At 69.6% G+C, this 106940-nt stretch carries 92 protein-coding genes and 1 tRNA gene; 29 read left to right on the forward strand and 64 right to left on the reverse strand.

The window, feature by feature from the left end; translation table 11 throughout:
* Window positions 1–294: 294 nt before the first annotated feature.
* The 4 genes from ACYVD1_RS11020 to ACYVD1_RS11035 are packed head-to-tail and all read right to left on the reverse strand — an operon-like array spanning window position 295 to window position 5240.
* Window positions 295–951, reverse strand: a complete 657-nt coding sequence (locus ACYVD1_RS11020; protein ID WP_460770972.1) for a PaaI family thioesterase — start codon at window positions 949–951, stop codon at window positions 295–297.
* Complete coding sequence (locus ACYVD1_RS11025) at window positions 948–1814, reverse strand: MaoC family dehydratase (protein WP_460770975.1); 867 nt, start codon at window positions 1812–1814, stop codon at window positions 948–950. Before ACYVD1_RS11025 ends, ACYVD1_RS11020 begins: the two co-directional genes overlap by 4 nt.
* Window positions 1815–1865: 51 nt before the next feature.
* Window positions 1866–4073 carry an acyl-CoA dehydrogenase gene (locus tag ACYVD1_RS11030; protein ID WP_460770979.1) on the reverse strand — a complete coding sequence of 736 codons (2208 nt, stop codon included), beginning with the start codon at window positions 4071–4073 and terminating at the stop codon, window positions 1866–1868.
* Between the two features lie 6 nt (window positions 4074–4079).
* Window positions 4080–5240, reverse strand: coding sequence for a steroid 3-ketoacyl-CoA thiolase (locus ACYVD1_RS11035; RefSeq protein WP_460770981.1), 1161 nt, complete (start codon window positions 5238–5240; stop codon window positions 4080–4082).
* Window positions 5241–5487: 247 nt separating this feature from the next.
* On the opposite strand from ACYVD1_RS11035, the gene ACYVD1_RS11040 reads away from it, so the two are divergent.
* Window positions 5488–6420, forward strand: a complete 933-nt coding sequence (locus ACYVD1_RS11040; RefSeq protein WP_460770983.1) for a 3-oxoacyl-ACP reductase — start codon at window positions 5488–5490, stop codon at window positions 6418–6420.
* A gap of 73 nt (window positions 6421–6493) precedes the next feature.
* On the opposite strand, the gene ACYVD1_RS11045 is transcribed toward ACYVD1_RS11040, so the two are convergent.
* From ACYVD1_RS11045 to ACYVD1_RS11055, 3 genes are all read right to left on the reverse strand, one after another.
* The gene (locus ACYVD1_RS11045; RefSeq protein ID WP_460770985.1) at window positions 6494–7270 is read right to left on the reverse strand and encodes an SDR family oxidoreductase; all 777 of its coding nucleotides are present in this window, start codon (window positions 7268–7270) and stop codon (window positions 6494–6496) included.
* Between the two features lie 31 nt (window positions 7271–7301).
* On the reverse strand, window positions 7302–8048 hold the full coding sequence (locus ACYVD1_RS11050) for an SDR family NAD(P)-dependent oxidoreductase (RefSeq protein ID WP_460770988.1): 747 nt from the start codon (window positions 8046–8048) through the stop codon (window positions 7302–7304).
* A gap of 108 nt (window positions 8049–8156) precedes the next feature.
* Entirely contained in the window at window positions 8157–8777 is a 621-nt protein-coding gene (locus tag ACYVD1_RS11055) for a TetR family transcriptional regulator (RefSeq protein WP_460770990.1), read from the reverse strand.
* A gap of 190 nt (window positions 8778–8967) precedes the next feature.
* On the opposite strand from ACYVD1_RS11055, the gene ACYVD1_RS11060 reads away from it, so the two are divergent.
* From ACYVD1_RS11060 to ACYVD1_RS11085, 6 genes are all read left to right on the forward strand, one after another.
* Window positions 8968–10512 carry an FAD-dependent oxidoreductase gene (locus tag ACYVD1_RS11060; protein ID WP_460770993.1) on the forward strand — a complete coding sequence of 515 codons (1545 nt, stop codon included), beginning with the start codon at window positions 8968–8970 and terminating at the stop codon, window positions 10510–10512.
* A gap of 264 nt (window positions 10513–10776) precedes the next feature.
* Window positions 10777–11730: an ABC transporter permease gene (locus tag ACYVD1_RS11065; protein ID WP_460770996.1), complete on the forward strand. Its 954-nt coding sequence runs from the start codon at window positions 10777–10779 to the stop codon at window positions 11728–11730.
* Window positions 11723–12679, forward strand: coding sequence for an ABC transporter permease (locus ACYVD1_RS11070; protein WP_460770998.1), 957 nt, complete (start codon window positions 11723–11725; stop codon window positions 12677–12679). The genes ACYVD1_RS11065 and ACYVD1_RS11070 overlap by 8 nt, the downstream gene beginning before the upstream one ends.
* Window positions 12676–13767: an ABC transporter ATP-binding protein gene (locus ACYVD1_RS11075; RefSeq protein WP_460771000.1), complete on the forward strand. Its 1092-nt coding sequence runs from the start codon at window positions 12676–12678 to the stop codon at window positions 13765–13767. The genes ACYVD1_RS11070 and ACYVD1_RS11075 overlap by 4 nt, the downstream gene beginning before the upstream one ends.
* Window positions 13757–14752 (forward strand): ABC transporter ATP-binding protein, encoded by a 996-nt coding sequence (locus ACYVD1_RS11080; protein WP_460771002.1) that lies wholly within the window; start codon window positions 13757–13759, stop codon window positions 14750–14752. The genes ACYVD1_RS11075 and ACYVD1_RS11080 overlap by 11 nt, the downstream gene beginning before the upstream one ends.
* 76 nt (window positions 14753–14828) lie before the next feature.
* Entirely contained in the window at window positions 14829–16433 is a 1605-nt protein-coding gene (locus ACYVD1_RS11085) for an ABC transporter substrate-binding protein (RefSeq protein WP_460771004.1), read from the forward strand.
* 122 nt (window positions 16434–16555) lie between these two features.
* On the opposite strand, the gene ACYVD1_RS11090 is transcribed toward ACYVD1_RS11085, so the two are convergent.
* The 4 genes from ACYVD1_RS11090 to hsaA form a co-directional block, all read right to left on the reverse strand.
* On the reverse strand, window positions 16556–17446 hold the full coding sequence (locus ACYVD1_RS11090; RefSeq protein ID WP_460771007.1) for a formylglycine-generating enzyme family protein: 891 nt from the start codon (window positions 17444–17446) through the stop codon (window positions 16556–16558).
* Window positions 17447–17561: 115 nt separating this feature from the next.
* Window positions 17562–19742 carry an arylsulfatase gene (locus ACYVD1_RS11095; protein WP_460771009.1) on the reverse strand — a complete coding sequence of 727 codons (2181 nt, stop codon included), beginning with the start codon at window positions 19740–19742 and terminating at the stop codon, window positions 17562–17564.
* Complete coding sequence (locus ACYVD1_RS11100; protein ID WP_460771011.1) at window positions 19739–21052, reverse strand: alkyl sulfatase dimerization domain-containing protein; 1314 nt, start codon at window positions 21050–21052, stop codon at window positions 19739–19741. Before ACYVD1_RS11100 ends, ACYVD1_RS11095 begins: the two co-directional genes overlap by 4 nt.
* Before the next feature lie 163 nt (window positions 21053–21215).
* Window positions 21216–22382 carry a 3-hydroxy-9,10-secoandrosta-1,3,5(10)-triene-9,17-dione monooxygenase oxygenase subunit gene (hsaA, locus tag ACYVD1_RS11105; protein WP_460771013.1) on the reverse strand — a complete coding sequence of 389 codons (1167 nt, stop codon included), beginning with the start codon at window positions 22380–22382 and terminating at the stop codon, window positions 21216–21218.
* 175 nt (window positions 22383–22557) lie between these two features.
* On the opposite strand from hsaA, the gene ACYVD1_RS11110 reads away from it, so the two are divergent.
* Genes ACYVD1_RS11110 through ACYVD1_RS11120 form a run of 3 tightly spaced genes read left to right on the forward strand, consistent with a single transcriptional unit; the run spans window position 22558 to window position 24769 of the window.
* Window positions 22558–23712, forward strand: a complete 1155-nt coding sequence (locus ACYVD1_RS11110; RefSeq protein ID WP_460771016.1) for a Rieske 2Fe-2S domain-containing protein — start codon at window positions 22558–22560, stop codon at window positions 23710–23712.
* The gene (locus tag ACYVD1_RS11115) at window positions 23712–23972 is read left to right on the forward strand and encodes a ferredoxin (protein WP_460771018.1); all 261 of its coding nucleotides are present in this window, start codon (window positions 23712–23714) and stop codon (window positions 23970–23972) included. The genes ACYVD1_RS11110 and ACYVD1_RS11115 overlap by 1 nt, the downstream gene beginning before the upstream one ends.
* Window positions 23969–24769 (forward strand): SDR family NAD(P)-dependent oxidoreductase, encoded by an 801-nt coding sequence (locus tag ACYVD1_RS11120; protein ID WP_460771020.1) that lies wholly within the window; start codon window positions 23969–23971, stop codon window positions 24767–24769. Before ACYVD1_RS11115 ends, ACYVD1_RS11120 begins: the two co-directional genes overlap by 4 nt.
* A 66-nt stretch (window positions 24770–24835) precedes the next feature.
* Here ACYVD1_RS11120 and ACYVD1_RS11125 read toward each other — a convergent pair whose 3' ends face one another.
* From ACYVD1_RS11125 to ACYVD1_RS11165, 9 genes are all read right to left on the reverse strand, one after another.
* Entirely contained in the window at window positions 24836–26326 is a 1491-nt protein-coding gene (locus ACYVD1_RS11125) for an FAD-dependent oxidoreductase (protein WP_460771022.1), read from the reverse strand.
* Window positions 26323–27237, reverse strand: coding sequence for a VOC family protein (locus tag ACYVD1_RS11130; RefSeq protein WP_460771024.1), 915 nt, complete (start codon window positions 27235–27237; stop codon window positions 26323–26325). Before ACYVD1_RS11130 ends, ACYVD1_RS11125 begins: the two co-directional genes overlap by 4 nt.
* Before the next feature lie 49 nt (window positions 27238–27286).
* A complete protein-coding gene (locus tag ACYVD1_RS11135; RefSeq protein WP_460771027.1) occupies window positions 27287–28471 on the reverse strand; it encodes an acyl-CoA dehydrogenase family protein in 1185 nt (394 codons plus the stop codon).
* Window positions 28468–29517: a 4-hydroxy-2-oxovalerate aldolase gene (gene dmpG, locus ACYVD1_RS11140; protein WP_460771031.1), complete on the reverse strand. Its 1050-nt coding sequence runs from the start codon at window positions 29515–29517 to the stop codon at window positions 28468–28470. Before dmpG ends, ACYVD1_RS11135 begins: the two co-directional genes overlap by 4 nt.
* A gap of 19 nt (window positions 29518–29536) precedes the next feature.
* Window positions 29537–30445: an acetaldehyde dehydrogenase (acetylating) gene (locus tag ACYVD1_RS11145; protein WP_460771033.1), complete on the reverse strand. Its 909-nt coding sequence runs from the start codon at window positions 30443–30445 to the stop codon at window positions 29537–29539.
* 10 nt (window positions 30446–30455) lie between these two features.
* A complete protein-coding gene (locus tag ACYVD1_RS11150) occupies window positions 30456–31241 on the reverse strand; it encodes a 2-keto-4-pentenoate hydratase (RefSeq protein WP_460771036.1) in 786 nt (261 codons plus the stop codon).
* Between the two features lie 126 nt (window positions 31242–31367).
* Window positions 31368–32426: a 2Fe-2S iron-sulfur cluster-binding protein gene (locus tag ACYVD1_RS11155; RefSeq protein WP_460771039.1), complete on the reverse strand. Its 1059-nt coding sequence runs from the start codon at window positions 32424–32426 to the stop codon at window positions 31368–31370.
* Between the two features lie 18 nt (window positions 32427–32444).
* Window positions 32445–34229 carry an FAD-binding protein gene (locus ACYVD1_RS11160; RefSeq protein WP_460771042.1) on the reverse strand — a complete coding sequence of 595 codons (1785 nt, stop codon included), beginning with the start codon at window positions 34227–34229 and terminating at the stop codon, window positions 32445–32447.
* Entirely contained in the window at window positions 34226–35131 is a 906-nt protein-coding gene (locus tag ACYVD1_RS11165; RefSeq protein ID WP_460771044.1) for an alpha/beta fold hydrolase, read from the reverse strand. Before ACYVD1_RS11165 ends, ACYVD1_RS11160 begins: the two co-directional genes overlap by 4 nt.
* Window positions 35132–35390: 259 nt before the next feature.
* Between ACYVD1_RS11165 and ACYVD1_RS11170 the strand changes: the two genes are divergently transcribed.
* The gene (locus ACYVD1_RS11170) at window positions 35391–36026 is read left to right on the forward strand and encodes a flavin reductase family protein (protein ID WP_460771046.1); all 636 of its coding nucleotides are present in this window, start codon (window positions 35391–35393) and stop codon (window positions 36024–36026) included.
* A gap of 2 nt (window positions 36027–36028) precedes the next feature.
* Here ACYVD1_RS11170 and ACYVD1_RS11175 read toward each other — a convergent pair whose 3' ends face one another.
* Window positions 36029–36916, reverse strand: a complete 888-nt coding sequence (locus tag ACYVD1_RS11175) for an IclR family transcriptional regulator (protein ID WP_460771048.1) — start codon at window positions 36914–36916, stop codon at window positions 36029–36031.
* Between the two features lie 208 nt (window positions 36917–37124).
* On the opposite strand from ACYVD1_RS11175, the gene ACYVD1_RS11180 reads away from it, so the two are divergent.
* Both ACYVD1_RS11180 and ACYVD1_RS11185 read left to right on the forward strand, forming a co-directional pair.
* Complete coding sequence (locus tag ACYVD1_RS11180; RefSeq protein WP_460771050.1) at window positions 37125–38003, forward strand: LLM class F420-dependent oxidoreductase; 879 nt, start codon at window positions 37125–37127, stop codon at window positions 38001–38003.
* Window positions 38000–38557 (forward strand): nuclear transport factor 2 family protein, encoded by a 558-nt coding sequence (locus ACYVD1_RS11185; RefSeq protein ID WP_460771053.1) that lies wholly within the window; start codon window positions 38000–38002, stop codon window positions 38555–38557. The genes ACYVD1_RS11180 and ACYVD1_RS11185 overlap by 4 nt, the downstream gene beginning before the upstream one ends.
* 65 nt (window positions 38558–38622) lie before the next feature.
* On the opposite strand, the gene ACYVD1_RS11190 is transcribed toward ACYVD1_RS11185, so the two are convergent.
* From ACYVD1_RS11190 to ACYVD1_RS11220, 7 genes are all read right to left on the reverse strand, one after another.
* Window positions 38623–39651 carry a glutathione S-transferase family protein gene (locus tag ACYVD1_RS11190; protein WP_460771056.1) on the reverse strand — a complete coding sequence of 343 codons (1029 nt, stop codon included), beginning with the start codon at window positions 39649–39651 and terminating at the stop codon, window positions 38623–38625.
* 88 nt (window positions 39652–39739) lie between these two features.
* Window positions 39740–40825 carry a class I SAM-dependent methyltransferase gene (locus ACYVD1_RS11195; RefSeq protein ID WP_460771060.1) on the reverse strand — a complete coding sequence of 362 codons (1086 nt, stop codon included), beginning with the start codon at window positions 40823–40825 and terminating at the stop codon, window positions 39740–39742.
* Between the two features lie 250 nt (window positions 40826–41075).
* The gene (locus ACYVD1_RS11200) at window positions 41076–41702 is read right to left on the reverse strand and encodes a phosphoribosyltransferase (protein WP_460771063.1); all 627 of its coding nucleotides are present in this window, start codon (window positions 41700–41702) and stop codon (window positions 41076–41078) included.
* A 68-nt stretch (window positions 41703–41770) separates the two neighbouring features.
* Entirely contained in the window at window positions 41771–42883 is a 1113-nt protein-coding gene (locus ACYVD1_RS11205) for an FAD-dependent oxidoreductase (protein ID WP_460771066.1), read from the reverse strand.
* 73 nt (window positions 42884–42956) lie between these two features.
* A complete protein-coding gene (locus ACYVD1_RS11210; protein ID WP_460771068.1) occupies window positions 42957–43232 on the reverse strand; it encodes a hypothetical protein in 276 nt (91 codons plus the stop codon).
* A gap of 137 nt (window positions 43233–43369) precedes the next feature.
* Entirely contained in the window at window positions 43370–43759 is a 390-nt protein-coding gene (locus tag ACYVD1_RS11215; RefSeq protein WP_460771071.1) for a class I SAM-dependent methyltransferase, read from the reverse strand.
* A 102-nt stretch (window positions 43760–43861) separates the two neighbouring features.
* Entirely contained in the window at window positions 43862–44467 is a 606-nt protein-coding gene (locus tag ACYVD1_RS11220) for a TetR/AcrR family transcriptional regulator (RefSeq protein ID WP_460771073.1), read from the reverse strand.
* A 62-nt stretch (window positions 44468–44529) separates the two neighbouring features.
* Here ACYVD1_RS11220 and ACYVD1_RS11225 point away from each other — a divergent pair, with 62 nt between their 5' ends.
* Window positions 44530–45081 (forward strand): TIGR03086 family metal-binding protein, encoded by a 552-nt coding sequence (locus tag ACYVD1_RS11225; protein ID WP_460771076.1) that lies wholly within the window; start codon window positions 44530–44532, stop codon window positions 45079–45081.
* A gap of 40 nt (window positions 45082–45121) precedes the next feature.
* Here the strand turns inward: ACYVD1_RS11225 and ACYVD1_RS11230 are convergent, their stop codons facing one another.
* Window positions 45122–47050: a PQQ-binding-like beta-propeller repeat protein gene (locus ACYVD1_RS11230; protein ID WP_460771078.1), complete on the reverse strand. Its 1929-nt coding sequence runs from the start codon at window positions 47048–47050 to the stop codon at window positions 45122–45124.
* Window positions 47051–47138: 88 nt separating this feature from the next.
* Window positions 47139–48644 (reverse strand): MFS transporter, encoded by a 1506-nt coding sequence (locus ACYVD1_RS11235; RefSeq protein WP_460771080.1) that lies wholly within the window; start codon window positions 48642–48644, stop codon window positions 47139–47141.
* An 85-nt stretch (window positions 48645–48729) separates the two neighbouring features.
* Between ACYVD1_RS11235 and ACYVD1_RS11240 the strand changes: the two genes are divergently transcribed.
* Window positions 48730–49473 carry a TetR/AcrR family transcriptional regulator C-terminal domain-containing protein gene (locus ACYVD1_RS11240; RefSeq protein WP_460771082.1) on the forward strand — a complete coding sequence of 248 codons (744 nt, stop codon included), beginning with the start codon at window positions 48730–48732 and terminating at the stop codon, window positions 49471–49473.
* A gap of 70 nt (window positions 49474–49543) precedes the next feature.
* On the opposite strand, the gene ACYVD1_RS11245 is transcribed toward ACYVD1_RS11240, so the two are convergent.
* The 3 genes from ACYVD1_RS11245 to ACYVD1_RS11255 all read right to left on the reverse strand — a co-directional run bounded on the left by ACYVD1_RS11245 (window position 49544) and on the right by ACYVD1_RS11255 (window position 52357).
* Entirely contained in the window at window positions 49544–50776 is a 1233-nt protein-coding gene (locus tag ACYVD1_RS11245; RefSeq protein ID WP_460771084.1) for an amidohydrolase, read from the reverse strand.
* 107 nt (window positions 50777–50883) lie between these two features.
* Window positions 50884–51636 (reverse strand): hypothetical protein, encoded by a 753-nt coding sequence (locus ACYVD1_RS11250; RefSeq protein ID WP_460771086.1) that lies wholly within the window; start codon window positions 51634–51636, stop codon window positions 50884–50886.
* A gap of 10 nt (window positions 51637–51646) precedes the next feature.
* Window positions 51647–52357, reverse strand: a complete 711-nt coding sequence (locus ACYVD1_RS11255) for a DUF5058 family protein (protein WP_460771088.1) — start codon at window positions 52355–52357, stop codon at window positions 51647–51649.
* A gap of 427 nt (window positions 52358–52784) precedes the next feature.
* Between ACYVD1_RS11255 and ACYVD1_RS11260 the strand changes: the two genes are divergently transcribed.
* Window positions 52785–53840 (forward strand): DUF2157 domain-containing protein, encoded by a 1056-nt coding sequence (locus ACYVD1_RS11260; RefSeq protein ID WP_460771090.1) that lies wholly within the window; start codon window positions 52785–52787, stop codon window positions 53838–53840.
* Window positions 53841–54225: 385 nt separating this feature from the next.
* Here the strand turns inward: ACYVD1_RS11260 and ACYVD1_RS11265 are convergent, their stop codons facing one another.
* From ACYVD1_RS11265 to ACYVD1_RS11275, 3 genes are all read right to left on the reverse strand, one after another.
* Window positions 54226–54765: a VOC family protein gene (locus ACYVD1_RS11265; protein ID WP_460771092.1), complete on the reverse strand. Its 540-nt coding sequence runs from the start codon at window positions 54763–54765 to the stop codon at window positions 54226–54228.
* Entirely contained in the window at window positions 54762–56657 is a 1896-nt protein-coding gene (locus ACYVD1_RS11270; protein WP_460771094.1) for an oxidoreductase, read from the reverse strand. The genes ACYVD1_RS11265 and ACYVD1_RS11270 overlap by 4 nt, the downstream gene beginning before the upstream one ends.
* Window positions 56658–57270: 613 nt before the next feature.
* Window positions 57271–58353, reverse strand: a complete 1083-nt coding sequence (locus ACYVD1_RS11275; RefSeq protein WP_460771097.1) for a helix-turn-helix domain-containing protein — start codon at window positions 58351–58353, stop codon at window positions 57271–57273.
* Window positions 58354–59556: 1203 nt separating this feature from the next.
* Between ACYVD1_RS11275 and ACYVD1_RS11280 the strand changes: the two genes are divergently transcribed.
* From ACYVD1_RS11280 to ACYVD1_RS11290, 3 genes are all read left to right on the forward strand, one after another.
* A complete protein-coding gene (locus tag ACYVD1_RS11280) occupies window positions 59557–60660 on the forward strand; it encodes a helix-turn-helix domain-containing protein (protein WP_460771099.1) in 1104 nt (367 codons plus the stop codon).
* A 616-nt stretch (window positions 60661–61276) separates the two neighbouring features.
* On the forward strand, window positions 61277–61876 hold the full coding sequence (locus ACYVD1_RS11285) for a flavin reductase family protein (protein ID WP_460771101.1): 600 nt from the start codon (window positions 61277–61279) through the stop codon (window positions 61874–61876).
* 69 nt (window positions 61877–61945) lie between these two features.
* Window positions 61946–63535: a 4-hydroxyphenylacetate 3-hydroxylase family protein gene (locus ACYVD1_RS11290; protein WP_460771104.1), complete on the forward strand. Its 1590-nt coding sequence runs from the start codon at window positions 61946–61948 to the stop codon at window positions 63533–63535.
* A gap of 345 nt (window positions 63536–63880) precedes the next feature.
* Here the strand turns inward: ACYVD1_RS11290 and ACYVD1_RS11295 are convergent.
* A tRNA-Pro gene (locus tag ACYVD1_RS11295) sits at window positions 63881–63954 on the reverse strand.
* A 143-nt stretch (window positions 63955–64097) separates the two neighbouring features.
* Between ACYVD1_RS11295 and ACYVD1_RS11300 the strand changes: the two genes are divergently transcribed.
* The 3 genes from ACYVD1_RS11300 to ACYVD1_RS11310 are packed head-to-tail and all read left to right on the forward strand — an operon-like array spanning window position 64098 to window position 66243.
* Complete coding sequence (locus ACYVD1_RS11300) at window positions 64098–65054, forward strand: helix-turn-helix domain-containing protein (RefSeq protein WP_460771107.1); 957 nt, start codon at window positions 64098–64100, stop codon at window positions 65052–65054.
* A complete protein-coding gene (locus tag ACYVD1_RS11305; protein WP_460771109.1) occupies window positions 65051–65632 on the forward strand; it encodes a dihydrofolate reductase family protein in 582 nt (193 codons plus the stop codon). Before ACYVD1_RS11300 ends, ACYVD1_RS11305 begins: the two co-directional genes overlap by 4 nt.
* A gap of 50 nt (window positions 65633–65682) precedes the next feature.
* Complete coding sequence (locus ACYVD1_RS11310; RefSeq protein ID WP_460771111.1) at window positions 65683–66243, forward strand: dihydrofolate reductase family protein; 561 nt, start codon at window positions 65683–65685, stop codon at window positions 66241–66243.
* 82 nt (window positions 66244–66325) lie between these two features.
* On the opposite strand, the gene ACYVD1_RS11315 is transcribed toward ACYVD1_RS11310, so the two are convergent.
* From ACYVD1_RS11315 to ACYVD1_RS11335, 5 genes are all read right to left on the reverse strand, one after another.
* Window positions 66326–66823 (reverse strand): 2-thiouracil desulfurase family protein, encoded by a 498-nt coding sequence (locus tag ACYVD1_RS11315; RefSeq protein ID WP_460771113.1) that lies wholly within the window; start codon window positions 66821–66823, stop codon window positions 66326–66328.
* Between the two features lie 64 nt (window positions 66824–66887).
* A complete protein-coding gene (locus ACYVD1_RS11320; protein WP_460771180.1) occupies window positions 66888–69407 on the reverse strand; it encodes a glycoside hydrolase family 2 protein in 2520 nt (839 codons plus the stop codon).
* 492 nt (window positions 69408–69899) lie between these two features.
* Window positions 69900–70919 (reverse strand): LacI family DNA-binding transcriptional regulator, encoded by a 1020-nt coding sequence (locus tag ACYVD1_RS11325; RefSeq protein ID WP_460771115.1) that lies wholly within the window; start codon window positions 70917–70919, stop codon window positions 69900–69902.
* Between the two features lie 197 nt (window positions 70920–71116).
* Window positions 71117–72184, reverse strand: a complete 1068-nt coding sequence (locus ACYVD1_RS11330; RefSeq protein ID WP_460771117.1) for a glycoside hydrolase family 5 protein — start codon at window positions 72182–72184, stop codon at window positions 71117–71119.
* 594 nt (window positions 72185–72778) lie between these two features.
* Window positions 72779–73090: an AbrB/MazE/SpoVT family DNA-binding domain-containing protein gene (locus ACYVD1_RS11335; protein WP_460771119.1), complete on the reverse strand. Its 312-nt coding sequence runs from the start codon at window positions 73088–73090 to the stop codon at window positions 72779–72781.
* Window positions 73091–73231: 141 nt separating this feature from the next.
* Between ACYVD1_RS11335 and ACYVD1_RS11340 the strand changes: the two genes are divergently transcribed.
* Window positions 73232–74395 carry a DUF418 domain-containing protein gene (locus ACYVD1_RS11340; RefSeq protein ID WP_460771121.1) on the forward strand — a complete coding sequence of 388 codons (1164 nt, stop codon included), beginning with the start codon at window positions 73232–73234 and terminating at the stop codon, window positions 74393–74395.
* A gap of 73 nt (window positions 74396–74468) precedes the next feature.
* On the opposite strand, the gene der is transcribed toward ACYVD1_RS11340, so the two are convergent.
* The 16 genes from der to uvrB form a co-directional block, all read right to left on the reverse strand.
* A complete protein-coding gene (gene der, locus ACYVD1_RS11345; RefSeq protein WP_460771123.1) occupies window positions 74469–75899 on the reverse strand; it encodes a ribosome biogenesis GTPase Der in 1431 nt (476 codons plus the stop codon).
* A gap of 583 nt (window positions 75900–76482) precedes the next feature.
* The gene (gene cmk, locus ACYVD1_RS11350; RefSeq protein WP_460771125.1) at window positions 76483–77184 is read right to left on the reverse strand and encodes a (d)CMP kinase; all 702 of its coding nucleotides are present in this window, start codon (window positions 77182–77184) and stop codon (window positions 76483–76485) included.
* 78 nt (window positions 77185–77262) lie between these two features.
* Entirely contained in the window at window positions 77263–78429 is a 1167-nt protein-coding gene (locus tag ACYVD1_RS11355; RefSeq protein ID WP_460771127.1) for a prephenate dehydrogenase, read from the reverse strand.
* A gap of 70 nt (window positions 78430–78499) precedes the next feature.
* Window positions 78500–78862: a chorismate mutase gene (gene aroH, locus ACYVD1_RS11360; RefSeq protein WP_460771129.1), complete on the reverse strand. Its 363-nt coding sequence runs from the start codon at window positions 78860–78862 to the stop codon at window positions 78500–78502.
* A 109-nt stretch (window positions 78863–78971) separates the two neighbouring features.
* Window positions 78972–80324 carry a pseudouridine synthase gene (locus ACYVD1_RS11365; protein ID WP_460771131.1) on the reverse strand — a complete coding sequence of 451 codons (1353 nt, stop codon included), beginning with the start codon at window positions 80322–80324 and terminating at the stop codon, window positions 78972–78974.
* Window positions 80311–80901 (reverse strand): SMC-Scp complex subunit ScpB, encoded by a 591-nt coding sequence (scpB, locus tag ACYVD1_RS11370; RefSeq protein WP_460771133.1) that lies wholly within the window; start codon window positions 80899–80901, stop codon window positions 80311–80313. The genes ACYVD1_RS11365 and scpB overlap by 14 nt, the downstream gene beginning before the upstream one ends.
* A complete protein-coding gene (locus ACYVD1_RS11375) occupies window positions 80901–81764 on the reverse strand; it encodes a segregation and condensation protein A (protein WP_460771135.1) in 864 nt (287 codons plus the stop codon). Before ACYVD1_RS11375 ends, scpB begins: the two co-directional genes overlap by 1 nt.
* 210 nt (window positions 81765–81974) lie before the next feature.
* Window positions 81975–82385, reverse strand: a complete 411-nt coding sequence (locus ACYVD1_RS11380; protein WP_460771183.1) for a hypothetical protein — start codon at window positions 82383–82385, stop codon at window positions 81975–81977.
* A complete protein-coding gene (locus ACYVD1_RS11385; RefSeq protein WP_460748442.1) occupies window positions 82382–83341 on the reverse strand; it encodes a ParA family protein in 960 nt (319 codons plus the stop codon). The genes ACYVD1_RS11380 and ACYVD1_RS11385 overlap by 4 nt, the downstream gene beginning before the upstream one ends.
* Window positions 83342–83624: 283 nt before the next feature.
* Window positions 83625–84632 (reverse strand): tyrosine recombinase, encoded by a 1008-nt coding sequence (locus ACYVD1_RS11390; protein WP_460771137.1) that lies wholly within the window; start codon window positions 84630–84632, stop codon window positions 83625–83627.
* Window positions 84633–84636: 4 nt separating this feature from the next.
* Window positions 84637–85305, reverse strand: a complete 669-nt coding sequence (locus tag ACYVD1_RS11395) for an NUDIX domain-containing protein (protein ID WP_460771139.1) — start codon at window positions 85303–85305, stop codon at window positions 84637–84639.
* Between the two features lie 47 nt (window positions 85306–85352).
* Window positions 85353–86993: a CTP synthase gene (locus tag ACYVD1_RS11400; protein ID WP_460771142.1), complete on the reverse strand. Its 1641-nt coding sequence runs from the start codon at window positions 86991–86993 to the stop codon at window positions 85353–85355.
* Window positions 86994–87333: 340 nt separating this feature from the next.
* Window positions 87334–88257 (reverse strand): hydroxymethylglutaryl-CoA lyase, encoded by a 924-nt coding sequence (locus ACYVD1_RS11405; protein WP_460771144.1) that lies wholly within the window; start codon window positions 88255–88257, stop codon window positions 87334–87336.
* Window positions 88258–88406: 149 nt separating this feature from the next.
* Window positions 88407–89402 carry a GNAT family N-acetyltransferase gene (locus tag ACYVD1_RS11410; protein WP_460748457.1) on the reverse strand — a complete coding sequence of 332 codons (996 nt, stop codon included), beginning with the start codon at window positions 89400–89402 and terminating at the stop codon, window positions 88407–88409.
* Window positions 89403–89806: 404 nt separating this feature from the next.
* Entirely contained in the window at window positions 89807–90250 is a 444-nt protein-coding gene (locus ACYVD1_RS11415) for a DUF3060 domain-containing protein (protein WP_460771146.1), read from the reverse strand.
* Window positions 90251–90427: 177 nt separating this feature from the next.
* Window positions 90428–92521 carry an excinuclease ABC subunit UvrB gene (gene uvrB / locus ACYVD1_RS11420; RefSeq protein WP_460771148.1) on the reverse strand — a complete coding sequence of 698 codons (2094 nt, stop codon included), beginning with the start codon at window positions 92519–92521 and terminating at the stop codon, window positions 90428–90430.
* Window positions 92522–92684: 163 nt separating this feature from the next.
* On the opposite strand from uvrB, the gene ACYVD1_RS11425 reads away from it, so the two are divergent.
* Window positions 92685–93830, forward strand: coding sequence for a hypothetical protein (locus tag ACYVD1_RS11425; protein ID WP_460771150.1), 1146 nt, complete (start codon window positions 92685–92687; stop codon window positions 93828–93830).
* 44 nt (window positions 93831–93874) lie between these two features.
* Here ACYVD1_RS11425 and ACYVD1_RS11430 read toward each other — a convergent pair whose 3' ends face one another.
* Window positions 93875–94315 carry a MarR family winged helix-turn-helix transcriptional regulator gene (locus tag ACYVD1_RS11430; protein ID WP_460771152.1) on the reverse strand — a complete coding sequence of 147 codons (441 nt, stop codon included), beginning with the start codon at window positions 94313–94315 and terminating at the stop codon, window positions 93875–93877.
* A 187-nt stretch (window positions 94316–94502) separates the two neighbouring features.
* On the opposite strand from ACYVD1_RS11430, the gene ACYVD1_RS11435 reads away from it, so the two are divergent.
* Window positions 94503–94859, forward strand: a complete 357-nt coding sequence (locus ACYVD1_RS11435; RefSeq protein WP_460771155.1) for a hypothetical protein — start codon at window positions 94503–94505, stop codon at window positions 94857–94859.
* A gap of 28 nt (window positions 94860–94887) precedes the next feature.
* Here the strand turns inward: ACYVD1_RS11435 and coaE are convergent, their stop codons facing one another.
* From coaE to polA, 5 genes are all read right to left on the reverse strand, one after another.
* Window positions 94888–95490: a dephospho-CoA kinase gene (gene coaE, locus ACYVD1_RS11440; RefSeq protein WP_460771157.1), complete on the reverse strand. Its 603-nt coding sequence runs from the start codon at window positions 95488–95490 to the stop codon at window positions 94888–94890.
* A gap of 33 nt (window positions 95491–95523) precedes the next feature.
* On the reverse strand, window positions 95524–96021 hold the full coding sequence (locus ACYVD1_RS11445; RefSeq protein WP_460771160.1) for a GNAT family N-acetyltransferase: 498 nt from the start codon (window positions 96019–96021) through the stop codon (window positions 95524–95526).
* 220 nt (window positions 96022–96241) lie between these two features.
* The gene (gene rpsA / locus ACYVD1_RS11450; protein WP_460748485.1) at window positions 96242–97750 is read right to left on the reverse strand and encodes a 30S ribosomal protein S1; all 1509 of its coding nucleotides are present in this window, start codon (window positions 97748–97750) and stop codon (window positions 96242–96244) included.
* 456 nt (window positions 97751–98206) lie between these two features.
* Window positions 98207–98650, reverse strand: a complete 444-nt coding sequence (gene arfB, locus ACYVD1_RS11455) for an alternative ribosome rescue aminoacyl-tRNA hydrolase ArfB (RefSeq protein WP_460771162.1) — start codon at window positions 98648–98650, stop codon at window positions 98207–98209.
* A gap of 31 nt (window positions 98651–98681) precedes the next feature.
* Window positions 98682–101441, reverse strand: a complete 2760-nt coding sequence (polA, locus tag ACYVD1_RS11460; protein ID WP_460771165.1) for a DNA polymerase I — start codon at window positions 101439–101441, stop codon at window positions 98682–98684.
* Window positions 101442–101557: 116 nt separating this feature from the next.
* On the opposite strand from polA, the gene ACYVD1_RS11465 reads away from it, so the two are divergent.
* The 4 genes from ACYVD1_RS11465 to ACYVD1_RS11480 all read left to right on the forward strand — a co-directional run bounded on the left by ACYVD1_RS11465 (window position 101558) and on the right by ACYVD1_RS11480 (window position 106578).
* A complete protein-coding gene (locus ACYVD1_RS11465) occupies window positions 101558–101986 on the forward strand; it encodes a PaaI family thioesterase (protein WP_460771169.1) in 429 nt (142 codons plus the stop codon).
* Between the two features lie 440 nt (window positions 101987–102426).
* Window positions 102427–103689, forward strand: a complete 1263-nt coding sequence (locus ACYVD1_RS11470) for an ABC transporter substrate-binding protein (RefSeq protein WP_460771172.1) — start codon at window positions 102427–102429, stop codon at window positions 103687–103689.
* Window positions 103690–103896: 207 nt separating this feature from the next.
* Window positions 103897–105144, forward strand: coding sequence for an ABC transporter substrate-binding protein (locus tag ACYVD1_RS11475; protein WP_460771175.1), 1248 nt, complete (start codon window positions 103897–103899; stop codon window positions 105142–105144).
* A 177-nt stretch (window positions 105145–105321) separates the two neighbouring features.
* On the forward strand, window positions 105322–106578 hold the full coding sequence (locus ACYVD1_RS11480) for an ABC transporter substrate-binding protein (protein WP_460771177.1): 1257 nt from the start codon (window positions 105322–105324) through the stop codon (window positions 106576–106578).
* Window positions 106579–106940 lie beyond the last annotated feature (362 nt).

The raw sequence follows: 106940 nt of genomic DNA on the forward strand, positions 1-106940 counted from the left end.
CGCCAACCCGCCGTCGTAGCGGAGCGGGTCAAGGTGGAGCGCCGTTGACGCGCGAAGCGCTCGATGGCGACGACCTTGACGCGCGCAGCGGAGACGGCCACAATCACGCGGCGGGAAAGGAGGGAACCGTCAGCCGACAGAGCAAGCCCAGCCAAAAGAGACATCACCACCCCCGAAACCATTGTTCGAGGAATTTCAGAGGGTGGTGTCATACTTTCCTGTAGCAACCACCTGACCCCAAGGACTCGAGGATGGAAACCAGGGCAAGATCACGGCGGGAAAGGACTGCCGGAGTCAGCGGGGCCGATCCGGGTGGGTCGCCACGAACATTCCCTCAGCGGTGACGCACACCTTTCCGCCAGCGCTGATACTTCCCCGGGTGCCGATCCTGCGGCCGTCGACGGAGACCTGGTGCGCCGAAACCGTCAACGGCTCGAAGAGCGGGGTGGGGCGCAAGTAGCGCAGGGTCAGTTCCGCGGTCATCCCCGACAGCCCCGCCCAGTGGTTGGCTACACCGAGCGTGTGGTCCAGCAACAGCGCCGACACTCCCCCGTGGACGTAGCCGGGCGGCCCTTGGTAGGCCAATCCCAGCTCCACCACCCCTGACACGGATCCGTCGGCACCGCCTTCCAGTGCCAGGGGCGGCGCGACCGCGTTCTCCGGGCCGGTGACCGGGTCGTGGCGGGTCACACCCTCGCCCCGCCACATGTTCACCATGCGCGCCCGAAGCTCGGGGGCGGCCAGATCCACCTCGTCCGCGACGGCGTTCAGACGGTCCGCGATACCGGCCAGGTCGGTGTCGGACACCTCCCCCGCCCGTAGGAGCGACTCCACCACGCGGCGGGCGGCAGCCACCGCGGCGTCCACGCCCTGACCGCTGTCGACGGCGGTCAGGGCGGGCGCCTCGCCCGTTCCCGCAGCCCCCGCCGTTCCCGCCGTCCGCGCGGTCACGGCGCGACCGTCGCACGGGTGTGGGTGAGCACGGGCGCGCCGTCGCTCTCGGGGCAGGTGGCCCGAAGGAGCAGCTCGTCGCCGGTACGCCAGAGCTCGGTCCGGATGGTCTGCCCGGGCACGAGCGTGCCCGAGAACCGCGCCGACAGCCCGGTCAGGCGGTGCGCGTCACCGTCGAGCACATGGTCGACGACGGTCTTGGCGACGATGCCGTAGGAGGCCAGACCGTGCAGGATCGGGGCGTCGAACCCCACCGCGCGCGCCACCTCGGGGTCGGCGTGCAGCGGGTTGAGGTCACCGTTGAGCCGGTACAGCAGCGCCTGTCCGGGGCCGGTCGGCGCGTCGAAGGACAGGTCCGGTGCGCGGTCGGGCGCCGACCAGGGCTCCTCGGGGCCGGGTCCGCCGCCGAACCCGCCCTTGCCCCGCGCCCAGATCCGCATGGTCGAGGTCCACAGCGGGTCTCCGTCCTCGCCGGTCGCGGACTGTTCGTACACGATCAGCGCGGCCTTGCCCTTGTCCCACACCTCCGTGACGCGGGAGCTGAGCGCGGCACTGCCCGACACGGGCAGCGGACGGTGCACCGTGAGGCCCTGGCCGGCGTGCAGGAGTCGGCGCACGTCGACGTCGATCCCGGGCATGCTCATGGTCGAGCCGCTCCGGGTGGTGGACGAGATCCCCTGCCCCGCCACCATGGCGAAGGTCGGCAACACGCGCAGGTCGCGTTCGTAGGTGTAGGCCAGTTCGGGGTCCGGCCCGGACCCGGCCCCCAAGCTGAGGTGGTAGAGCAGTACGTCGCGCTGGGTCCAGCTGACCTCGCTGATGACGGGGTCGGCCTTGAGCGCCGCTTCCGGATCGATCGGCACGGGCGGGTCCTCCTCGGACTCGGGACAGGGGGGTTCGGGCAAGGGGTCTCGTCAGCGCTGGGCGGGTGCGGGGTCGCGCGGCAGTCCCAGCAGGCGCTCACCGATGATGTTCAGCTGCACGTCGGTGGTGCCCCCCGCGATCGACATGCAGCGCGTATTGAGGAACTTCCAGGCGGTCCCGGCCGCTTCCCCCGCGCCGGACACGGCCTCGGCCCCGCCCCAGTCCACGGCGGTCTCCCAGACCTGCTGTATATGCTCGACGCCGATGAGCTTGCCGATGCTGGACTCCGCTCCGGGCTGGGCGCCCGACAGCGACCGGAGGGCGCTCCGGAGCCCGAACAGGGCGCCGGACTGGGCGTCGCACAGGATGCCGCCGAGTTCGGCCAGCCGGGCCCCGTCCAGCTCCTCCGGGGCGGCCGCCGCCAGGTCGAGCAGGGCCTCGCCGCCCGAACCGAGGGAGGAGTCGTTGGAGAGCGAGACCCGCTCGTTGGCCAGGGTCGTGCGGGCGAGCCGCCATCCCTCGCCGGGCTCTCCGACGAGCATCCCGTCCGGCACGAACACGTCGTCGAGGAACACCTCGTTGAACAGGGCGTCACCGGTGATCTCGCGCAGCGGCCGGATGTCGATCCCGGGGCTGGCCATGTCCAGCAGGAAATAGGACAGGCCGCGGTGCTTGGGGGCCTCAGGGTCCGTGCGGGCGAGCAGGATGCCCCACTGCGCCTCGCGGGCCATGGACGTCCAGACCTTCTGGCCGCTGATCCGCCACCCGCCGTCCACCCGCTCCGCCTTGGTGCTGAGCGCGGCGAGGTCCGACCCGGCGCCGGGTTCGCTGAAGAGCTGGCACCACACAAGGTCGCCGCGCAGGGTCGGCGGCAGGAACCGCTCGTGCTGTTCGGCGCTGCCATGGGAGATGAGGGTGGGCACCACCCAGGCGCCGATCACGAGGTCCGCGGCGCGCACGTCGGCGGCCCGCATCTCCTCGGCGATCACCAGCTGCGCCACCGCGTCGGCGCCCCTGCCCCAGGGGGCGGGCAGGTGCGGGGCGGTGTACCCGCGTTCGGCGAGGTAGGCGAACCGTTCGGGCTCGGCCATGTCCTTGGCCGGGGCGAGCTCGTCCCTGATCCCGGCGCGGAGCCGTTCGGCTTCGGGCGGGAGGTCAACGCTGATCTTCCTGCGCGTCCCGTCCAGGGTGAGGCGGGCGACGCGGCTCCGCCACCGTGCGGTGGAGCCGAGCAGTATGCGTGACGTCTGTGCCCGGCGCAGGTACAGGCCCGCGTCATGCTCCCAGGTGAACCCGATCCCGCCGAGGGTCTGAATGCAGTCCTTGGCGGTGTCGAAGCCCGCCGCCACGCTGGTCGCACCGGCGACCGCGGCGGCGAGGGAGGCCTCCGGGTCCCCCTCCCCTGCCGTGCCGTCAGCGGCGGCCGCGGCGTCCCAGGCGCACACCCGCGCCTGTTCGGCTCGGGCCAGCATCCTGGCGCACCGGTGCTTGACCCCCTGGAACTGGCCGACCGGGCGGCCGAACTGCTCGCGGGTGGCCGCGTACTCGGCCGCGGTGGTCGTGGCCCAGTCCGCGATCCCCGACGCCTCCGCGGCGAACAGGGTGGCGGCCAGGTCGAGAACGCCGTGGTCCCCCAGTCCGGTCAGCACGTCGCCGGGGGCCACGGCGGCGCCGTCGGCCCGGACCCGCGCCACTCGGCGCGTGAGGTCGTGGCCGGGCAGGTCCACCACGTCCAGTGCCTCTCTCGGCAGGACGACCCACCTAACCCCGTCAGCGCCCTTCGCGGGGAGGACGAACAGGTCGGCGACCTGGCCGCCCATGATCGGCTCGGAGGTACCGGAGAGGGTGAACCCGCCGCCCCCTTCTCCTGCCCCTGAGAGCTCGAGTCCGGCGGGCCGCAGCGCCACCGCGGCGGTCAGCGACCCGTCGGCCAGCCCGGGCAGGTGGACCCGGTGCCCGGCCCGGTGCAGAACGGTGCTGGTGAGCACGGTCGGCAGGAAGGGGCCGGGTACCAGGTTCCGGCCCAGTTCCTCCGCGACCACCGCGAGTTCGACGAGGCCGTAGCCCGCCCCGCCGTCCTCCTCGGGAAGGTGCAGGGCGAGCAGGCCCTGTTCGGCGAGCTCAGGCCAGAAGGGAGGGCGGTCCTCCCTCGGGGCGTCCACCGCGGCGCGGACCGTCTCCGCCCCGGAGCGTCGTTCGGCGAAGGCGCGCACGGAGTCGCGGAGTAGTCGGTGTTCCTCGGTCAGACCGATGGTCATCGTTGCTCACACCCGTTCGATAATGGTGCCCGTCGAGTGCGCGCCCCCGGCGCACATGGTGATCAGCGCGGTCGAGGAGTCGGAGCGCTCCAGTTCGTGGAGTGCCTGGGTGACCAGGCGGGCGCCGGTGGAGCCGACCGCGTGCCCCAGGGCGATGGCCCCGCCGTTGACGTTCACGCGGTCCATGTCGGCATCGTGCGCCTGCGCCCACGACAGCACCACCGAGGCGAAGGCCTCGTTGATCTCCACGAGGTCGATGTCGGTCAGGGACATCCGGGCCCGGTCGAGTACGTGCTGTGTGGCCTCGACGGGACCGTCCAGGTGGTAGTAGGGGTCCGACCCGACCATGCCGGAGGCGAGGATGCGCGCGCGTGGCCGGAGCCCGAGCTGTCGGGCGCGTTCCGCGCTCATCAGCAGGACCGCGGCGGCGCCGTCGCTGATCTGCGAGGAATTCCCGGCGGTGTGGATCCCGTCCGGGAGTACCGGTTTGAGCCCGGCCAGGGCGGCTTCGCTGGTCTCCCGGAGTCCCTCGTCCCGGGTGACGGTCGTGTACTGGCCCGTCGGCCCGTCGGGTCCCTGTTCGGGTGCCCGGACGGGGAGGACCTGGGTGTCGAACCGGCCCTCGGCCCAGGCCCGGGCGGCCCGGCGCTGCGAGGTGAGGCCGAGCGCGTCGGCGTCCTCCCGCTTGATGCCGCGCTTGAGGGCGATGCGTTCGGCGGCGGAGAACTGGTCGGGCATGTCGAGGGACCAGTCGTCCGGTTGGGGGCTGCCGGTCTCCGGGGTGATCGCCTGGCCGAGGAAGACGCGGCTCATCGCCTCGATCCCGCAGCCGACACCGGTGTCGATGGCGCCTGAGGCGATCAGCCCGGCGACCATGTGCACCGCCTGCTGAGAGGAGCCGCAGGCGCAGTCGATGGTGGTGCACGCCGTCCGGTAGGGCAGGCCGCTGTGCAGCCAGGCCTGCCTGGTGACGTTGTTGGACTGCTCGCCCGCCTGGGTGACGCAGCCGCCGACCACCTGGGCGACCTCGCCCGGTTCGAGTCCCGCCCGGCCGAGCAGGCCCGTCTGGGCCCTGCCCAGGAGTTCGGCGGGGTGCAGTCCGGAGAGCGCCCCGCGGCGGCGCCCGACCGGTGTTCGCACTGCGTCGACGATCACGGCCTCGGTCATGTTCTCTCCCGTCCTCTCCGTACGGGGTCCCCGCCCTGGGCGGCTCCCTCGTCCGATCCTGCCGAGATACTAGAATTGATTCTTGTCAAGCACAATGCCCAGCACCATCCGGAACGGCGGAAGCCGGACGAAAGAACCAAGGGTTCACGGAAGAACCGTGACCACTCACCGAGACCGGGCGGCTAGAAAACTAGAATTTATACTATTTTTCTCCGGACGGCTGCAACAGCACAGGATCAGGAGAGTCATGGGTTCCGACAACAACCTGAAGGGCCGGAGCGCCGTGGTCACCGGGGCCGGTTCCGGCCTGGGCCGCAGCGAGGCCCTCGCCCTCGCCCAGCAGGGCGCCGACGTGGTGGTCAACGACATGGGGTCGGCCGCCGAGGACGTGGTCGAGGAGATCAAGGCCCTCGGGCGCTCCGCGGTCGCGGTGACCGGCGACGTGGGCGACTGGTCGATGGGTGAGCGGCTGGTCCGCACCGCCGTCGATGAGTTCGGCGGCCTCGACATCGTGGTGAACAACGCTGGCATCACGCGGGACCGGATGCTGTTCAACCTGTCGGAGGAGGACTGGGACGACGTCGTGCGCGTCCACCTCAAGGGGCACGCGGCGGTGTCCCGCGCCGCGGCCGCCTACTGGCGCGACGCGAGCAAGCGGTCCGGCGGCCCGGTCTACGGGCGCCTGATCAACACGTCCTCCGAGGCGTTCCTCTTCGGCGGCCCCGGCCAACCCAACTACGGCGCGGCCAAGGCGGGCATCACGGCGCTGACGCTGTCGGCCGCCCAGGGCCTGGCCAAGTACGGGGTCCGCGCCAATGCGATCTGCCCCCGCGCACGGACCGGCATGACCGCCGACGTGTTCAGCGCGCCGGACGGCGGCGACACCCTGGACATCCTCGCCCCCGAGCGGGTGGGCACGTTCGTCAGCTACCTGGCCTCCCCCAGCGCTGAGGGGATCTCCGGGCAGGTGTTCGTCGTGTACGGGGACATGGTCGCGCTGATGTCCGCACCCGAGGTGGAGCACCAGTTCACGGCCGACACCGGAACGTTCTCCGTGAAGGAGCTGGACGCCAAGGTCACCTCCTACTTCAACGGACGCGACCCGATGCGGGGGTACGCGGCCTACAGCGTCGCCGAACTCGACACCACCGGCGTGGGCAACGCGGCCGCCCCCAGCTGACCCGGCACAACCGACGCCCTTAGGGCCGGCGCCGCCCACTGTTCCGGCGGCGCCGGTGACCGAAGGCTCCGACTCAGTAGACGTCCTGCCCCCGAAGGGCGGCCTCCGCGCCGCCGTCGACGTAGAGCACCTGGCCCGCCATGTGCGAGTTCTCCGGGCTGACGAGCCACCGCAGGGCATAGGCCACCGCGACGGGGTCGGCGTACCCGTTCAACGGCATCGGAACGGCCTCGTCCATGGCCTTGCGCATGCGTTCGTCCTCGAAGAGCCCCGCCGACATGGGCGTGCGCACGACCCCGGGCGCCACCGCGTTCAGCGCGATCCCGTTTCCGGCCCACTCCCCGGTGACCGACCGGCCCCGGACCCACCTCGCCAGCGCCGCCTTCGACGCCGGGTAGAGCAGGTTCCCGTTGCCCTCCGCGGCCACCTGCTCGGCGCGTGCCACGGCCCCCGGTTCGTCGCCCGCCAGGCAGGCGTCCACCACGGCGCCGTCGGCAGGCCGATTCCCGGAGACGGAACCGACCACGGCAGCGCGCGGGGCCTCGGCGGCGGCCAGCGCGGGACGCAGGCCGTCCAGCAGCGCCGTGGCGCCGAAGAAGTTCACCCGCACCGCCCGCGCGTCCCGGACCGACAGCCCGGCGCAGGCGACGACCGCGTCGACGGCGCCGCCCGACACGTCCAGCACCGACTCCACCGCCGCGGCGCGCCCCTGTTCGGTCGCGAGGTCGGCTCGGACCGCGGCACCGTCCAGGTCGACACCGATGACCTCGTCCCCTTGGTCCGCCAGGAGCCCCTCGAGGGATCGGCCGATCCCCGATGCAGAGCCGGTCACGACGACGCGTCGCACCATGTCCGCTCACCTCTTTCGTTCTGCAATCGGTTCAGGTCTGGGCGCCGCCGTCGACGAGCACGTCGGATCCGGTGACATAGCCGCCGTCCGCTGAGGCGGCGAACGCGATGACGCCGGCGACCTGCTCCGGGGTGCCGCTGCCGAGCATCGAGCGGATCCGCCCGAAGTAGCGGACGTCCAGGTGGTCCGGAAGGACGTTGCCCGCGGTCAGCGGGGTGGCGACGGAGCCCGGGGAGACGGGGACCACGCGGATCCCCCGCCCCACTACCTCCGCCGCCAGGCTCCGGGTGAAGGAGAGCACCGCGCCCTTGGAGGCCGAGTACGCCGTCATGTACGGGTTGCCCTGGGTGGCCGAGGCCGAGGCGACGTTCACGATGACGCCGCTGCCGTCGGGCAGATGCGGCAGGGCCTCCCGGCAGAACAGGGCGGTGCCGACCAGGTTGACGGAGAACAGCGTGTTCAGGTCCTCGACGGTCAGTTCACCGATGGGCGTCGTCCGGTGGGTACCGGCCACGTTGGCGAGCACGTCGAGCCCGCCGAGTCGGTCGACCGCCGTCTCCACCGCTGCCACGACCGTCGGCTCATCGGTGACGTCGGCCACCCGCGGCACGGCCCGTCCCGGTCCCGTCGCCAGCGCGCAGGTCTCCCGGAGGCCGTCGGCCGAGCGGTCGACGGCGAGGACCGCCGCCCCTTCGGCGACGAGCCGGAGCGCGGTGGCCCGGCCGATACCGGAGGCCGCCCCGGTGACCAGGGCCCTCTTTCCTTCGAAGCGGTTCATGCTCCCCCTTGCCTGGCACCGGGCTCGTCGGCGCTCCGGTGCGGGCTCACGACGTTAGAGCGCGTGTGGGCGGGGGGAGCCGAAGGTCCCGCAGAGCGGGACGCCGGATCAGTCGGAGCGGTCCGCGTTCGACCTGGGCACGAGCAGCAGGCGGCAGGCGACCCGGATGTCGTTCTCGGCGTCGGGCATGGAGACCCGCCCGTTGAGGCTGGACTGCAGGACGCCGTACCAGCACTGCACCAGCAGCCGGACCAGGGTGACGTCGTGGGCCGTGGGTTCGTCGAGGCCCAGGGTGCGCAGCAGGAGCGAGTGGAACCTGGTGTCGATCCGACCCGCGTCGGTGACCATGGCGGCGTTGGCGGCGTTGGCCGACTGCAGCATGGCCGACGCCAGGGTGGGCTTGCACAGGAGCTGCCGGCTGGCGAACACGAGCAGGTCGGCGACCGCGTCCTCCGGGTCCGTACCCGGCGCGGTGCTCGGAGCGCTCCCGTCCAAATGCTCGATCTGTTCGGCCATGACGGCGGTGAACAGGTGGGTCTTCGACGGGAAGTACCGGTACAGCGTCCCGATGGCCACACCCGCCTCTTTGGCCACCTCGTGCATCTGGACCCGTTCCAGCCCCTTCTCGGCCCCGAAGTGGGCCGCCGCACGCAGGATGCGCACGTGCCGTGCCCGCTGGTCGGGCGAGCTGGGCTCGGCCGGGGGCCTGGACTCAGCGATTCGCGGCACCGTACCCCCATGATCTCTCGGCTCAGCCGGACTCCTCGTTCAGAGACTACCCATACCCGAAGCCGCCCCCAGGACAGGTGCGGGTACCGGTGAGCGGGATCCGGCCACCGTTCCCCGGCCCCACCGTGCTCCCGTCGGTGGACGCGCCGTGGCCCGGCCGGGGGCGGCGGACCGAACGGGAGAGGCACGCATGGGCGACAACGGCAAGTGGGACCTGATCCGCGACGTGGTGGTGGTCGGCTCCGGTGCCGGAGCCATGACCGGAGCGGTGACCGCGGCCGCCCAGGGCCAGCGGACTGTCGTCCTGGAACGGACCGAGGCGATCGGCGGGACCTCCGCCTACTCCGGTGCCTCGATCTGGCTCCCCGGGACCCGGGTCCAGGAGAAAGCCGGGATCGGCGACACCTCCGCGGCAGCGCGCACCTACCTGGAGGCGCTGCTCGGCGACCGCGGCCGGGACCGGCGGGAGGCGCTCCTGGAGACCGCGCCCGAGGTCGTCGAGTTCCTGGAGCACTTCGCTCTCGGATTCGAGTGGCGCCCCTTCCCCGAGTACTTCGACCTCCCGGGGCGGTCCGCCGCCGGACGCTCCCTCAACCCGCGCGAACTGCCGCCCGAGGAGCTCGGCGACCTGGTCGGCCTGGTCCGCCCGGAAGTGGACCTCGACCGCGCGGGCCGGGACCACCCCGACGCCCCGCTCACCGCGGGCCGCGCACTGATTGGCCGCCTGCTGCTGGCCCTCACCAGCACCGGAAGCGGCGAGGTACGGACCGGGGTCCGCGTCACCGAACTGGTGGTCGAGGACGGCCGCGTGGCGGGGGTCGTAGGCCAGACCTCCCTCGGACCGGTCCGGGTACGCGCCGAGCACGGGGTCCTCCTGGCGGCCGGAGGGTTCGAGGGGGACGCGGCGATGCGCGCGGAGCACGGCGTCCCCGGGGCCGCCGAGTGGACGATGGCGCCCGTGGGCGCCAACACCGGCGACGCGATCAAGGCGGCACTGGCGGTCGGTGCAGGCACCGACCTGATGGACCAGGCCTGGTGGTGCCCCGGGCTGCGCCTGGCCGACGGCTCCGCCGCCTTCACCCTGGGGTTCCGGGGCGGCCTCATCGTGGACGCCTCCGGGAACCGCTTCGCCAACGAGTCCCAGCCCTACGACCGGATGGGGCGGGCGATGGCCGCCGAACCCGGCCGTGTCCCCGCCTACCTGGTCTTCGACTCGCGCTTCACCGACGGGCTGCCGGCCATCGCCCTGCCGGCGGGTTCGGCGCGGGAGCACCTCGACTCGGGCACCTGGGTCCGCTCCGACACCCTCGCCGGACTCTCGGAGGAGCTGGGTCTGCCGCCCGAGGCCCTGTCCGCGACGGTCGCCCGCTTCAACGGCTTCGCGGCCGACGGCGTCGACGAGGACTTCCACCGGGGCGAGGACCCCTACGACCGGTTCTTCGCCGACCGCTCCCGGGAGGCCGCGAACCCGTGCCTGGTCCCCGTGGACCGGCCGCCCTACTACGCCGCTCGCATGGTGCTCAGCGACCTGGGCACCAAGGGCGGCCTGCGCACTGACACGGAGGGGCGTGTACTCGACCGGGACGGCGGTGTGGTTCCGGGCCTGTACGCCGCAGGCAACACGAGCGCCTCCTTCACCGGGGGCCACTACCCGGGCCCGGGGGTACCGCTCGGTTCGGCGATGGCCTTCTCCTACCGGGCCGCGCGCCACATGGCCCGATCGGATGCCCGGTGACCCTCTGACCGCCTCCCTTGACCCTACGCCCCTCTCAATGAGTGGGACAGGTCACACGGCCGTGCGCAGGGCACTCTACTTTGCTCCCAAGGTCCCGCCCAGGCCACACGACTCGGGGCCCGCGCCACCCGTGTGTCCGACGATCCCCTCGGAGGTCGAGATGAGACGAACCACCACAGCCCGCTGCCGCGCGGGAGGCGCCGCGCTCACCGAGGCCAGGAGCTCCGAGAGGCTCCTGCCCTTCGGTGGAGCCCGGGTCGACCAGTGATCCGCGGAACCGCCGTCAAACTGGCCGAGCTGACCGGGGTACTGCTCCTCGTGAGCCTCGGTGTGTTCATGCTGATGTCCCTGATCCCCGGCGACCCCGCGGTGATGGCCCTCGGCGAGGGCCACCCGCCGGAGGCCTACGAGGAGATGCGCCAAGAGCTGGGGCTGGACCGGCCGCTATTCGAGCAGTACCTGGACTGGCTGGTCAGCGCCTTGACGGGCGATCTCGGCAGCTCACTGGTACCACCGCACAACGACGTCGCCGAACGCCTGCTCCTGGCCCTGCCGGTCAGCCTCCAACTGGCCGCGATGGCGCTGGTCATCGCGCTCGCGGCGGCGATCCCGCTGGCCATGTGGTCGGCCTACCGGGAAGGCGGCCGGGTCGACCGGGCGATCAGCGCGGGCACGTTCGGCATCCTGTCCGTGCCCAACTTCCTGGCCGGACTGATCCTGATCATCGTCTTCGCCAACTGGCTCGGCTGGTTCCCTCGCGCGGAGTGGGCCCGGTTGGGCGAGGGCCTCGGCGCCAACCTCCACCACGCGATCCTGCCCGCGATCACCATCGCGCTGATGGAGCTCGCCCAGTTCACCCGTGTCCTGCGCAACGACCTCATCGTCACCCTGCGCGAGGACTACATCCTGGCCGCACGGGCCAAGGGGATGCCGCCGCTGCGCATCCTGCTCTCCGACGCCCTGCGCCCCTCGTCCTTCTCCCTGGTGACCCTGCTCGGCCTCAGCGTCGGCAGGCTCATCGGGAGCACCGTGATCGTGGAGTACCTGTTCTCCCTGCCCGGCCTGGGCTCCCTGGTCGTGGGCGCCGCGAACCAAGGGGACTACCCGACCGTGCAGGGCGCCGTACTGGCGATCGCGGTCTTCTACGTCCTTACCAACGCCTGCATCGACCTGTCCTACCGGTACCTCGACCCCAGGATCCGGCGGTCCCATGTCTGACACCCACCGCGAAACCAGAAGCGCCACCCCGCCCGCCCGGACCTCCACGAGGACCACCGAACAGACCCCTGAGCCGTCCAGCGGCCGGACCAGCGCCCCCGATCGTAGGCGCGGGCGCCGCGGGGCCGACGTCGTCGCCTGGTTCAGCGGCGTCTGGCTGGTCCTCCTCGTCGGGCTGGCCGCCTTGGCGCCCCTGCTGTCCCTCCCCGAGCACGTCGACCTCGCCCGGGCCCTGAGCTCACCCGTCCTGTCGGGACCGGACTGGGGATCGGGCCACGTCCTGGGCACCAACGCCTACGGACTCGACCTGTTCTCCCGCGCACTCTACGGCGCCCGGGCATCGCTGACCATCGCGCTGTCCGCCGTCACCATCGGGGCCGTCGTCGGCGGGGCCATCGGCATCCTGGCGGGCTACTTCGGGCGCACTGTGGACAGCGTCGTCGGTATCGCCACGAACGCGCTGCTCGCGGTCCCGCCGCTGATCCTGCTGATCGCCCTCGCCACCGTGCTGACCCCGAGCCCGCGGAACGTGACCCTCGCGCTGGCACTCATGACCGTGCCCACCATGATCCGGCTGGCGCGGGCCAACACGATGGCGTTCGCCCAACGCGAGTTCGTCCTCGCGGCCAAGGCGATGGGCGCCTCCGGCTGGCGCGTCATGACCCGTGAACTGCTGCCCAACGTGCTGCTGCCGGTCGTGTCCATGGCGATGGTGCTGATCTCGGTGCTCATCGTGGCCGAGGCCTCACTGAGCTTCCTCGGTCTGGGCATCCAGCCCCCCGAACCGACCTGGGGCAACATGATCGCCGAAGGCGAGGGCCGCATGCTGGAGGACCACCCGCACGTGGTCCTGGTCCCCGGCGCCTTCCTCTTCCTCACCGTCTTCTCCTTCAACATCCTCGGCGAGAAGGCCCGCAAACGTTGGGACACACGGAGCGGCAAGCTATGAGCCAACATCCACTACTCGAAGTCGACTCCCTCCGCACCACCTTCCACACACCGCGGGGTGACGTCCACGCCGTCGACGGGGTCTCCCTCTCCCTTCGGGCGGGCCAGACCTTGGGGATCGTCGGGGAGTCGGGCTCGGGCAAGTCCGTCCTCGGCCGCACGATCATGGGGCTGGTCTCCAACGGGGCCGACGTCTCCGTCACCGGCTGCGTCACCCTGGCCGGGCAGGACGTGCACGCGCTTGCGCCCGCCCAGCGCCGGCGCCTCTGGGGGCCGAAGGTGGCGATGGTCTTCCAGGACCCCATGACCTCCCTCAACCCGGTCAAGCTCGTGGGCAGGCACATCAGCGAGGCGCTGCGGCTCCACACGGGGATGGGCCGGGAGGCCGTACGGCAGCGCACGGTCGAGCTGCTGCGGCAGGTGGGCATCCCGGAGCCGGAACGGCGGGCGGGACAGTACCCGCACGAGCTGTCCGGCGGTATGCGCCAGCGCGTCGTCATCGCGATGACCCTGGCCTGCGACCCGGACCTGCTGATCGCCGACGAACCGACCACGGCGCTGGACGTCACGGTCCAGCGGCAGATCCTGGACCTGCTGGCCTACCTCTCCGAACGCCTCGGCATGGCGGTGATCCTCATCAGCCACGACCTCGGCGCCGTGGGCGGCCGGACCGACCACGTGGCCGTGATGTACGGCGGCCGTCTGGTCGAGTCCGCCGGGACCGGCCAGGTCTTCCACAGCACCCGGCACCCCTACTCGGCGGCGCTCCTCGCCTCGATCCCGCGCCTTTCGGCCGCCCCGCACAGTCGGCTGCACACCATCGAGGGCCAGCCGCCCAACCCGCTCGAACCGCCTCCGGGCTGTCGCTTCGCGGAACGCTGCCCCCGCGTGGAGACCGTGTGCAAGGACGAGACCCCGGAGCTGCGCGATGTGGCGGCCGACCGGGAGGGGACGGGCCCCCACGAGGTCGCCTGCCACCACCCCGTCGGCACGGACGTCAACGGGGTCGGGACCGGCACGGACATCCCGTCCGGGGCCGACGGCTCCGGCACCACACTCGTGAACACGGAGGCTGGCGATGGCCGGTAGCGGAAACGCCCACATGCGCACGGGTGCGGAACAGGTCCTCGCCGTCGACGACCTCGTCGTCGAGTTCCCGGCGGGCAAGGGGAAACGGGTCCACGCGGTCTCCGGCATGAACCTGGACCTGGTCCGGGGCGAGACGCTCGGGATCCTCGGCGAGTCCGGATGCGGCAAGTCCAGCGCCGGGCGGGCGATCATGCAGCTGCCGAAGCCCACCGCGGGATCGGTGTCGCTCGGGGAAACCGACCTCACCGCGCTCCGGACCCGTGCCCTGCGCCGCGCCCGCGCCAAGATGCAGATGATCATGCAGGACCCCGTCTCCTCGCTGAACCCGCGCCGCAGGGTCGGCGACCTCGTCGCCGAAGGCGTCGACATCTGGGGCGGGAACAGCGGCGACCGGCGCGCCCGGGTCGAGGAGGCCCTGCGCGCGGTCGGGCTCGACCCGGACGCCGTGTGGGACCGGCGGGCGCACGAGCTGTCCGGCGGCCAGTGCCAACGCGTCTGTATCGCCCGCGCCCTGATGCTCGACCCGGCGGTGCTGATCTGCGACGAACCCGTGTCCAGCCTCGACGTCTCCGTGCAGGCGCAGATCCTGAACCTGCTCGAGGAGACCAAGGAACGCTACGGCCTCAGCATGATGTTCATCGCCCACGACGTAGCGGTGGTCAAGAACATCAGCGACCGGGTGATGGTGATGTACCTCGGCAAGACCTGCGAGGTACTGCCCGCCACGGACATGCACCTGGAGGCCGTGCACCCCTACACGCGTCTCCTGCTGGCCTCCATACCGGGCCAGGAGGACGCGGAGGCACAGCCCGAGCAGGTAACCACCGAACTCCCCTCCCCCTTGGAGCCGCCCTCGGGCTGCCGTTTCCGGACCCGGTGCCCGTTGGCCACCGAACGGTGCGCCCAAGAGGAACCCGTCCTTCGGGAGGTGGGGCGGGGACACTACGTCGCCTGCCACAACACCGGAGTACTGGCGGATGCGTAGTTGCCCATGAACAAAAGACCTGGTTTTCACGCGGATTTCGGTTCGGGGAATGCCCATCCCTCTTGGAGGAGGAGCGATGACGTGTAGGACGATAAGCGGTCGCCTGGCGGTTGCGGTAACCGGAGTGGTACTCCTTGCCGCGTGCGGCGGCGGGACGGACGCCGATTCCGGTGACGCCGAGGTGGACAGGAGCGCGATCTACGAGAACGGACTGGCCGACGTGAACGAGGGCGGCGAGCCGCAGGACGGCGGGACGCTGACCGTCGCTGAGTACACGGACATTCGTTCGCTCGACCCGGCGGAGACGCATGTGAACGGTTCGACCGGGGGAAACGCGATGGCGGCCATCTTCGATCCGTTGATGCGCTACGACGCAGAGACCGATGCGGTGGAACCGTGGCTAGCGGAATCGCTGGAAAGCAACGACGACGGCACGGCTTGGACCCTCGAGCTTCGCGACGGCGTCCAGTTCAGTGACGGAACGCCGGTCGACGCCGAGGCGGTGGCCGGAAGCATCGAGCGCTATACCGAATCGTTCTCCCTCAACGCCTACGTGATGCGCACGGGCCTGGAAGACATCGAGGCCGTGGATTCCTCGACGGTGGAGTTCACCCTTAATGAGCCCTGGCCGCGCTTTTCGGTCGTGCTGGCGGGAGGACCGGGTCTGATTCTCGCCCCCGCGGCCTACGAGGACCCGGAAGACTTCCAGCCGATCGGCGCCGGCCCGTTCCTCTTCGAGAACTACGCGCCGGACGAAGAACTCACCGTGACGGCGAACGACGACTACTGGGGCGAAGAACCGCACCTGGACGGTATTCGCTTCACCTTCCTCGGGAGCGACGATGTCGCCCTGGACACGCTGAGGTCCGGCGGTGTTGACGTAGCGTTCATGCGCGCCCCGGAACTCGTCGAAGAAGCACGCGGCGAAGGCATCGGCGGCATGGTCAACACCACGAGCCTGAGCAACAACCTGTGGATCAACAACCGCGAAGGCCATCCGGGAGAGGATCCCCGGGTGCGTCAGGCCATCTACTGGGCGATCGACCCCGAGGCCTTCATGGAGCGCGCGTCCGAAGGCGCCGGCATCCCGCACAAGACGTTCTTCTCGCCGGAATCGAGCTGGTCGGTCACGTCCGAGCAACCAGAAGTCGATGAGGAGAAGGCCCGGGAACTCCTCGAAGAGGCGAAAGCCGACGGCTTCGACGGCACCATCACCTACACCGCACGCAACGACCGGGCGTCCCAGGCAGGCGCCGTCGCCATTCAGGCGATGCTCGAGGCGGTGGGTTTCGAGGTCGAGCTCGACTTGCTTCCGAACGTCGCCGATCAGGTGCAGTCCGTCTACGTCGACGGCGACTACGACCTTGCGATGGTGGCGACGAGTCTGCAGGACGACGACGTCTTCGGCCGGGCAAGCAATTCGTTGCACAGCGAGTCCGATGGCAATGTCACGGAATACTCCAGCGAAGAGATGGATGACCTTCTCGGTCAGCTTCGCCAGGTCAGCGATCCCACGGATGCCACGGAAGTGGTGGAGCGCCTTGAGGACCTCTGGTCCACGGATGCGCCCGGCATAACCCTGGCGAGCGGTGGGATGTTCACCGCTTGGAACGACGATGTCGGCGGCGTGGTGCCCACCTCCGAGTCGAACATCCTCTTCGGTGAAGCGTGGGGGGAGTGATGCCGGAGGAGTGACCGTTTCGGACGCGGACCGGCTCCGGAGCCGGTCCGCGTCCGGGTTGACGTGTGATCGCGTCGTCGCGAGTCAGCAGCGGCGCTGTTCCCGACCGGGGCTGCAGCGGGTCACACGCCGGTCGGCAGACTGTCCGCCCACGGGGAGCGGACATCGGCGACCCACCGAAAGCCGACGTTGGCGGACGTGGACTCCGGGGTGTTCGACGACCTGGCCGCCACCCGGTAGCGGTGGCAGTAGAACGGGTGGCACAGGTACGAGCCGCCGCGCAGCACCCGCCGGTCACCCCGTTCGGGACCGACCGGGTCGACCGCGCGGGAGGGCCGTCCGGCGAGCGTGGCGTAGTAGTCCGCCGCGAACCAGTCGGCGCACCATTCCCAGACATTTCCTACCGGCTGCCACAGACCGTAGCCGTTGGGATGGTAGGAGCGCACAGGGGCGGTGAGCAGGTGGCCGTCGTCGCCCGTGTTCTCTACGGGGAAGTCACCCTGCCAGATGTTGCAGCACCACTGGCCGCCGTCGAGCAGCTCGCCACCCCACGGATAGCGCTGGGCCTCCAGCCCGCCGCGGGCGGCGCACTCCCATTCGGCTTCGCTCGGCAATCTGCCCCCGGCCCAGCGTGCGTAGGCTGTGGCGTCCCACCACGAGACCTGGACGACGGGATGCTCCGACAGCGCCTCGGCGTCGGACCAGCGCCCGTACGGGCGGCGCCAATGCGCTCCGCGCACGTCGAGCCACCACGGCGCCGCGTCGACGGCGCCGAGTACGTCGGAGTCCGGGCAGCTCCGAGCACCCGCAGGCACCGCAGAACTGCCGAACCGTTCGGCGTCGGTCTGGTAACCGGTGGCGGTCACGAACTCGGCGAACCGAGCGTTCGTCACTGTCACGGCCAACATCCGGAAGGCGGACAGCTCCACCTCGTGGACGGGTACCTCTCCGTCGGCCGGGTAACCCTCGCCGAACGCATCACCTTGCCGGAACCGGCCAGCGGGCACCGCCACCAGCTCATCACTGTCCGGTGCTGTACCCCGCGCGTGCCCGGGCCGAAGGCGCGGTGCCGACGACGTGCGCGGAGGAGCACAACAGGGGCGCTGCTCGTCGGCGTCCATCCCGTCGTCAGCCGTCCAGCTCGATGTCGACGCGGTGGATGCCGCCGCCGCGCAGCGGCCAGGAAACCGGGTAGTCGCCCACAGGGGACCCGGTCGTCAGCCCGATGTCGAAGGTCTCGTCGATGGAGAAGACCGCGGGCGGCGTGACGCTGACCCGGCCGCGAGCGGCCTCGGCCCCGTCGCACACGAGCACCAGCTCGGCACCGCGGCCCCTGCCGCCGCCGTCGTAGCGGTGGGTCACTTCCACCTGACGGCGTCCGTCCGGTAGCGCGGGTCCAACAAGATCCACCGAGTCGGCCTCGAAACTGCGATAGGTCAGCCGCACGCGGCCTTCGGTGTCGCACCACAGCGACCAGCCCCCGGCCTGCCCGCCCATCGTGGCGATCACCCCGCGCATGGGCGCCGGATCGACGTCGAGTACCGCACGCAGGTGCCACGAGCGCCCGAGCATCCGCGGCGCGTTGCTCTCCGGAACGCCGACGACACCGGCGTGGAAGGTGAAGCTCGTGCGCCCCTCGGTGAGGTTCGGCAGCTTGGTCCGTGACACCCGGGCATCGACCAGGGGCCGGATCCCGACTCGGTCCGCCTCCCGGTCGAAGAGTGCGCGAAGCTCGTCGAGGCGCTCGGGATGGTCGGTGGCCAGGTCCTGAGACTGGCTGAAGTCCGCGCGCAGGTCGTAGAGCTCCCAAGTGTCATCCTCGAACGCCCTGGCCGTCCCGGGCCGACCGACGGTCCATGGGACGCCGCCGTGGTGGGCCGACGCAAGCCAGCCGCGATGATAGATGGAGCGGTGGCCGTTGACCTCGAAGAGTTGGGTGTCGTGGCGCTCGCGGGCTCCGGCGTCTCCGAACGAGTAGATCAGGCTCGTTCCGTCCATGGGTAGCTGCCGCGTGCCGTCGACGGCGTCGGGCATGGGAACGCCGGCCGCCTCCAGGATCGTCGGCGCCAGGTCGTTGGTGTGCGCGAACTGTGACCGTAGGCCGCCCTGGTCGGTGATCCGGTCCGGCCAGGACACCACCATCGGGTTGCGCGTGCCGCCGAGGTGGGAGGCGATCTGCTTCATCCACTGGAAGGGAGCCGTCATCGCCCAGGCCCAACCGGCCGGGTACTGCGCGTAGCTCAGTGGACCGCCGATCCGGTCCAGCCCTTCGAGTTGGGTTTCGAGCGTCTCCTGCATGCCCTGCAGCGCACCCATGTAGTTGATGCTGCCCGGCGGTCCACCCTCGGCGCTGCTGCCGTTGTCGCCCACGACATAACACAGCAGGGTGTTGTCGAAGTCCCCGTTCTCCTTCAAGGCTGCGACGAGTCGGCCCAGGTGGGCATCGGTGTGTTCGAGGAACCCCGCGTAGACCTCCATCAGCCGAGCCGCGACCCGCTGTTCGTCGGCGTTAAGCGCATCCCAGGCGGGGATCTCCTCGGGTCGCGGGGTCAGACCGGTTCCGCCCGGGGCAACCCCTAGTTCCTGCTGGCGCGCGTGGATCTGTTCGCGCATCGCGTCCCAGCCGACGTCGAAGGCACCGGCGTAACGGCGGCTCCACGCCTCGGGCACGTGCAAGGGGGCGTGCGTCGCGCCCGGAGCGAGGTAGAGGAAATACGGCGTGTCGGGGGTCATCGAACGCTGCATCCGGATCCAGTCCACGGCGCGGTCCACGAGGTCCTCGGTGAGGTGGTAGTCGTCGCCCTCGGGACGTTCGATCGGTGTCGTGCCCTCGTACAGGGTGGGCTGGAACTGGTGTGTCTCTCCGCCGAGGAAGCCGTAGAACCGGTCGAAGCCCTGCCCCGTGGGCCAGCGGTCGAACGGACCGGCCTGAGAGGACTCCCACGTCGGAGTGAGGTGCCATTTGCCCACGCAGGCCGTCGCGTATCCGGCGAGCTGCAGCATTCGCGCGACGCTGGCGGTGTCGTCGCGGAGTACGCCGCGGTAAGCGGGATGATCGAATGCGGAGTTGAGCACGGTGCCAACTCCGGTGAGGTGGGCGTCGCGCCCGGTCAGCAGCGAAGCACGGGTAGGCGAGCAGATGGCCGTCGTGTGGAAGCGGTTGTAGCGCAGCCCGGTTTCCGCGAGGCCCTCCAGCGTCGGCGTGGCAATCGGACCGCCGAAGGTCGACGCCGCGCCGAACCCGACGTCGTCGAGCAGGATCACCACGGCGTTCGGTCGGCCGCCACCGTTGGGCTCGCCGCCACTCATCGCGTTCCGTTCTGAGCGCCGTCGGCCCGGCGACGGGCGTTGCGGGCCCACCCCTTGGCCACGCGAAGGTTGACCTGGGTCATCAGTGAGACCTCCATCGAGGCTCGTTTCTCGAAGAGCTCGGCGTAGCAGTCCTGGGCGCCCGGGTCGTCGGGATGGGACAAGAAGGCCCACTCGGCGATATGGCAGGCCAAGCGCAGGTCGGTCCCGGCAAGCTGCCGCGCACGGTTGACGAGCACGTCCACCCCGCCGGCGAGCGCGGCGATCTCGGACGCTTGCTGCTCTTGCCTCGCCGGCAGCAGGTGTGCCGGATAGCCGTCCCACCAGCCGCCGTAGCGGCGGATTACGTTGCGGCAGACGAACTCCGGCCGGTCGTAGACGGTCGGTAGGCGGGGATGGCTGGCGAGTTCGGCCGGCAGCTCGAGGCTCTCCACGATGTGATCAGGGAGCTCCCCCGCGTTGAGTCCGCGGACCGCGTGGTCGACGATGTGCCGCAGCGCCGCCGCCATCGTGGTCAGCTCGTCGCGGATCGCCTCCCTGCCGGTGACCAGTCGACCGTGGCCGGGGATGATGGCCACCGGTGCGAGGGCCGCCATTGCGTCGGCGGCGTCAGCCCATTCACTGGCCCAGCGCTGCACCTTCTTGGGGTTGCCGGCGTTGGGGAAGTACCCCGTCACCAGGTCCCCGGCGGCGATGACGCCGCGTTCAGGTGCCCACACCCAGACGGCATCGTCGGTTTCGCCCTTGGCGTGGTGCAGCTCGAATCTCTCGCCGCCGATCGTCAGGTCCAGCCGGTCTCCGGCGAAGGTCCGGGTCGGCCAGTCGAAATCGGTCGCGGACTCACCCGCCCAGGCCGGTCCGTCGTGATCGCCGGTCTGGCCGTTGATGCGGGCGTTGAGCCCATGGGTGAGCATGTAGCGCTCGAAATGCCCGATGAGGTTCTGATGAGCAATGATCTCCGGCGTCTCGCCCGCTCCGAGGAAGGCCCAGGCGCCGAAGGCGTGGTCGCTGTGGCCATGGGTGTAGACGATGGTGTGCAGGGGCTTGTCGCTTATCGCGCGGACGGACTCGAGCAGGGCGGGGCCGTCCCCGGCACAGCCGGAATCGACGAGGAGTAGGCCCTCATCGGTCTCGAAGAGGGCGACGTTCACCATGCCGGGCTGGATGTAGTGAGTCCGGGGTGCCGCCTCGATCACGGTGGGCTCGAAGCCCGAGCCGTGAGCCCGCGAGAACATGTTCCGGGCCTGTTCGGGGCTGAAGAGCCCGAACGCGGAGGAGGCGGACTCCAACTGGTTCGATGGGAAGGACATGAGACCCCTTGCATCCGGTCGTCTGGGACGGCACCGCAGGTTAAATCGCGTGCCCACCGGTGGACGGTGTGCGTCCCAGTGAGCAGGACCGAGCGGCCGGTGGAGCCGGAATTCGCGGAGAAGGCTTCCTACGCCATGGCCGCAGCGATGAGGTTCTGGCAGGTCAGACGAGGTTGTCCTCCACCGGCAGGCCGAAGGCGCCCTTCCCGTACAGCGCCAGCGTCCGCTCGGCGTCGTTGGCCACGTGCAGGCTGCCGGAGTGCGCGTCGCGCCAGGCGCGCTCGATGAGGTTGCCCCGGACCAGGGAGTTCCCGCCAGCGCTCTTGAACAGCAGGTCGATCGCCTCCAGCGCGCGCTCCGTGGCCCGCACCTGGTCCCGGCGGCTCCGGAGCCGCAGCTCCATCGGGATCCGCCTGCCTCCGACGGCGTGGTCGTAGACCTCGCTCAGGTTGCGCTCCGTCTGGAGGACCGCCGCGTCGATCTCCGAGGCCGAGCGGGCCACCGCGACCTGAGCGAAGGGGTCCTCGGCGAAGCGGCCCCCGCCGAGGCTGAGCCGGACCCGGTCGCGCATCGTCCGCACGAAGGCCCTGTGGCAGCCCGCCGCGGCGCCGACCACCGGGGCAGTGACGGCGGACGTGAAGACCGCCGCGAACGGGATCCGGTACAGCGGCCCGGTGTTGACCTCCTGACCCGGGCCGCGCAGTTGGGCCTGCTCGTAGTTGCGCATGGTCCGGTGTCCCGGCACGAACGCGCGGTCGACGGTGATGTCGTTGCTCGCGGTACCGCGCAGGCCGGGCGGGTCCCACACGTCCTCGATCCGGCAGTCCTTCCGGGGGACGAGCACGGTCACGAAGTCCTTGGGCCTGCCGCCGTCCCCCACGACCAGGCCACCGAGGAGCACCCACGAGGCGTGCTCGCAGCCGGAGGAGAAACCCCACCGGCCGCTCAGCTCGAAGCCGCCCTCGACCGGGGTCAGCCGCCCCACCGGCGCGTACGAGGAGGCGAGCAGGACGTCGGAATCCTCATACCAGACCTCCCGCTGCGTGGCCTCCGAGAACAGGCCCAGCTGCCAGGGGTGCACGCCCAGCACCGAGGCCACCCATCCGGTCGAACCGCAGACCCCGGAGATGAGCCTGACCGCCCGGAAGAACTCCACCGGGTCGCCTTCGGCGCCACCGAACCGCGCGGGTTGCAGCATCCGGAAGACACCGGCGTCAGCGAGCTCCCGCACGGTCTCCTTCGAGACTCCGCGGCTGTCGTCCGTGGCCCGGGCCCGCTCGTCGATGCCCGGCAGCAGCGCCTCCACCGCATCCAGGACGGAATCGCTCATGTTCGTGCCCCTCCGGGTCCCACTCGTCGAATCGGGTGCTCACACCGATGGTGGGGCTCCCCGGCCGACCGCGAGGAAGTTATCCCGACCACCGGGACCCCGTCCGCGCGGTGGCACGGCACCGGCCTACTTTGCGAGTCCGAGGTACCCGCTGCACTCAAGGGATGGGAGCGACATGACGGCGACGCGGTCCGACCAGGACGGAGTCCGTACCATCGAGGCGGAGGCGCCTCCGACGCGGTTCGCCCGCGGATGGCACTGCCTGGGCCTCTCCGAGCGCTTCAAGGACGGCAAGCCCCACCAGATCCGGGCCTTCGGCCGCGAACTCGTGGTCTTCCAGGGCAGTGACGGTACGACCAACGTGCTGGACGCCTTCTGCCGACACATGGGCGGCAACCTGTCACAGGGCACCGTCAAGGGGAACGAGATCGCCTGCCCCTTCCACGACTGGCGCTGGGGCGGCGACGGGCGGTGCAAGCAGATCCCCTACTCCCGGCGGGTCCCGCTGCGCGCCCGGACCAGCGCCTGGACCACCCTGGACCAGGACGGGCTGCTGTTCATCTGGAACGACCCCGAGGGGAACCCGCCACCGGAGCAGGTCGCGATCCCCCGGATCGAGGGCGCCGAGCGCGACGACTGGACCGACTGGGTCTGGAGCGAACTGGTCGTCGACGCCAACTGCCGCGAAGTCGTCGACAACGTGGTCGACATGGCGCACTTCTTCTACGTGCACTACTCCTTCCCCACGTACTTCAAGAACGTCTTCGAGGGGCACGTCGCCACCCAGTACCAGAACGGCGTCGGCAGGGAGGACGTGCGCCCGCCCGCCAAGAAGGGCGAGCGCACGATGCTCGGCAACACCTCCGTGGCCTCCTACCACGGCCCCTCCTTCATGATCGACGACCTGACCTACCACTACGAGGGCATGGACATCGAGTCGGTCCTGATCAACTGCCACTACCCGATCGACGAGAACCGCTTCGTCCTGCAGTACGGCGTGATCGTGCAGCGCCACGAGGAACTGCCGGGCGCCGCGGCGGACCGGACCGCCGCGAAGATGGCCGAGTACATCGCCAAGGGCTTCGAGCAGGACATCGAGATCTGGAAGAACAAGGCCCGGATCGACAACCCGCTCCTGTGCGAGGAGGACGGGGCCGTCTACCAGCTGCGCCGGTGGTACGAGCAGTTCTACGTCGACGCCGCAGACGTGACCCCCGCGATGGTCGACCGCTTCGAGTACGAGCTCGACACCACCCGGCCGGTGGAGGCCTGGCAGAAGGAGGTCGCGGCGAACCTCGCCCGCAAGGCCGGGAAGGACGGGTCCCACTGATGGCACGGACCGACGAACGCTTGGTGGACGGCGCCCCGATGCGGCCCCTGCGCTGCCAGCGGTGCGCCGCAGCCGTCCAGGTGCGCAAGTCCAGCTGGCATCAGACCAGCATCCAGTGGGACGCCGAAGCCGTGTCCGCGTGCCACGAACGGCGCGCCGCCGCCCCAGCCGGTGACGGACGCTTCGAGGCCTGCCTGGCACTGCGCGACTCGGTACGGGAAGCGGCGCTCAACGGCGAGGTCGAGGTGGTCGACGGATGATCGACAAGGACGTGTACGGCCCCTGGGCCGTGATCGCGGGCGGTTCCGAGGGCGTGGGCGCCTCGTTCGCCCACCAGCTCGCCGACGCCGGGGTGAACCTGGTGCTCATCGCCCGCAAGCCCGGCCCCCTGGAAGAGGTGGCCGAACAGGTGCGCACGCGCGGGGTACAGGTCCGCACGCTGCAGCAGGACCTCATGTCACCGGACGCCCTCAAGGCCGTCCGGGAGGTGACCGACGACCTCGAGGTGGGCCTGCTGGTCTTCAACGCGGGGGCCAACAGCTACGGGCACGAGTTCGTCTCCGGTGACCTGGAGGGCTTCCAGGGCGTCATCGACCTCAACATCACCTGCCAGCTCGCCCTCTCCCAGCACTTCGGCGCCCGGATGAAGGAGCGCCGCCGCGGCGGGATCCTGCTGGTGGGTTCGCTCGCGGGCTACATGGGCCAGGCGCACATGAGCGTCTACTCCGCGGCCAAGGCCTTCGGCCGTATCTTCGCCGAGGGCCTGTGGCTGGAGCTCAAGGAGTTCGACGTGCACGTGCTCGAGCTGGTCCTCGGCGTCACGCGGACGCCCGCCATGGAGCGGGCGGGGCTGCGAATGGACCTGCCCGGGCTCAACGTGGCCGAGCCCGAGGACGTGGCCCGCGAGGGCCTGGCCCACCTGACCGAGGGGCCCGTCTTGGTCGTGGGCGGGAACCGGGAAACGGCGGAGAAGCGCAGCGGCTTCCCGCGCGACCGGCTGATCGCCAAGGCACACGAGGCGACCAAGCGCCTGCTCGACCGGAAGCCCGGCTCCTAGCCCGGGCAGCCAGAGGCGTACGGAAGGAGGGCCGCCCGTTGGGCGGCCCTCCTTAACGGCACACCGTCAACCGGTGCGCTCGTCGTCCTCAGTGGCGGCGGACCGTCCGGCCCTGCGGCCGAAGAAGGTGCCGTCCCCCAAAGACGTGCCGCTGACGTAACCCTCGCCGTGCATCCCGGAGCTGGCCCGGCCCGCGGCGAACAGGCCCGGTACCGCCCGGCCGGACACGTGCAGCACCTGTCCGTCGACGGTGGTCCGCAGGCCGCCCAGGGTGAAGCCCGCGGCCCCCGTCCCCGCACCGGGTTCCCCCCGGCCGCCCGCGGCGAATCCGGCCCGGGTGTCGACCGCCGCGAAGGGTGCCTTGAGCGGCCGCAGCCAGGCGCGGCCCTTGTGGAAACAGGGGTCCTCGCCCCGCTCCGCGTGGCGGTTGTAGGCGGCCACCGTCGCCTCCAGCTCCCCCGCCGGGATGCCGAGCGACTGCTCCAGATCGGCGAGGCTCCCCTCGACGAAACGGGGCCGCACACCCCACAGGTCGCGTTCGGGTATGTCCTCGTAGCCCTCCTGATCGATGACGGCCCAGTACGGCCCCGGCTGGTTGCGGACCGCCTCGGTACTGATCAGCCCTGGGTAGACGTCCTCGTTGAGGAACCGCCGCCCGAGGCCGTTCACCAGCATCCCGCGGGCGATGAGCGCGGGCAGGACCTGCAGCGCGATCTGGACCGAGGCCATGCGCCGGGTCGCGGCGCCGACCGCCGTCGCCATCCTGATCCCGGAGCCGTCGTCGAGGCCCGCGCTGACCTTGCCGTGGCCCAGGAGCACGGGGGCGTGCTGTTCGAGCATCTCCTCGGAGTCGACGAAGCCCCCGGTGGTGAGGACCACCGCCTGCCGTGCCCGGTAGGTCAGCCGTTCGCCGTACCTGCGCGCCACCACGCCCGACACCCGTTCGCCGTCGACCACCAGGTTCGTGACCCGGGTGTCGGAGTGCGCGGCGGCCCCGGCCGCGGTGGCCGCCGCCACCAGCTTGTCCATGATCAGCCAGCCGCCGAAGGACTCGGCGGACGGCCGGTGCCCGCGCGGCACCGGACGGGCGAGGACGTCGTAGGGCCAGGCGTTCTCGCCCAACCACATCAGCCCGTCCTGCGTGGGCGGCATCCAGCTGGGCGCGTCGTAGAGGCTGTCGTTGAAGGCCAGTCCCCGGTCACGGAACCACTGGAAGTGTTCGGTGCTCCCGTCGCAGTACAGGCGCAGCTTCTCCCGGTCGGGGTGCGGGCCGAGAGCGGCCTCGAGGTAGGAGAACATGTCGTCCGCCGTGTCCTCGAAACCGCAGGCCCGCTGCACCGGGGTGCCGCCGCCGAGGTAGAGCTCCCCGCCGGACAGGGCCGAGGCCCCGCCGGGGCCGCCCGCACCGTCGAGAACGAGCACGTCCGCTCCGGCTTCCGCCGCCTCGAACGCCGCCGCGGCCCCCGCACAGCCGAACCCGACCACGAGCACGCCGCACTCGTGGTCGAACCCGCTGAGCGAACCGGCCGGGACGGGCTCGACCGGAGCCGTACTCATGCCGGAGGGCTGAAGGCCGCGAGCGGCTCGGACCCGGACCAGTCGTGGCCCCAATAGCTGTCGGCGGTGATCTCCTCCGACGTGTAGCCGGTCTCGTCGACGAGCATGCCCTCGGTGCCGTACTCCAGGTCCCAACCGCCCGGACCGCGCACGTAGAACGACACCATCTTGTCGTTCGTGTGCCGGCCCAGCGTGGAGGAGACGGAGAAGCCGAGCTCGTTCACCCGGTCCAGGGCGCGGCCGACGGCGTCGAGGATGTCGACCTCCACCATGAGGTGCACCAGGCCCGGGGGCTCGCCGTGCGGCGCGGGGCAGACCGCGAGGCTGTGGTGGCGCTGGTTGACGCCCATGAAGCGGACCCGCGGGGCCGACGCCTTCTTGTCGCCGATCCGGACGGACCCGCGCGGCAGGAAGCCGAGCACCTCCGTGTAGAAGGAGACCGTCTCGTCCGGGCTGGTGGTCGGGAGCACCACGTGCCCCATCCCCTGGGCGCCCGTGACGAACTCCTGCCCGTAGCCGGTGATCACGGGGCTGTGGTCGAGTACCGGGGTGTGGAAGACCTCCACGGGCGTGCCCGCGGGGTCGTCGAAGGCCAGCACCTGTTCGGCGCCCCGCTCGGCGGCCTCCTCGTCGGAGAGTACCTTGACCGGCGTGCTGGACGCCTCGACCGCGCGGCCCACCGCCGCGAGCGCGAACTGGTCGCGGACCTCCCAGCCCACCGCGAGGACGCGGTCGGTGTCACCGGGCAGCACGGCCAGCCGGTGCTCCCGCTCGTCCATCCGGAGGTAGAGGCCTTCCGGGTCCGGCCCCTTCCCCTCCGCGAAGCCCAGCGCGTCCACCAAGAGCTCGCGCCACCGTCCCAGGTCCCGTGTCTGGACCTTGAGGTAGCCGAGGCCGCGGATCTGCGTCATCGTGCATCCACTCCTTTGCTTTCCGTGTGTTTCACGTGTGCCGGGCGGGTCAGATCATCGAGCGCATCGGGCCCGCGGGGGGCTCGATGTCCAGGTCCGTCAGGGCGGACGCGTGGTACACGGCGCCCGGGACGTGGATGGCGTGCGCCTGGCCCGTGTGGACGTCGCGCCAGAACCGCTGGATGGGGTTGTCCATGCGCATCGCGTTGCCGCCGGAGCGGGCCACGATCGCGTCCACTGCTCCGACCGCCCGCCACGCGGCCCGGACCTGGGTGCGGCGGTTGGCCGCCCGCTCGGCGAACGTCACCTCGCGGCCGGCGGCGACGGCGTCGTACAGCCGCGAGGCGTTGTCGAGCAGCGCGATCCGGGAGGCCTCGATCTCGGCCGTCGCCTCCCCGATCGCGGACAGCACGTAGGGGTCGTCCTTGATCCTGGTCCCGGTGACCTGAACACGGCCCTGCTGGTAGGCGAGGTGGTGGGCGAGCGCACCCTCGGCCATCCCGATGAGCGCGGAGGTGATGCCCAGGGGAAACATGCAGGAGAACGGCACGTGGTACAGCGGGTTGGTCAGACCCGCCTCCTTCGGGGCCCTCCCCTCGACCACCTTCTCGTAGGGGATGGTCCGGTACTCGGGAACGAACGCGTCCCGGACGATGATGTCCTTGCTCCCGGTCCCGCGCAGTCCGGCCACGTCCCAGGAGTCGGCGACGATCTCGTAGTCGGAGCGCGGCAGGATCAGGTGCACCGACTTCGGCGGGCGGAGCGCCTCCCCCTTGTCGTCCCCGACGAAGCCGCCGAGGAAGATCCAGTCGCAGTGGTCGGTACCGGACGAGAACTGCCAGTGGCCGTTGAGGACGTAACCGCCCTCGACCGGGCGGGCCACCCCCATCGGCGCGTACGGGGAGGCGATCCAGGTGTTCCGGTCCTCCCCCCAGACCTCCTCCTGGACCTTGGGGTCGGCGAACGCCATCTCCCACGGATGCACGCCCACGACACCGGCGACCCAACCGGTCGAGCCGTCGAGGCTCGCTATCTTCATGACCGTCTCGGCGAACTCGCGAGGGTGGAGTTCGTGCCCGCCGTAGGCGGCGGGTTGCAGCATGCGGATGGCACCCGTCTCGCGCAGGACCGCGGCCGCGCGGTCGTCCAGCCTGCCGAGCTTCTCGTTCGACGGCCCGGCCCCGCTGATCTCTTCGGCGCGGCTGGTCACCGTCTCGATTACCTGGTTGGTCACAGCGAACCTCGTTTCTCCTGGAGGGCGATCGCGATCTCGATGAGCTGGTCCTCCTGGCCTCCGACGAGCCCGCGCCGCCCGGCCTCGAGGAGGATCTGGGCAGCGGGGACCCCGTACCGCTCCGCCTGGCGGTCCGCGTGCTTGAGGAAACTGGAGTAGACGCCCGCGTAGCCCATGGTCAGCGAGGGCCGGTCGAGCAGGCACTCACCGTCCATGACCGGCCGCACGACCTCCTCCGCGGCGTCGATGATCTTGAGTGTGTCGATCCCGGTCCGCAGGCCGAGCTTCTCCGCGACCACGGTGAACGCCTCGACGGGCGTGTTCCCGGCACCGGCGCCGAACCTGCGGGTGGACCCGTCGATCTGGGTGGCCCCCGCCCGCACCGCGAGCACGGAGTTGGCCACCCCCAAGCCGAGGTTCTCGTGGCCGTGGAAACCGACCTGGGCGTCGTCGCCGAGTTCGGCGACCATCGCGCCGACCCGGTCGCTTGTCTGCTCCAGGACCAGGGCACCGGCGGAGTCGACGACGTACACGCACTGGCATCCGGCGTCGGCCATGACCCGTGCCTGTTTCGCGAGCGCTTCCGGAGGCTGGCTGTGCGCCATCATCAGGAACCCGACGGTCTCCAGGCCCAGCTCCCGGGCCAGACCGAAGTGCTGCACGGCGATGTCGGCCTCGGTGCAGTGCGTGGCGATACGGCACACGCTCGCACCGTTGTCGGCGGACGCGCGGATGTCGTCCTTGACACCGAGCCCGGGGAGCATGAGGAAGGCGATCCTGGCCCGCTCCGCGGTCTCGGCCGCGGCCCGGATGAGGTCCTGTTCGGGGGTGTGGCTGAACCCGTAGTTGAACGAGGAGCCGCCCAGGCCGTCTCCGTGCGTCACCTCGATGACCGGCACGCCCGCGCCGTCGAGGGCCGCGACGACCGAACGCACGTGGTCGGTGGTGAACTGGTGCTGTTTGGCGTGCGAGCCGTCCCGGAGCGAGGAGTCGGTGACCCGGATGTCCAGTTCCGCGCTGTAGGGCATGTCCACGCTGTCAGGCATGGCGGGGTTCTCCTTATAACTAGGCGGAGGTGCGCGCGGAGCCGGCGCGCCGCGCGAACCCCTCGCCGACCTCGGTCGCAGCGGCGGTCATGATGTCGAGGTTCCCGGCGTAGGCGGGCAGGAAGTCGCCCGCGCCCTCCACCTCCAGGAAGATCGCGACCCGGGCGTGGCCCCCGCTCACGGCTGAGGGTTCGTCGAACTGGGGCCGCGCGCGCAGCCGGTACCCGGGCACGTAGGCGGCGACGGTCGCGACGATCTCGTCGATCGACTGCGTGATCGCCGTGTGGTCGGCGTCGGGCGGGATGGCGCAGAAGACCGTGTCCCGCATGAGCATGGGCGGCTCGGCGGGGTTGAGGATGATGATCGCCTTGCCTTCGCGGGCCCCGCCGATCCGCTCCAGGCCCCGGCTCGTGGCGATGGTGAACTCGTCGATGTTGGCCCTGGTCCCAGGGCCCGCCGAGGGGGAGGCGACGCTCGCGACGATCTCGGCGTAGGCGACGTCGGTGACCCGGGAGACCGCGTGGACCATCGGGATGGTGGCCTGGCCGCCGCAGGTGATGAGGCTGACGTTGGTGCTGTCGCGGTGCTCACCGTGGTTGACCGCGGGCACGACCGCGGGACCGATCGCCGCCGGGGTGAGGTCGACGGCGGGGATGCCGAGCGCCTCGTACTTGGGCGCGTTCGCCCGGTGGACCGAGGCGGAGGTCGCCTCGAAGACGAGCCCGGGGCGCTCGCTCCGGCCGAGGAGCCAGTCAGCGCCCTCCGCGGACGTGGTGAGCCCTTCGGACTCGGCGCGTTTGAGGCCCGGGCTCTCCGAGTCGGCCCCGATCATCCAGCGCGGCTCGACCAGCTCGGATCTGAGCAGCTTGTACATCAGGTCGGTTCCGATGTTCCCCGAGCCGATGATGGCGGCGGGCACCTTGGTCATGGTCTGCACCTCATTCGAATCGGACGGAAACGGCACCGAGCCCGGAGAACTCGGCGCGGAAGGTCTCGCCGGGCCGCACGTCCACGGCCCGCGTACAGGAGCCGGGGAGGATGACGTGGCCGACCTCGAGCTTCACCCCGAAGCCAGCGACTTTGCGGGCCAGCCAGGCAACGGCCCTGGTCGGATCGCCGAGTACCGCCTCGGTGCTGCCGCTGGCCGTCTCGACGCCGTCGCGGTACAGGACCGCTCCGATGTCGGCCACGTCCCGCTCGCGGGGCGGCAGCCGGTCGGTGCCGAGAAGCACCCCGGCGGAGGAGGCGTTGTCGGCGACCGTGTCGACCAGCCCGATCTCCCAGTCCCTGATCCGGCTGTCGATGAGCTCGATGGCGGGCACCACGTACTCCGTGGCGGCCAGCACGTCCTCCTCGGTGCACCCGGCGCCCGGCAGGCCGGAGCCGAGCACGTAACCGATCTCCACCTCGATGCGCGGGAAGCAGTAGTCGCCGGCCGCGACGGGGGTACCTTCCGAGAGAGCCATGGTGTCGAGCAGGTGGCCGTAGTCGGGCTCGTCGACGCCCATCATCTGCTGCATGACCGGTGAGGAGAGGCCGACCTTGTGGCCGATGACCCGCTCACCGGCGCCGGTGCGCCGCCGGATGTTGTGCAGCTGGATCTCGTAGGCGTCGACCACGTCGATACCCGGGTAGGTGTTGGTCAGCGGTGCGGTCGGGTCCCGGTCCCGTTCCGCCGCCCACAGCAGGTCCGCGGCGGACACCCGCTGTTCCGGTTCCAGCATCCAATGCCTCCTGGTCGGTCGAACCGTGCTCGGCCCCGTCGGGCCCACGGCTCAAGTTGTCAGGGGCGCCCCGGGCGGGGGACCCCGTCTCCCGGTCAGTGGGAGCCGCCCTCAGCGGGGGCGTTCTCAGCCGTCGTAGGTGATCCGGAGGCGGTCGCTGACCGGGACGGCCTGGCACGCGAGGACGATGCCATCGGCGAGGTCCTGCTGGTCGAGGACCTCGTTGCGCTCCATCTCGACCTCGCCGTCCAGGACCACGCAGGCGCACGCACTGCACGCGCCCTCCCGGCACGAGTAGGGCGCGTCCAGCCCGGCGTCCAGGAGGACGTCGAGCAGGCGGCTCCTGCGCGGCCAGGACAGGGTCTGCTCCTGTCCGTCGAGCTCGACCTCGACCGTGCTGGTCGGACCCGAGCTGTCGACGGGTTCGGCGGGCCCGGCGAAGGGATCGGCGGTGAGGGAGAAGAACCGCTCCACGTGGACGTGTCCGGGGGGCATCCCCAGGCCGGTGAGCTCCTCGTCGAGGAAGGCCATGAACCGTTCAGGTCCGCAGACGAACGCCTGCCGGTCCGTGTGCTGGCGGGCCAGGGTCCGGACCGCGGCCGCGGTGGGGCGGCCCTGGAGGGATTCCAGCCAGTGGACGACGGTCAGCCGGTCCCCGTACTCCTGGGCCAGCCCGGTGAGCTCGTCGCGGAAGATCACCGACGCCTCGTCCCGGTTGGCGTACGCCAGCGTGACCTCGCCCGACCCCGCGTGAAGGAAGGACTTGAGGATAGACATGATCGGCGTGATGCCGCTGCCCCCGGCGAAGAGCAGCAGGTCCCCGTGCAGGCTGTCCGGTGTGAAGGTGCCGGAGGGCCGCAACACCTCGAGGACGTCGCCCTCGCTGACGTTGTCGCAGATCCAGTTGGAACCGTAGCCGCCCTCGGTGCGCTTGACCGTCACCTTGGGCGGTTCCCCGCACAGCGGGGAGCTGGCCAGCGAGTAGCAGCGCGCTGCCGCTCCCCCGTCCCCCTCGCCCGCTCCGTACCCGTCACCCTCGGCGGCCGGTATCCGCACGGTGAGGAACTGGCCGGGAAGGTAGCTGAACCGGTCCCCCTCGGCGGGCTCGAGTACCAGCGAGTGCGCCTCCGCGGTCTCCCGAACGACCTCGACCACGCGCACCTTGAGCGCTCCCGGCTGCGTCATTGGCTCTCCCCCTCTTCCTCAGGGCCGTGTACGGGCGGATCGCTGGTCGGCTCCGGTGTCCTGGGCGGAGGCGGAGCCGGCACCCCGGCCTTGGTCGGCGCCTCGGGCTGCGCCGGAACGCGTGCCCGCGGCGTGCCTGGCGGCGAGGTATCCGAAGACGAGGGCGGGACCGATGGTCGCCCCGGGCCCCGCGTACTCGTTGCCCATCACCGCCGACGACGTGTTCCCGGTGGCGTAGACGCCCTCGATCACCGTGCCGTCCGCGCGCAGGACCCGGCCGTGCTCGTCGGCCGCCAGGCCGCCCTTGGTTCCGAGGTCACCGACCTCGATCCGGACCGCGTAATAGGGTGCCCGGTCGATGGCGTCCATGTTGGGGTTCTTCAGCGTGGGGTCGCCGTAGTAGCGGTCGTAGGCGCTGTCACCGCGGCCGAAGTCCTCGTCCTTGCCCGTACGCGCGAAACCGTTGAACCGGTCGACCGTCTCCGACAGCGCATCGGCGGGCAGACCGACCTTCTCCGCGATCCCGGCGATGCTGTCCGCGCGGTGGACCAGCCCCTTCTCGTAGAAGGCGTCCGGGATCGGCGCCCCCGGCAGGATCTGGGCGAACGGGTACCGGCTCCGCGCCTTGGCGTCCATGACGAACCACGCAGGCACGTGCCCGCCCTCGACCTGGTCGTGCACGAAGTTCACGTAGGGAGAGGACTCGTTGGTGAAGCGCCTCCCCCGCGCCGAGACGATCACCGACGGCGGGATGCAGCGCTCGGACACCAGCGGGATGGTCGCACCGGCGGGATGGCGGACCGCCGGCATCCACCAGGCGTCGTCCATGAATTCCAGGGCCGCTCCGATCCGCTCACCCGCACGGATCCCGTCACCGGTGTTGTCCCGGCTCCCCATGCTGAAGTCCGCCCGCGCGCCACTCGGCAGGTGCGCGTCGCGCATCTCCTGGTTGTGGTCGAACCCGCCCGTGGCCAGGACGACACCGTGCCGGGCCCGCACGCGCACCGGCGCGCCGTTCCGCTCGACCACGGCACCGGTGACCCGCCCCGCGTCGTCGACGACCAGGTCGGTCATCGGGGCGCGCAGCCACAGAGGCACGCCCGCGTCCTTCAGAGCCATCCGCATGCGCGCGACGAGGGCGCGCCCCCCGGTGGACATGTGGCGCCGGCGGACCAGGTTGGAGGCGACCCGCCACGCGGCGACGAGCGAAGCCCGGCGTCCGCGCCAGGTCCGCTTGACCATCGCGAGGTCGCGGTAGTCCTTGGCGGTGATCCACAGGCCGAGCGGGCCCTTCATGTTGTTGGGGTGCTGGTACCGCTCGTCCTCCCCGAGCTTGCGGGTGTCGAACGGTAGGGCCTCGACGGAGCGGCCCAGGGGGCGGCCGCCTTCGAGCTCGGGGTGGTAGTCGGCGTACCCGCGCACCCAGAAGAAGCGCATCCACTTGCTCCGGCCGAGCATCTCCATCACGGCCGGGCCGTGGTCGACGTAGGCGTCGAGGCGCTCGGCGGGCACGCGCCCCTCCGTCAGGAGGTCGAGGTAGCGGCGGACGGAGGCGCGGCTGTCGTCGTGGCCCTTGGCGCGCAGCGTCGGGTTGTTCGGGATCCAGATACCGCCGCCCGAGAGCCCCGTGCTGCCCCCGAACCTCGACCCCTTCTCGACGACGAGGGCGTCGAGGCCGTCGGCGGCCGCGGTGAGCGCGGCGGCCATACCGCCCGCGCCGCTGCCCACGACGACGAGGTCGTGCTCGACGTCCCAGCCGGTTTCGACTCGTTCCGCGTCGGGCCGCTGCGTTTCGGCGCTCATGTCCTGTCCTTCCCGGTGAGCCCGTCGTTCTCAGTCAGCCCGTGCTTGTCAGTCAGGAAGGCCAGGACCGCGCTCTCCCAGGCGGCCTTCTGCTCGACCATCACCCAGTGACCGCAGTCGGGGAAGACGTGCAGCTCAGCGTTGGGCATGGTCCGCATCGGCAGGAGCGCCATGTCGAGCGGGCTGACCCGGTCGTCACGCCCCCAGGTGAGGAGCGTTCTGGCCTTGACCTTGTGCAGCATCGCCCAGTACGGGGGATGGTCCGAGCGCGCCGCTGCCTTGTTCCGGGCGGCGAACGCGGCCCTGCCGTACATCTTCCGCGCGCTGGCGAGCGTGTCCGGGTCGGTCGCCTGCTGCCAGCGCTCCTCGATGAGTTCCTCGGTCACCATGGCCGGGTCGTGGACCATGGAGTTCAGCCAGCGGACGAGCGACTCCCGCGTGGGCTGCTCGGTGAACTCCATCAACAGGTTGATGCCCTCGCCCGGTCCGGGGCTGAACAGGTTTCTGCCGATGCCGCCGATGGTGACCAGTCGGCGTACCCGGTGGGGATGTCCCATCGCCACGCGGGCGGCGACGATCCCGCCCATGGAGTTGCCGATCACGTCCACCCGGTCGAGGCCGAGCCCGTCGAGGAAGCGGATCACCGCCTCGGGTGCGGCCTCCATGGGGTGGGCGTCCGTGGGGTCGCTGACCCCGAAACCCGGAAACTCCAGCACCAGGCAGCGGAAGTGCTCGGCGAACGCGGCGAGGTTCCCCCTGAAATTCCGCCAACCGGTGACCCCGGGACCGGAACCGTGCAGCAGGAGCAGGGGCGGCCCCGCACCTGCCTCGTGGTAGCGGAGCACCCCGTCGTCGGTCGGGAGCTCCCGCAGTGTCGACTCATAGCTCAGATCCGTGGTCATCGTCCGCCTCGGTCGATAGGAATGTCAGCTTCGGCGAACGTAGTGCGGACGCGGCCGCGTGAGCGGAACGATCCCGATCAGCGGGATCCCCGCCAGCACCGACGGCGTTTCAGGGCCGGGAACGGAGTCCGTCCGATCGGGTGCCGGCTCCCTTCCACTCAACGAGATCAACCCGCCCACGGCACCGCCCGAGCGTCCTACGTTTGTGCTCCGTTCGGACCCAGCCCGCGGCAGCGGCCCAGAACCCGAGGTGAATCCCATGCCAGTCGAACCGGATCTCACGGCCTCCCCCGCGTCACCCGCGTCCCGGGTGTCAACCGCGTCCGCCGCGGCACCCGAGGCACCCGCTTCGCAGGCAGGACGCAGCGAGCCCACCCCGCTGGAGTACCGGCGCGCGATCGGCGCGTTCGCCAGCGGGGTCACCGTGGTCACGGGCGCCGACGCGGACGGCCCCGTGGGCTTCGCGTGCCAGTCCTTCGCGTCGGTCTCCCTGGAACCGCCGATGGTCCTGTTCTGCGTGGGCCACCACAGCCGTTCCTGGCCGCGGATGCGCACTTCGGGCCGGTTCTGCGTGAACGTGCTCAGCGAGGAGCAGGACGACGTGTGCGCCCGGTTCGGGTCCAGCAGGGGCAGGAAGTTCGAAGGGCTCGACTGGGACATGTCGCCCTGGGGCGCCCCGGCGCTGCCCGGCGTCCTCCTACGGGTGCACGCCCAGACCCACGACGTGCACGGCGCTGGGGACCACGACGTGGTCATCGGCCGTGTGCTGGCGGTGGAGCAGGTCACGCACCAGCGGCCGATGCTGTTCTTCCGAGGAGAGTTCGGCCTCGACGGGGACGACGCCGTCTGGCCGGACGGCGCGGGCCTGTGGGGCTGGGGAGACCGCTGGGAGTAGCTTCACATCCACTCGCCGGTCTCCCCTACCTCCAAGAGTCGGTCCAAGGTCTCCGCGGACCAGCTCTGGCCCGCGTCCGACCTGCACCGGCCCGCCTGCTGCGCATCCGTGGCCGGGAACAGGCCGCGCGAGACCTGCCGCGCGGCGTCCACGACGAGTGGGGCGATCTTCTCCAACGGGGTCCGGGCGTCACCGACCAAGGAGATGCTGGCCACGGCCCGATCCGGTCCCCGGACGGCCGCGGCGACACAGGCGATGTCGGGGAAGCACTCCCCGCGCTCGAACGCCAGCCCGTTGCGCTGCCTGATCCGGTTCAGCTCCTGGTGCAGGATGCTGAGCTCCCCGATCGTCCGGTTGGTCATCCTGCTGATGTCCGTGCCGATGCGGGCGTCGACCTGCTCCGGTGCGAGCAGCGCCAGCATGGCCTTCCCCAGCGCGGTCGAGTGGGCCGGGGCCCGGCCGCCCACCCGGGAGGGGACCGACGTCGCGAAACGTCCGCCGACCTTGTCCAGGTAGTACACGTCCGGCCCGTCGAGCACCCCGAGGTGGACCACCGTCCCCGTCCTGATGTGGAGCTCGTGGAGCAGCGGTGCGGCCGCCTCCCGGATCTCGCCGAAGCTCCCGTCGGGGCCGCCGAGCCCCAGCGCGCGCTGCCCCAGTCCGTAACCGAGAGATGTGTGGTCGAGCCACCGCAACCGCACGAGCTGGTCGAGGATCCGGTGCGCCGTCGACCGGGGCAGCCGGGTGCGGCGCGCGACGTCTTCGAGGGTGAGCCGGGTGAACGTCCCGATGAACTCGTCCATGATCAGGGTCATCCGCTCGACCATCGACGCCGGGAGCTCCGGGCGTTCGGCCGACGGGGGCTTCGTCGCGGTGCGGGTCATGGCCATGAACCCTCCAGCCTCAAAACTGAAATGAATTCTTAAAATGGAAGCTAACAGTGATCAGGCCCACAGGGAAGACTTGTGGTCGAAGTCGGTACGTCCTCGCACAGTGCAGCGCCTTCCACTGATCGGGACACCGCCCGCCTCAAGCCCCCGATGGGGCTAGAAACGGTTCTGAAGTTCGGTTCACTTACGGCGAGAGAGGAGGACCCGGATGCGGATCGGGATCGTCACCCCCGTAGTGGCCCAGCCACCGGGCGCACACTCGGAGTGGGAGCACCACGCCGGGATCGAGGAGATCGGCGACACCGCGGCGGCCGCGGACCGGCTCGGCTTCCACCACCTCACGTGCAGTGAACACGTGGCCGTCCCCACCGAGGTGGCCGTGGAGCGGGGATCCACCTACTGGGATCCGCTCGCAACCTTCGGATACCTCGCGGCACGCACGAGGACGATCCGGCTGGCCACACAGGTCCTCGTGCTCGGCTACCACCACCCGCTGGAGATCGCCAAGCGCTACGGCACGCTGGACGCGGTCAGCGGCGGACGGCTGACCCTCGGTCTCGGCGTGGGCAGCCTCAAAGAGGAGTTCGAACTGCTCGGCGCGCCCTTCGACGACCGCGGGGCCCGGGCCGACGACGCCATCGCCGCGCTGCGCACGTCGCTCTCCCAGCGGAGCCCGCGGTACCACGGCACCTACTACGACTTCTCCGACTTCGTGGTCGAACCCCACGCACGGCAGGAGAGGGTCCCGTTCTGGATCGGCGGGCGCACACCGCGCTCCCTGCGCCGAGCGGCGGCCCACGGGGACGGGTGGGTCCCGTTCGGCCTCTCCCACACCAAGCTGGGCGAGATGCTCGCCGCCGCGGACCTGCCCCCGGGCTTCGAGGTCGTGCTGGGCGCGGGCCGCAACCTCGAACCGGCCGACGACCCGGACGCCGTGGGACGGGCGTTGCGCAGCGTCGAGAAGGCGGGCGCGACCATCGCGAGCGTGGGCCTGGCGGCCACGTCAGCCGAGCACTACGTCACCCAGCTCGAAGCACTGCGCACCCTGGGCGACAGTCTCGGTTACGCCTTCGGGGAGGCACCGTGAACGACAGCGACCGGCGCCTGTCACGCCTCGAGGAACGCCTGCGGGCCGCGGAGGAAGGCCTGCGGACCCTGGCGGACGAACGGGAGATCACCCGGCTGATCCTCTCCTACGGGCCGCTCGTCGACAGCGGCACCGCGGAGGCGGTCGCCGACCTCTGGGAGCAGGGCGGCGTCTACGACGTGGACACGCTGCCCATGGAGGGCCGGGACCAGATCGCGGCCATGGTGCGCTCGGCCAGCCACCGGGAATGGATCTCCGGCGGCTGCGCCCACTTCCAGGGGCCGCCGCACGTCACCGTGACCGGGGACCGGGCCGTCGCCGCCTGCTACTCGCTGATGGTCGTGCACGATCCCGCGGAACGGCGGTTCCGGGTGCACCGCGGTACCGCCAACCGCTGGGAGCTGCGCAGAACTCCGCAGGGGTGGCGGGTCACGCGGCGGACCAGCCGTGTCCTCGACGGCCGGGCGGAGTCCCCCGACCTCCTCCTCGGCGCGCTCCGCGCCCAGGACCCGGACACACCGGAGCCGACACCCGCCCGGACACCTCCCCGCTGACCGCCCCTTCGGTAACTGGCCGGTGTTCGCCGCCTACCGCCCTACGGCACCCGCCTCAGCGCTGTTCAGCCCTGCTCGTCCAGAGGTGGGACCGCCTCGTCGTCCGGGACCGGGCCGGGCGGGGTCCCCTGGCCGAAGGGGCTGCCGCCCAGCCGCTCCCGGCCGTGCTCGGTGAGCCATCCGCGCGGCTCGGGCCCCACGGCGACGATGCCGGTCGGGTTGATGGCGGTGTGTACCCGGTAGTAGTGGACGCGGATGTGTTCGAGGTTGGTGGTGTCGCCGAAACCCGGGGTCTGGAACAGGTCGCGGGCGTAGGCCCACAGCGCGGGGTACTCGATCAGTTTCCGGCGGTTGCACTTGAAGTGGCCGTGGTAGGCAGCGTCGAAGCGGACCAGGGTCGCCCAGAGCCGCAGGTCGGCAAGGGTGATGTGGTCGCCCACCAGGTAGCGGCGATCGGTGAGGCGCTCCTCCAGGGCGTCCAACCGTTCGAACACGCCGGTGACCGCCCGGTCGTAGCGCCGCTGGTCCGGTGCGAAGCCGGAGCGGTAGACCCCGTTGTTGAGGTCCTGGTACACCTGCGCGCTCACCGCGTCGATCTCCTCGCGCAGCGCGGCCGGGTACAGGTCCGGGGCACCCTCCCTGGCCAGGCCGTCCCATTCGGTGGCCATGTCCACGCTGAGCTGGTCGTAGTCGTTGGAGACCAGGTGCCCGCTGGCCACGTCGACCAGGCCGGGCACGCTCACGCCGCCGTCGTAGCCGGGGTCCCGCGCCAGGTAGGCCTCGCGCAGCGCGTGGATACCGAGCACCGGGTCCCGGCCCCCGGGACTACCGGTCTCCTCGGTGAACACCCAGTGCGGGTCGCCCTCGATGATCTCCTGGACCGGGTCGGTGACGGCAAGCGAGACGGCGCCCTCCAGCCCCATGAGCCGTCGGGTCATCACCACCCGGTGCGCCCACGGGCAGGCCCGGTTGATGACCAGCCGGTAGCGCCCGGGTTCGGCGGTCCGGTCGAAGCGGCCGTCCGCGGTGACCCGGTCGGCGAAGGCCGCCGGGTCCCGCTTGATCTCCTCGGTGGGAAGCTGATTGGCCCGCATACCGGTGACCTCCGACGCACTGGAAACTGGTTCTGGCCCGATCCTAAGTCCCGGGCGGGCGCCGGAGGCGGTTGTCCACAGGGCGATCTCAGTCTTTGGTGCACACGTAGTAGTTGTTGAACGGGTCGGTGTCGATACCCTTCACCTCCACCTCGTCGAAGCCCGCCTCGGTGAGCATGGCGAGGGCCTTCTGCTCTCCCCAGGCCGTCCCCAGCCCGTCACCGTCCAGAGCGAGGGACACCGTCATGCAGTGCATGAGCGACACCGTGTAGAGGAAGGTCCCCCAGGGCAGGTCCATGTTCTCCTGCAGCTTGCTGGAGGACCTGATGTCGACCATCAGGAACCTCCCTCCGGGCCGCAGCGCCCGGTGGATACCCGAGAGCACCTGTCCGGGGTGGGCCTGGTCGTGGATGGAGTCGAAGGCCGTCATGAAGTCGAACGACTCCTCGACCCCCAGGTCGGCGACGTCGCGCAGCTCGAACCGCACGTTGTCCAGGCGCATCGCGTCCGACTCGCCCCGCGCGAACGTGACCCCCTCCTCGGAGAAGTCGTATCCGGTGAACCGGCTCCGGGGATAGGCGCGGCCCATAACGTTCACGGCGTGGCCGCGGCCGCAGCCGACGTCGGCCACGTCGATGCCGAGCGCGAGCCGTTCGGTGAGACCCTCCACCAGGGGCAGGGTGGCGTCGATGAGTGAGGCGTCCACCACCTCGCCGCTCTCTTCGGCCATGACCTCCTGGAAGCGGGGGTAGGAGCTGTAGGGCACCCCGCCGCCGCGGCGGAACGCCTCGCCCACCTGGTCCTCGACCAGCGCGAGCATGGGAAGCATGCCCACGAACCGGGAGAGGTTGTCCGGACCGGCCGCTCGGGTCAGACAGGCCGCGTGCTCGGCGGGCAGGAGGTAGGTGTCGGCGAGCGGGTCGTACTCGATCAGCCGGGCGATGGTCGCACCGCTCAGCCACTCGCGCACGTAGCGCTCGTTCAAGCGCGCGGCTTCGGCGACTTCCGCACAGGTCATGGCGCCGCGGCCAGCCATGGTGTCGAACAGGCCCAACCGGTGGCCCAGGCTGCAGGTGAGGGTGGCGCTGCCGCCCTCCAGGATGCCGATCATCCGACCGGTGAACGCTTCCACCTTGTCCTGGTCCAGCTCCGGCCCGGTGGTTTCGGTGGTCATCACGGACTCCTTCAGTGAAGGGAGGTGGTCCCGCGCGAGCGCAGGCTGTCGACCTGGTCGACGCCGAGGGTGGCCTGGGCCCGTGACCTGCCCCGCTGCTCTCAGGGCCGCTTTCGGTCAACTTGGATAACCGGATATTTTACGCCTGGTTCCCCCGCTCCCCAAGGGTTCGGGAGGCATCCGAACGACGATGGCCACGTGCGGCCAACCCGGTCCGACCGGTCGCGGCTGCCCCCGACACCCGTCGGTCTCAGGACCGGCCGAGCAGACTCCGCACGCTGTCGTCAGCGACGTGCGGATACTCCCCGTACCACCGGTCGGCCTCCTGGAAGTCGTCCGGCGCCATCAGGCACACGACCTGGTCGCACAGTTCAGAAAGCGAGCGAACCGCCTGCTGTTCCCCCACCGGTGCCGCCAGCACCAGGGACGCCGGGGACCGCTCGCGCAGCGCCGTCAGCGCGGCCCGCGCGCTCATCCCGGTCACCAGCGCGTCGTCGACGACGATGACGTCCATGCCCTCGATGTCGAACCCGGGTCCTGACCCCCGGTAGGCCGTCTCCCTGCGCCGGACCTCCTCCCGCCCGGACGCGACCGTCCCCTCCAGGTCACCCTCGGACAGGCCGAGTACGTCCAGGGAAGCGCGCTCGAAGTGCGCCGGCCCCGCTGCCGTGACCGCGCCGATGGCCCGGTCGGGGTTGCGCGGCGAGGGGACCCGGTGGACGACCAGCGCGTCCAGCGCCCCGCCGAGCGCGTGCGCCACGCGTTCCGCGACCGGCACGCCCCCGGGCGCCAGCCCCAGCACCAGCAGGCGGTCGCGGTCCACCCCGACCAGCACCTCCGCCAGGCGGTCCCCCGCCTCCTCCCGGTTCGCGAACATCTGCCTCACCCCGTTCCTCGTACGCCCCATGCAGGGGCCCTCTCCGCGGCGCTACCCGGAACCTGGGGTCACACACGTGGGGGAGCGGACGTCCCCCGGATCGAGCGGAGTTCGGCCACGACCTGGCGGGCCACCGTGCGGCCCGCGCGGTTGGCCCCGATCGTGCTCGCCTGAGGACCGAACCCCGCCAGGAACAGGCGCGGCTCGCGCGCCGAGCGCCCGTTCTCGACCCGCACTCCCCCGCCGGGTTCGCGCAGGCGCAGCGGAGCCAGGTGCGTGAGTTCGGCGCGGAACCCGGTGGCCCAGATGATGGCGTCGACCGGCTCGAACGAACCGTTCGGCCAGCGGACCCCGTCGGGTTCGATCGCGGTGAACATCGGCCGCGCCACCAGCAGGCCCCGATCCCGCGCCGCGAGGTTCTCCGGGGTCGCGGGCAGCCCGGTACCGCTGATGATGCTCGGCTGCGGCCGCCCCGACTTGGCGGCCTCGTCCGCCCGCTGAACGGCCCGGATCCCGCCCTTGGGGTCGTCGGCGAACTCCACGGGCCGACGGGTGGCCCACACGGTGCCCGCGGCCACGCCCTCAAGTTCGCGCAGGAACCCGACCGCGGACGTGCCCCCGCCCACGACCAGCACCCGCTGGTCGGCGAAGTCCCCGGCGGCACGGTAGTCGGGGGTGGAGATCTGCACGCCGCGGAAGTCCGCTGCACCGGCGAAGTAGGGGCGGAAGGGCCTGGCCCAGGTCCCGCTGGCGTTGACGAGCACCCGCGCGGCGATGTCGCCCTTGTCCGTCGAGACAACGAACGCCCCGCCCTCGTCGCGAACCCGGTTCACCGCGACCGGCCGCACCACGTTCAGGCCGAAAGCCCGCTCGTAGCGCGCGTAGTAGTCGCGCACCACGTCTCGGGCGGGCCGCGTGGGATCAGCGGTGTCGAAGCTCAGCCCGAGCTCGCGCATCCCGGGCAGGTCGTCGACCTTGTGCGCGTCGTCCAGGCGCAGCGACTCCCAGCGGAACTGCCAGGCACCCCCGGTGTCGGGTCCCCGGTCCACCACCACGAAGTCCACACCCGGTTCGAGGCCCAGCCGCCGCAGGTGCCAGGCCACCGAGAGCCCGGCCTGCCCGGCCCCCACCACGACCACGTCCGCCGCCCCCAGCAGAGCGGATCCACGGACACCCGCCATGGCCCTCCTCCCGTCGTCCATCGACACTCAAGAACAACGGGAGCCACCGGTTCATGCCGGAACCGGATGCCGGTCAGCGCACACCGCGGTGCCCGATCCACAGTGAGACCGGGCGGCGCATGGTGAACGGACCGGAGTCTTCGACCGACGCGAGTACGCGCGCGCGAAACTCCGCTCTCCGCTCAGCGGGCAGGTCATCGAGGAAAGCGCGGCTTCCGTGCGTCAGCAGCCACCGCCACAGCGTCTCACCGTCGGGCACCGGCAGGGCCGTGGTGACCGTCGTGCCGGTGACATTCGCGAACCCGGCCTCGGTGAGCAGGTTCCGGGGGTCGTCGATCGGCTTCCCCATTCCGCCTCCCGGAGGCAGGTGCCGACCGAACTCCGTGAACAGAGCGGGGAGGGGGTCCTCGTTCTCTCCGGTCTCAGCCGCTGGTTCCCCGTCCGGGGAAGGCCCCGGGAGGGTGAGCGCGAGCCATCCCCGCGAGGTCAGGACGCGCCGCGCTTCGGCCAAGGCAGTAGGGGGTCGTCCAAGAGGTGCAGGACGAAACCGGAGACCACCGCGTCGAAGTGCCCGTCCGGGAACTCCAGACGGTGGGCGTCCATCAGACGGGCGGTTTCGAACCGCGGGTCGTCGGAATGGGCTTCCCTGGTCCGGGCGACCATTGTGGGGGCGGCATCGATCGCCGTGACCAGGCAGCCCCGGTCCAAAGCTCGGTTTGTGAGGGCGCCGTGCCCCGCACCGAGATCGAGCAGTCGGAGACCGGGCCTGAGGGGCAGAGCGGCGGCGGTCGCCTTCGCGGTCTCGGCGAAGAACGGCAGTACCTCGTCGTACTGACGGGCTACCCGGTCGAACAGTTCGATGTCTCTAGCGGTCATGCGAACGGATTCTCGCAGGGACAGTGGCGCCCGGCATCTGGTTATCCCGCCCGAATGGGCGGTTGCGTCTTGGGCGAACCCCGCGTGCGAGCGCCCTCCGGTTCATGCCGGGGCGAGGCCGACCGCGGCACGCATCAGGCGGCGGGCTCGGGCGGGGGCGGCCGGGTCCTCCAGCAGTTGGATCTCCTGGTTCGCGGCCATGGACAACCCGACGAGCGCCGTAGCGAGATCTTCCGGGTCCGCCCGGCCGGAAAGCCCTTGGGCGCGGGCTTCGGTGATTTCGGCGACCAGGAAGCGGCGCCACTGGTCGGCGACCGTGCGGATCCGGTCACGGAGCGGGCCGGGGCGGTGGTCGAGTTCGGAGGAGGCCGCGGTGACGAAGCACCCTCCCGGGAACGGGCAGTCGGCCAGGTAGTCGATCCACAGGTCGAGGAGGCGGCCGACCCTGGCCGGTCCGGGCGGGGTGCCGTCCAAGGGTGCCGGGACCGCCTCGCGGAAGACCTCGACCGCCCGGTCGAGCGTGTCCCCGAGGAGGGCCTCGCGGGATCCGAAGGGCCCGACCACCCCGGCCTTGCTCATCCCCACGTCGCCCGCGAGGGCACCGACCGTCACGCTCGCCAGGCCGTGGCGTGAGGCGCGGTCCACGGTGGCGTCGAGAATGCGGGCGCGCGAGCGGGCGGCCTCCGCCGTCGATTTCCTGGGTGCCATACCCGTATATTAACTTACGACCGTTCGCTATTTTGGAGGTCCGACGAGCTTACGGAGTACCCATGAGCGATCTGTTCCAGCTGGACGCGGCCGCAGTGACGTTGACGGGGCACGAGGTCCTGATGGTTCCGGCGGCATCACGGGCCGCACCGACCCCCTGTTCGGGCTGGGACGTGCTGGACCTCGTCCGCCACATGAACGACCAGCACGAGGCGGTCGCCGCCGGGGTACTGCCCGCGCCGAACGGCCTCTCCGGGGACCCCGTGGCGGACTTTCCCCGCTACGCCGCACGGTGGCTCGTCGCGCTCGACCACGCAGGGGACACCGTGCACGTGCCGATGGTCGGCGGCAAGGTCCCGGTCGAACGGGTCCTCTCCGTCCACCTGGTCGACATGCTCGTGCACCGGTGGGACCTGCTGTCCGCGCTGGGCCTCGACCGCCCCGCACCGGACGAGCTCGTCCGGGCCGCCCTGCCCGTCGCCCGCTCCATCACCGGGCCCGAAAGCCCGCTGAGCGGCCCGGACGGCGTCTACTCCCCGCCCCTCCCCGAGGAGTCTGAGCTATCCCCCATGCAGAACCTCGCCGCACTCCTGGGCCGCGATCCGCGGTGGTGACCCGGCCCAGACAGCGGGGTCGACGCGTCCGCGCCGCCCCTCAGGGCACCAGCCCCTCGATACGGCTCGCGGCAGCGATGGACGACTCGGACCGGGACAGGAGAGCCACGACCGACCCCGGCCCCCGGTGCAGCGCGGTCACGCGCATCCCCCTCTCGTACGGCTCGTCCCCCGGGGACAGCCGTTCGTCCTCGTCCGCCGCCAGGTGGATGCGGGCCCGCTCCCCCTGAGCGGTCTCCTCGCCGAAGGGCGCGACAACGACGTCCGCTCCACCGATAGGTACGAGGGCCGCGTCGTCGACAGCGGTCGCTCCCCGCAGGTGCGCCCGCGGGATCCCGTCCTCCCAGAGGGACTGGTCGACGGCCAGGTCCGCTGTCGCGACGGTCTCTGCGGACGCGTCGGCGCGGTAGTACCGCACCGGGTCACCATCCTCCAAAAGGAAGGCCCCAGCGGTGTCCGCGTCCAGGAGAGCCGCAGCGGAGGACCCGCCCGGCCCCAGCTGTTCGGGGATGCCCGGCACCTCCTCGCCAGTGGCGGGATCGAACAGCGCGGTCGCACCCGCCCAGTCGCTGTGGCGCACGGCGACCACCGGCTCGCCGCCCCCCGACGAGCGGTCGGCTGGGACCAGCACAGGCTCCTCGGTGCCAGCACCCTCCCGCTCCCAGCTGTGTTCCCATACCTCCTCACCCGATTGAACGTCCACGGCCACGAGCGTGGCGGCGGTTCGGGTATCGGGATCCTCAAGCACCTCGCTGCGGTCGCCGTGCCCGTCCACAGCATCGGAGTCCACACATCCGATCTGCACGACCATGCGGTCGGGAAAGGGCACGATCCCGCGGGTACCGCACCCGGAGCCGTACTCGTCGGGGTCGAACTCGCGGGACCAGTTCCACAGTCCCGCACCGGTGCGGGTGTCCGTGGCGGTCAACTCCACCGACCCGCCCTGGGACGAGCTGAACCACCGGTCGATGTCGACTTCGCCGAGGCGTGTCCGGGACGATCCGCCGCGCTCCGGGGCTTCCTCGGCGTACTCGTCGACGATCGCTCCGGTGGCGGGGTCCAACACCGTGACGGTCCGCTCAGGTGCGTCGTCCGACACCCTCTCCGGGGGCGTGTGGCGCACATAGACCCGGCCGTCGTCCACCCACGCTTCGGACCACACCTCGTGGTCGTCGTCCCGCGGGCGCCGGAAGGACCACAACTCCTCCCCCGACCGCCCGTCCAGCGCGACCGCACCGTCCGCCAGGAGCAGCACGGGACCGTGCGGTCCGGTCCGTACCCCCGTGACCCAGGTGTCCTGAGGGGGTTCCCAGGACCAGCCGACCCGGGTCACCTCACCGGGGACCGGGGCGGGTTCCCCAAGGCCCTCGGCCACGGTGTGAGGTTGCCTCGGGTACAGGTACAGCCCCGCCAGGGACACGGTGAGCACCACGGCCAGGGCTCCTGAGGCGAGGAAGGGCAGTGATCCGCGCCAGGGACGCGGCTCGACCGGGCCCGGTGAACCCAGCATGAGCAGCAGCCCTACGGGCACGGCGCAGGCGGCCAGCCAGATCCCCGTGGCGCGTGGCGCGTGGCCGTAGGCGTCAGGGTTCTCCTCCATACCGAGGAGAAGATCGGCGGGGAAGGCCGTGTACGCCAGTGCGGTCGCGAGTGCGAGGGCGACCGTCACCCAGAGCCGGAAGGACCGGCGCTGTCTCCGCCGCCGCCGCTCGACTGCTTCCGGCGGCTCACCTGGGCGGGCGTCGGAAGTCGTCCACGCGGTGTCCCAGCGGACCCCGCCGAAGAGAGCAACCACGGCCAGCAGACCGGCTAGGACCCAGGCACCCTCCATGTCCCAGTTGCCGCCCTCACCGGCGTTCAGGAACAGGACCGCGACCGCCATGAGCACGGACCCACCCAGAGTCCCCGTACCGGCCCAGGCCACAGCACGCGCCCACCGTCGTCCGGCCGTACTCGCCGGACCACCCATACGCCCTCCTCAACCGCGGCAAGCCCGGAGCCGCCGCGGTTGTCGGCGGGAGAGGGCTCGCGGTGCGCCAGCCTAACAACGCCGGGTGTCACGGGCGGCGGCGCGGGATCACCACGGCGGTCAGCACCGCGGTGGCCAGCAGGACCGCGGCGGCGGACCCGATGGCCGTGGTGTACCCCTCCACGGCAGCCTCCGCCTGGCCCGCCTCGCCGCTTCCGGCCAGGTATGCGGCGGTGGTCATGGCGGCCACGGTGTTGAGCAGTGCGGTGCCCATGGCCCCGCCGACCTGCTGAGCCGCGTTGACCATGGCCGATGCCACCCCCGCGTCGGCGTGGTCGACCTCCGCGGTGGCCGTGCTCATCGCAGGCATCATCACCAACCCCAGGCCCAGGCCGATCGCGAGCTGTGCCGGGAGCAGGAACGCCGGGTAGACCGCGTGGCCGCCGACCCCCAGTTGGGTGAGCCAGGCCATTCCTACGGCGCCGAGGAGCAGACCGCCGACAATGAGCGGGCGCGGCCCGCTCCGGTGCAGCAGCAGGGCGGCGATCACGCTGGAGCCGACTACGGTCGCGGCCGTGAGCGGCAGGAACGCCAGCCCGGCCCGGATCGGCGAGTACTCCAGGATCACCTGCATGTAGTAGGTGATGAAGAGGAAGAACCCGAACAGGGCGACCTGGGACAGTGCGACGGCGAGGAACGATCCGCCCCGGGCCCGGTGGGTGAGCACGTGCAGCGGCAGCAGCGGCCGCGGGGCACGGGCCTCGACGCGCACCAGCAGCACCAGGAGCATAACTCCGCCCGCCAGCAGCGCCACGACGACCGGGGCGGTCCAGCCATGCTCCTCCGCTTGGGCGAAACCGAGGACGACCGCGGACAGTCCGGCACAGCTCAGCACGGCCCCGGGCAGATCGAGGCGGCCGACGTCAGCGGGCATGCTGGGCCGGACGGCGGCCAGCGCACCCAGCAGGGCGACCAGGGCGATCGGGACGTTGACGTACAGGCACCAGCGCCAGTCCAGGTACTCGGTGAGCAGGCCTCCGAGCAGGAGACCCAAGGCGGCCCCGCCCCCGGAGAGCGCGCCGTAGACGCCGAAGGCCGTGCCGCGTTCCTTGGGGTCCTCGAACGTCTTGCTCAGGAGCGACAGCGCCGCCGGGGCGAGCAACGCCGCGAACACGCCCTGCAGGGCCCGGGCGGCGAACAGGACAGGGCCGTCGGGAGCGGCGCCGCCCAGTATCGACGCTGCCGCGAAGCCGACCAGCCCGACCAGGAGGATCCGCCGGGTTCCGAAGCGGTCGGCGATGCGCCCGCCCAACAGGAGCAGGCCACCGAAGGCCAGGACGTAGGCGGTGACGACCCAGTGGCGGCCACCGTCGGAGATGCCCAGGTCGGCTTGGGCGGAGGGCAGGGCGATATTCACGATGGTCGCGTCCAGGACCACCATCAACTGCACCAGCCCGATCACCGCCAGCGCCCACCAGCGGCGCGGATCGGGTGGTTCGTGGGCCGAGTGCGGGGGTTCGGAACGGGATCCCACCCCCTCATCCCCCTCCGGGTCCTTCGGGATCTTCGGCGTGCGGCTCGGATCGCGGTCCATGGGTCCCTCTCACGACAGCAAAAGAACAGTGATCGCAAACCCGATCAATGATCGGAATGGAGATCAATGTACTACACTGGTCGGCATGGAAAACGAAGCAGCCCGCTCGCGGTCCGCGAGCTCCGAGCCCACCGCGGCCCCCGCTTCCGGCACGACCGGCGCGGGACGGGTGTGGCTACGTTCGGAGCGGCCGCGCAAGGAACGCGTGACCCGGGAACGCATCGTGGACGCCGCGCTGGCACTCCTGGACGAGGAAGGCGCCGAGCGTTTGACCATGCGGCGCCTCGGCCAGCGCCTCGGAACCGGTTCCACGACGCTGTACGGCCACGTCAGCACCAAGGATGATGTGCTCGATCTGGCCCTGGACGCCGTCTACGCGGAGGTGGCTCTTCCCGCCGAACCCGGCGCGGACTGGCGGGACGACATCATCGCCTTCATGGAGAACTGGCGCACGGCCCTGCTGCGCCACCCGTGGTCGGCCGCCCTGCTGGGCCGTCCCATGCTCGGTCCCAACATGCTCGCAAGGGAGGAGTACCTCCACTCGGTGCTGGCCGACGCCGGGTTCACCCCGCCCGAGCTCAACGACACGGCCTACGCCCTGTCCAACTACGTCATCGGCGCCACACTCATGCAGGCCTCGTGGCACAGTCAGGAGGCCGGGGCCCGGAAGGCGGCGGACGACCACGTCCAGGCCAACAGCGACCGCTACCCGAGCCTGGCCCGGCACCGCAGCGTGGCCGACACGGACTGGGGCGCCAGCTTCGCCCACGGGCTGGAGTCCCTCCTCGACGGGCTCAGCTCCCACGCCAGAACCGACACGGAGCGCTGAGCCGGACGGCCGACGACGCCGGGCGGCGGGGGCACCGGTAAAAACCGCTCGCCGCCGCCCGGACGTACACCTACGGTCGGGCCAGGCGGGACATGAGCGCGGCCAGCGCCGCCTTCACCCCGGTGGACAGGGTCGGCTCCATCACCGGCGCGAACTGGGGCGAGTGGTTGCTCGGGACCGGCTCGCCCGAGTCCACTACCTCGTCCGGCATCCCGCCAAAGAACCAGTACACGCCGGGCACCCCGATCGCGTCGGGCAGCAGACCGAAGTCCTCGCTGCCCATCTGCGCGGGCCGGTCCATGACCCGGTCCTCGCCCAGAGCCCCGGCGAGGGCCCCGCGCACGGCCTCGGTCTCCGCGGGGTCGTTGTGGAGCAGCGGGAAGTTGTACAGCTCTTCGATCTCCGGTTCCGGGGCATCCGAGGCCGCCGCTTCGGCCGCGATGACCCGGCGCAGCGCCGCGAGCACCCGCTCCCGGACCTCCGGGTCGAGGCTGCGCACGTTCAGGGTGAACTCGGCGGAGGCCGGGATGATGTTCTCCTTGAGCCCCGCGTGGAACGTGGCGACCGTGACGACCGTCGCCGACTGCGCCGCGACCTCCCGCGAGGTCACGCTCTGGATGCGCACGACCATGTGCGCGGCGATCACCACAGGGTCGATCGCCTCCTCCGGCCGGGACCCGTGACCGCCCCTGCCGTGCACCGTCACCCGCCAGGAGTCGGCCATCGCCATCGCCGGGCCGCTGGACAGTTCCACGCTGCCGCTGCGGCCGCCCCACACGTGCTGGCCGTAGACGACCTCCGGCCGCGGCGCGCGGTCCCACAGCCCGTCCTCGACCATGGCCTTGGCGCCGGCCGCGGTCTCCTCACCCGGCTGGAACAGGAACACGACCGTGCCCGCCCACGACCCCGGGCTGGCGGCCAGCCTGGCGGCCGCGCCGATCGCGCAGGTGACGTGGGTGTCATGGCCGCAGGCGTGCATGACCGGGACGTCGGTGCCGTCGGGGAGCGCGCCACGCGCCGTGGAGGCGTACTCCAGGCCGGTCTCCTCTGCCACGGGGAGGGCGTCGGTGTCGGCTCGGAAACCGACCACGGGGCCGTCGCCGTTGCGCAACAGCGCGACCACCCCGGTCCCGCCGCATCGGAAGGTCTCGCACCCCAGGGCGCGCATGCGCTCCTCGATGAGCTCCGCGGTCCGGTGCTCCTGCATGGACAGTTCGGGGTTGCTGTGCAGGTGCACGTACAGCTGGTGCAGCTCGTCCCGCAGCTCGTCGGTGAGGTGTGCGACCGATTCCAACGTCGACAATGGTGCTCCTAGGGTTCCGGCGGCGCGGTTCGCGGGTTCTCCCTTCACGGGTTCCTCCGTCACGGGGTCGCCCGGACCGCTCCTCGTGGGTGTTCGGTACTCGTGTATCAGGACTGGTCATTGGGGCCCGGGTCCGGGTCGGATTTCGACGGCGACTCCCCACGACGGTTACGCAGTACCCAAGCCAGCACCACGGTGAACAGGACCACCAGGGCAGTGGAGAAGTTGGTGAACATCTCACCGAACAGGGGCGCGAGACCCACCTGGAAGACGAGGGCGACCAGGATGGCGATCACCGTGATCCGGGGCTGTTTGGCGTAGGCCGCGAGCTGCACGACCACCGCCCCGATGATGGCTGGGAAGATGTATTCGCGGGAGACCTCGACCACGGACTCAGGCAGCTGACTGACCAGCCAGGTACCCAGGAATCCCACGAAGACCAGGAGCGAGACGATGTGCACGATGGCCGCGCCGGCGATCGCCATCACCGCGCCGAACTCCGCCCGCCGCGTACCCGGTTTGGCGTCGATGGTCTGCTGCGCCACGATCGCGGCCGGTACCAGCTTGTTGGAGATGTTGCCGATCATGAACGCCTGGTACATCGCGGCCGGGCCGAGCACCGGGTAGTAGGTCAGCGGCTCGATCACCCACATCACGCCGTAGACGGCGGCCACGGCGAGGAACGCGGTGAGCAGCCCCCACGACGTGAACTGCATGTCGGTGCCGAAGATCAGGTAGAGCGGCCCGGCCATGGAGAAGACCAGCGCCACGAGCATCGTGGCCCGGCCCCACCGGGACGTGGTGCGGTCATAGGCCGCGTAGGCGGTGTCCGCCTGAGTCGATCCGGTTCCCTGTGACACGTCTGCTCCTTCAGGCGGGGCCCAGCGGGGACTGGTGTGCGAAGTAGGCGACGACCAAGCCGATGATGATGGCGATTCCGAGGGCCCATTCCCGCAGCCAGTTCAGCTTCAGTTGCCGGGCCAGGTACAGGCAGGCCGCCATGACCAGCGCGGACACGGCCACGATCAGGGCGTGGAGGCCGCTCTTGGGGAGCTCGGCAACGGCCAAGGAGGAGAAGGCGCCCAGCAGGGCGGCCGAGGGCACGATCGCCATCAGCACGGGGTTCACCCGCCGCAGCTTGGCATCACCCCGCTTCAGGAGGGGCGTGAGCACGAGGGTTGCGACCATCCACATGATCCCGGAGAACGACATCGCGAAGAACGCGACGGTGAAGACCTCAGCGGTCCAGGTGTCGCCGCCGAGCTCCGCCCCCACGGTCCCCGCGGCCAGTTGGGCCGAGGCTGTCTCCGTCGCCGCGGACCCCACCAGTCCGATCCGCACCAGGATCGCCGGGGTCCCGAAGAGGGCGAGCAGGGCCACCGCCACGATCACGACGGCCAGGGAGGGTCCGATCGAGGCGATGGCCCCGGACCGGAAGGACGCCCGCAGATCAGCCTTGGTGAACCCGTGCTCGGGACCGGCGAGGCTGGCTGCACGCATGTAGATGAGGCTCTGCACGCCGATCGCGGCGAAGATCGCGATCGCGCAGACCCACAGGACGGGCGAGTTGATGATGTCCAACGCGGCTCCTGTCGGCAGGTGACGTGGTCAGTAGGCTCACGTCAGGAGGGTCGGCGCCGTTCTGCCGACCGCGGCCGTGGGGCAGGGTCGTCGCCGGGACAGCGCGCCGCAGGTGGGGTGGTGTGTTGCCGTCGATCCAGTGCGGGGCGCGCTTGATCATGCGCGGCAGTCTAGGTCGCAGGACCTGGCCACACAATGGGGTGATCGGGTGTTTTCGCACCAGGAGCCCCACCCGTACCGGTGTTTGCTCGAGATCCCTTCACGGGTCGGGACGAGTGTCGGGCGACGCTCTGAGTACCCCTGCTCAGGACAGCGTGGCTGTTCTGCGTTGGGATGGGGGATGCTGGCCCAGGCGCCGAGGCAGCCGCACAGCGGGGCCGGGCGGACGGCAGAGGGCGGTGCGCAGGCGATGGGAAGGCGGTTTCTGATGGAGGCTCGCGCTGAGGCGTTGGGCAGGCTGGTCGAACAAGGGGTGATCGACCGAGGGCAGGCCGACGCGGTCCTCACCGCATTGGCTGCGGCCGAGGGGCGCTCTGGGGCGAGGGGCCGCTGGGCGGAGGTACTGGGCTATGTCGGCGGCGGGCTCGTGTTGGCGGCCGTGGGCACGTTCATGGCCACCGCATGGGACGTCTTGGACACCGGGGTCCGGATCACGCTGCTCGCGGTGGTCGCCGCTGTTCTCGCCGCCGCGGGGTTCGGGATGGCCGGAGGCCCAGCCCTGCTGCGCCGGTCGGCGGAGACGGCCCCGGTCCGCCGCCGGATCGGCGGTGCCCTGTTCGCGTTGGCGGCACTCTCCGCGGCCTTTTCCGTCTCCGAAGGCGCGGGGGAAGCGCTGCCCCCGGGGTTCGTACCGAGCGCGCCCGTCTGGGCATCCGCTGCCGGGCTGGCCGTTGCCGTGGCCGCCTACGCGTTGCTGCGCTCCGCGCCCGGACTGGTGGCCGTTTGGGGCATGAGCGCATTCCTCGTCGGTTTCGGGGTGCAGGAGGTGGTCTACGAGTTCGTCGGGCAGGACAGCGGGGGCGGTTTCTCCTCGACCGGGTCGCAGATAGCGTCCTCGGCGGCCGGCGCGGGCCTACTCCTCCTCGGCGCGGTGGGGGTCGCCCTCGCGGCGGTGGGCGTGCTGCGCGAGCAGGGGACCGCGGTCGGGCTCGGCGCGGTAACCGCCTACGCGGGCGCCCTGATGCTGGACACTCCGGTGAACCACGTCGCCGAGCTCGCCGTCGCGGCGGTCCTGTTCAGCCTGTTCGCGCTCTGGCGCGCGGCGGCGCGCGGCCCCGGCTCGGCGCTCGTGTTCGGCGTGCTCGCCGCCACGGTCGCGGTCCCGCGGCTCGTCTGGGAGCTCACCGACGGTGAGGTGTCGGCCGCCGGTGTCCTACTCGTCGCCGGCGCCGTGCTGCTCACCGCCAGCGCGGTCGGCATCCGGCTGCGCCACCGGGCCGCCGCGAAACCGGCCCGCCCCAGCGCGGCACCGGGCGCCCCGTAGCGGGCCAGCTTAATAAGTCTGCTGATGCCCTCAGCAGTAACTTTGCCTTTCGCGTCCTCGACGTCACTCGTATCGCCTCCGTGGCGTCAAGCGATCCGCTACGGCCGGAGCTGGCCCGCTACGACTTCAGCGAGTTCGTCCACAAGAGGTCGTGCGCAAACCCCCCAGGGGCGAGTGACAACAGCCGAGCACGCGGGACAAGGGAGTCCGCGGTGGCCGGACTCGTACAGCACGGGGTCGCTGTGCTGACCGGTGGGCCGACGGAGAAGAGAGCACAAACTCGGAGACGGGTACGCGGGCCGGTAGCGACACCGGGACCGCGCTCCGGGCCGACTCAACCGTGCCTGGTTGTTCCGCACTCGGACGCCCCACCGGGCAGCAGAGTTCATTCCTGCCGACTGTGATCAGACCCCCCGGTGCGAGGCGGGCGCCAACGTCGAAGGTGCGTGCGTGACTCGTACGCTTGCGGAGAGGGGTAGGTGACCAGTTCTATGGTGGTGCCCCAAGGGGTCCGGGCATAGACATACCGGTTTCCTTCTCCCGCGTCGCCTCCGGGAAGTTCACCAGGTGCACTCAGCAACCGGCCCCCGGCGCCCTCCAGACGGCGTGCTGCCGCGTCGATCTCGTCGACGTAGATACAGATGTGCTGAAGGCCGTAGTCGCTTGGCCGGACAGGATCGCGTTGGTCCGTTCCCGAGTAACTGAAGAGCTCGATGTTGGGGCCGTTCCCCAGTCGGAGCATCCGGATCGCGGTAATGACAGCCCCGGAGGGTATGCCCAGTCCCGCCTCGACAGCAGGACCGGCGAGGGGCTCGTCGAGCATGTCGTAGATCGCTTCAGCTCCGAACGCTTCGGCGAAGAAGCTGGTCGCCATTTCCATGTCCGGTACGGTGATCCCAACGTGTTCGATGGCGCGGACATTCATTCCTGCTCTCCGATCCTTGCAGCAGTCCAGAACCCGGACTGCGTAGCCTCGTACATACGTCCACCGCGAGCTCTCGTGCCGATACTGAAAACTCGTTCGTCGTCAACGAGTTCTGCACGGAAGGATGAGCCGACCCGACCGGTGGCCACCAGCACTGTTCCGGTTTCTGGAGGGGTGCCCATGGTGGTCACCTTCACAGCGAGTTGTTCTAGGATCTGCGTCAAGTAATCGCGTTCCATGTCGTTGGAGTCGATTCCCACGTCCTGCTTGGGAGAGACGAGTTCGACCGACTTGCCGTTCTCTGCGAGCCAGACTGCTGTGAACAGTGCGGCCTCGGTCTCACCGAACACTGTGACCGCGGAGGTTTCCGGAAGCCTCCCAGCTGTCATCATCTCGACGACGTCTTCCCCTTCCTGGTCGGAAACTGTTCCGGTGGCAAGCAGGATCGTGTCCCATTGTTCGGTGTCGATCGTGGTCGAGTCCTCGTTCAATCGAACCTCGACCCCGGCCCTGGCGACTTCTGCTTCGTAGAAGGAGATCAGGTTAAGCACCTCGTGGCGGTGAGGGGTCGCCGCCGCCCATGCGTGGAGCTGTCCACCGAGGCGGCCCGCACGTTCCACAAGTGCGACTTCATGACCGCGATCCGCTGCCAGGATCGCCGCTTCGCACCCCGCCGGCCCGCCGCCGACGACCAGCACGCGATGTCTCTTGGATGCGGTACGGCGCGCTTCCGCCGCTCGGCGCTCCTGGCCGAGCATGGGGTTGATGATGCACTGTGTGGACTTTCCGTTGAACATCCACCGGGAGATGCATTCATTGGCTGCCAAGCATCGGCGCACATGGCTCGTGTCACCGCGTCGTGTCTTAGCCGCGGTCTCCGGGTCGGCCAATCCTGCTCGGCCCAGTGCGACGAAATCTAGCTCTCCGTCCTTCACCGCGTCCGCCATGTCATCCAGCAACCACGTCAGGCGACCGACTGCGATGACGGGCACAGAGACTCGACGCTTGACAGCCTTGGCGTAATCAATGAGAGATCCGGGCTGCACCATCGGCAGCAGTGTCATGGCCGTGTCGTAATTCCCGGCACTGACATCGAGCGCGTCTACGTGCGGTTCCAGCATCTCGCAGAAGGCGAGACCGTCCTCAAGTGTCAGCCCGCCTTCATACGGCTCCTCCACGCTGAGTCGATAGATCAGTGGAACTTCCGGACCGATCTCATCTCGGACACGGCGAACCATTTCCAGGGCGAACCGTGCCCGGTTTTCCAAGGGCCCACCCCACTGGTCCGTCCTCTTGTTGGTGAACGGGGACAGGAACTGGCCCGGCAGGTAGCCATGGGCTCCGTGAAGTTCCACTGCATCGAACCCGGCTGCGACGGCTCGGCGCGCACCCTGGACATACTTGTCGATGAGACCAGGGATCTCGTGCTCCTCGATGGCACGTGGTGCCGTGCCGAAAGCACTGGTGATCCCGGCAGTCGGAGCGATCGGGGGTTCGTTCCGCTCCGTGTTGCCCCGAGAGTTCTGGCGGCCAGTGTGATGCAGCTGAACCGCGATCTTCGCGCCCTCGCCCTGCACTGCGGCGACGAGGTCTGCGAGTCCGCCGATGAATCGATCATGATCAATCCGGATGGGGTGCCCGACAGTCCGACCGATCTCCCAGTCGACGGAGGTATTCTCCGTGATGATCAATCCGGCTCCGCCTCGGGCTCGTGCACGGTGGTACTCGATGAGTTTTTCACTGACCTCCCCGAACGTGCTCGCGAACTGCGTGAAGATCGGGGACTGGACCATTCGGTTTCGGAGCGTCATGGTGCCGATCTGGCCCGACTCAAAGAGCGGCCCCGTCCGCTGCACAGCAGTTGATGGGCGAGTGTCTTCAGAAATATTCATTTTAATACTCCGCCGTTCGTTCTTTCATCCCCATTATTCTTGGATCTGTTGCGGACCGCATGCCACTGAGCGCACACCTCGCCGCGATGAGTGCACATCACCACGTGGCGTCCGGGTAACAGGCGCTGAGGTGATCCCAGCGGGTTTCATGTCAGGCGACCGGGTTCGAAGCGTGTGAGCACGCGAGCGGCTCTGGCGCTATTCCCGATCTCGCTGGGGATGACAGAGATGTGCTGCACGGGCCGCCGCTGCTGGGCTGGCAGCGCGAACCCACGCTGTCCCAGCCAGCGCACACCCCGTTGGGGAGAGGTCTCGGAACCCGCTCAGGGCGCGGTTTCCAAGGGCCAGTGGCGGCCCCTGCCCTGGCTGCTTGACGGCGGGGAAGGTCCTCCTCGCGGAAGGTGCGCAGAGCCGTGGCTGCCTGGTGGAAGCAGGTCAGGTCACCAGATCCCTTGCGGGTGCCGTGCAGCTTGCGTTCGGCGGTGAGGAGGCGCGAAAGGAAGAGAACGGCTTCTCTGGGGATGCCGAGGGTGGCAACACAGGTGGCCGCGTGGAGTTTTTCACGGTAGCCCGGCAAGATTCGATACCTCGCCTTCTACCTGGGGCTCCACGTCTATGCCTGCCGAACAGACGTTCCTCCCCTTGTGTTCGTTTTGCTGCTTTCATCCCACTCCAAAGCCGCTGGGATCACCTCACTGGGCGGGGCGCCGTACTCGGCTCGAAACGCGCGGCTGAAAGTGGAGGGGCTGGAGAATCCACATGCATCCGACACTTGTGCGACAGACGGGCTGCTGGTCGTCGTCAGCAGGTGGCGTGCCCTCTCCAGCCGACGTCGGCGCAGGTACTCCGCTGCTGTCTCACTTGTTTCCTGGAACAGCATGTGGAGATAGCGCAGCGATATGGCACAGGCCTTCGCGGCGCCGTCAAGCGACAGGGTCGAATCGTGGAGCTGCTCGTCGAGGTAGCTCTTCACCTGGAGGAGCAGCACATCGCGTGACCCGGATCGCTCTCCGCACACAGACGCCAATACAGCATGTGCTAGGTCGAGCAAAAGGAATCCGGCGCGAGCCGCTGTGGTTCGGTCTTGGGTGTGACCCCGTGTCGTCTCCATCCAGGAGGTCAAGAGCTGAAGGCTCGGGGAGGGATCGATGGTTTTAGGGCCGTCGCGGAGAAGGCTCTGGAAGGCTGGGGCGACCGCCGCTCGGGGAAGGAACAAGGTCTGCTTCGTCAGCGCCGCAGCGCTGTAGCACTCTGCAGGCTGGGAGCTGTCCCACAGGGCTGCCTGCCCAGGGCCGACTCTTGCCTGCAGGCCCCGCTGGGAGAAGACTTCGGTTCCACCGCGGACGATGAGCATGGCGACGTATTGCTCCGCAGTCTCGTCGATTTGGCGCCTTCCGCGGTGTCCCACCATGCGGTCCACCTGGCAGTCGACGAACCAGGGACCACCGGTGTCCGCCCTCAGACTCACCTGGGAAGTCATGATCGTCGACGGAGAGTCGACATGGAGTGTCCACGGCAGGTGACTGGTGCGGAAATCCTGAAGTAGGCCATGCTCCGATCCGCTCGACCCGAGCGGTGATGCTGTGGGTGTACCGGATGTGTGGCGGGTAGCGCTCAGCTGGAGCGTCGGTCGGTGTATCGTCTTGCCGGCCGTCGTTGACGTATCGGTGGGGATCATTTCGTCGACCTTCCTCATTGACCTCATCAAGACACGCTGGAGGCCAGCAGCGCGATGCTGTAGACGGTGCGAAGTGAAATACGGTTTCTCGTCCGACGGTTCCGCCCAGCGCTCGAGCAGCGCAGGAAACGATCTCGTCAGCTCGGTGAGCAGGGTGAGGAGTACGGCAGCGGCCAGGAATATAAGGACCGGGTCTTAAGGAGAGGGTCCGCTGACACCGGCGCCGGTCCAGAGGTGCTTCACCGTTGCCGCGGAAGTTCGGGATCGCGAACAACACGGCTGCGGCGACGATCGCGATGCCCGTGCCGTCGAGCCTGCCCACTGGCACAGATGGGGCCGCGGCCGGGATCGCGGGCCCGAAAACGAGCAGCGCGGCGCGCTTCAACGGTGAGCTGGCCGCCCCGATAGCCTTTCTGGCCGCCAATGCAGGTGGGGTGCTACTGGACGTCATGGGTGCCGAGCCTTCCGTGGGCTTGGGCCTCTGGCAGGTCCGGGCCTCTCAGGGATCTGGCCCGCCCGGGGGAAGCCACAGCCCCGTATCGCTGCGGGGAGCCGCGGCTTCGTCCTTGCCGATTCCCGCATTCAAAGGAGAGGTCGCCCAGCTCCCGGAGAAGCTTCCGCGGGCTGAGGAGGCAACCCAGAGCACCTTTGAACGCTATGCGTACAATGTGAACGCTATGCATCACATTAAAGAGTGTCGCAGCTCACAAGTAACGTCAAGCTTTCGGGGGTCAAAAGCTGAGGTTACGCGCTTGCCTGGGCCGCTCGCCCACCGATGGGCACGGCCGCGGCATCCGTCCGCCGGACATGCCCTGCCCGTGCGGAGACAGGTGGGTCAGACGCGGTTCGGTCCCGGCGGATACCCGGGCACCAGCCCACACACGCAGCAGCTCCGTATCGAGCCCGTACAGGTAGCCTGGGGAACCGCGTGGAGCCTTTCATGGCGGCCCGGTGGAGATTCGACACCTCGCCTTCTACCTGGGGCTCCACGTCTGTGCCATGGGAACGGTAGATCACCCTTGTATGCACGTCTCGTCTTGGTTGCCGGTTTCCTGCTGCTCCCAGCCGCTGAACTCACCTCACGAGGTCCGGAGTATTTCCCTAGGAGTTCTCATCCACCAGTACGGGTGCGCGTCCTCAGACCAACAGACGAGCTCACCAGCGCCTCAAGCCGGGCTGCCGGAGGCGTTCCAGTGGTTCGCCGAACACGGCGAGAAGGGCTTGCTCGGTGTCAGCCCTGACCTGTTGATGGCGGATGCCGTTATCGCTCCCGTCCTGCGAATCTTCGCTCACCAGGAACTCTGGCGATGGGCTCACGACCAGAGCCAGGCGGTGGTCGGGTGGCAGCCGCTGCCCTTCCTTGACGGACGCACTTCCCGATTGCTGTGGATCAACACGACGGGCACCGGAGCGATCGGTGGCGCCGTGGTCGGTATCGGGGGCCCCAGCAGCTCCCCCTTGGCAGCAGCCGGGAAAGGAGCTGACACGGAGGACAACCTTGTCGGGGTCTTCCCCGGTGACAGTGCCCCCGCCCGCGCAATTCGCGGGCGGCTGGCCTCTCTGCTGCGCAGTCCTCTCTCGGTGCGGATCCAGGGCCCGCAAGGAGTGGGGAAGGACTTCGTCGCCTCCCGTCTCATCGACCGCCATTGCGCCGACAACCCTGCCCGGGTCATGGATCCTCTGGTACTGCGAGGTGACCAAGCGCCCGGCGATCAAGTGTGGTTGGCGCGCTTGCATGACGCTGTCGGCCAGAGCCGTCCCGTGCTTTTCCATGACCTCGACCGCGTCCCCGAGGCTCGGATCCACCAGTTCCTTCCGGCCTTGCAGAAGGCACGGGAACGAAAGGTCACCGTCGTGGCGACACAATCGCTACAGGCCAGCGAATTCGCCGAACGCATGTGGGCGCGTGTCTTCCGGGACACAGTTCAACTTCCCGGATTGGACTCCCGGCAGGAGGACATCGAGGCCGTTGCCCTGGCACTGTGGCGTGCACATTTCGGCAGGAGAGCGGAGCTCCAGCTCTCTCCTGACGCCGCAAGACTGCTCGCGGGCGCGGAGTGGTCCGGAAACGTCGCCGAGCTTGAGGCCGTGCTGCTGGAGGCGCGCCGACGGTCGGGGGGAGATCGGATCGAGGCGTGGTCGGTACGGGTCCCCGTTCGCCAGGGAGCCTTGACGACCAACCGGATCGAAGCCGCCGAGTACGAAGCGATCAAGGATTCCCTCAGCCGCTGCAAGGGGAACAAGAGCGCCGCGGCCAGCCTGCTCGGAATAGCCCGTTCTACGCTCTACCGCAAGATACGGCTTTACGGGATCAAGGATTCCTGATCAAGAGTGCCTGAAAGGGTTCAGGTCGGTGCATACCTGAGGGACGGCACCCATGCGTTCGGAGCCCGCAGTGGTCGTACACCACCGCTACTCCACGGACCTGACCGATGCTGCATGGGAGCTGATCGCCCCACTCATCCCTCAACCAGATGGTCGGCCCCGCTGCACGAACGCCGGGAAATCACCAACGCCCTGGCCACGACCGCCGCCAGATCCAGCGCCTGCACGTGAGCACCTTCGCCGGCCGCGCTGGAACGCTCTTGCAGGTCATTGACCCGACCAGGTCGCAGATCGATCTGCTGGCCAAGCTCGGTATACCCGCCCCGAACAGGTCCTGGATCTTCACCGCACCTCACTGACCAGTAGGGCACTCTGCCGCCCAGAGAATCGCTCACGGGCGGCCAAACTCATGTCCTACCAGGTCATGCCCAAGATCCCATGCTCTTGAAGGCCTGAATTGCGCGGAACCCTGTAGAGATTCTTAAGCCCCCTGTCAAGACAACGGAGTGTCCCAGATCGACACACCGAGCAGTGACCCAGGACACATACGTTCGCCTCAGCAGTCAAGTTCCGCTGTCCTTCGGAACGCAACACGAGGAGCAGGAGGACGGATCTCATGGCCCTGAAAGAGAGCCCGGCAGGGAGCGCCCCGCCTTCACTAGCCACCGAAACGACGATTGACCCGCGCCAACTGCGTAACGCGTTCGGAAAGTTCTCCACTGGCGTCACCGTGGTCACCTGCCGCACACCTGGGGGCACACCCCACGGCGCCACCGTGAACGCGTTCACCGCGGTGTCCTTGGACCCCCCGTTGGCCCAGGTGGCGTTGGTCCGCGGCAACAAGGCGGCCCAGTACCTGGAGGACGCGCCGTTCGCGATCAACATCATGTCCAGCAACCAACTCGATGTCTGCCTCAACTTCGCCGGCAAGCCCATGAACAGGCCTCCCCAATGGCGCAACGAAGGCGATATCCCCGTCCTACTCGGCAACGCGGCCACCCTCGAGTGCAAGCCGTGGGCGATCTACGACGGTGGCGACCACATCATCGTCATCGGACAGGTGATCGCTTTCGAGGTCAACGACGTGGACCCGCTGCTGTTCGTATCCGGCAAGTTCCGCGAGGTCGGGAAGTTCTGCGACGCCGCCCCTTGGGAGGCCTCCGGTGACAGCCTCGCCATGGGTTGGTTCGAGGGCTCCACCACGTTCGGTGCCTGATCCAGCCAACCGCTCCGCACCTGTGCAGGAGCACGATCCGTCCACCCCAGAGAAGGAGATGACAGCACCATGACCCCCAATCAGGACTCCCGTAAGGCCGACGCGTCCGACCGCACCACTCCAGCCAACCCTCAGCTGCCCATGACCGGCAACGAGTACATCGAGTCAATCAAGGACGGCCGGGAGGTCTACCTGCACGGCGAGCGCGTCCGGGACGTCACCACGCACCCGGCGTTCCGCAACTCAGTCCGCATGGTCGCGCGAATGTACGACGGTTTCCACGATCCGGCGACCTCCGACAACCTGCTCTCCAAGACCGACACCGGTAGCGGCGGCATGACCCACCCGTTCTTCAAGGTGCCCCACTCCGTGGACGACCTCAAGGAAGCCCGCACGGCGATCGAGACCTGGGCGCGGATGAGCTATGGATGGTTCGGCCGCTCTCCCGATTACAAGGCGTCATTCCTCGGAACCCTGGGCGCTATGCCGGATTTCTACTCCCCATACCAGGAGAACGCTCTCCGCTGGTACAAGGAATCTCAGGAGAAGGTTCTCTACTGGAACCACGCCATCATCAACCCCCCGGTCGATCGGCACCTTCCGCCGGATCAAGTCGAGGACGTGTTCATGCGCGTCGAAAAGGAAACGGACAACGGCGTAGTGGTCTCGGGAGCTAAGGTCGTCGCCACCGGTTCAGCGATCACCAACTTCAACTTCATCTCCCACTATGGCCTGCCCATCAAGAAGCCTGAGTTCGCAATCATCTGCACCGTTCCGATGGACTCGCCGGGAATCAAACTGATCTCGCGCACCTCGTATGCCCAGAACGCGGCCGTGACTGGAACCCCGTTCGACTACCCGCTCTCCTCTCGGATGGATGAGAACGACGCCGTTTTCATCTTCGACAAGGTTGAGGTGCCCTGGGAGAACATTTTCGCCTACGGCGACCCGGACCAGATCAACGGCTTCATGCCCAAGACGGGGTTCATCCAGCGGTTCACCTTCCAAGGCTGTATCCGGCTGGCGGTCAAGCTTGACTTCATCGCGGGCTTGTTGCTCAAGGCCTTGGAGATCAGCGGCACCCAGGACTTCCGTGGTGTTCAAGCCAGGGCCGGGGAGGTCATCGGTTGGCGCAATATGTTCTGGGCGCTGGCCGACGCGATGATGCTCAACCCGGACGAAGGCCCCAACGGGTCGGTGCTGCCGAAGATGGATTACGGCCTCGCCTACCGAATGTTCATGGCCCAGGGATACCCGCGGATCAAGGAGATCATCGAGCAGGACGTCGCGTCCGGCCTGATTTACCTGCCCTCGGGGGCGATGGATTTCAAGAACGCAGAGATCCGCCCCTACCTGGACAAGTACGTGCGCGGATCCAACGGTATCGAGGCCGTCGACCGGGTCAAGCTCATGAAGCTGCTGTGGGATGCGATCGGATCCGAGTTCGGCGGCCGTCACGAGCTCTATGAACGCAACTACTCCGGCAACCACGAGAACGTCCGGGTTGAGATGCTCATGAACGCCATGAACAACGGCACCACCGACACCATGAACGGCATGGTCGAGCAGTGCATGTCCGAGTACGACCTGGACGGCTGGACCGTGCCCGACCTATTCAACAGCGACGACGTCAACATGTATCTCAGCCGGAACAAGTAAACAGCCGTACCCGCGAAGGCATGAACTAGCAACAGACATATACATTCACTTCACCCAGAGCGCCTGATTGGACGCTCTGGGTGAAGTTGATCGTATCCAGCGGCCCTGCCCATGAGGCAAGAAGAAGCTTCCAATGGCGGAAGACACGGCGGATTTTCGCAGAAGGAACAAGGGCAGCGCGGCCGAAGCCGGTTCCCAGCAGGGGTATTGCAAAGTCGGTAGCGGACCGCATCGGGACCTTCCCCTCCCTCGCCCGACTTTGCCACAGCCCTGGGTCGACCCCACCTGTGACGCAGAAAGGGGCCCACCGAACGGTGGACCCTTCTGTGTACTGCTACTTCTCTGTCGGGACGGCGGGATTTGAACCCACGACCCCTTGACCCCCAGTCAAGTGCGCTACCAAACTGCGCTACGTCCCGTCCGCTGAGCGGCCGCCGCCTCCGGCGCCGCCAACGGGGATGACTCTATCGCATCCCCGGGGCCCTCGCACCACGGATTCCGCGCTCCGAACCGCGCAAGAACGGTCAAGCGGCGGGGAGGGCACCGGGAACATACTGGTCACATGACCGACCCCAGCACCGAACCGCCCTCAGGGCGTGACCGCCTGCGTGAACTGATCGACGCGGTCCTGGACGAGGGCAACCCGCGCCTGGAGGACATGGCCGGGCAGGCCCACTCCTCTCCCTTCCACTTCAGCCGGATGCTGTCCCGGGACACCGGCGAGTCCCCGGTGGCGCTGCGCCGCCGGGTCCTGCTGGAGCGCGCCGCCTGGGAGATCGGGCAGGGCACCAGCGTCACCGACGCGGCCTTCGCGGCCGGATACGAGTCGGTGGAGGGGTTCACGCGCGCCTTCACGCGCGCCTTCGGCCATCCGCCCAGCGCCACCACGGCGGGCAGCGGCCGATGGCTGCCCGCGCCGAACGGCGTCCACTTCCACCCGCCGCTTCATCTGTGGGTGGAGGAGAACCCGAGGAGCCGACCCGGTATGGACCTGACCGCCCTGCAGACCCACCACGATGTCGACGACACCGCGTTCCTCATCAGAATGGCCGCTGACTTGCCCGAAGCGGAGTTCCGACGGGTCCGAGAGCCCGACCGGACCGTTCTGACGTGGGACGGACCGGAGGGGTCGATCGCCGCCACCCTGGACCACCTGGTGTGGACCAAGGAGATCTGGCTCGCCTCGATCGAGGGCTCCGACGTGCCCGAGCGCGGGGCCGACGATCCGACCTCTCTCCGGGCCCGCAACGAGGTGGCCGGGGCGCGCTGGCTCGCCGCCGTCGACGACATCGGGCGGCGCGGAGCTTGGGGCGACCGGCTCATCGACGCCCTGTGCGACCCGCCGGAGAGCTTTCCGCTCGGCGGGGTGGTCGCGCACGTCCTCACCTACTCCGCGCACCGCAGGCAGAGCGTCCGCCACATGCTGCGCGCGGCGGGGGTCGAGGTCGGCCACGGCGACCCGCTGGAGTGGCTGCAGGACCGGCACGAGACACCGAAGAAACCGGGGAACACGCTATGAGCAGGACCATCTACAACACCGCGACCAGCCTGGACGGGTTCATCGCCGACCAGGACCACTCTCTGGAGTGGCTGTTCACCGCGGACCGCGAGGGCCGCGAGCAGGCCGGGGCCGGCGAGAAGCCCGGAGGCAGCGAGGCCGAGCAGGAGATCGACACGTTCATGGCGCAGGCGGGGGCCGTCGTGATGGGCGCCACCACCTACGAATGGCTCCGCCAGGAGATGCCCGACGAGCCCTGGCCGTACTCGATCCCCGCCTGGGTACTCACCCACCGGGACCTCCCCCGGTACGAGGCCGACATCCGCTTCGCCAGCGCCGACACCGACACCCAGCTGCGCGACCTGCACAAGGAGTGGGTCAAGGCCGCCGACGGTCGCAACGTGTGGCTGGTGGGCGGCGGCAAGCTCGCCGCTGATCTGGCCCGGCTCGACCTGCTCGACGAGGTCGTCGCGACGATCGCGCCGGTCACCCTGGGCGCGGGCGCACCCCTCATGGACGGCCGGGTGAAGCTCGAACTCCTGGACGTGCACAGGACGGGCCCCTTCGCCTCCACCCACTACGAGGTCGTCAAGGCCTGATCCGGACCAAGCAACAGCCACGAACCACGTCAGCCCCGGAGGGATACACCATGGGAAAGACCGTCTACGAGACCGCCACCAGCCTGGACGGGTTCATCGCCGACCCCGAATACTCACTGGAATGGCTGTTCGCCGTCGAGGGCGCGCAGTCCGGGGAAGCGGACAGCGAGGCCATCGACTCGACCGAAGAGTTCATCAAAGCGGCGGGCGCGATCGTGATGGGGGCCACCACATACGAATGGATCCACGAGCACGAGGGCAACATACCGTGGCCCTACGAGGCGCCCACCTGGGTACTCACCCACCGGGAACTCCCCCGGTTCGACGGCGACATCCGCTTCGCCAGCGCCGACACCGACCAGGAACTGCGCGACCTGCACTCGGAGCTGGTCAAGACCGCCGACGGCCGGGACATCTGGGTGGTCGGCGGCGGCAAGCTCGCCGCGGACCTGGCCCGGCTGGGGCTGCTGGACGAGGTGCGGGTGTCCATCGCGCCGGTCAGCCTGGGCGGTGGGGCGCCCCTCTTGGACGGGCGGGTCCAGCTGAGGCCGCTGAAGGCCAAACTCGCGGGCGCGTTCGCCTGCCTCAACTACGAGGTCGTCAAGAACTGAGCAGCGCCCCGGACGGGGCGGCCACAGGGGCGTCGCCACCACGGCGGCGTCCCGCACCGCCCCCGCGGACCTGCCCGTAGCCTCAGTCCGCCTCCAGAACTCCCATCCGCTCGGCCGCCTCGGCGACCTCGTTCTCGGTGAACACGTCGACGCCGTGCTCGCGGAGCAGGTGCGCGGTCACGCCCTCCCCCGGCACCTTGCGGCCGCTGAAGGTTCCGTCGTACACCTCGTGGAGGCCGCAGGAAGGGCTGGACTCCTTGAGCAGGGCCAGCACCACCCCGTTGTACTGGGCGGTGACCAGCGCGGACCGGGCTCCGGAGACGAAGTGGTCGGTCACGTCCGCGCCCTCGGGGGTGAGGATGCGGGCCCGCCCGGCGAGCACGTCGGCGGCGTCGGCGCCCGGCTCGATCTCGGCGGGCGGCCGGGGCACCGGCAGCCCGCCGGCGACCTCGGGGCAGTGCACGACCAGGCGGCCCTCCTCCCGCCAGCGGGCGACCGTGTCGTCCCCCACCGGCTTGGCCCGGCCGTCGTAGCGGACCCTGCGCCCCATCAGGCAGGCACTGACCAGCACTTTGCGCATGCGACCACGCTACCGCCGGAGCGGCGCACCGCGGCGCGGTGTGACGCCCGGTCGATCATCTCGATCATCGGGTCCGCCCTTCCTGGACCACGAGGTCGTTGAGCGTCCGCAGCACCTTCGGGTCCTCGAGGAGGGCCGGGTCCGCGCCGGTCAGCATCCGGACGTGGAAGGTGACGCCCTCCCCCGGGAGCAGGTCGACCAGCATCCGGTCGACGACGGCTTCCGGGTGCACACGGTCGGCTGCCAGGGCCAGGTCGCGCACCAGGTTCAGGGCGGTGACGTGCACGTGGGCGCCGTCGTCTGTTGGGGAGACCGCCACCTCGAGTTCTGCCGCCCCGAGCCCGGAGTCCCGGGGTTCCACGAAGTACCAGGTGGCGCGGGCGCCGGCGAGGTGCGCGACGACCACCTCCCGGGCAGGGTCCCGGGGCAGCGCCACGGTTTCGGGCAGGTCGACGGTGGCGGTCCCCCTGGCGGCCACTTGGACCGCTACCTTGGCCTCCTCCAGCTCGGTGCCGTCGAAGTCGACACGGCGCATAACCAGGTCGCCCGACCAGGGGTGGTCGTCGTCGTTGACCACGATCGCCGCCAGGCCCGCCTCGGCGTCGGAGCGCGGCTGGATCGTGAGAAGCCGGTCGGCGAACGCGTGCCGGATCGCGTGGAAGAGCGGCTTGTGCCGACCGTCGCCGTCCACGGCCGCCCAGGAGGTGACCGGCCAGCAGTCGTTGAGCTGCCAGAGGACCGCGCCCATGCAGCTCGGTGTCCAGGAGCGCAGGTGTTCGAGGGCGACGCGGATCGCCGTCGCCTGGTTCCAGGACATGGCCCAGTGCCAGTCGTCCATGTTCTCAGGCAGCGGTACGTGGGCCACCAACCCGTCGGTCAGCTTGTCGTTGCCCTGTATCGCCTTCTGGTGCACCCTCATGCCGGGGGACTCGGGCGTGAGCGGGTCGTCACCGACCGCCCGGGTGAGCGTGGACCAGGTGGGCGGCCCCTGCCAACCGAACTCGGCCATGAAGCGCGGGACGGTGTCCCGGTAGTGCGGCCAGTCCTCACGGTTCCACAGTTCCCACGAGTGCATCGACCCGTGGTCGGGGTCGTTGGCGTCACGGTTCATGTCGACGGGCGTTTCCCCTGACCAGGGGCTGGAGGGGGTGTAGGCGCGCCCCGGATCGAGTTCGGCCACGATGGCCGGCAGCAGGCGCTCGTAGTAGTCCAGTCCCCAGGACTTGCCGTCGAGGCGTTTGAGGAAACCCCATTCGCGCATGCCCCAGACGTTCTCGTTGCTGCCGTTCCACAGCACCAGGGCGGCGTGCCCCATGATGCGGGACACGTTGTCACGGGCCTCGGCCTCGACTTCGCCGCGCAGGGGTTCGTCCTCGCTGTAAGCGGCGCAGGCGAAGGCGAAGTCCTGCCAGACGAGGACACCGCGTTCCTCGCACAGGTCGTAGAAGTCGTCCGCCTCGTAGATCCCTCCGCCCCACACGCGCAGGAGGTTCATGTTCGCGGCTTCCGCCTGGGCGATGCGGGCCGCGTAGCGTTCCCGGGTGACCCGGTGCGGGAAGGCGTCGTCGGGGATCCAGTTCGCGCCGCGGATCCACACGGGGCGGCCGTTCACGACGAAGGTGAACGACGTGCCGTGCTCGTCCGGGCTCGCGTCGAGTCGGACGGTCCGGAAGCCGACCCGGCCGTTCCAGCGGTCGTACTCGTCCCCCTCGGCGGCCGCGGCCACGACCTCGACGTCGTAGAGCGGCTGGTCTCCGTGGCCGCGCGGCCACCACAGCCGGGCGTCCGGAACCTCCAGGGAAACGAGGGCGGAGGACTCCCCCGCCGCGGCGACGGCGGTCCCCCTGACCCGGGTGCCGTGGCCCGTGAGTACGGCCTCGACGCGGACGTCGGCGGAGGCTGCGCTCTCCAGGTCGATGTGCACCGAGACGCGACCGGTGGCGGAGGCCCCGCCGTCCGGGCGGGCTTCTCCGTCGACCTCGACCACCGGGCGGACCCGGGCGAGGCGCACCGTCGACCATGATTCGAGGTGCAGGGGGCGCCAGATGCCGGAGCTCGCGGTGTCGATGCCCCAGTCCCAGCCGAAGCTGCAGGCCATCTTCCGCATCGCGTTGAAGGGGTGGTGGTTGACGTGGGGACGGTAGCCCAATGCCAGGCTCTGGGCGTCGGCGTGGCGCACCGGTGAGGAGAAGCGGACGGCAAGTTCGTTCTCACCGGGAACGAGTGCTTCGCGCACGTCGAAACGGTAGGTGCGGTGCATGTTCGCGGTGGTTCCGACGACCGTGCCGTTGACGCGGATCTCGGCGACGGTGTCCAGGCCGTGGAAGACGAGGTCGTGTCGATCGTGGTCCCCGGGCTCCCACGTGAACGTGGTGCGGTACTCCCAGTCGCACAGGCCGATCCACTGCAGCAGCGACTCGTTGTCGTCGAGGTACGGGTCGGGGATCAGGTCCGCGGCCAACAGGTCCGTGTGCACACAGCCGGGCACCGTTGCGGGCACCTCTCGGATGGTGGAGCCCCGGGGGACCGGGCCGCGTACGGCCGAAAGGGTCCATCCCTCGTGCAGTTCTCGGCGGGAGAGGATATTCCCGGATGGACGGTGGATCACTTGGCTGCTCCTGAGGTGAGTCCGTTGCAGATGTGGCGCTTCAGGAAGAGGATGGCGGCGCATGGAGCGGTCAGGGATGCGGAATTCGTTGTGGTCGGCGATTCTTGACGGTCACGACGGTGGCGAACGCCGGGCGCAAGCGCGGGAAGATGGCGCGCGCGCAGACGGTGGGACGGTTCTTGCCTCCCTATGACCGCTCCACTTCCCCGGGGTGGGTTTCCCAGGCAGCCCCAGGAGGTCACGCTGCTCCGGCACCAGGATAAGTTAAGCGGTTAAGTTTCGTTAAGTCCAGGTGTCGCCGATAACGAACCCGTAGAGAACCGAAAGCGTCACTCAAGCAGAACCGGCCCCATCGGTCCGAGCCCCTGGGCCGTCGCGCGAACAGGAGACCGCCGCGGACCCGCGTCCTTCGCTGCAGAACCGGGCACGGGCACCCGGAGGTGACGGGGCGCGCTGGGGCCGGGCGGCCTACTCGCTCACATGACGCGCAGTCGTACCCCTGGTCCGCAGACGGGGTGTGGAGTCCAGGAAGCTCTCCGGCGGAGCCCCGTCGATACGGTCGAACAGGCGGCGGGCCACATGCGCCCCGTACCGGGTCACGTCATGGCTGAGCGCAGACAACCGGGGATAGGTCGCTTCACACAGAGGCGAATCGTCCCAGGCGACCACCGACACCTCCTGTGGCACGCGCATCCCCATCTCGCTCGCCACCCCCAGTCCCGCCACGGCCATGATGTCGTTGTCGTAGATGATCGCCGAGGGCCGTTCGTCGCTGGTGAGGAGACCGCGGGTCGCGCTGGCCCCCTGGACCGCCGTGTAGTCGGTCCTGCGGGTGACGCCCTGCGCACCGAGCCTGTCGATCTCGTCCTCGAAGGCGCGGTCGCGGATGTGCGTGTGCCCGAAGCTCTCCACACCACCGACCCGGGCGATCCGCCGGTGCCCGATCGCGTACAGGTAACGCACCGATTCGCGCATCGCCGCAGCGTCGTCGGTCCAGATGTTCGTCAGGCCCCGGGCCAGGGAGGTGTCGCCCACGACGACGGCGGGAAGCGCGCCCTTCTCCATGAACATTCCGAGCCTGGGGTCGTCGTTGCGGGGGTCCACGATGATGGCACCGTCCACCCGTCGGGCGGCCCGCCAGGACTCGTAGGTGCGCAGTTCCGACTCCAGGTCGGGCACGACCTGGAGCAGCAACGCGTAGGAACGTTTGCTGAGCTCGGACTCGATCCCGGCGAGGAACTGCATGTAGAAGGACTCCACGCCGAGCATTCCGGGGTCTCGCGCCAGCACCATCCCGACCGCCTCGCTGCGCTCACCCGAGAGGGAGCGGGCCGCGGAGCTGGGCTGCCAGCCGAGGTCGGCGGCCACTGAGAGGATCCTGGCCTTCGTCCGATCCGAGACGCCCGGCCGGTCGTTGAGCGCGTAGGACACGGCCCCCGTGGAGACGCCCGCTCGCCGGGCGATGTCTGCGATCGTGATCCTGGGCATGAACCCCCTCCCGTGTGTCATCCAGAGCCTACTCACACCGCTGCCCAGAGGCTTCCGCGGCACTGCCAGGGCTGGGCATGAGGCGCACGTGGTGGTCCGGACGGCGGAGGAAGTGCCTCCGGCCGGCGTGCGGACCATGCCCGCTCACCGGCCGGAGAGCTTGAATGCTACAGCTGGGGCTCGCGCTCAGATGCGCTTCAACCCCCGAAGACCGAGGCCTCTTCCGACGTCTCGCGGATGCCGTCGGGACCGTCGATCAGCCGCTCGCCCCACTCGGTGGGCGAGGAGGCGTCGAAGTCGTTCACCAGGTCGAGGTACTCGACCCCTTCACCGTTTCCGCTCCAGGACCACCCGAGCCAACCGATCCCCAGGCGCTGGGACTCAGCGAGGATGGCGTCCTCGTTGACGTCGCCCCCGTGGTGCTGGTCACCGAACTCGCCCACGATGAGGGGCAGCCCCGCGTCCACGAAGTCCTCCAGGTAGCCGGTCACCGTGTCGGCCTCGTCGTAGACCTCGTACATGTGCACGGAGAAGACGGTGTTGCCGTGCGGGTCGACCTCAGCGACGTCAGGCGCCTCATCGCGCATGATGTCTTGCCAGTCCTGACCCCAGTTCGGGGCGTCGACCACGATGGTGTGCTCGTAGCCGATGTCGCGCATCCGCTCGATCGCGTCGGCGGTTTCGCTCGCCCAGTTGGAGGCCAGTTCGTTGCCGAGGGGCTCGTTGGCGATATTGACGATGACCCGGTCCTCGGTCCCGGCCAGGGTCGGGTAGAGGTCCTCCCAGTAGTCGACCGTCGCGTCGATCGGGACGGCGTCCGGTACGTCTTCGGTGTCGCCGTAACCGGTCGCGTCGTGCACTTCGAGCATGCACACGAGCTGGTTGGCGTCGCAGCGCTCCACCACGTCCGCGACGTCGGTGGGATCGTTGCGTTCCCACTGGTCACCGCTGGAGAGCACTACTCGCACGGAGTTCGATCCCGTGGACTTGATGCCCTCGAAGGAGTCGACCTCCTCGGGGTACCAGGCGTGGGGGTGGTTGATGCCCCGCAGCACCAGGTCGCTGCCGTCGCTCTCGACGATACGGCCGTCGGAGACGTGGATGCCCTGGGCCTCGTCGCTCTCGAGGAGGCTGCCGCCGGAGACGTGGGTGGCCTGGGCCTCCGTATCGGCGTCGCCTCCGGTGAAGACCATGGCGGCGGGCACCACGAGGGCGGTCGCGGACAGCACCGCGACGGCGATGGTTCGCCGGTGTGGTCGTGTCATGAGACTTCCCATTCCTGTCGGGTTCCGTTGGTGTTGACGCGTCCCAAGAGATGCTAAAAGCGCATGAACACTTTTACAAACTTAAGCGCATAATTTTTCTGGCCAACATGGACCTCAAGCCAGAACAACGAGCACTATGAGAGCCCGCCAAACCGAAACCAGACACACTTCCGTGACCTGCATTTTTCTTTCGATTCAATCGGAACGCCCCATCCGCATAGCCATCCCATGGCCCAATGAAACAAACATAACCGTTTCAGTTACATGGACTCATGCAACGGCACCAAACGCGGCGAATGAGCAGGTCAGAGGGAAACTCGATGATGGAACGGAGTGCCACCGGGGGCGCATCCCACGAAGCGGCGGCGATACTCATCAGCAATGTCTCCGACACGGGCCATGGCCATCGGGCCCACCGTCTCGGAGACGCCGTTGGCCGGCCCCCGCTGGCCGCCCGGACGCTGGCGCGGTGTCCGGCGGCCGCCCTCCGGCCCTCAGGGCCGCATCCCTTGGCAGCAGGGCCGGCTTACTACGCGCTGAGGGGCGCCCCGCCGACGTGACGGGGCACCCCTCGGCGCGTGTCTCGGTGGGCCCTCAGGCGGATTTACCACCGGAGCTGTCGCCGCTCTCGGGCCCGGACTCCTCACCCTCGGCGCCCATCTGGTCCCGCACCGCGGACTTCAGGACCGGTGAGAGGTCCATGTTGCCCAGGAGTCGGTCGACCGTCATAAGGGCCAGGCCCTGCGCGGGGTCGCCCAGGACAAGAAGCTTGTCACCGGGTGAGATACCCAGGTCGCGGCGGGCCTTGGCCGGGAGTGAGATCTGGCCCCGCTCACTGACCGTCACCGCACCGTAGAAACCCCGGCCCCCGGGGCCGTAGGGCGTGCCGTCCGCCTCGTCAGCCACCTGGACACCACCTTCCCGCGCATGTTTTACACAGCGTATCAAGCAGATCATGTCCAGCCCCGGCCTCGACTCTAGACGAACACATGGTCTACATGATTTACATGTCGTATCATGTACATTGACGCTTACCGAGGAGGCGCAGTGACCACCACAGCTCCGAGAGCGCTCGCCCCTGACCTGGCCAGGGGCGCCATGCTCCTGGCCATCGCCTTCGCCCACGCCCCGCTGTTCGTCCTGGCGGTCGACCACGGCCCCGCCCTGGCCAACCGGGTCTCCCTGGCAGTCCACGAACTGTTCGTCGGCAACCACGCCCGGCCGATGTTCGCGTTCCTGTTCGGCTACGCCCTGGTGCAGATGCTGGACCGGCGGACCGCCCGCGGGGCGGAGCCCGTCGACGTCCGCTCCATGCTGCGCCGCCGGGGCGGGTGGCTCGTGGTCTTCGGCCTCGTGCACACGCTGCTGGCGCCCATCGACATCCTCGCCGCCTACGGTCTGGCGTCACTCCTGCTCGTGGGGCTGCTGAGCGCACGGAACCGCACCCTGCTGTGGGTCGGCGGCCTCACCCTGGTCCCCGGGACCCTGCTCTCCGGTGTACCTCTGGGGCTGGCCCTGACCAGCGGGGTGTCCACCTTCGACATCGGCACCCTGGCCGTGCCGGCGGGGACGGACCCCGGCGCGCTCCACCTCGAACGGCTGCCGTTCACACCGATCGGGATGTTCATCGCGACGGTCCTGGTGGTGCCGGGGGTGATCGCGGGCATGTGGGCGGCCCGGCGCCGCCTCCTGGAGGAGCCCGCACGCAACCGGACCTTCCTGGTGCGCGCCGTCGTGGTCACCATGGGGGTGTCCGCCCTCGGCGCCCTGCCGTCGATCCTCGCCCAGACCGGCGCGTGGGAGGCCTCCTCCGCGGTCGCGGTGTGGGGCACGGCCATGCTCCAACCCCTGACCGGGTACTTCGGCGGCTTCGGTATGGCCGGGGTGATCGCGCTGGTCGCGATCCGGGCAGCACGCTCCTACGGCCCGGTCACCACCGCCGTCCAAGCGCTGGGCCAGCGCTCGCTGACGTTCTACCTGTTCCAGAGCTTCGCGTTCATGGCGGTCTTCTCCCCGCTCGCCCTGGGCCTGCAGGACCGCATGGGTCTGGCCGGAGCCTTCGGGGTAGCCACCGCGACCTGGCTGGTGTCGGTGCTGGCCGCCGACCTGATGCGTCGCGGGGGCTACCGGGGCCCCGCCGAGAGCCTCCTGCGGCGTCTCGTCGGGCCGGTCCGGCCGCGGTCGAGGACGAGCGCCTCCGCCGCGCCCTGAGCGCCGGCGCCCGGACATGCGAGAGGAGGACTCCCAGAATCCGCGGAGCCCTCCTCAGTTGCTGTTCGGCCGGTCAGCGGCGGCGGCCGCCCTGCCTGCGGTCGGCCCGCACGCTGCCCTTCGAAGCGCGGCCCGGCGCGCCCTTCTTCTCCCGGATCCGCATGCTGAGGCTCACCGGGGAGCCCTGGAACCCGAAGTCCTCACGCAGCCTGCGCTCGAGGAAGCGGCGGTAGTTCTCCTCGAGGAAACCGGTGGTGAACAGGATGAAGTGCGGCGGACGCACACCCGCCTGCGTCGCGAACAGGATCTTGGGCTGCTTGCCGCCGCGCACCGGCGGCGGTGTGGCGGCCACGATCTCCTTGAGCCAGTTGTTGAGCTGACCCGTCGAGATGCGCTGGTTCCAGCCGGCCAGGCTGGTCTCGATCGCGGGGACGAGCCGCTCCATGTGGCGGCCGGTCGCCGCGGAGATGTTCACCCGGGGTGCCCAGGAGACGCGGGAAAGCTGGCGGTCGATCTCCTTCTCCAGGTAGATCCGGCGCTCCTCGTCGAGGATGTCCCACTTGTTGAACGCCAGGACGAGCCCGCGGCCGGACTCGACGACCTGCTCCACGACCCGGATGTCCTGCTCGGCGAGGGGCTCGCTGACGTCCATCAGCACCACGGCCACCTCGGCCCGGCTCAGGGCGCTTCCGGTGCGCATGGTCGCGTAGTAATCGGCGCCCTGCAGAGCGCGGAACCGGCGCCGGATACCGGCCGTGTCGATGAACTTCCAGGTCTGGCCGCCCAGCTCGACGAGCTCGTCGACCGCGTCACGGGTGGTACCCGCCACCTCGTCCACGACCACCCGGTCCTCACCGGCGAGCCGGTTCAGGAGGCTGGACTTGCCCACGTTGGGGCGGCCCAGCAGGGCGATCCGGGGCGGACCGTCCTCGTCGGACTCGGCCTCTCCCGAGGGCGTCTCGGGGAAGGCCTCCACGATGGCGTCGAGCATGTCGCCGGTACCGCGGCCGTGCAGGGCGCTGATCGGGAAGGGCTGGCCCACGCCGAGGTTCCACAGGTCGAGCGCGTCGGCCTCCTGCTTCTCGCCGTCGACCTTGTTGGCCGCCAGCACCACGGGCTTCTTGGTGGAGCGCAGCACCCGGGTGACGGCGGCGTCGGCGTCGGTGATACCCACGGTCGCGTCGACCACGAACAGGATCACGTCGGCGGTCTGCGCCGCGTACTCGGCCTGGTGGGCGACCATCGCGGCGAGACCGCTGACGCTGGTCTCCCAACCGCCGGTGTCCACCAGGGTGAACTCGTTGTTCTGCCACTCGGCGTCGTAGGCGACCCGGTCTCGGGTCACGCCCGGAACGTCCTCGACCACGGCCTCACGGCGGCCGATGATCCGGTTGACCAGGCTGGACTTGCCGACGTTGGGACGGCCGACGACGGCGACGACGGGCCGTACCGCCTCCTCGCCCTCGGGCTCGTGTCCCACGTCGGACACGTCGAAGTCACTCATGTTGTCTGTCTCCCGGTTCTAGGTCCCCACGCGCCCAGGATGCGTGCCGCGAGGATGCGAAAGGATTCGACGCGATCGCCACGTGAATCAACGGATACCGCTGAGGGGTTCCGCTTCCTGCCACGAGGGTGAAACCCCCGAGGATGTTCGTGTGTTCCCGCTCGCTGAGGTTTCTACGTCCGTCAACGAATCGCACCATTCCTGGGCGAAAGTCCCGTACCCGGCTCCGAAGAGCCGGGCCATGGGTTCACGCTTCGCAGCGGACTGCCAGACAAGGCCCGGTCTTATACCCGCTCCACGCGCAGTTTTCCGTCTCTGAGCCGCTCCCAGCGACGCCGGGCCCAAGGCCCGGACCGAAAGGCGTGTTTCACCTGCCGCCGCAGGATGTGGCTGCCCGACCGGCTTGGCTCTCACCGGCCAGGCAACCAACAACCTAACAGTCCGCACAGACAAGCGCAGAGATTCGCTGAAATCCACTGAATAACACGCCAACAGCACGCAACCCCCGCGAATGCTCGTGTGCTCCCCCTGACGGGGGTCCTGCTGCCCGAGGGGTTACTAGGGCGTGTTCGGCGGACACGTCCTAGGCCTCGGTGACCGCGACCCGCGCCTCGTCGGCCAGCCCGGCGACCAGGGCGATGACCTCGTCCAGGGTCAGGCCGGTGGTGTCGAGCTCGGTGGCGTCGGCGGTCTGCGTCAGCGGCGAGTCCGCCCGGCTGGAGTCCAGCTTGTCGCGGCGCGCCAGGTCGGCCTGGGTCGCGGCGATGTCGCTGGCCCGGACCTCCTTGCTGCGGCGCTGGGCACGCGCCTGCGCGCTGGCCGTGATGAACAGCTTGACCGGAGCCTCGGGGGCGACGACGGTCGTGATGTCGCGGCCCTCGACCACGATGCCCGCCGACTCGGTCCGGGCGGCCTCGATGATCTCGCGCTGGGTCCGAACCAACAGCGCGCGGGCCTCGGGAACGGCCGAAACGGCGCTGACGTTGGTGGTGACCTCCTTGCTGCGGATCTCGGCGGCCACGTCACGGCCGTCCACGGCCACGGTGGGAGCGGCCGGGTCGGTACCCATGGCGATGAGGGGACGCCCGACGTTGGCCGCGACGGCCTCTGCGTCGTGCACGTCGATCCCGTGGTCCAGCATCCACCAGGTCAGGGCCCGGTACATGGCCCCGGTGTCGAGGTAGCGCAGCTCGCGCGCCTTGGCGACACCTTTGGCCGTGCTCGACTTGCCCGACCCGGAGGGACCGTCGATGGCGATGACGATTCCCGTGCCCTGCGCGCTCACTGGTGCTGACTCCCCGAAAATACGTGTACTACTGCCAACGCCCCAGCCTACCTTCGCCGTGGCGCCGCGGCGCCACGCTCAGGCACCCGGGTGCACGGACCAACCGCCCTCCGACAGGGCGGCGGCGAGAGTGTCCACGGCCTCGGACAGCACGTACAGTTCGGCCACACCCAGGGGAAGGCCCGGCGAGTGCTCGATCCGCACGTCCTCGATGTTGACGCCCGCCGTGGCGGCCGCCGCGAACAGGCGGCCCAGCGCACCGGGCTCGTCCGGGATGACCACGGGGATGACCGTGTAGGCGGGGCGGCGCTGCGAACCGTGCTTGCCGGGAATCCTGCCCTGCCCCGAACGCCCGCGGGCCAGCAGGTCGCGGACCGGCTCGATGCCGCCGTCCGCGCCGGTACCGGTGCCGACGCCGGTTCCGGGGAGGGGGAGAGTGCGCAGCGCCTCGGCCGTGGCGGCCAGGTCGGCGGCCATCTCCCGCAGCACGTCGGCCACCGGCGCCGCGTTGTGCGTGAGGATCTCGGTCCACATCGCCGGGTCTCCCCCGGCCACCCGGGTGACATCGCGCACGCCCTGCCCGGCCAGGGTCAACGCCGCCTCGTCGCCGCACAGCAACCGCGCGGCCACAGCCGAAGACGCCACGTGCGGGGCGTGCGAGACCAGCGCCACGGCCCGGTCGTGCGCCTCGGCCGCCAACACGAGCGGGTCCGCACCGCACAGGCGGGTGAGCTCGGTCACGGCCGCGACGGAGCCGGGGTCGGCCTTGCCCGTGGGGCACAGCGCCCAGGACCGGCCCAGGAACAGGTCGGCGCGGGCGGCGCCCGGGCCGTGCTTCTCCCGGCCTCCCATGGGGTGGCCGGGCACGAAGGTCGCCATGTCGCAGCCGAGCCGCTCGGCCTCGCCGAGCACGCTCGCCTTGACGCTCGCCGCGTCGGTGTACACCTGCGCCAGGCCGCGGTTCTGGGCGTCGCGCAGCACCTCCGGGATGACGGCGGGCGGCGCGGCGATCACCGCGACGTCGGCCGGTGCGCTCTCCTCGGCCTCGTCCAGGGGGCGCCCGGCACCGAGGTCGCTGGCCAGGCGCAGCGAAGCGGGGTCGGGATCGGTGAGGGTGACGTCGACGTCGCGGGCGCGCAGGGCCAGCGCGATCGACGTACCGATCAGGCCGGTGCCCACCACCGTGACCCGGCGCAGTTCCACCCGACGCGCCTCTGCGGCCGCCCCGTCGCTGCTGATGCTCACTGCTCCCCCGCCTCTGGCACGTTCCCGGACTCCCAGCTTACGGCCACCCGGTTCGGGCGGCCCCTTGGCGCTACTGCGCGATGTCCAAGCGCAGCGCCTGTGCTCCGCGCAGGTAGACGTGCTGGACCTCGGAGCGGGGACGGTCGGTGTCCACGTGCGCCATGAGCCGCACCACCCGGGGCAGGGCGTGCGCGACGCCGATCTCGGAGGCACACATCAGCGGGACGTCGGCGAACCCCAGCTTGCGCGCCGCCAGCGCGGGAAACTCACTGGTCAGGTCAGGGGTGGCGGTGAACACCACGCTGATCACGTCGTCCGTGGTGAGCTCGTTGCGCCGCATCACCTCGGAGACCAGCTCGGCCGTGGCCTCCAGCACCTGCTCGCGTTCGTCCGCGTCGACCTGCACCGCTCCACGAATGGCCCGTACCGCCACGTTCGTCCCCGCCTTGTCTTCGTCATCCGGACCGTCCCCGGGAAAAGGGTGACGGCGGCCACGCCCCGCAGGGTGTGACCGCCGTCAACTGTATCGACAGACCCCGTGGTTACAGGCCCGCGGTCTTGTACAGCTCGCCGACCTCACGCGAGCTCAACGCCCGCATCGTGCCCAACCGCAGGGTGTTGAGGTCGATGGGACCGACCTGGGTACGCGCCAGGTCCGCGATCGGGTGGCCCACGGCCTCCATAAGGCGGCGCACGATGTGCTTGCGCCCCTCGTGCAGGCGGATCTCCACCATCGCCTGGGTGTCGTCGTTGTCGACCACGCGGAAGGAGTCGACCCGGACCGGACCGTCCTCCAGCTCCACACCCTTCTGGATCTGGCGCACCACACGCTGCGGCACCGGCCCCGGCACCTTCGCGACGTAGGTCTTGACGACCTTGTAGCGCGGGTGCGTGAGCCGGTTGGCGAGGTCACCGTCGTTGGTCAGCAGGATGAGACCCTCGGTCTCGGTGTCCAGCCGGCCCACGTGGAAGATGCGCTCCGCGGTCTGACCGGCGTAGTCGGCCAGGTTGGGGCGCCCCTGCGGGTCCCACATGGTGCTGACCACGCCCCGCGGCTTGTTCAGCGCGAAGTACAGCTTGTCCGGAGCGGTGACCACGCGCATGTCGTCGACGCGGATCTCGGAGACCTCCGGGTCCACGCGCGCGCCGAAGCGCCGCACGATCTGGCCGTCCACGCTCACCCGGCCAGCCGCGATCATCTCCTCACTGGCCCGCCGGCTGGCGACACCGGCCGCGGCCAGCGCCTTCTGGAGCCGGATGCCGTCCTGCACGTCCGTGTAGGTGTCACGGGGCTCGCCGCTGCGGCGGTCCTCGTCACGCGGGTCGTAGTCCGCACGCAGCGCGTTGAGCCGCTCGCGGGCCGCCTTGGAGAGCTGGTTCTCGCTCTTTCCTCCGCCAGCGGGGGCGGCGTGGTCGCGCCGCACCGGGCGCTGCCCGTGACGCTGGTCGCGGCGGCCACGGTCGTCCCGGCGATTGTTGTCGCGACGGTTGTCCTGGCCGCGCTTGTCGTCACGGCCCCGGTAACCACCGCGGCCCCGGTCGTCATCACGACGGTCGTCACGACGGTCGTCACGTCCATGGGGACGGCGATCGTCCCGCTCGAACCGGCCACCACCACGGCGGTCGTCACGGCGGTCGTCCCGGCCGCGCTTGTCGTCACGGCCCCGGTAACCACCGCGGCCCCGGTCGTCATCACGACGGTCGTCACGTCCATGGGAACGGCGATCGTCCCGCTCGAACCGGCCACCACCACGGCGGTCGTCACGGCGGGCGTCCCGGCCTCGGTCGTCCTGGCGGCGGCCTCGGCCGCCGCGGTTGTCATAGTCGCCGCGCTCACCGCGCGGGGCGTATCCGTCCCGCTCACCGCGGGAACGCTCGTTTTTAGGTGTGCTCACCGGTGTCGTCAAGACCTTCGATGTCGTCGGGGAGGAACGGCGCCAGATCAGGCAGCTCGTCGAGGCCGCGCAGGCCCAGCCGCTCCAGGAAATAGGAAGTGGTCCGATACAGCAGCGCACCGGACTCGGAGTCGTGTCCGGACTCTTCGATCAGGCCCCTCAGTACGAGGGTACGCATGACCCCGTCGCAGTTCACCCCGCGAACAGCGGAGACCCTGCCACGTGAGACCGGTTGGCGGTAGGCCACGACAGCCATCGTCTCGAGTGCGGCCTGGGTGAGCCGCACCTCCTGCCCTTCCCTGAGGAAGTGCTCGACGATCTCGGCGCATTCGGGCCGCGTGTACACACGCCAGCCCTCTGCCACCGCCCGTAGGTCGAAACCACGACCCTGTTCAGTGTATTCCCGGGAGAGCTCCTCCAGGGTGCGGGTGACCGTATCCAGCGGTACGTCCATCGCGCGGGACAGGTCGTAGTCCGAGACCGGCTGGTCGACCACCATCAGCACCGCCTCCAGGTCACGGCGCAGGGTGTACGGGAGGTCGGCCCCTCCCGCGTCGGCGGTGTGCTCCGCGGTCATCAAGGCTCCCCCGGTGTTGTTTCGGCGGGCTGGGCCGCTTCGTCGTAGTCGGACTCCAGCTGGACCTCTTCTTCGCCGCCGGTCCAGGTGACGGTCAGCTCAGCCAGCGGCTCGGGCTGGTCGAACTCCACGCTGGAGGCACGGTACAGCTCCAACAGCGCCAGGAACCGGGCGACGATCTCGAAGGTACCGTCGCATTCGGCCGTCAGCTGCGTGAACGTCAACTGCCTGCTCTCGCGCAGCTCGGCCGCCATCAGTTCGCCCTGCTCCTTGACGGAGGTCTTGGTGAGGTGGATGTGCGTGACCGGGACGCTGGGCGGCTCCTTGGGGGTGAACACCTGCCCGGCGAGCGCCGCGAACTCCTGCGGTCCGAGCTTGAACAGCACGTCCGGGCGCATGCCGGCGAACCTGTCCTCCAGCGGCACCGCGCGAGGGTACCGGCGCCCCTGGGAGGCCAGCCGTTCCCGCATGAACGAGGCGACCTCCTTGTACGCCCGGTACTGGAGCAGGCGGGCGAACAGCAGGTCGCGGGCCTCCAGCAGCGCCAGGTCCGCCTCGTCTTCCACGTCGCCGCGCGGCAGCAGCCTGGCCGCCTTCAGGTCGAGCAGGGTGGCCGCAACCAGCAGGAAGTTGCTGGCCTGGTCCAGGTCCCAGCCCTCGCCGTGCGCGCGGATGTGCGCGATGAAATCGTCGGTGACCTGCGACAGCGCGACCTCGGTGATGTCCAGCTTGTGCTTGGAGATCAGCCCGAGGAGCAGGTCGAACGGGCCCTCGAAATTGTCCAGGTGCACCTGGAAGGCGTTCTCGTCGACCTCGTCGGCGTACTCCGCCGACGGAGGTTTCCCCTCCCGGTCAGTCACCATCGCGGGCCCACGTCTTCTTCCTCTTGACTTCCTCCCTCTCGTGAACCGAGAGGGATTCCGACCAGACCCACAGGGTCCGGTGGCGCTACGCGCCTCGCGGCGGCAGCAGGTTCCTTCATCACACAAGGGTGTCACCGGCGGGGACCCGCTGGTGACACCCTTCGTATCCCTCTTACCCGGACCACCGTTCCCCCAACGGTTCCGGGATTGTCAGTCCTCACTCAGCCGACGCACCAGCATGCTGCTCTCACCGTGCTCCTCGAAGTCGGCGAGCAGCAGGGCAACGGCCTCGCGTACGACGCGGCCGCGGTCGGCTGACAGCCCGTGCTCCGCGCGCAGCGAGAGCCGGGTCTGTTCCAGGGCCAGCAGTTCGGGACCAGAGACATAGACGGTGATCTTCTCGTCGTGCCGCTGACGGCCGCTCGGCTTGGGCGCCTGGCGCGCCTTCGCCGTACCGCGCCCGTTCGACTTGGTCGACTTGCGGGCGGGACGTTCCGACGAGGTCTCGACCGTGCTGTGTCGGTCCTGTTCCGGTACCTGGTACTGGCGTTCGGTCTCCTCCGGCTCCGTTTCGGGGCCGGAAGGGCGGAAGAACAGTTCGTCCGCCCCGGGTAGCGTCACGCGCCGTGACCGCTGAGAGGCCACCTCGCCAGCACCTCCTTGGCCAAGGACCGGTAGGCGTTGGCCCCGGCCGAGGACGAGTCGAACCTGGTGATCGGCTCGCCCGCCACGGTGGCGTCCGGGAAGCGCACGGTGCGATTGATCACCGTGCCGTAGACCTTGTCTCCGAACCCGTCCACGATCGTGGACAGCACCTCGCGGGCGTGCAGGGTGCGCGGGTCGTACATGGTCCCGAGGAAGCCGTCGATCACCAGGTCCTCGTTGAGGCGCTCCTGCACCTTCTGGATGGTGTCCATCAGCAGCGCGACACCGCGCAGCGCGAAGAACTCGCACTCCAGCGGTACGACGACGCCGTCGGCGGCGGTCAGCGCATTGACGGTGAGCAGGCCCAGCGACGGCTGGCAGTCGATCAGGACCACGTCGTAGTCGTTGATGATCGGACGCAGCGCGCGCCCCAGCATCTGCTCACGGGCGACCTCGCCGACCAACTGCACCTCGGCGGCCGACAGGTCGATATTGCTCGGAATGAGGTCCAGGCCCTCGATGTCCGTCTTGAGCAGGACGTCCTCGACCGACACGTCACGCTGCATGAGCAGGTTGTAGACGGTCAGGTCCAGCTCTCGCGGGTCGAGTCGGCCCAGGCCCACCGACAGCGCGCCCTGCGGGTCGAAGTCGACCAGCAGCACCCGTCTGCCGTACTCGGCGATGGCGGCACCGAGGTTGATGGTGGTGGTGGTCTTACCGACCCCACCCTTCTGGTTACAGAGTGCTACAATCCGCGCCGGGCCGTGCTCGTCGAGCGGTGCCGGCTCCGGATATGTACGCACGGGTCTCTTGGTGTGCAGATCCGCCCCCGTGTTGCGTGTCGTCCCCCAGGGGTTGCTCACCGGGTCGGCGTAGTCCTCCTCGCCAACGGATGCGGTGTTCGCCGCCTCGTCGTACTCCGACCAGTTCACAACCCTTGACCTCCCCTACGGACCGGCCACGGCCCGATGGGACTCATTGACGTCTTCCCACGACTGGCCGCCGTCGGAAACTCAATATGTCGACAGCAACGTACCTCTGTGCGGCGACTCTAGAACGACGACACGTCGCACTTCAACATGATCCGACGAGGATTCCCCTACGCCGGCCAACCAGGGGGAGCCGCGCGCACTTACCCTTCCTTCTCGTAGGAGAAGGGTACACACGGCACACGTCGGACACACCCCGAACGCCCCACCGAGTCCGCTACCAGCCTCAACGCCGCGCCCTCGGATGGCTCGACGCGTAGACCTCCCGCAACCGCTCCACCGTCACCAGCGTGTACACCTGAGTCGTAGTGACCGAACTGTGCCCCAACAACTCCTGCACGACCCGGATGTCGGCCCCGCCGTCGAGCAAGTGGGTGGCGAAGGAGTGCCGCAGGGTGTGGGGAGAGATACCCCCGATCCGAACGCGGTCGGCCACCGCCGACAGCAGCGCCCACCCGCCCTGACGGGTCAGCCGACCGCCGCGCGCGTTCACGAACAGGGCCGGACCACCCTTCCCCGACGCCGCCAGGGTCGGCCGCGCCCGCGTCAGGTACCCGCCCAGGGCCCGCCGCGCGTAGGAGCCGAGCGGTACCAGGCGCTCCCGGCCGCCCTTTCCTCGGAACCGCACCAACCCGACCGGACCGTCCCCCGGGTCCGCGTCCCCCGCGCCCGTATCCACCGCGTCCGCGACGTCGTCCACGTCAAGGCCCACCGCCTCCGACACCCGCGCCCCGGTGCCGTACAGCACCTCCAACAGGGCCCGGTCCCGCAGCGCCAACAGGTCCGCGCGCCCGGCTGAGGCGGGCGCCTCCGTGGGCCCGGCGGCCTCCAGCAACCGCTCCACCTCGTCCAAGGGGATCGCCTTGGGCAACCGCATCGGCGGGGCCGGAGGGGCCACCTCCGCCGCCGGATCGGTGGCCGCCCACCCCTCGCGTACCGCGAACCGGTGCAGCCCCCGCACCGCGGCCAATGCGCGCCCGGCAGAGGCGGCGCTCAGCGGGGCGTGGTCGTCGTCTCCGTCGCGCAGAGCGCTCAGGAAGGCCCCCACCTGACCGGCACCCACCCCGGACAGGTCCGCGACCCCGAGACCGTCCAGGAACTCCGCATAGCGGCAAAGGTCGCGCCGGTAGGCCATCAGGGTGTTGGCGGCGACGGCGCGCTCGGCGCTCAGATGGTCCAGGAAAGCGGCCCGTACACGCCCCAGCGGGGCCGCTTCACCATCGCCCCCCGCCACCGGATCACCCGTCCGAGGCAAGCGGCAGGGAAGCGAACCCGTCCCCGGCCGCGGCGTGCGCGGCGAGGATCCCGATGATGGTCGCCCCGTTGTGCAGCCGCCCCGCCATGACGGCGTGCACCGCTTCCGGAAGCGGCAGCCACTCGCAGGCCAGGTCGGTCTCCTCGTGCTCGCGCACGAAGTCGATCTCGTCCTCGGGCACCTCGGTCAGCCCTCGGGCGAGAAAGACGTGGATGCGCTCGTTGGAGAAGCCGGTACTCGGATAGAAGTCGGGAAGCTTGTGCCAGGTCTCGGCGCGCAGCCCCGCCTCCTCCACCAGTTCGCGCTGGGCGGTGGCCAGCGGACCCTCGCCCTCGACGTCCAGTACCCCCGCGGGAAGTTCCCACAGGGTGTGCTGGGTGGCATGCCGGTACTGGCGCTGCAGGAGCACCCGGCCCGCACCGTCCAGGGCGAGGATCGCCGCCGCCCCGGGGTGTTCCATGTAGTCGCGGGCCGCCACGGTGCGCCCCTCGCCGTTGGCGCCGGGCATCTCCACCCAGTCCGTGCGCAAACCGCACTTGGCCCCGCGGAAACGCTCCTCGGAACGTTCCACGGGCCACGACTCGGGGGCGTCCGCGATCTTCGCGGACGCCCCCGTCGTCTCATCGGCGACCGGGCGGGTGTCGTCGGCCATACGGCCCCTCTCAGGCTCGGACCCCGCCCGCCGGATCCCCAGGACCGCTAGGAGACCTTGTGCTCCAACGAGGCGGAGATCAGGCCGCGGAAGAGCGGGTTGGCGTTGGTCGGGCGGGACCGCAGCTCCGGGTGCGCCTGCGTCGCAAGGAAGAACGGGTGCGCGTCCCGGTGCAGTTCCACGTACTCCACCAGCTTGCCATCCGGGGAGAGGCCGGAGAACACCAGACCCGCCTCCTCCAGCTTGGAGCGGTAGGAGTTGTTGACCTCGAACCGGTGCCGGTGGCGCTCGGACACCTGGGCGGCGCCGTCGTAGAGGTCACGGACCAGCGTGCCCCCGCCCAGGTCCGCCGGGTACATGCCCAGACGCATGGTGCCGCCCATGTCGCGGTCACCGGCGACGACGTCGGCCTGGTCCGCCATGGTCGCGATGACCGGGTCGACGGCCTTGTCGTCGAACTCGGTGCTGTTGGCGCCCTCGAGGCCGAGAACGTTGCGCGCGTACTCGATGACCAGGCCCTGGAGACCCAGGCAGATACCCAGCAGCGGCACCTTGTTCTCACGGGCGTAACGGATTGCGCCGAGCTTGCCCTCGATACCGCGCACGCCGAAGCCGCCGGGGATGAGGATGCCGTCGGCACCGTCCAGCTCAGCGGCCGCACCCGACGGGCTGGCGCAGTTGTCACTGGCCACCCAGCGGATGTTCACGCGGGTGTTGGTGGCGAAACCCCCGGCGCGCAGGGCCTCGCTGACCGACAGGTAGGCGTCGGGCAGGTCGATGTACTTGCCGACCATCGCGATGGTGACCTCGTGGTCCGGCTGGTGCACGCGGCGCAGCAGCTCGTCCCACTCCGTCCAGTCCACGTCCCGGAACGGCATGCCGAGACGACGCACGACGTAGGCGTCCAGACCCTCGCGGTGCAGGACCTTGGGGATGTCGTAGATGGAGGGTGCGTCCGGGGTGGAGACCACGCCGGCCTCGTCCACATCGCACATGAGGCTGATCTTGGACTTCAGGCTCTGCGTGATGGGACGGTCCGAGCGGCAGACGATGGCGTCGGGCTGGATACCGATGCTGCGCAGCGCGGCGACCGAGTGCTGCGTCGGCTTGGTCTTCATCTCGCCGGACGGGCCGAGGAACGGGATGAGCGAGACGTGCAGGAAGAAGCAGTTCTCCCGGCCGATCTCGTGCCGGATCTGGCGGACCGCCTCCAGGAAGGGCTGCGACTCGATGTCGCCGACGGTGCCGCCGATCTCAGTGATGACGATGTCGACGTCGGGTGCGTCCATCGCGTAGATGCTGGACTTGATCTCGTTGGTGATGTGCGGGATCACCTGCACCGTGTCCCCGAGGTAGGCGCCCTGGCGCTCCTTGGCGATCACGCTGGAGTAGATCTGCCCGGTGGTGACGTTGGCCGAGGCGGACAACTCGACGTCGAGGAAGCGCTCGTAGTGGCCCACGTCCAGGTCGGTCTCGGCACCGTCGTCGGTGACGAAGACCTCACCGTGCTGGAAGGGGTTCATCGTCCCCGGGTCCACGTTCAGGTAGGGGTCCAGCTTCTGCATGGTGACCCGCAGGCCCCGCGACTTCAGGAGTCGGCCCAGGCTGGAGGCGGTAAGGCCCTTACCAAGACTGGAGGCGACGCCGCCAGTAACGAAAAGGTGCTTGGTACTCGCGGCGGATGCCAAAGTGTTGCTCCCGTGGTTTGAGTGGCTACGGCGGGCTCGGACGAGCTGAGCGGCCGTGCGGCGGTCCGGTATCCGGGCGGCAGGACTGCCGCCACAGGACGTCGGACTCCACGGGGCACCAGGATAACAGGCCCCCCGTCCGCCCACACCAGGGAACGTGAACCTCCCGCTCCCAGTTCCCCGCTCCGACCTGCGCGATTGCCCCGAAGGTACGCTACCCGCGGCACTCTGGTCCGAGCCACCTCCCCCGGGTGGGGAAGGCGACACCGGGCCCAACCACCGAACCGTCGGCCTGTCGACCCGTCGGCCCACCGGCACTCAGCCCCTCAGGTCCCGGCCCTCAGGCAGGGAAGACCCCGGCGCGGCCCACGTAGGCGGGCGGCTGCTTGTCCAGGCGCTCGCCCATCCATTCCCCCAGCGCAGCCGCGCTCGACAGGCTCACCCCGGTGTGCAGGCCGCTGCGGTGCAGCATGTACAGCAGGTCCTCGGTGGCGATGTTGCCCGTGGCGGCCGGGGCGAAGGGACAGCCGCCGAACCCGCCCAGGCTGGAGTCCAGCACCCGGACCCCCTCCTCCGCGGCGGCGAGCGCGTTCGCGTAACCGGTGTTGCGCGTGTTGTGGAAGTGACAGCGCAGGGTCCGCCCCGGCGCTGCCTCGGCCGTGCGGCGCAGCAGGTCCCGCACCTGCGCGGGCACCCCGACCCCGATGGTGTCGGCCAGGGCGATCTCGCCCGCGCCCGTGTCCGCGATCCGGCGTACGACCTCCACGACCCGTTCCGGAGCGACCTCTCCGTCGAACGGGCAGCCGAAGGCCGTGGACACGGTGACGCTCAACGGCACCCCGGTGCCCTCCATCGCCCGGTCCATGTCCGCCAGGGAGTCCAACATCTCGTCGACCGTGCTGCCCTGGTTGCGGGTGCAGAACCCGTCCGTGGCCGGAACCGCCACGTTCACCTCGGACACCCCGGCCTCGAGCGCCCGGTCCAGGCCGCGCCGGTTGAGTGCCAGCCCGATGAAGGACACCCCCGGTTCCCGCTTGATCCCGGCCATGATCTCCTCGGCCCCGGCCATCTGCGGCACCCGTTTGGGATTGACGAAGCTGACCGCCTCGATCCTGCGCGCCCCGGCGGCCGCCGCCCGGTCGATCAGCTCGATCCGGTCCTCGACCGACAGCACCGTGGCCTCGTTCTGGAGACCGTCACGCGGCCCCACCTCGACGATCTCCACGTGCTCGGCACCCTCGGGCCCACGGTCGTTCGCGCTCAACAGATCCACCCCTCCCCTTCGCCCTTGCGCGTCCAGGCTAGGACAGCACACGGGTGACCCCCGTCACCGGGGTGGAGACACGGGAGAGCGCCGCGCGGGAACAGCGGACGCTGTGCCGGTAAGCGCCGCGCCAGTCAGCGCTGCGCCAGTCAGCGAAGGGCGAGGGCGGGGCGGACCTCCCAGGTCGTCCACACCGGCCGGTAGCCCATGCGGTGCCAGAACGGCCCGGACAGCGGGTTCATCGCCGCGTAGTTGAGCACGGACACCGCCACACCGTGGCTGTCCAGTGCCTGGTGCGCCTGGCTGACCAGAGCGGTCCCGATTCCGTGGCCGCGCTCGGCCGCCGACACCACCCCGTACCCGATGTGCGCGATCGGGCGCGCCTTGACCAGGGACTTCGCCCAGCGGGAGCGCTCGGGCGGCGAGACCCAAAGCAGGCCCACGGCCCGACCGCGGCGCTCGGCCAGCCAGATCCACGAACGCGAACGGTTGAGGGCGCGCGCGGCCACCTTGCGCGTCTGCTCGGCCGTGTCGGGTTGCAGGAACACCCCGCCGAAGTGCTGCTCGTAGCGGTGCTCCTCCATCAGCAGCCCCACCACCTGGGTCAGGTCGCTGATGTCGGCCAGCCGGATCGCCACGTCGCGCGGCGGCAGCGACGGCGGCACCCCGCGGCGGCGCTGCCGGGCCGCGAGGACGGTATAGGGCTGCAGGCCGTGGCGCTGCAGCGGGATGATGCCCGCCACGTCACGTGCGGGCCAGCTCACCAGGGCGGCGGACTCCGAACCGGTGCCCGTGGGCAGGTCCTCGAGCTGGTCGCGCCAACTGGTCAGCAGGGAGTCCAGAGCCCGTGCGGGATCGGGGCCACCGACGATGGGGGTGAGCCAGTGCTGGTCGGGAACGCCCCAGATGCGACCGACTTCACCCGGCTGGTACCAGGTGTAGTGCATGCTGCCCGCCGCGACGGGACGGCCCTCCTCGTCACTGACGGTCAAGAGCGGCGAGGAGTTCGGCGCGAAGCCCACGGGCTCGGGAAGCAGGGGGTCGGACTCCGCCCAGCGCTGGGCAGCGGAGCGCACCAACGGGTCGAGTCCGATGTCGCCCCCGGGCGACTCATCATGTCGCACTCGCGCGACATAACCGCTCATCCACCCCTCCCCTAGCGGGTCATTCGTCAAGCGCACGCCCTCTGCCCGACCCGGACCCGGTCGACGGGCGCTGTCGCACAGCGGCGCCCCTCACAGTCATCGTGCCGTCCCTGAACGAAACCGGCGCGGAGGGACGGAATCGACCGTACCGCCTCAGTGCGGCACGGGTACACGGAAACGGAAAAGTGGTCTGCGGCCCTCGCGGACCTTCACCCGACCACTCCGTGCGCGTGCGAGTGGACGCGCACCACGGTAGCTGATGGAAGGTCACTCTCAGGCGGCGGGTCGGTCAAGGCATCAACACGCGCCCGCCGACAGGACAGGCGATCCAGGCCACGGGGGTGAACAGGACGGGCCGGGACCCCGTCGACCCGGACCGCAGCAGCCCGGCGGGCGGAGCCGGATCAGTACTCGGCGGCGCCGCCCTCGCCGACGGTGGTGTTGCGCCCCTGGTTGATGACCTCGGGCTCACCGGAGGCGAAGGAGACCTGGTTGTCCACGCCCACCAGCACGATCTTGACGGCGGTACCCACCTCGACCACGGAACCGCGGCCGGTTGCACGGACCAGGTCGCAGTCGCCGTCCAGGACCACGTTGGCGTCGTCGGCCGAGACCACGACCTTGCGGTTCTCGCAGTCCTCGTGGACGTCGGTACCGTCGTCGACGACCAGGATCACCTCGTCGTCGGTGACGTTGCGCTCGGGACGCTCCTGATCCTCCTGGGCCTCGCCCAGGTCGGGCGTCTCAGCGGCCTCGCCCGGGTCGTCCTCAGCGGCCCCGCCGCAGCCGGCCAGGAGGGAGCCGAGCAGCACCGCACCACCCGCGGCTTGCAGAATCCGAGCTACCATGAACTCCCCCACGCCAAAAACGGCAAAAGCGACATACAACGCGTGCAAAACACCAGCGTATGTCACGTGAAGGTAACCAAACGACCCAAACGTTCTATGATCGTTCTCATTTCGTGATCACTAGAGGCCCTGGGGCAGCGGCTGCCGACACGGAACCCCGACCCAGCGGGCACCCCGTCACTTGATCCCGGCGTCGTCCATTCCCCGGAGCTCGCGCTTCAATTCACCGATCTCGTCACGCAACCGGGCCGCCAGCTCGAACTGCAGGTCGGTCGCGGCCTGGTGCATCTGCTCGCTCAGCTGCTCGATGAGCCCCGCCAGCTCCGCCCTGGGCATGCTCGTCACATCCGTGCGCTCACCCAGCGCCGGCACCGGTGCCTTGGCGGACTTGCCGCCCTGGCGGTAGCCCGTCGCCATGAGCTCCTCGGTGTCCACGTCCTCCCGGTTCAGGGTGTCCAGGATGTCCGCGATCTGCTTGCGCAGCGGGGTCGGGTCGATACCGTGCTCGGCGTTGTACGCCAGCTGCTTCTCCCGGCGACGGTTGGTCTCGTCGATCGCCGCACGCATCGAGTCCGTGACGTTGTCCGCGTACATGTGCACCTGACCGGCGACGTTGCGCGCCGCACGGCCGATCGTCTGGATCAGAGACGTCTCCGAACGGAGGAAACCCTCCTTGTCCGCGTCCAGGATCGCCACCAGGGACACCTCCGGCAGGTCCAGGCCCTCACGCAGCAGGTTGATGCCCACCAGCACGTCGAAATCGCCAACACGCAGCTCGCGCAGCAGCTCCACCCGGCGCAGGGTGTCCACCTCACTGTGCAGGTACCGCACCCGGATCCCCAACTCGGCGAAGTAGTCGGTGAGGTCCTCCGACATCTTCTTGGTCAGGGTGGTGACCAACACCCGCTCGGAGCGTTCCGCCCGCTCCCGGATCTCGTGCACCAGGTCGTCGATCTGCCCGTCGGTCGGTTTGACCAGCACCTCCGGGTCGACCAGCCCGGTCGGCCGGATGACCTGCTCGACCACGTCCCCGCCGCTCTGCCGGAGCTCGTACTTGCCCGGCGTCGCCGACAGGTACACCGTCTGCCCGATCCGCTCCGTGAACTCCTCCCACCGCAGCGGCCGGTTGTCCATCGCCGACGGCAACCGGAACCCGTGGTCCACCAGGGTCCGCTTGCGCGCCGCGTCACCCTCGTACATCGCACCGATCTGCGGGACCGTCACGTGCGACTCGTCCAGGACCAGCAGGAAGTCCTCGGGGAAGTAGTCGAGCAGCGTGTTCGGCGCGCTCCCCGGATCACGGCCGTCGAAGTGCCGCGAGTAGTTCTCGATACCCGAGCACGAACCCAGCTGACGCATCATCTCCAGGTCGTGGGTGGTCCGCATCCGCAACCGCTGCGCCTCCAGCAGCTTTCCCTGCCCCTCCAGCTCGGACAGCCGCTCACCCAACTCCGATTCGATCGTCGCGATCGCCCGCTCCGTGCGCTCCTCGCCGGCGACGTAGTGCGACGCCGGGAAGATGAACATCTCCTGGCTCTCGCCCAGTACCTCGCCCGTCAACGGGTGCAGCGTGAGCAGCCGCTCGATCTCGTCACCGAACATCTCGATGCGGATCGCCAGCTCCTCGTACACCGGGATGATCTCGACGGTGTCCCCGCGTACCCGGAACGTGCCGCGGGTGAACGCCATGTCATTGCGCGTGTACTGCATCTCCACCAGGCGGCGCAGCAGATCGTCCCGATCCACCTCCATACCCACCGCCAACTGGGCCATCCGGTCCACGTACTCCTGCGGCGTCCCCAGACCGTAGATGCACGACACCGACGCCACCACGATCGTGTCCCGCCGCGTCAGCAGCGAGTTGGTCGCCGAGTGCCGCAACCGCTCCACCTCGTCGTTGATCGACGAGTCCTTCTCGATGAAGGTGTCGCTCTGCGGGACGTAGGCCTCGGGCTGGTAGTAGTCGTAATACGAGACGAAGTACTCCACCGCGTTGTTCGGCAGCATCTGCCGCAACTCGTTGGCGAACTGCGCGGCCAGCGTCTTGTTGGGCTGCATGACCAGGGTCGGACGCTGCAGCTGCTCCACCGTCCACGCCACCGTCGCCGTCTTACCGGTACCGGTCGCGCCCAACAGCACGGTGTGCTCGTCATCCTCCCGGACCCTCTTGCTGATCTCCTCGATCGCGGTCGGCTGGTCGCCCGCAGGCGTCATCTCCGAGATGACCTCGAAGGGTGCCTCACTCCGCTTGATGTCACTGACCGGTCGCACTTGCCCTCTTCTCCCGTCGAACGTCGGGCCGCGCCCGCGCCCGCGTGCCCCACCACCACAACGCTACAGACGACCCACGACATCCCGGTTCGAACCGACCGTCCCGAGTTACCATCGAAGGCAGAGCCCGGAAACCCTGTGCCCCACGAGTGAGGTGCACGCCGTGTCCCACCCCTCCAGACCCACCTTCGATCCGGTCCTCCCCAACAAGACCATCGCACGCCTGCGCGCCCACCCCGACCGGCTCATCCCGCACGCGAAGGGCCCACCGGGCCGCCCCACATGGCGGGAAACAGCTCTTGCCCTCGCCCTGGGCTGCACCTCGGCCGCAGCGCTCTCGCTCCTCGTCTCCGCTCTCGTGGCCCCGCTCAGCATCCTGCTGTGCCTGGGTACCGCCGTCTTCCTCCTCGGTGTGGTTTCCTACCGGGGCGGATCCACCGACGACTGGGCCGACCTGGTCATGCACAGCTTCTGGGCCGTGCCCACGGCCGCCGTCGGCGTCTTCGGCGCCCAACTGGCCTTCGACCAGATCCTCGGTCCGCTCAACGCCGTCCTGCCAGGCGACCCCGCGCTCGCCGCCCTCTACCTCACCGCGGCCGCCGCCGGGGGCGGCGCCATCATGCGGCCCGGCATGGCCGCACGGCTGTCCTCGGAGAACCACGACAGATACGTCCTCCCCGAAGACTTCGGCCGCCCCTCCAGCTACGCCACGCGCAGAGAGGAGCCCGAAGCACACCTGTTCGCCCGCCTCCAACAGGCCACCGACAGAGTGGAGGAAGGCAGATCCGTCCTCGGCGACTCCTTCGACGCCACGCGGACCCTCCCCCTGCTCAGAGAGGAGGAGTGGCGCCTGGCGCAGGAACTCCTGCGCCTTCGCTCCCTGCGCAGGGAACTCGTCCAACGCCGCAAGGAAGCCGTCTCCGAGCAGGTCACCCAGGCCCTGATCCCCCAGGGCGAAGCCGTTACCCGCGCGCACAGGGCCATCACCGCGCGGGTCGAGGTCCTGTCCTCCTACGGTGAGCGCGTCCACGCAGCGGTCACCGCCCACCGCGAATGGGAACAGTGCCAGGCGATCGCCGACCGGGCCGGGGACTACGCGGACCTCGCCCTGACCTCCGGGCAGGAGTCCGTACCCACCGACCAACTCGACTCCAGCCTCCTGAGCGTCCAGGCGGCGCACACCGTCCGTGAGGAACTGGTCCAGGAGGCCGTGGAGGCGGGCAGCTCCCTCACCGGCACCCTGCACTCCCAGGGCGGTGAGGGAAACCCGGAAACGCCGAGGGGGGACGGCGGCCAGAGCAGACCCTGACCATCGGGGCCGGGACCACGGGTGACCGGACCACCGCGGATCCGTTACCGCGCGCTCCTGAAGGCCCCTTGAACGGCCTCGCCGACCTGCCGCTGGATCGGGTCGGCCCCAGCGCCGAACAGCCGTTCGTCGACGCTGTCGACCGCGCTCATCGCCTCGCGCAGGGTCCGGTGCCCCTCGTCGGTGAGCGTGATGGTGGAGGCGGCCCCGGCGCGGGCCGTGTCGTCCCGCACCAGCCCGGCGGCCTTGAGCGCCTTCACCGCGGTGTGCGTGCTCTGGACCGTGATGCCCGACATCCGGGCCAGTTCGCTGAAGGAAGCACCCGGAACACCCTTGATGTGTCCGAGCAGCCCGAGTCGGCCCACGGTCAGCCCGAGTTCTGAGAGGGCATCGCTCAGCTCCGACTCGATCGTCCGGGCCAGCGTGAGCAGTAACACCGACGTGCTCGTCACAGGGGCCCCGGACCGCTCTTCTTCGTCCGCCATGGCGCCATTCTCCCCCAGCCGGGCCGTACCGCCGCCGTTGCCATACTCCACTGCTATGCTTCAGCCTGGCTGAAGCTTGGACGCGGCGAACCCGCCGCATTCGCCATGCAAACGGGTGGTGCCGACGGCAGACGGAACGTACCAACCACCCTGCCCGGAACTCCCCTCACCACTGAACGGGCCCCCGATGCTCGACATCATCCGGCTGTGCCTGCTGACCGCCCACCTGCTCGGTATGGCAGCGATCGTCGGCACGTTCTTCCTGCAGATGCGCCAGCGGACCGGCTTCGGCACCGGCCTCGTGCTCGGCGGGGCGATCGTCCAGGTCACCACCGGCATCGCACTGGTCGGCACGCACCACGCGGCCGACCTCGAGGTGGACTACGCCAAAATCGCCGTGAAGCTCGGCATCGGGGTCGCCGTACTCGTCGCGGCCGTCCTCGCCGCACGCGCGCAGAGCCGCGACGGCAGGGCCAAACCCATGTTCCACACCGCGGGAGGGCTGGCGACCGTGAACGTCCTCATCGCCGCGCTCTGGCAGTGACGCCCGCCGCCCTCGAACCCGCCGACCGCTAACCAGCGCGTTCCAGGAGCTCGCGCCACAGGTCCTCGACGCGCTCACGCAGGCCCTCCAGGCTCCCGGAGTTGTCCACCACCAGGTCCGCGGCGGCCAAGCGGGTCGCCCGGTCGGCCTGCGCGTCGATCCGAGACCGCACCTGCTCGCGCGGCATGCCGCGGTCCCGGGACACCCGCTCGATCCGCGTCTCGTCGGGGGTGTCCACCACGACCACCACGTCGTACAGCGACGCCAGGTCGTTCTCCACCAGCAGGGGCACGTCGTAGACCACGACCTTGGCGTCGGAGTCCAACGCCTCCTCCATGAGCTGGCCACTGCGTTCCCCGACCCGCGGGTGGACGATCGCGTTGAGGCTGGCCAGCCTGCTCTCGTCGGCGAAGACGATCTCGCCCAGCTTCGGCCGGTCCAACCGCCCCTCGGGGGTCAGCACCGCCTCCCCGAACTCGGCGACGATCTCCGCCAGACCCGGGGTTCCGGGCTCGACGACCTCCCGGGCGATGGCGTCAGCGTCGATCACCACCGCACCGAAGTCGGACAGCGCGGCCGAGACCACACTCTTACCCGAACCGATCCCACCGGTGAGTCCCACTTTGAGCATGGCCCAAAGCCTAGAGGCCGAAGAACCCGACCGTCACGCCGACCCCACCGGCACCCCTTCCAACTCCTTGCGCATGTGCACCATCACCAGGTGGTCGGCGACCCGCTCCCGGTGCGTCTCCGCGTACCCGAGCGCCCGGTACAGCCGCTGGTTCTCCGGGTTCTGCGCCCCGGTGAACAGGGTGAGCGCGGCGAGGTCGGGCCTGCGCTCGCGCAGTTCCGCCTCCACCCGGACCAGCAGCGCCCTCGCGATCCCTTTGCGGCGCAGGTCGGGGGCGACCACCAGTCGGCCGACCAGCCCCGTGGTGTCGGTGGTCCCGGCCCGCACCGCCCCAACCAGACGGTGACCCACCACGGCCTTGAGGACCACGGCGTCGCCCTGGGCGAGCAGCCCCTCGATCCTGGACAGCCCTTCGGTGAGCGGCAGGATGAACGGGTCACCGCAGGCCTGGGCCTCGTCGACGTAGGCCGCACGCTGCAGCGTGAAGATCTCACCCGCGTCGGCGGGCACGGCCGGCTGGATGTCGAACACGTAGCCTCCTCAACAGCCCTCTCCCTCAAGGGCACAACCGCACCCTAGCCTCCCCGTGCCCCGCAGTGCCCGGGCAACACCGACTGCGGACAACACCGGGAAGCGGACCGCGGGACAGCGGGAAACCGGCCCCGGATACGGCGAAGGGCCGCCCCCACACGAGGTGGGGACGGCCCTTCAACAAACCGTCACTCGGGCCGGAGCCCGACGGGGAGACCGCTTAGGCCTCGCCGCCCGCGAGCTTCTCGCGCAGAGCGGCCAGCGCCTCGTCGGAGGCGAGGGCGCCGCTGGTGGACTCGGAGCTGGCCGACGAACCGCCGCCGCCGGTGCTCTGCGCACCGCCACCGGTGTAGTCGCCTTCCTCCTCCTCCGGAGCAGGGGCGTTGGCGGCGTCGGCCTCGGCCGAGCGCGCCTCCTCCACCTGCTTGCGGTGCGCCTCGAAACGAGCCTGCGCCTCGGCGTAGCTGCGCTCCCACTCGTCCCGCTGAGCCTCGAAGCCCTCGAGCCACTCGCCGCTCTCGGGGTCGAAGCCCTCGGGGTACTTGTAGTTGCCCTGCTCGTCGTAGTCCGCGGCCATGCCGTACAGAGTGGGGTCGAAGTCCACCTGGTCGGGCGAAACGCTCTCGTTGGCCTGCTTCAGCGAAAGGCTGATGCGACGGCGGTCGAGGTCGATGTCGATGATCTTCACGAAGATCTCGGTGCCGACCTGGACGACCTGCTCCGGCACCTCGACGTGGCGCTCGGCCAGCTCCGAGATGTGGACCAGGCCCTCGATGCCCTCCTCGACACGCACGAACGCACCGAACGGAACCAGCTTGGTGACCTTGCCGGGAACGACCTGGCCGATCTGGTGGGTCCGGGCGAACTGCTGCCACGGGTCTTCCTGGGTCGCCTTGAGCGACAGGGAGACGCGCTCGCGCTCCATGTCCACGTCGAGAACCTCGACGGTGACCTCCTGGCCGACCTCGACAACCTCGCTCGGGTGGTCGATGTGCTTCCAGGAGAGCTCGGAGACGTGCACCAGGCCGTCGACGCCACCCAGGTCCACGAAGGCACCGAAGTTGACGATCGAGGAGACGACGCCCTTGCGGATCTGACCCTTCTGCAGGGTGTTGAGGAACGTCTGGCGAACCTCGGACTGCGTCTGCTCGAGCCAGGCGCGACGGGACAGGACCACGTTGTTGCGGTTCTTGTCCAGCTCGATGATCTTCGCCTCGAGCTCGCGGCCGACGTACGGCTGCAGATCGCGCACACGGCGCATCTCCACCAGCGACGCGGGCAGGAAGCCGCGCAGGCCGATGTCGAGGATGAGGCCGCCCTTGACGACCTCGATGACGGTGCCGGTGACGACGCCGTCCTCTTCCTTGATCTTCTCGATCGTGCCCCAGGCCCGCTCGTACTGAGCGCGCTTCTTGGACAGGATCAGACGGCCTTCCTTGTCCTCCTTCTGGAGAACGAGGGCTTCGACCTGGTCGCCGACGGCAACGACCTCACCGGGGTCGACGTCGTGCTTGATCGACAGTTCCCGGGAGGGGATCACACCCTCGGTCTTGTAGCCGATGTCGAGCAAGACCTCGTCTCGATCGACCTTCACGATGGTGCCCTCGACAATGTCACCGTCGTTGAAGTACTTGATGGTCTCGTCGATCGCCGCGAGGAAGGCTTCCTCGGACCCGATGTCGTTGACCGCTACCTGGGGTGTCGAGGTGGCCTCGGTGCTGCTCGTCATTTGTGGGTGGACTCCGGATACGGACAGGTTCAGAAAATGGGCACGCCGCAGGTTCGAGCCCGTCGATCCGCCGTCCAGATGCAAGAAGCAGGGTCACATTACGGAACGAGCCGTCCGTGACCGCCAGCCGCCGGGTCCAGAGTGGTGACCGAAGCGGTGCAACCCACCCGCCTCCTACAGAGACGGCAGACGCCCGCACGAACCCACAACGCTGGAGCCAGAATATGAGACAAGGGCGTCCTGGTCAATCGGAACCCAGGGCCGCCAACCCGGCGAAGGCCGCAATGGCGGCAATTTACCTGAGCCGGGTGGGGAAGATCAACTACGCCCCCGCCCATGTCCGACAGGGCATACCGCACTCTGGGACACACCCCTCCGGCGCCGGGGAGAGCCGCCCGGAAAAAGTCGAAACCGAGGTGCGCATCCGTCACTTTCCCGTCCCTCGCGGGCCCCTCATCAGTCCATCGGAGGCCGCGCGCGCGACTTCTTCACGTCACTCCGACGACGCTTGGCCTCCAACCGGCGCCGCTTCGCACCGCGGCTCGGCCGCCTCTTGCGCCGCTCCGGGGGCGGCGGAGCGATAGCCTCCGCCAGAATCCGGGCCAAACGCTCCCGCGCCTCCACCCGGTTGCGCACCTGCGAGCGGTGCGACTGCGCGGACACCGTCAGCACCCCGTCCACCAGGCGCCCCTCCAGGTGCTCCAGAGCACGCGCCCGCCGTGTGGCGCCCAACGCCCGGCAGGACGCCACGTCCAACGACAGCGACGCCCTGGTGTCCGCCGTGTTGACGTGCTGGCCGCCCGGCCCCGAGGACCGGGAGAACCGCCACGTCAACGCGTCGGCGGGAACGGTCACGGGTCCCACGGCCAGTGCACCCGTAGTCTCTTCGTGCCCCGTCACCGTTCCCACCTCCGTTGTCTCCGCCGGCGCCCTAGTGCGCGGCGTCGTGCCAGTTCTGTCCGCTGCCAACCGAAACACCCAGCGGAACACGCAGATCATAGGCCGAGCCCATCTCGTGGGTCACGAGGTTTTCGACCGCCTCGCGCTCCCCCTCGACGACCTCCACCACGAGCTCGTCGTGCACCTGCAGCAGCACCCGGGAGCGGTACCCGCCCTCGGTCAGCGCCGCGTCCACCTGGAGCATCGCCACCTTGATGATGTCGGCCGCCGACCCCTGGATCGGAGCGTTCAGCGCCATCCGCTCCGCCATCTCCCGCCGCTGGCGGTTGTCACTCGTCAGGTCCGGCAGGTAACGGCGCCGCCCCAGGATCGTCTCGGTGTAACCCACCTTGCGAGCCTGGTCCACCACCTCGTTGAGGTAGTCACGCACCCCGCCGAACCGGGCGAAGTAGTCCTCCATCAACCGCTTGGCCTCGTCCGGCGCGATCCCCAACTGCTGCGACAGGCCATAGGCGCTCAGCCCGTACGCCAACCCGTAGCTCATCGCCTTGATCCGGGACCGCGCCTCACCGTCGACCTCGTCCACACCTATACCGAACACCTGCGCGGCCATCTGCGCGTGGAAGTCGTAACCGCTGTTGAACGCGTCGATCAGCGCCTGCTCCCCCGACAGGTGCGCCATGATGCGCAACTCGATCTGGCTGTAGTCCGCAGTCAACAGCTCCTGGAAACCCGCCCCGACCACGAAGGCCCGCCGGATCCGCCGCCCCACGTCCGTACGCACCGGGATGTTCTGCAGGTTCGGGTCCGTGGAACTGAGCCGCCCCGTCGCCGCCACCGTCTGGTTGAACGTGGTGTGGATGCGCCCGTCGTCCGCGACCGTCTTGATCAGACCCTCGACGGTGGTACGCAGCTTCGTCTGGTCCCGGTGGTGCAATAGCACCCCCGGGAGCTCGTTGTCGGTCTGCGTCGCCAGCCACGCCAACGCGTCGGCATCGGTCGTGTACCCGGTCTTGATCTTCTTCGTCTTCGGTAGCTCCAGGTCCTCGAACAGCACCTTCTGCAGCTGCTTGGGCGAACCCAGGTTGAACTCGTGCCCCACGACCTCCTGCGCCCGCTCCACCGCGCCGCGCGCGGCCGAAGCGAACTCCGCCTGTAGGCCCTCCAGGTACTCGCGGTCCGCGGCGATCCCGACCCGCTCCATCCGGGCCAGCACCTCCACCAGCGGCAGCTCCACCTCCTGCAACAGATGGCTGCCGCCCCTCTTGTCCAGCTCCGCGGCGAGCACACCCGCCAGATCCCGGGTGGCCGCGGCCCGCACCGCCAACACGTGGCCGCGCCCCGCACCGGCCTTCTCACCCAGGTCCAGAGTCATCTGCCCACCGTCGGAGTCTTCCTCCAGCTCCCGGCCCAGATACTTGCGGCACAGGTCGGCCAGGTCGAACCGGCGCTGCCCGGGCTGTGCCAGGTAGGCCGCCAGAGCGGTGTCACTGACCACCCCGCCCAACGTCCACCCGTGCGCACCCAGCGCCAGCAGGGCGCCCTTGTACTCGTGCACGGTCTTGGCACGCCCAGGGTCGGCCAGGAACGCCGCCAGCGCCTCATTGTCGGCCGCATCCAACTGCGTGGGGTCAACGAACAACGAAGCGCCGCCCGGCACGGTGACCGCCAACGCGTCCACCCGCCCGGTGCCCCTGTCCCAAGTGCCGTCGATCGCCACCCCGGCCGGGGCCTCCGCGGTCGAGCCCTCGCCAGCGGCATGCTCGGCCAGCCATCCGGCGACCCCGCCCGTCACAGCGACGGTCACGTCCACGGCGAAACCCTCAGCACCGCCGCCCTCAGCGTCTCCAGCGGAATCCTCGCCCGCGCGGATCACCGCGTAGAGGCGCTCACGCAGGTTGGAGGCGAACTCCAGGTTGTCGAAGAGCGCGTCGACCCCCGCCCGGTCCGCCTCGCCCAACCCCAGGTCGGCCACACCGGAGTCCAACTCCACGTCCGTGGCCAACCGGTTCAGCCGCTGGTTGCGCAGCACGTCGTCCAGGTGATCGCGGAAGTTCTGCCCAGCCTTGCCCGGAACCTCGTCCGCACGGGCCACAAGCTCGTCCAGCGACCCGAACTTCGTGATCCACTTCGCCGCGGTCTTGGGCCCCACCCCCGGCACACCCGGAAGGTTGTCGGCCTTCTCACCCACCAGCGCCGCCAGATCGCGGTACCGCTCAGGGACGACCCCGTACTTGTCCTCGACCGCCGCCGGATCCATCCGGCGCAGATCCGACAGGCTCTTGCCCGGATACAACACCGTGCAGTCCTCGGTCACCAGTTGGAAGGCGTCCCGGTCACCGGAGGCGATCAGCACCTCCATACCCGCGGCACCGCCCTGGTGCGCCAGCGTGGCGATCACGTCATCGGCCTCGAAACCCGGCGCCGACAGGTTAGCCACACCGATCAACCGCATCAGGTCCTGCGTCAACGGCACCTGCGACGGAAACTCCGGCGGCGTCTCCGACCGCCCGTCCTTGTACTCCCCATACTCCTCGTGCCGGAACGTCGGACCGGACAGGTCCCACGCCACCGCCACATGAGTGGGCTCCTCTTCACGCAACAGCTTCACCAACATCGACGCGAAGCCGTACACGGCGTTGGTGGACTGCCCGGTACTCGTACCGAAATTCTCCACCGGCAACGCGAAGAACGCGCGGAAGGCCATCGAATGGCCGTCCAAGAGAAGCAGACGGGGCCGCCCGCCGTCGGCCTGGGCTGATTGTTCGGGGGTCTCTCGCTTGGTCACCACAGAACGAATCCTAGGATGCGCAGCAGACACCCCGTGGCCAACAACGCGGGAACACCGCCACCGCCCGGCCGGTTCGACCGGGTACGGGGCCACTCGACCGGATCGAAAGGCACACCATGACCACAGACGCCGAGGCACTACGCGAACTCCTCGACACCGGAGCACTCGTCGGCGGCCTGGGACAACACATGGGCATCGACATCACCGAGGCCTCCGCGGAACGCGTCGTGGGCCGCATGCCGGTCGAAGGCAACCGCCAACCCTTCGGGCTCCTCCACGGCGGCGCCTCCTGCGTACTCGCCGAATCCCTGGGATCCGTCGGCTCCACCATCCACGCCCAGACGTTCGGCCGCATCGCCGTTGGCATCGAAATCAACGCGACCCACCACCGGTCCGCCACCGACGGCCACGTCACCGGGGTCGCCACCCCCGTCCACCTCGGCCGCACCCTGGCCACATGGGACATCACCATCTCCGACGACCAGGGCAAGAAGGTGTGCACCTCCCGGCTCACCTGCATGCTGCGCGAAGCCCCCACGGACTGACGGCCCGCCCCTTGACACCCCGCCCCGGGCCAGGCGACAAACGGTTCCGGGGCGGCGCCTCAGCGGGCATAAGCAAACCCACCGAACGACGTGAAGCCCTCCTAACGGAGCGAGCGCCCACGCACACCCCAACACTGGACGAACACGCACCCACAGGCCACCAGCCCTAACACCCAGCCACCACACAGCCACAGCCAGGCCCGAACCTGTCGACCAACCCCCACCACGGCTACAGACTCATAACAAGCAGAAGGCGACTAAGCCGCAACACCCCCACACGCCTTCCACTGGCACCCGATACCTGATTAAGCTCCGCTAACGCTCCTGATTAAGGCACCCCGCACAACACGGGCATCAGGACGCACCAGCACCAACTGCACCATCAGCACGCCTGCACCACGCAGACCGTGCAACGCCGGTTGAACGGAGCGACCACCATCATGGCAAGCAAGAAGGTCCTAGGACTCACTGCCGCCACCGCGGCCCTGGTACTGGGGCTGTCCGCGTGCGGCAACGGCGACGCCGGCGACGGCGGTAACGGTGGCGAGAACGGCGAAGCCGCCGAGGAGTTCTCCTTCGGCATCCTCTACCCCCAGACCGGCGCCCTCGCCTTCCTCGGCCCGCCCCAGATCACCGCCGCCGAATACGCGATCTCCGAGATCAACGAAGCCGGCGGCATCCTCGGCACCGACGTCCCCGACATCACCGAAGGCGACGAAGCCGGCGACGCGGCCCAGGCCAACGAAGCCGCCAACAACCTCGTCGCGGAAGACGTCAACGCCGTCATCGGCGCCGCAGCTTCCGCCATGACCCAGGCGACCTACGACACCATCACCGCCGCCGAAACCGTCCAGTGCTCCGGGTCCAACACCGCGCCCGACCTCAGCGAGATCGACGACAACGGCTACTTCTTCCGCACCGCACCCAGCGACCTCCTCTCCGGGCCCGTCATGGCCCGCCAGATGGTCGACGACGGCCACGTCAGCGTCGGCATCGTCGCCCGCGCCGACGACTACGGCGACGGCTACCTCGGCGCCGTCGAAGAAGAGCTCGAAGCCCTCGGCGCCGAAGTGGTCACCACCGAGACCTACGACCCCGACGCCACCAACTTCGACTCCACCGTCAACGCCATCAGCAGCGAAGACCCCGACGCCGTCGCCCTCATCTCCTTCGAAGAGGGCGCCCAGGTCATGGCCGAACTGCTCGAATCCGGAATCGACGGCGACCAGCTCTACATCACCGACGGCCTCAACGACCCCGACCTCGGCGAAACCGTCAACGAGGACGACCCCGACGTCATCACCGGCACCACCGGCGTCGCCCCCGGTGCGGACAACCCCGAGTTCAACGACGGGCTCCGCGCGTTCAACGAAGACCTCGACGTCTTCCAGTTCGCCCCGCAGGTCTTCGACTGCGTCACCGCGATCGCTCTCGCCGCCGAATCCGCCGGCTCCGTCCAGCCCAACGAGTACGTCGAGCACCTCCCGGAGATCAGCCGCCCCGAGGGCACCGAGTGCTTCACCTTCGAGGAGTGCCGCGACCTCCTCAACGAAGACGAGGACATCGACTTCCAGGGCACCAGCGGCGACATCGACTTCGACGACAACGGCGACCCCACCGCCGCCACCTTCGAGGTCTTCCACTACGGCGACGACGGCCACGAGATCCTCGGCTACGAGGAGTACGCCGTCGACGAGGAGTAACAGCCGTAACCACCAGAGAACGCACCGTTCCCCGGTAGGAGACACCGTCAGCGACACGCACCGTGCGCACCACCCGGGGGTGCGGGCCACCAGCCCGCACCCCCGGGTGCCGGTGTCCGACCTCTCCCACAGCGAACACCCCCATCCCCCGGCACGGCAGCGCACCGGCGCTCCGTGCCTCGTCCATTTCGAACGGAGTGATCACGCATGGCCCGAAGCAAGGCACTCGGCCTCACCGCGGCCACAACCGCACTCGTACTGGCACTGTCCGCGTGCGGAGACGGAGACGGAGACAACGGAGAAGGCGCAGCCGAGAACGGTGACACCCTCGACTTCGGCATCATCTACCCGCAGACCGGACCACTCGCCTTCCTAGGCCCGCCCCAAGAAGCCTCAGCCGCCCACGCCATCAACGAGATCAACGAAGCTGGCGGAGTCCTCGGCACCGAACTCCCCGACCTCATCGAAGGCGACGAAGCAGGCGACGCCGGACAGGCCAACGAAGCCGCCAACAACCTCGTGGCCGAGGACGTCGACGCCGTCATCGGCGCCGGCGCCTCCGCCATGACCCAGGCCATCTACGACACCATCACCGGCGCCGAAACCGTCCAGTGCTCCGGGTCCAACACCGCACCCGACCTCAGCGAGATCGACGACAACGGCTACTACTTCCGCACCGCACCCAGCGACCTGATGGCCGGCCCCGTCCTCGCCCAACAGATCCAAGAGGACGGCCACGTCAGCGTCGGCATCGTCGCCCGCGCGGACGACTACGGCGACGGCTACCTCGCCGCCGTCGAAGAAGAGCTCGAAGCCCTCGGCGCCGACATCGCCATGACCGACACCTACGACCCCGACGCCACCAACTTCGACGCGGTCGTCAACAACGTCTCCAGCGCCGACCCCGACGCCATCGCCCTCATCTCCTTCGAAGAGGGCGCCCAGCTGCTCGCCGAACTCCTCGAATCCGGAATCGACGGCGACCAGCTCTACATCACCGACGGCCTCAACGACCCCGACCTCGGCGAAACCGTCAACGAAGACAACCCCGACATCATCACCGGCACCACCGGCGTCACACCCGGCGCGGACAACCCGCAGTTCAACGAAGGACTCCTCGAGTTCCGCGACCTCGACGTCCTGCAGTTCGCCCCGCAGATCTTCGACTGCGTCACCGTCATCGCCCTCGCCGCCGAAGCCGCCGAAAGCACCCAGTCCTCCGACCTCGTCGACCACATCGCCGACGTCACCCGCCCCGAGGGCACCGAGTGCACCACCTTCGAAGAGTGCCGCGACCTCCTCAACGAAGGTGAGGACATCGACTACCAAGGCGTGAGCGGCGACATCGACCTCGACGACAACGGCGACCCCACCTCCGCCACCTTCGAACTCTTCCACTTCGACGACGACGGATACGACATCCTCGACTACGTCGAATTCACCTACGACGACTAACCCAGCCAGCCCAGCCAACCCCACCGACCCAGCCACCACGAGACAACGGGCCCGGCGCACGGCACCACGCGTCGGGCCCGGCCCTGTCCCCGAGCGTCCCCCACCCCAGCACCCCCCGATACCCGACCAGAGGGCCCCTGCCCCGGCCCCGACCGCCTCGCGAACGGACCACCAACCATGCCCACCACCAAGGCCCTACCCCTGACCCTGACCGCGGCCACCCTCACACTCGTCCTCACCCTCACCGCCTGCGGCGACGACGGCAACGGCCCCGACCTCGGCAACGGCGACAACGGAGCATTCACCTACGGAATCCTCTACCCCCAGACCGGCAACCTCGCCTCCCTCGGCCCGCCCCAGCTCGCCGCCACCGAATACGCCATCTCCGAGATCAACGAAGCCGGCGGCATCCTCGGCACCGACGTCCCCGACCCCATCCAAGCCGACGAGACCGCGGACCCAGGACAGGCCAACGAGGCAGCCAACAACCTCGTCGCGGAAGACGTCAATGCCGTCATCGGCGCCGCAGCCTCCGCCATGACCCAGGCCACCTACGCCAGCATCACCGGTTCCCAAATCGTCCAGTGCTCCGGGTCCAACACCGCACCCGACCTCACCGAGATCGACGACGACGGCTACTTCTTCCGCACCGCACCCAGCGACCTCCTCGCCGGCCCCGTCCTCGCCCAACAGATCATCGAGGACGGCCACGACAGCGTCGCCGTCATCGCCCGCGCCGACGACTACGGCAGCGGCTACCTCACCGCCGTGGAAACCGAACTCGCGAGCCTGGGCGTAGACGTCGTCATGACCGAGTCCTACGACCCCGACGCCACCAACTACGGTGCCGTGATCGACGGCATCATCGAAGCGCAGGCCGACGCCATCGCCCTCATCTCCTTCGAGGAAGGCGGCGAGCTCATGGCCACCCTCCTCGAGAGCGGCTTCGTCGACGGCGACCAGTTCTACCTCACCGACGGCCTCAACGACCCCGACCTCGACCAGACCATCGGCGCCGACGGGCCGCAGGCCATCAACGGCACCACGGGAGTCGCACCGAGCGCCGACAACCCCGAGTTCAACGACGGGCTCCGCGAGTTCAGCCCCGACCTCGAGATCTTCCAGTACGCGCCCCACGTCTTCGACTGCGTCACCGCGATCGCTCTCGCCGCCGAATCCGCCGGTTCCGCCGAACCCAGCGAATACGTGGGACACCTCGCCGAAATCAGCCGTCCCGCAGGCACCGAGTGCCACAGCTTCCAGGAGTGCCGCGACCTCCTCAACGAAGACGAGGACATCGACTACCAGGGCGTGAGCGGCGACATCGACCTCGACGACAACGGCGACCCCACCTCCGCCTCCTTCGAACTCTTCCACTTCGGCGACGACGGATACGACACTCTCGGCTTCGAGGACTACTCCACGGACGACTGACTCCCCTGTAGACGTAGGCATAGGCGTAGCTGTGGGCGCAGGCGTAGCTGTGGGGGTAGCTGTGGGGTTAGCTGTAGGCGTAGCTGGGGGGTAGCTGTAGGCGTAGGCGTAGCTGTGGGGTTAGCTGTAGGCGTAGAGCTGTAGGGACGCATACGTCAATAGGGAGCAGCTCCCAACACCGTTGCCTTTGGGCGTTGAGGGCTGCCCTCATGGGTTGGGGATTCGTTCCACGCTGGGGTTCCCTCCTTTCCCGCCGCCCGATTGTGGCCGTCTCCGCTGCGCGCCTCAAGGTCGTCGCCATCGAGCGCTTCGCGCGTCAACGGCGCTCCACCTTGACCCGCTCCGCTACGACGGCGGGTTGG

It is taken from the genome of Nocardiopsis nanhaiensis, from assembly GCF_054778635.1.

What these genes read in the sequence shown, in the direction of transcription:
- ACYVD1_RS11030 (WP_460770979.1), bottom strand. Translation starts at nt 4,073, where the DNA reads ATGACCATCGGTCTGACCGAGGAACACCGACTACTCCGCGACTCCGTG.
- ACYVD1_RS11035 (WP_460770981.1), bottom strand. Translation starts at nt 5,240, where the DNA reads ATGACCGAGGCCGTGATCGTCGACGCAGTGCGAACACCGGTCGGGCGC.
- ACYVD1_RS11040 (WP_460770983.1), top strand. Translation starts at nt 5,488, where the DNA reads ATGGGTTCCGACAACAACCTGAAGGGCCGGAGCGCCGTGGTCACCGGG.
- ACYVD1_RS11045 (WP_460770985.1), bottom strand. Translation starts at nt 7,270, where the DNA reads ATGGTGCGACGCGTCGTCGTGACCGGCTCTGCATCGGGGATCGGCCGA.
- ACYVD1_RS11050 (WP_460770988.1), bottom strand. Translation starts at nt 8,048, where the DNA reads ATGAACCGCTTCGAAGGAAAGAGGGCCCTGGTCACCGGGGCGGCCTCC.
- ACYVD1_RS11060 (WP_460770993.1), top strand. Translation starts at nt 8,968, where the DNA reads ATGGGCGACAACGGCAAGTGGGACCTGATCCGCGACGTGGTGGTGGTC.
- ACYVD1_RS11070 (WP_460770998.1), top strand. Translation starts at nt 11,723, where the DNA reads ATGTCTGACACCCACCGCGAAACCAGAAGCGCCACCCCGCCCGCCCGG.
- ACYVD1_RS11075 (WP_460771000.1), top strand. Translation starts at nt 12,676, where the DNA reads ATGAGCCAACATCCACTACTCGAAGTCGACTCCCTCCGCACCACCTTC.
- ACYVD1_RS11080 (WP_460771002.1), top strand. Translation starts at nt 13,757, where the DNA reads ATGGCCGGTAGCGGAAACGCCCACATGCGCACGGGTGCGGAACAGGTC.
- ACYVD1_RS11085 (WP_460771004.1), top strand. Translation starts at nt 14,829, where the DNA reads ATGACGTGTAGGACGATAAGCGGTCGCCTGGCGGTTGCGGTAACCGGA.
- ACYVD1_RS11095 (WP_460771009.1), bottom strand. Translation starts at nt 19,742, where the DNA reads ATGAGTGGCGGCGAGCCCAACGGTGGCGGCCGACCGAACGCCGTGGTG.
- ACYVD1_RS11100 (WP_460771011.1), bottom strand. Translation starts at nt 21,052, where the DNA reads ATGTCCTTCCCATCGAACCAGTTGGAGTCCGCCTCCTCCGCGTTCGGG.
- hsaA (WP_460771013.1), bottom strand. Translation starts at nt 22,382, where the DNA reads ATGAGCGATTCCGTCCTGGATGCGGTGGAGGCGCTGCTGCCGGGCATC.
- ACYVD1_RS11110 (WP_460771016.1), top strand. Translation starts at nt 22,558, where the DNA reads ATGACGGCGACGCGGTCCGACCAGGACGGAGTCCGTACCATCGAGGCG.
- ACYVD1_RS11115 (WP_460771018.1), top strand. Translation starts at nt 23,712, where the DNA reads ATGGCACGGACCGACGAACGCTTGGTGGACGGCGCCCCGATGCGGCCC.
- ACYVD1_RS11120 (WP_460771020.1), top strand. Translation starts at nt 23,969, where the DNA reads ATGATCGACAAGGACGTGTACGGCCCCTGGGCCGTGATCGCGGGCGGT.
- ACYVD1_RS11125 (WP_460771022.1), bottom strand. Translation starts at nt 26,326, where the DNA reads ATGAGTACGGCTCCGGTCGAGCCCGTCCCGGCCGGTTCGCTCAGCGGG.
- ACYVD1_RS11130 (WP_460771024.1), bottom strand. Translation starts at nt 27,237, where the DNA reads ATGACGCAGATCCGCGGCCTCGGCTACCTCAAGGTCCAGACACGGGAC.
- dmpG (WP_460771031.1), bottom strand. Translation starts at nt 29,517, where the DNA reads ATGCCTGACAGCGTGGACATGCCCTACAGCGCGGAACTGGACATCCGG.
- ACYVD1_RS11145 (WP_460771033.1), bottom strand. Translation starts at nt 30,445, where the DNA reads ATGACCAAGGTGCCCGCCGCCATCATCGGCTCGGGGAACATCGGAACC.
- ACYVD1_RS11150 (WP_460771036.1), bottom strand. Translation starts at nt 31,241, where the DNA reads ATGCTGGAACCGGAACAGCGGGTGTCCGCCGCGGACCTGCTGTGGGCG.
- ACYVD1_RS11155 (WP_460771039.1), bottom strand. Translation starts at nt 32,426, where the DNA reads ATGACGCAGCCGGGAGCGCTCAAGGTGCGCGTGGTCGAGGTCGTTCGG.
- ACYVD1_RS11160 (WP_460771042.1), bottom strand. Translation starts at nt 34,229, where the DNA reads ATGAGCGCCGAAACGCAGCGGCCCGACGCGGAACGAGTCGAAACCGGC.
- ACYVD1_RS11165 (WP_460771044.1), bottom strand. Translation starts at nt 35,131, where the DNA reads ATGACCACGGATCTGAGCTATGAGTCGACACTGCGGGAGCTCCCGACC.
- ACYVD1_RS11170 (WP_460771046.1), top strand. Translation starts at nt 35,391, where the DNA reads ATGCCAGTCGAACCGGATCTCACGGCCTCCCCCGCGTCACCCGCGTCC.
- ACYVD1_RS11175 (WP_460771048.1), bottom strand. Translation starts at nt 36,916, where the DNA reads ATGGCCATGACCCGCACCGCGACGAAGCCCCCGTCGGCCGAACGCCCG.
- ACYVD1_RS11180 (WP_460771050.1), top strand. Translation starts at nt 37,125, where the DNA reads ATGCGGATCGGGATCGTCACCCCCGTAGTGGCCCAGCCACCGGGCGCA.
- ACYVD1_RS11190 (WP_460771056.1), bottom strand. Translation starts at nt 39,651, where the DNA reads ATGCGGGCCAATCAGCTTCCCACCGAGGAGATCAAGCGGGACCCGGCG.
- ACYVD1_RS11195 (WP_460771060.1), bottom strand. Translation starts at nt 40,825, where the DNA reads ATGACCACCGAAACCACCGGGCCGGAGCTGGACCAGGACAAGGTGGAA.
- ACYVD1_RS11200 (WP_460771063.1), bottom strand. Translation starts at nt 41,702, where the DNA reads ATGTTCGCGAACCGGGAGGAGGCGGGGGACCGCCTGGCGGAGGTGCTG.
- ACYVD1_RS11205 (WP_460771066.1), bottom strand. Translation starts at nt 42,883, where the DNA reads ATGGCGGGTGTCCGTGGATCCGCTCTGCTGGGGGCGGCGGACGTGGTC.
- ACYVD1_RS11210 (WP_460771068.1), bottom strand. Translation starts at nt 43,232, where the DNA reads ATGGGGAAGCCGATCGACGACCCCCGGAACCTGCTCACCGAGGCCGGG.
- ACYVD1_RS11215 (WP_460771071.1), bottom strand. Translation starts at nt 43,759, where the DNA reads ATGACCGCTAGAGACATCGAACTGTTCGACCGGGTAGCCCGTCAGTAC.
- ACYVD1_RS11220 (WP_460771073.1), bottom strand. Translation starts at nt 44,467, where the DNA reads ATGGCACCCAGGAAATCGACGGCGGAGGCCGCCCGCTCGCGCGCCCGC.
- ACYVD1_RS11225 (WP_460771076.1), top strand. Translation starts at nt 44,530, where the DNA reads ATGAGCGATCTGTTCCAGCTGGACGCGGCCGCAGTGACGTTGACGGGG.
- ACYVD1_RS11230 (WP_460771078.1), bottom strand. Translation starts at nt 47,050, where the DNA reads ATGGGTGGTCCGGCGAGTACGGCCGGACGACGGTGGGCGCGTGCTGTG.
- ACYVD1_RS11235 (WP_460771080.1), bottom strand. Translation starts at nt 48,644, where the DNA reads ATGGACCGCGATCCGAGCCGCACGCCGAAGATCCCGAAGGACCCGGAG.
- ACYVD1_RS11240 (WP_460771082.1), top strand. Translation starts at nt 48,730, where the DNA reads ATGGAAAACGAAGCAGCCCGCTCGCGGTCCGCGAGCTCCGAGCCCACC.
- ACYVD1_RS11260 (WP_460771090.1), top strand. Translation starts at nt 52,785, where the DNA reads ATGGAGGCTCGCGCTGAGGCGTTGGGCAGGCTGGTCGAACAAGGGGTG.
- ACYVD1_RS11265 (WP_460771092.1), bottom strand. Translation starts at nt 54,765, where the DNA reads ATGAATGTCCGCGCCATCGAACACGTTGGGATCACCGTACCGGACATG.
- ACYVD1_RS11270 (WP_460771094.1), bottom strand. Translation starts at nt 56,657, where the DNA reads ATGAATATTTCTGAAGACACTCGCCCATCAACTGCTGTGCAGCGGACG.
- ACYVD1_RS11275 (WP_460771097.1), bottom strand. Translation starts at nt 58,353, where the DNA reads ATGAGGAAGGTCGACGAAATGATCCCCACCGATACGTCAACGACGGCC.
- ACYVD1_RS11285 (WP_460771101.1), top strand. Translation starts at nt 61,277, where the DNA reads ATGGCCCTGAAAGAGAGCCCGGCAGGGAGCGCCCCGCCTTCACTAGCC.
- ACYVD1_RS11290 (WP_460771104.1), top strand. Translation starts at nt 61,946, where the DNA reads ATGACCCCCAATCAGGACTCCCGTAAGGCCGACGCGTCCGACCGCACC.
- ACYVD1_RS11300 (WP_460771107.1), top strand. Translation starts at nt 64,098, where the DNA reads ATGACCGACCCCAGCACCGAACCGCCCTCAGGGCGTGACCGCCTGCGT.
- ACYVD1_RS11305 (WP_460771109.1), top strand. Translation starts at nt 65,051, where the DNA reads ATGAGCAGGACCATCTACAACACCGCGACCAGCCTGGACGGGTTCATC.
- ACYVD1_RS11310 (WP_460771111.1), top strand. Translation starts at nt 65,683, where the DNA reads ATGGGAAAGACCGTCTACGAGACCGCCACCAGCCTGGACGGGTTCATC.
- ACYVD1_RS11315 (WP_460771113.1), bottom strand. Translation starts at nt 66,823, where the DNA reads ATGCGCAAAGTGCTGGTCAGTGCCTGCCTGATGGGGCGCAGGGTCCGC.
- ACYVD1_RS11325 (WP_460771115.1), bottom strand. Translation starts at nt 70,919, where the DNA reads ATGCCCAGGATCACGATCGCAGACATCGCCCGGCGAGCGGGCGTCTCC.
- ACYVD1_RS11330 (WP_460771117.1), bottom strand. Translation starts at nt 72,184, where the DNA reads ATGACACGACCACACCGGCGAACCATCGCCGTCGCGGTGCTGTCCGCG.
- der (WP_460771123.1), bottom strand. Translation starts at nt 75,899, where the DNA reads ATGAGTGACTTCGACGTGTCCGACGTGGGACACGAGCCCGAGGGCGAG.
- scpB (WP_460771133.1), bottom strand. Translation starts at nt 80,901, where the DNA reads ATGACCGCGGAGCACACCGCCGACGCGGGAGGGGCCGACCTCCCGTAC.
- ACYVD1_RS11375 (WP_460771135.1), bottom strand. Translation starts at nt 81,764, where the DNA reads ATGGTGACTGACCGGGAGGGGAAACCTCCGTCGGCGGAGTACGCCGAC.
- ACYVD1_RS11395 (WP_460771139.1), bottom strand. Translation starts at nt 85,305, where the DNA reads ATGGCCGACGACACCCGCCCGGTCGCCGATGAGACGACGGGGGCGTCC.
- ACYVD1_RS11410 (WP_460748457.1), bottom strand. Translation starts at nt 89,402, where the DNA reads ATGAGCGGTTATGTCGCGCGAGTGCGACATGATGAGTCGCCCGGGGGC.
- ACYVD1_RS11415 (WP_460771146.1), bottom strand. Translation starts at nt 90,250, where the DNA reads ATGGTAGCTCGGATTCTGCAAGCCGCGGGTGGTGCGGTGCTGCTCGGC.
- ACYVD1_RS11430 (WP_460771152.1), bottom strand. Translation starts at nt 94,315, where the DNA reads ATGGCGGACGAAGAAGAGCGGTCCGGGGCCCCTGTGACGAGCACGTCG.
- ACYVD1_RS11435 (WP_460771155.1), top strand. Translation starts at nt 94,503, where the DNA reads ATGCTCGACATCATCCGGCTGTGCCTGCTGACCGCCCACCTGCTCGGT.
- coaE (WP_460771157.1), bottom strand. Translation starts at nt 95,490, where the DNA reads ATGCTCAAAGTGGGACTCACCGGTGGGATCGGTTCGGGTAAGAGTGTG.
- rpsA (WP_460748485.1), bottom strand. Translation starts at nt 97,750, where the DNA reads ATGACGAGCAGCACCGAGGCCACCTCGACACCCCAGGTAGCGGTCAAC.
- ACYVD1_RS11465 (WP_460771169.1), top strand. Translation starts at nt 101,558, where the DNA reads ATGACCACAGACGCCGAGGCACTACGCGAACTCCTCGACACCGGAGCA.
- ACYVD1_RS11470 (WP_460771172.1), top strand. Translation starts at nt 102,427, where the DNA reads ATGGCAAGCAAGAAGGTCCTAGGACTCACTGCCGCCACCGCGGCCCTG.
- ACYVD1_RS11475 (WP_460771175.1), top strand. Translation starts at nt 103,897, where the DNA reads ATGGCCCGAAGCAAGGCACTCGGCCTCACCGCGGCCACAACCGCACTC.
- ACYVD1_RS11480 (WP_460771177.1), top strand. Translation starts at nt 105,322, where the DNA reads ATGCCCACCACCAAGGCCCTACCCCTGACCCTGACCGCGGCCACCCTC.